Source organism: Pseudomonas sp. LBUM1646, from assembly GCF_059716165.1.
Map to the genome: position 1 here is coordinate 5,877,420 of NZ_CP166810.1, position 114,851 is coordinate 5,992,270.

At 59.0% G+C, this 114,851-nt stretch carries 106 protein-coding genes, 4 tRNA genes and 1 pseudogene (2 of these 111 cut by a window edge); 58 read left to right on the forward strand and 53 right to left on the reverse strand.

All coding sequences use genetic code 11. The features are described 5' to 3' along the window. The 3 genes in view from ACA071_RS26790 to ACA071_RS26800 are tightly spaced (at most 50 nt apart) and all read right to left on the reverse strand, a layout consistent with a single transcriptional unit that may run on beyond the window. Positions 1–401, reverse strand: the 5' portion of a protein-coding gene (locus tag ACA071_RS26790; protein WP_497641840.1) for a heme ABC transporter ATP-binding protein. 367 nt of this gene lie to the left of the window's left edge; the window shows 401 of its 768 coding nt (coding positions 1–401); the start codon lies at positions 399–401; its stop codon lies beyond the left edge, outside the window. Next, positions 401–1,384 (reverse strand): FecCD family ABC transporter permease, encoded by a 984-nt coding sequence (locus ACA071_RS26795; protein WP_497645393.1) that lies wholly within the window; start codon positions 1,382–1,384, stop codon positions 401–403. The genes ACA071_RS26790 and ACA071_RS26795 overlap by 1 nt, the downstream gene beginning before the upstream one ends. Positions 1,385–1,434: 50 nt before the next feature. Then, entirely contained in the window at positions 1,435–2,307 is an 873-nt protein-coding gene (locus ACA071_RS26800; protein WP_497641841.1) for a heme/hemin ABC transporter substrate-binding protein, read from the reverse strand. Between the two features lie 163 nt (positions 2,308–2,470). Between ACA071_RS26800 and ACA071_RS26805 the strand changes: the two genes are divergently transcribed. Continuing rightward, positions 2,471–2,788, forward strand: a complete 318-nt coding sequence (locus ACA071_RS26805) for a Rieske (2Fe-2S) protein (protein ID WP_497641842.1) — start codon at positions 2,471–2,473, stop codon at positions 2,786–2,788. On the opposite strand, the gene sfsA is transcribed toward ACA071_RS26805, so the two are convergent. Together sfsA and ACA071_RS26815 are read right to left on the reverse strand one after the other, a co-directional pair. Continuing rightward, on the reverse strand, positions 2,785–3,498 hold the full coding sequence (gene sfsA, locus ACA071_RS26810) for a DNA/RNA nuclease SfsA (protein WP_497641843.1): 714 nt from the start codon (positions 3,496–3,498) through the stop codon (positions 2,785–2,787). The genes ACA071_RS26805 and sfsA overlap by 4 nt on opposite strands. Then, on the reverse strand, positions 3,498–4,670 hold the full coding sequence (locus ACA071_RS26815; RefSeq protein WP_497641844.1) for a pyridoxal phosphate-dependent aminotransferase: 1,173 nt from the start codon (positions 4,668–4,670) through the stop codon (positions 3,498–3,500). Before ACA071_RS26815 ends, sfsA begins: the two co-directional genes overlap by 1 nt. 333 nt (positions 4,671–5,003) lie before the next feature. Between ACA071_RS26815 and dksA the strand changes: the two genes are divergently transcribed. From dksA to ACA071_RS26895, 16 genes are all read left to right on the forward strand, one after another. Continuing rightward, positions 5,004–5,444 carry an RNA polymerase-binding protein DksA gene (dksA, locus tag ACA071_RS26820; RefSeq protein WP_497641845.1) on the forward strand — a complete coding sequence of 147 codons (441 nt, stop codon included), beginning with the start codon at positions 5,004–5,006 and terminating at the stop codon, positions 5,442–5,444. Between the two features lie 77 nt (positions 5,445–5,521). Further along, the gene (gluQRS, locus tag ACA071_RS26825) at positions 5,522–6,418 is read left to right on the forward strand and encodes a tRNA glutamyl-Q(34) synthetase GluQRS (RefSeq protein WP_497641846.1); all 897 of its coding nucleotides are present in this window, start codon (positions 5,522–5,524) and stop codon (positions 6,416–6,418) included. Positions 6,419–6,495: 77 nt separating this feature from the next. Then, positions 6,496–6,672 (forward strand): hypothetical protein, encoded by a 177-nt coding sequence (locus ACA071_RS26830; protein ID WP_003176118.1) that lies wholly within the window; start codon positions 6,496–6,498, stop codon positions 6,670–6,672. Continuing rightward, positions 6,656–9,610, forward strand: coding sequence for a sensor histidine kinase (locus ACA071_RS26835; protein WP_497641847.1), 2,955 nt, complete (start codon positions 6,656–6,658; stop codon positions 9,608–9,610). The genes ACA071_RS26830 and ACA071_RS26835 overlap by 17 nt, the downstream gene beginning before the upstream one ends. 22 nt (positions 9,611–9,632) lie before the next feature. Beyond that, positions 9,633–11,069, forward strand: coding sequence for a sigma-54-dependent transcriptional regulator (locus tag ACA071_RS26840; protein ID WP_497641848.1), 1,437 nt, complete (start codon positions 9,633–9,635; stop codon positions 11,067–11,069). A 910-nt stretch (positions 11,070–11,979) separates the two neighbouring features. Continuing rightward, positions 11,980–13,380 (forward strand): polynucleotide adenylyltransferase PcnB, encoded by a 1,401-nt coding sequence (locus ACA071_RS26845; RefSeq protein ID WP_497641849.1) that lies wholly within the window; start codon positions 11,980–11,982, stop codon positions 13,378–13,380. Between the two features lie 3 nt (positions 13,381–13,383). Further along, the gene (gene folK, locus ACA071_RS26850) at positions 13,384–13,869 is read left to right on the forward strand and encodes a 2-amino-4-hydroxy-6-hydroxymethyldihydropteridine diphosphokinase (protein ID WP_497641850.1); all 486 of its coding nucleotides are present in this window, start codon (positions 13,384–13,386) and stop codon (positions 13,867–13,869) included. A 344-nt stretch (positions 13,870–14,213) separates the two neighbouring features. After that, positions 14,214–15,014, forward strand: a complete 801-nt coding sequence (panB, locus tag ACA071_RS26855; protein WP_497641851.1) for a 3-methyl-2-oxobutanoate hydroxymethyltransferase — start codon at positions 14,214–14,216, stop codon at positions 15,012–15,014. Next, a complete protein-coding gene (gene panC / locus ACA071_RS26860; protein ID WP_497641852.1) occupies positions 15,011–15,871 on the forward strand; it encodes a pantoate--beta-alanine ligase in 861 nt (286 codons plus the stop codon). Before panB ends, panC begins: the two co-directional genes overlap by 4 nt. 135 nt (positions 15,872–16,006) lie before the next feature. Next, complete coding sequence (panD, locus tag ACA071_RS26865) at positions 16,007–16,387, forward strand: aspartate 1-decarboxylase (protein ID WP_003228271.1); 381 nt, start codon at positions 16,007–16,009, stop codon at positions 16,385–16,387. Between the two features lie 240 nt (positions 16,388–16,627). Next, on the forward strand, positions 16,628–18,292 hold the full coding sequence (pgi, locus tag ACA071_RS26870) for a glucose-6-phosphate isomerase (protein ID WP_497641853.1): 1,665 nt from the start codon (positions 16,628–16,630) through the stop codon (positions 18,290–18,292). 191 nt (positions 18,293–18,483) lie between these two features. After that, the gene (gene acs / locus ACA071_RS26875) at positions 18,484–20,421 is read left to right on the forward strand and encodes an acetate--CoA ligase (RefSeq protein ID WP_497641854.1); all 1,938 of its coding nucleotides are present in this window, start codon (positions 18,484–18,486) and stop codon (positions 20,419–20,421) included. A 65-nt stretch (positions 20,422–20,486) separates the two neighbouring features. Beyond that, positions 20,487–21,359, forward strand: a complete 873-nt coding sequence (locus ACA071_RS26880) for an oxygenase MpaB family protein (protein WP_497641855.1) — start codon at positions 20,487–20,489, stop codon at positions 21,357–21,359. 186 nt (positions 21,360–21,545) lie between these two features. Beyond that, positions 21,546–22,562: a class I SAM-dependent rRNA methyltransferase gene (locus tag ACA071_RS26885; protein WP_497641856.1), complete on the forward strand. Its 1,017-nt coding sequence runs from the start codon at positions 21,546–21,548 to the stop codon at positions 22,560–22,562. A gap of 119 nt (positions 22,563–22,681) precedes the next feature. After that, complete coding sequence (locus tag ACA071_RS26890) at positions 22,682–25,624, forward strand: DUF748 domain-containing protein (RefSeq protein WP_497641857.1); 2,943 nt, start codon at positions 22,682–22,684, stop codon at positions 25,622–25,624. Continuing rightward, positions 25,624–25,920 (forward strand): DUF2845 domain-containing protein, encoded by a 297-nt coding sequence (locus tag ACA071_RS26895; RefSeq protein WP_497641858.1) that lies wholly within the window; start codon positions 25,624–25,626, stop codon positions 25,918–25,920. Before ACA071_RS26890 ends, ACA071_RS26895 begins: the two co-directional genes overlap by 1 nt. Before the next feature lie 243 nt (positions 25,921–26,163). Here the strand turns inward: ACA071_RS26895 and ACA071_RS26900 are convergent, their stop codons facing one another. After that, positions 26,164–26,514 (reverse strand): BON domain-containing protein, encoded by a 351-nt coding sequence (locus tag ACA071_RS26900; protein ID WP_497641859.1) that lies wholly within the window; start codon positions 26,512–26,514, stop codon positions 26,164–26,166. A 331-nt stretch (positions 26,515–26,845) separates the two neighbouring features. Next, on the reverse strand, positions 26,846–27,247 hold the full coding sequence (locus tag ACA071_RS26905) for a pilin (RefSeq protein ID WP_497641860.1): 402 nt from the start codon (positions 27,245–27,247) through the stop codon (positions 26,846–26,848). Positions 27,248–27,472: 225 nt separating this feature from the next. Here ACA071_RS26905 and pilB point away from each other — a divergent pair, with 225 nt between their 5' ends. Genes pilB through yacG form a run of 5 tightly spaced genes read left to right on the forward strand, consistent with a single transcriptional unit; the run spans position 27,473 to position 32,084 of the window. Continuing rightward, complete coding sequence (gene pilB, locus ACA071_RS26910) at positions 27,473–29,173, forward strand: type IV-A pilus assembly ATPase PilB (protein WP_497641861.1); 1,701 nt, start codon at positions 27,473–27,475, stop codon at positions 29,171–29,173. Between the two features lie 2 nt (positions 29,174–29,175). Beyond that, a complete protein-coding gene (locus tag ACA071_RS26915) occupies positions 29,176–30,393 on the forward strand; it encodes a type II secretion system F family protein (protein WP_497641862.1) in 1,218 nt (405 codons plus the stop codon). 1 nt (position 30,394) lies between these two features. Further along, on the forward strand, positions 30,395–31,267 hold the full coding sequence (locus ACA071_RS26920; protein WP_497641863.1) for a prepilin peptidase: 873 nt from the start codon (positions 30,395–30,397) through the stop codon (positions 31,265–31,267). After that, positions 31,264–31,887, forward strand: coding sequence for a dephospho-CoA kinase (gene coaE / locus ACA071_RS26925; protein WP_497641864.1), 624 nt, complete (start codon positions 31,264–31,266; stop codon positions 31,885–31,887). Before ACA071_RS26920 ends, coaE begins: the two co-directional genes overlap by 4 nt. Beyond that, the gene (gene yacG / locus ACA071_RS26930) at positions 31,884–32,084 is read left to right on the forward strand and encodes a DNA gyrase inhibitor YacG (RefSeq protein ID WP_149661048.1); all 201 of its coding nucleotides are present in this window, start codon (positions 31,884–31,886) and stop codon (positions 32,082–32,084) included. The genes coaE and yacG overlap by 4 nt, the downstream gene beginning before the upstream one ends. Before the next feature lie 23 nt (positions 32,085–32,107). On the opposite strand, the gene ACA071_RS26935 is transcribed toward yacG, so the two are convergent. From ACA071_RS26935 to ACA071_RS26950, 4 genes are all read right to left on the reverse strand, one after another. Beyond that, positions 32,108–32,323: a hypothetical protein gene (locus ACA071_RS26935; protein ID WP_497641865.1), complete on the reverse strand. Its 216-nt coding sequence runs from the start codon at positions 32,321–32,323 to the stop codon at positions 32,108–32,110. Positions 32,324–32,386: 63 nt separating this feature from the next. After that, positions 32,387–33,076 (reverse strand): energy-coupling factor ABC transporter permease, encoded by a 690-nt coding sequence (locus ACA071_RS26940; protein WP_497641866.1) that lies wholly within the window; start codon positions 33,074–33,076, stop codon positions 32,387–32,389. After that, on the reverse strand, positions 33,073–33,540 hold the full coding sequence (locus ACA071_RS26945; RefSeq protein WP_497641867.1) for an FAD/FMN-containing dehydrogenase: 468 nt from the start codon (positions 33,538–33,540) through the stop codon (positions 33,073–33,075). The genes ACA071_RS26940 and ACA071_RS26945 overlap by 4 nt, the downstream gene beginning before the upstream one ends. Before the next feature lie 87 nt (positions 33,541–33,627). Continuing rightward, entirely contained in the window at positions 33,628–34,449 is an 822-nt protein-coding gene (locus ACA071_RS26950; RefSeq protein ID WP_497641868.1) for a nitrilase-related carbon-nitrogen hydrolase, read from the reverse strand. 265 nt (positions 34,450–34,714) lie between these two features. On the opposite strand from ACA071_RS26950, the gene ACA071_RS26955 reads away from it, so the two are divergent. The 6 genes from ACA071_RS26955 (at position 34,715) to ACA071_RS26980 (ending at position 40,700) form a co-directional block, all read left to right on the forward strand. Beyond that, on the forward strand, positions 34,715–35,008 hold the full coding sequence (locus tag ACA071_RS26955) for a hypothetical protein (RefSeq protein ID WP_497641869.1): 294 nt from the start codon (positions 34,715–34,717) through the stop codon (positions 35,006–35,008). Further along, a complete protein-coding gene (locus ACA071_RS26960) occupies positions 35,001–35,615 on the forward strand; it encodes a hypothetical protein (RefSeq protein WP_497641870.1) in 615 nt (204 codons plus the stop codon). The genes ACA071_RS26955 and ACA071_RS26960 overlap by 8 nt, the downstream gene beginning before the upstream one ends. Further along, the gene (locus ACA071_RS26965) at positions 35,612–36,349 is read left to right on the forward strand and encodes a hypothetical protein (RefSeq protein WP_497641871.1); all 738 of its coding nucleotides are present in this window, start codon (positions 35,612–35,614) and stop codon (positions 36,347–36,349) included. The genes ACA071_RS26960 and ACA071_RS26965 overlap by 4 nt, the downstream gene beginning before the upstream one ends. Positions 36,350–36,550: 201 nt before the next feature. Further along, complete coding sequence (locus ACA071_RS26970; RefSeq protein ID WP_497641872.1) at positions 36,551–38,707, forward strand: T6SS effector phospholipase Tle3 domain-containing protein; 2,157 nt, start codon at positions 36,551–36,553, stop codon at positions 38,705–38,707. Continuing rightward, complete coding sequence (locus ACA071_RS26975; protein WP_497641873.1) at positions 38,707–40,293, forward strand: type VI lipase adapter Tla3 domain-containing protein; 1,587 nt, start codon at positions 38,707–38,709, stop codon at positions 40,291–40,293. Before ACA071_RS26970 ends, ACA071_RS26975 begins: the two co-directional genes overlap by 1 nt. Before the next feature lie 146 nt (positions 40,294–40,439). Then, a complete protein-coding gene (locus ACA071_RS26980) occupies positions 40,440–40,700 on the forward strand; it encodes a PAAR domain-containing protein (protein ID WP_054048120.1) in 261 nt (86 codons plus the stop codon). Positions 40,701–40,751: 51 nt separating this feature from the next. Here ACA071_RS26980 and ACA071_RS26985 read toward each other — a convergent pair. The 3 genes and pseudogenes from ACA071_RS26985 to ACA071_RS26995 form a co-directional block, all read right to left on the reverse strand. Further along, positions 40,752–41,700 (reverse strand): annotated as a pseudogene (locus ACA071_RS26985) (fatty acid desaturase family protein); the annotation flags it as partial. A gap of 65 nt (positions 41,701–41,765) precedes the next feature. After that, entirely contained in the window at positions 41,766–42,146 is a 381-nt protein-coding gene (locus ACA071_RS26990; RefSeq protein ID WP_497641874.1) for a hypothetical protein, read from the reverse strand. A 41-nt stretch (positions 42,147–42,187) separates the two neighbouring features. Next, positions 42,188–42,688 carry a TniQ family protein gene (locus tag ACA071_RS26995; RefSeq protein ID WP_497641875.1) on the reverse strand — a complete coding sequence of 167 codons (501 nt, stop codon included), beginning with the start codon at positions 42,686–42,688 and terminating at the stop codon, positions 42,188–42,190. A gap of 394 nt (positions 42,689–43,082) precedes the next feature. Between ACA071_RS26995 and ACA071_RS27000 the strand changes: the two genes are divergently transcribed. The 5 genes from ACA071_RS27000 to ACA071_RS27020 all read left to right on the forward strand — a co-directional run bounded on the left by ACA071_RS27000 (position 43,083) and on the right by ACA071_RS27020 (position 46,518). Next, positions 43,083–43,709: a DUF1780 domain-containing protein gene (locus ACA071_RS27000; protein WP_008154887.1), complete on the forward strand. Its 627-nt coding sequence runs from the start codon at positions 43,083–43,085 to the stop codon at positions 43,707–43,709. Further along, entirely contained in the window at positions 43,706–44,233 is a 528-nt protein-coding gene (locus ACA071_RS27005) for an MOSC domain-containing protein (protein WP_497641876.1), read from the forward strand. The genes ACA071_RS27000 and ACA071_RS27005 overlap by 4 nt, the downstream gene beginning before the upstream one ends. A gap of 54 nt (positions 44,234–44,287) precedes the next feature. Next, positions 44,288–44,461, forward strand: coding sequence for a DUF3094 family protein (locus ACA071_RS27010; protein WP_054051322.1), 174 nt, complete (start codon positions 44,288–44,290; stop codon positions 44,459–44,461). Between the two features lie 60 nt (positions 44,462–44,521). Beyond that, positions 44,522–45,820 carry an NAD(P)/FAD-dependent oxidoreductase gene (locus ACA071_RS27015; RefSeq protein ID WP_497641877.1) on the forward strand — a complete coding sequence of 433 codons (1,299 nt, stop codon included), beginning with the start codon at positions 44,522–44,524 and terminating at the stop codon, positions 45,818–45,820. Between the two features lie 299 nt (positions 45,821–46,119). Further along, on the forward strand, positions 46,120–46,518 hold the full coding sequence (locus ACA071_RS27020) for an HvfA family oxazolone/thioamide-modified RiPP metallophore (RefSeq protein ID WP_497641878.1): 399 nt from the start codon (positions 46,120–46,122) through the stop codon (positions 46,516–46,518). A 64-nt stretch (positions 46,519–46,582) separates the two neighbouring features. Here ACA071_RS27020 and ACA071_RS27025 read toward each other — a convergent pair whose 3' ends face one another. From ACA071_RS27025 to rluD, 8 genes are all read right to left on the reverse strand, one after another. After that, positions 46,583–48,208, reverse strand: a complete 1,626-nt coding sequence (locus ACA071_RS27025) for a methyl-accepting chemotaxis protein (protein ID WP_497641879.1) — start codon at positions 48,206–48,208, stop codon at positions 46,583–46,585. Positions 48,209–48,361: 153 nt separating this feature from the next. Continuing rightward, a tRNA-Pro gene (locus ACA071_RS27030) sits at positions 48,362–48,438 on the reverse strand. A gap of 97 nt (positions 48,439–48,535) precedes the next feature. Continuing rightward, positions 48,536–48,611, reverse strand: a tRNA-Lys gene (locus ACA071_RS27035). A gap of 5 nt (positions 48,612–48,616) precedes the next feature. Beyond that, positions 48,617–48,693, reverse strand: a tRNA-Pro gene (locus ACA071_RS27040). Between the two features lie 9 nt (positions 48,694–48,702). Then, positions 48,703–48,778, reverse strand: a tRNA-Asn gene (locus tag ACA071_RS27045). Positions 48,779–49,075: 297 nt separating this feature from the next. Beyond that, positions 49,076–51,640: an ATP-dependent chaperone ClpB gene (gene clpB / locus ACA071_RS27050; RefSeq protein WP_497641880.1), complete on the reverse strand. Its 2,565-nt coding sequence runs from the start codon at positions 51,638–51,640 to the stop codon at positions 49,076–49,078. Positions 51,641–51,771: 131 nt separating this feature from the next. Then, positions 51,772–52,497: a peptidoglycan editing factor PgeF gene (gene pgeF, locus ACA071_RS27055; protein ID WP_497641881.1), complete on the reverse strand. Its 726-nt coding sequence runs from the start codon at positions 52,495–52,497 to the stop codon at positions 51,772–51,774. Then, positions 52,494–53,456, reverse strand: coding sequence for a 23S rRNA pseudouridine(1911/1915/1917) synthase RluD (gene rluD / locus ACA071_RS27060; RefSeq protein ID WP_007942311.1), 963 nt, complete (start codon positions 53,454–53,456; stop codon positions 52,494–52,496). The genes pgeF and rluD overlap by 4 nt, the downstream gene beginning before the upstream one ends. Before the next feature lie 151 nt (positions 53,457–53,607). On the opposite strand from rluD, the gene ACA071_RS27065 reads away from it, so the two are divergent. The 4 genes from ACA071_RS27065 (at position 53,608) to ACA071_RS27080 (ending at position 57,911) form a co-directional block, all read left to right on the forward strand. Then, positions 53,608–54,630 (forward strand): outer membrane protein assembly factor BamD, encoded by a 1,023-nt coding sequence (locus ACA071_RS27065; protein ID WP_475268896.1) that lies wholly within the window; start codon positions 53,608–53,610, stop codon positions 54,628–54,630. A gap of 125 nt (positions 54,631–54,755) precedes the next feature. After that, positions 54,756–54,989 carry a PP0621 family protein gene (locus ACA071_RS27070; protein WP_497641882.1) on the forward strand — a complete coding sequence of 78 codons (234 nt, stop codon included), beginning with the start codon at positions 54,756–54,758 and terminating at the stop codon, positions 54,987–54,989. Beyond that, on the forward strand, positions 54,979–56,568 hold the full coding sequence (locus ACA071_RS27075) for a sensor histidine kinase (protein ID WP_497645394.1): 1,590 nt from the start codon (positions 54,979–54,981) through the stop codon (positions 56,566–56,568). The genes ACA071_RS27070 and ACA071_RS27075 overlap by 11 nt, the downstream gene beginning before the upstream one ends. 2 nt (positions 56,569–56,570) lie before the next feature. Beyond that, positions 56,571–57,911: a sigma-54-dependent transcriptional regulator gene (locus ACA071_RS27080; protein ID WP_497641883.1), complete on the forward strand. Its 1,341-nt coding sequence runs from the start codon at positions 56,571–56,573 to the stop codon at positions 57,909–57,911. Between the two features lie 91 nt (positions 57,912–58,002). Here ACA071_RS27080 and thiO read toward each other — a convergent pair whose 3' ends face one another. From thiO to ACA071_RS27115, 7 genes are read right to left on the reverse strand one after another with little or no spacing between them, the layout of a single operon-like run. Continuing rightward, positions 58,003–59,103, reverse strand: coding sequence for a glycine oxidase ThiO (gene thiO, locus ACA071_RS27085; protein WP_497641884.1), 1,101 nt, complete (start codon positions 59,101–59,103; stop codon positions 58,003–58,005). 56 nt (positions 59,104–59,159) lie between these two features. Beyond that, a complete protein-coding gene (locus tag ACA071_RS27090; RefSeq protein ID WP_497641885.1) occupies positions 59,160–59,555 on the reverse strand; it encodes a type IV pilin protein in 396 nt (131 codons plus the stop codon). Positions 59,556–59,570: 15 nt separating this feature from the next. Next, positions 59,571–62,678: a pilus assembly protein gene (locus ACA071_RS27095; RefSeq protein ID WP_497641886.1), complete on the reverse strand. Its 3,108-nt coding sequence runs from the start codon at positions 62,676–62,678 to the stop codon at positions 59,571–59,573. Then, on the reverse strand, positions 62,665–63,129 hold the full coding sequence (locus ACA071_RS27100) for a pilus assembly PilX family protein (protein ID WP_497641887.1): 465 nt from the start codon (positions 63,127–63,129) through the stop codon (positions 62,665–62,667). Before ACA071_RS27100 ends, ACA071_RS27095 begins: the two co-directional genes overlap by 14 nt. A 29-nt stretch (positions 63,130–63,158) precedes the next feature. Next, positions 63,159–63,872: a PilW family protein gene (locus ACA071_RS27105; RefSeq protein WP_497641888.1), complete on the reverse strand. Its 714-nt coding sequence runs from the start codon at positions 63,870–63,872 to the stop codon at positions 63,159–63,161. Continuing rightward, positions 63,869–64,318, reverse strand: coding sequence for a type IV pilus modification protein PilV (pilV, locus tag ACA071_RS27110; RefSeq protein ID WP_497641889.1), 450 nt, complete (start codon positions 64,316–64,318; stop codon positions 63,869–63,871). Before pilV ends, ACA071_RS27105 begins: the two co-directional genes overlap by 4 nt. Further along, a complete protein-coding gene (locus tag ACA071_RS27115; RefSeq protein ID WP_497641890.1) occupies positions 64,315–64,788 on the reverse strand; it encodes a GspH/FimT family pseudopilin in 474 nt (157 codons plus the stop codon). Before ACA071_RS27115 ends, pilV begins: the two co-directional genes overlap by 4 nt. Positions 64,789–64,918: 130 nt before the next feature. Here ACA071_RS27115 and ACA071_RS27120 point away from each other — a divergent pair, with 130 nt between their 5' ends. Further along, the gene (locus ACA071_RS27120; RefSeq protein ID WP_497641891.1) at positions 64,919–65,476 is read left to right on the forward strand and encodes a GspH/FimT family pseudopilin; all 558 of its coding nucleotides are present in this window, start codon (positions 64,919–64,921) and stop codon (positions 65,474–65,476) included. Here ACA071_RS27120 and ispH read toward each other — a convergent pair. The 6 genes from ispH to murJ form a co-directional block, all read right to left on the reverse strand. After that, positions 65,445–66,392: a 4-hydroxy-3-methylbut-2-enyl diphosphate reductase gene (gene ispH / locus ACA071_RS27125; protein WP_497641892.1), complete on the reverse strand. Its 948-nt coding sequence runs from the start codon at positions 66,390–66,392 to the stop codon at positions 65,445–65,447. The genes ACA071_RS27120 and ispH overlap by 32 nt on opposite strands. A 73-nt stretch (positions 66,393–66,465) precedes the next feature. Further along, complete coding sequence (fkpB, locus tag ACA071_RS27130; protein WP_497641893.1) at positions 66,466–66,918, reverse strand: FKBP-type peptidyl-prolyl cis-trans isomerase; 453 nt, start codon at positions 66,916–66,918, stop codon at positions 66,466–66,468. Then, complete coding sequence (gene lspA, locus ACA071_RS27135; RefSeq protein ID WP_054051366.1) at positions 66,911–67,423, reverse strand: signal peptidase II; 513 nt, start codon at positions 67,421–67,423, stop codon at positions 66,911–66,913. The genes fkpB and lspA overlap by 8 nt, the downstream gene beginning before the upstream one ends. Further along, a complete protein-coding gene (gene ileS, locus ACA071_RS27140; RefSeq protein WP_497641894.1) occupies positions 67,416–70,247 on the reverse strand; it encodes an isoleucine--tRNA ligase in 2,832 nt (943 codons plus the stop codon). Before ileS ends, lspA begins: the two co-directional genes overlap by 8 nt. Continuing rightward, entirely contained in the window at positions 70,248–71,198 is a 951-nt protein-coding gene (gene ribF / locus ACA071_RS27145; protein WP_123514532.1) for a bifunctional riboflavin kinase/FAD synthetase, read from the reverse strand. A gap of 129 nt (positions 71,199–71,327) precedes the next feature. After that, entirely contained in the window at positions 71,328–72,866 is a 1,539-nt protein-coding gene (murJ, locus tag ACA071_RS27150; protein WP_497641895.1) for a murein biosynthesis integral membrane protein MurJ, read from the reverse strand. Positions 72,867–73,118: 252 nt separating this feature from the next. Here murJ and rpsT point away from each other — a divergent pair, with 252 nt between their 5' ends. Beyond that, complete coding sequence (rpsT, locus tag ACA071_RS27155) at positions 73,119–73,397, forward strand: 30S ribosomal protein S20 (protein WP_008154937.1); 279 nt, start codon at positions 73,119–73,121, stop codon at positions 73,395–73,397. 122 nt (positions 73,398–73,519) lie between these two features. On the opposite strand, the gene ACA071_RS27160 is transcribed toward rpsT, so the two are convergent. From ACA071_RS27160 to rplU, 5 genes are all read right to left on the reverse strand, one after another. Beyond that, positions 73,520–73,984: a CreA family protein gene (locus ACA071_RS27160; RefSeq protein ID WP_054616667.1), complete on the reverse strand. Its 465-nt coding sequence runs from the start codon at positions 73,982–73,984 to the stop codon at positions 73,520–73,522. A gap of 11 nt (positions 73,985–73,995) precedes the next feature. Next, the gene (gene proB, locus ACA071_RS27165) at positions 73,996–75,114 is read right to left on the reverse strand and encodes a glutamate 5-kinase (protein WP_497645395.1); all 1,119 of its coding nucleotides are present in this window, start codon (positions 75,112–75,114) and stop codon (positions 73,996–73,998) included. Positions 75,115–75,237: 123 nt separating this feature from the next. Then, the gene (cgtA, locus tag ACA071_RS27170) at positions 75,238–76,461 is read right to left on the reverse strand and encodes an Obg family GTPase CgtA (RefSeq protein WP_489264347.1); all 1,224 of its coding nucleotides are present in this window, start codon (positions 76,459–76,461) and stop codon (positions 75,238–75,240) included. Positions 76,462–76,654: 193 nt separating this feature from the next. Next, positions 76,655–76,930, reverse strand: coding sequence for a 50S ribosomal protein L27 (rpmA, locus tag ACA071_RS27175; protein ID WP_046048788.1), 276 nt, complete (start codon positions 76,928–76,930; stop codon positions 76,655–76,657). Between the two features lie 34 nt (positions 76,931–76,964). Then, positions 76,965–77,279, reverse strand: a complete 315-nt coding sequence (gene rplU, locus ACA071_RS27180; protein ID WP_003176051.1) for a 50S ribosomal protein L21 — start codon at positions 77,277–77,279, stop codon at positions 76,965–76,967. 240 nt (positions 77,280–77,519) lie between these two features. Between rplU and ACA071_RS27185 the strand changes: the two genes are divergently transcribed. The 3 genes from ACA071_RS27185 to ACA071_RS27195 all read left to right on the forward strand — a co-directional run bounded on the left by ACA071_RS27185 (position 77,520) and on the right by ACA071_RS27195 (position 79,460). Further along, positions 77,520–78,488: a polyprenyl synthetase family protein gene (locus ACA071_RS27185; protein ID WP_497641896.1), complete on the forward strand. Its 969-nt coding sequence runs from the start codon at positions 77,520–77,522 to the stop codon at positions 78,486–78,488. A gap of 166 nt (positions 78,489–78,654) precedes the next feature. Further along, a complete protein-coding gene (locus ACA071_RS27190) occupies positions 78,655–78,996 on the forward strand; it encodes a zinc ribbon domain-containing protein YjdM (RefSeq protein ID WP_007901863.1) in 342 nt (113 codons plus the stop codon). 206 nt (positions 78,997–79,202) lie between these two features. After that, entirely contained in the window at positions 79,203–79,460 is a 258-nt protein-coding gene (locus ACA071_RS27195; protein WP_497641897.1) for a PA4570 family protein, read from the forward strand. Between the two features lie 133 nt (positions 79,461–79,593). Here ACA071_RS27195 and bamJ read toward each other — a convergent pair whose 3' ends face one another. Both bamJ and ACA071_RS27205 read right to left on the reverse strand, forming a co-directional pair. Further along, the gene (gene bamJ / locus ACA071_RS27200; protein WP_169373000.1) at positions 79,594–80,211 is read right to left on the reverse strand and encodes a BamJ family beta-barrel-assembly machinery protein; all 618 of its coding nucleotides are present in this window, start codon (positions 80,209–80,211) and stop codon (positions 79,594–79,596) included. A gap of 122 nt (positions 80,212–80,333) precedes the next feature. Next, on the reverse strand, positions 80,334–80,645 hold the full coding sequence (locus ACA071_RS27205; protein ID WP_463258515.1) for a DUF6482 family protein: 312 nt from the start codon (positions 80,643–80,645) through the stop codon (positions 80,334–80,336). A gap of 230 nt (positions 80,646–80,875) precedes the next feature. Between ACA071_RS27205 and ACA071_RS27210 the strand changes: the two genes are divergently transcribed. Next, positions 80,876–82,762: a hypothetical protein gene (locus ACA071_RS27210; protein WP_497641898.1), complete on the forward strand. Its 1,887-nt coding sequence runs from the start codon at positions 80,876–80,878 to the stop codon at positions 82,760–82,762. A gap of 65 nt (positions 82,763–82,827) precedes the next feature. Here the strand turns inward: ACA071_RS27210 and ACA071_RS27215 are convergent, their stop codons facing one another. After that, on the reverse strand, positions 82,828–83,316 hold the full coding sequence (locus ACA071_RS27215; RefSeq protein WP_169372997.1) for a TIGR00645 family protein: 489 nt from the start codon (positions 83,314–83,316) through the stop codon (positions 82,828–82,830). Between the two features lie 160 nt (positions 83,317–83,476). Between ACA071_RS27215 and ACA071_RS27220 the strand changes: the two genes are divergently transcribed. Beyond that, the gene (locus ACA071_RS27220) at positions 83,477–85,306 is read left to right on the forward strand and encodes a hypothetical protein (protein WP_497641899.1); all 1,830 of its coding nucleotides are present in this window, start codon (positions 83,477–83,479) and stop codon (positions 85,304–85,306) included. Here ACA071_RS27220 and ACA071_RS27225 read toward each other — a convergent pair. Then, a complete protein-coding gene (locus ACA071_RS27225; RefSeq protein WP_133837671.1) occupies positions 85,300–85,641 on the reverse strand; it encodes a PA4575 family protein in 342 nt (113 codons plus the stop codon). The two genes, ACA071_RS27220 and ACA071_RS27225, sit on opposite strands and share 7 nt — an antisense overlap. A 296-nt stretch (positions 85,642–85,937) precedes the next feature. Continuing rightward, on the reverse strand, positions 85,938–88,376 hold the full coding sequence (locus ACA071_RS27230; RefSeq protein ID WP_497641900.1) for a Lon protease family protein: 2,439 nt from the start codon (positions 88,374–88,376) through the stop codon (positions 85,938–85,940). 279 nt (positions 88,377–88,655) lie between these two features. Here ACA071_RS27230 and ACA071_RS27235 point away from each other — a divergent pair, with 279 nt between their 5' ends. The 4 genes from ACA071_RS27235 to ACA071_RS27250 all read left to right on the forward strand — a co-directional run bounded on the left by ACA071_RS27235 (position 88,656) and on the right by ACA071_RS27250 (position 92,313). After that, positions 88,656–89,144, forward strand: coding sequence for a DUF3015 domain-containing protein (locus tag ACA071_RS27235; protein ID WP_218537511.1), 489 nt, complete (start codon positions 88,656–88,658; stop codon positions 89,142–89,144). 237 nt (positions 89,145–89,381) lie between these two features. Continuing rightward, positions 89,382–91,235 carry an Lnb N-terminal periplasmic domain-containing protein gene (locus ACA071_RS27240; protein ID WP_497641901.1) on the forward strand — a complete coding sequence of 618 codons (1,854 nt, stop codon included), beginning with the start codon at positions 89,382–89,384 and terminating at the stop codon, positions 91,233–91,235. A 156-nt stretch (positions 91,236–91,391) separates the two neighbouring features. Beyond that, positions 91,392–91,748, forward strand: a complete 357-nt coding sequence (locus ACA071_RS27245; RefSeq protein WP_497641902.1) for a hypothetical protein — start codon at positions 91,392–91,394, stop codon at positions 91,746–91,748. Positions 91,749–91,818: 70 nt separating this feature from the next. Continuing rightward, positions 91,819–92,313 (forward strand): GreA/GreB family elongation factor, encoded by a 495-nt coding sequence (locus ACA071_RS27250; protein ID WP_497641903.1) that lies wholly within the window; start codon positions 91,819–91,821, stop codon positions 92,311–92,313. 76 nt (positions 92,314–92,389) lie between these two features. On the opposite strand, the gene ettA is transcribed toward ACA071_RS27250, so the two are convergent. Then, positions 92,390–94,054 (reverse strand): energy-dependent translational throttle protein EttA, encoded by a 1,665-nt coding sequence (ettA, locus tag ACA071_RS27255; RefSeq protein ID WP_497641904.1) that lies wholly within the window; start codon positions 94,052–94,054, stop codon positions 92,390–92,392. 284 nt (positions 94,055–94,338) lie between these two features. Here ettA and ACA071_RS27260 point away from each other — a divergent pair, with 284 nt between their 5' ends. From ACA071_RS27260 to ACA071_RS27285, 6 genes are all read left to right on the forward strand, one after another. Continuing rightward, positions 94,339–98,187, forward strand: coding sequence for a sensor domain-containing protein (locus ACA071_RS27260; protein ID WP_497641905.1), 3,849 nt, complete (start codon positions 94,339–94,341; stop codon positions 98,185–98,187). Between the two features lie 268 nt (positions 98,188–98,455). Beyond that, positions 98,456–99,709: a serine hydroxymethyltransferase gene (gene glyA, locus ACA071_RS27265; RefSeq protein ID WP_123509173.1), complete on the forward strand. Its 1,254-nt coding sequence runs from the start codon at positions 98,456–98,458 to the stop codon at positions 99,707–99,709. Positions 99,710–99,967: 258 nt separating this feature from the next. After that, positions 99,968–100,534, forward strand: coding sequence for a hypothetical protein (locus ACA071_RS27270; RefSeq protein ID WP_497641906.1), 567 nt, complete (start codon positions 99,968–99,970; stop codon positions 100,532–100,534). Between the two features lie 291 nt (positions 100,535–100,825). Then, positions 100,826–102,139 carry a C4-dicarboxylate transporter DctA gene (locus ACA071_RS27275; RefSeq protein ID WP_497641907.1) on the forward strand — a complete coding sequence of 438 codons (1,314 nt, stop codon included), beginning with the start codon at positions 100,826–100,828 and terminating at the stop codon, positions 102,137–102,139. 95 nt (positions 102,140–102,234) lie between these two features. Next, positions 102,235–102,939, forward strand: a complete 705-nt coding sequence (locus ACA071_RS27280; RefSeq protein WP_497641908.1) for a FadR/GntR family transcriptional regulator — start codon at positions 102,235–102,237, stop codon at positions 102,937–102,939. 24 nt (positions 102,940–102,963) lie between these two features. After that, entirely contained in the window at positions 102,964–103,653 is a 690-nt protein-coding gene (locus ACA071_RS27285) for a GntR family transcriptional regulator (protein ID WP_497641909.1), read from the forward strand. A 99-nt stretch (positions 103,654–103,752) separates the two neighbouring features. Here ACA071_RS27285 and yjiA read toward each other — a convergent pair whose 3' ends face one another. The 3 genes from yjiA to ACA071_RS27300 form a co-directional block, all read right to left on the reverse strand. After that, positions 103,753–104,724, reverse strand: coding sequence for a GTPase (gene yjiA / locus ACA071_RS27290; protein ID WP_497641910.1), 972 nt, complete (start codon positions 104,722–104,724; stop codon positions 103,753–103,755). A gap of 164 nt (positions 104,725–104,888) precedes the next feature. After that, positions 104,889–105,086, reverse strand: a complete 198-nt coding sequence (locus ACA071_RS27295; protein WP_497641911.1) for a YbdD/YjiX family protein — start codon at positions 105,084–105,086, stop codon at positions 104,889–104,891. A 15-nt stretch (positions 105,087–105,101) separates the two neighbouring features. Further along, positions 105,102–107,168, reverse strand: coding sequence for a carbon starvation CstA family protein (locus tag ACA071_RS27300; protein ID WP_497641912.1), 2,067 nt, complete (start codon positions 107,166–107,168; stop codon positions 105,102–105,104). A gap of 160 nt (positions 107,169–107,328) precedes the next feature. Here ACA071_RS27300 and ACA071_RS27305 point away from each other — a divergent pair, with 160 nt between their 5' ends. Further along, entirely contained in the window at positions 107,329–107,697 is a 369-nt protein-coding gene (locus tag ACA071_RS27305; protein ID WP_497641913.1) for a PilZ domain-containing protein, read from the forward strand. Positions 107,698–107,870: 173 nt separating this feature from the next. Here the strand turns inward: ACA071_RS27305 and radA are convergent, their stop codons facing one another. From radA to katB, 3 genes are read right to left on the reverse strand one after another with little or no spacing between them, the layout of a single operon-like run. Continuing rightward, the gene (radA, locus tag ACA071_RS27310; RefSeq protein ID WP_054051427.1) at positions 107,871–109,238 is read right to left on the reverse strand and encodes a DNA repair protein RadA; all 1,368 of its coding nucleotides are present in this window, start codon (positions 109,236–109,238) and stop codon (positions 107,871–107,873) included. Between the two features lie 45 nt (positions 109,239–109,283). Next, complete coding sequence (locus ACA071_RS27315) at positions 109,284–109,838, reverse strand: ankyrin repeat domain-containing protein (protein WP_497641914.1); 555 nt, start codon at positions 109,836–109,838, stop codon at positions 109,284–109,286. 59 nt (positions 109,839–109,897) lie between these two features. Then, entirely contained in the window at positions 109,898–111,439 is a 1,542-nt protein-coding gene (gene katB / locus ACA071_RS27320; protein ID WP_497641915.1) for a catalase KatB, read from the reverse strand. Positions 111,440–111,726: 287 nt separating this feature from the next. Here katB and mscL point away from each other — a divergent pair, with 287 nt between their 5' ends. Beyond that, positions 111,727–112,140, forward strand: coding sequence for a large-conductance mechanosensitive channel protein MscL (gene mscL, locus ACA071_RS27325; RefSeq protein WP_497641916.1), 414 nt, complete (start codon positions 111,727–111,729; stop codon positions 112,138–112,140). Between the two features lie 45 nt (positions 112,141–112,185). On the opposite strand, the gene ACA071_RS27330 is transcribed toward mscL, so the two are convergent. Beyond that, complete coding sequence (locus ACA071_RS27330; protein WP_497641917.1) at positions 112,186–112,962, reverse strand: ferredoxin--NADP reductase; 777 nt, start codon at positions 112,960–112,962, stop codon at positions 112,186–112,188. Between the two features lie 339 nt (positions 112,963–113,301). On the opposite strand from ACA071_RS27330, the gene ACA071_RS27335 reads away from it, so the two are divergent. Continuing rightward, entirely contained in the window at positions 113,302–114,015 is a 714-nt protein-coding gene (locus tag ACA071_RS27335) for an autoinducer binding domain-containing protein (protein ID WP_497641918.1), read from the forward strand. A gap of 177 nt (positions 114,016–114,192) precedes the next feature. Continuing rightward, positions 114,193–114,851 carry the 5' portion of a methyltransferase gene (locus ACA071_RS27340; RefSeq protein ID WP_497641919.1) on the forward strand. It continues 466 nt past the right edge of the window, so 659 of the gene's 1,125 nt are visible here — the first part of the coding sequence; it begins with the start codon at positions 114,193–114,195; its stop codon lies off the right edge, out of view.

A 114,851-nucleotide genomic window follows, 5' to 3' on the forward strand; every position in this document is an offset into this window, starting at 1 on the left:
AGAGCCAAATAGCTGCGACCGCTCAAATGCCCGGCATCGGCGGCGCCCAGTGCCGCGGCGACAATTTCGTCATCGCGCACACGGCCACTTTGATAGGGCAAACGGCCCATGGCGACCACTTCCTCGACGCGAAAGCCGAAGTCCAGGGTCGACACCTGCGGTAACACCGCCAGCCGTTGGGCACGCTGAGGACCGGTGCAATGCCGCAACTCTTGTTTATCCAGCCAGACGCGCCCCTCATCGGGATGCAACTCACCGCATAAAGCACCGAGCAACGTACTTTTGCCGGCACCGTTCGGCCCCAGCACACCGAGGACTTCACCTGGCTTTAGTTCAAGCGTGATGCCCGCCAGCACGGTTTTGCTGCCCCGGCGGATCAACAGGTTTTCCGTGCGCAACATCAGGCAGGCCTCCTGAGAAGCAGGAACAGAAAGAACGGCGCGCCTATGAAGGCGGTGACGATACCGATCGGTAACTCGGCCGGCGCCAAGGCCAGTCGCGCCACCAGATCGGCGAACAACAGCAGACTCGCCCCCGCCAGCACCGAGGCCGGCAACAGCACCCGATGATCCGGCCCCGCCAGCAGCCGCACCAGATGCGGCACCACCAACCCGACAAAGCCGATCATCCCCGCCGCCGCCACCGCCGCGCCGACACCCAGCGCGGTGCAGAACACCAATTCGCGCTTGAGCCCTTCGACATCAATGCCCAGGTGACCGGCCTCCGACTCGCCGAGCAACAACGCATTCAACGCCTTGGCCCGGCGCGGTAGCCACAGCGCCACGCCGGCCGTGACCAACAGCAACGGCCAGAGCCGCGAGTAACTGGCGCCATTGAGGCTGCCCAGGTTCCAGAACGTCAATGTACGCAGGGTCGCGTCATCTGCCAGATAGGTGAACAAACCCACGGCAGAACCAGCCAGCGCCGTCAGCGCGATACCCGCGAGCAGCATGGTTGCGACATTAGTCTGCCCATTGCGCCGACCGAGTCGATACACCAGCGCCGTCACCCCGAGCCCACCGAGAAACGCACACAACGATAAAAGATAAGGCCCGAAGGCTTCAGGCAAACCACCGAACGCCGAGCCACCGACAATCGCAATCGCCGCGCCCAACGCCGCGCCACTGGAAACCCCGACCAGCCCCGGATCGGCCAGCGGATTACGAAATAACCCCTGCATCGCCACCCCGGACAACGCCAATACACCACCGACCGCCAAGCCCAACAGGGTTCGCGGCAGACGAATTTGCCCGAGAATCAGTTCTGCCTGCTCCAACCCATCCGGGGCAATCGGCAAACCGAGCAGCCGCAGCGCCGCACGCAAGGTATCGAGCAGCGGCAAGCTCACCGGGCCAAGGGCCAACGACAGCCAGATCGCCAGCAAACACAGCAGGCTCAGGCCAATAAACAGTGCGCGAGGTTTAACCAGCGTGGTCATTGGCCGGTCGCGCCGGGGTAGAAACCGTCAGAGAGTTTTTTCAGCGCCTCGGGCAGCCGCGGGCCCAGCCCGCCCACCAGCAAGGTCGGATCGAGTTCCATGACGCGTCCGTCCTTGGCCGCGCGGGTCGAGGACAGGATCGGGTTTTCCTTGAACAGCGCTGCACGGGCTGCATCGCCGGTCAGCGCGCGATCGGCGAACACCAGCACCTCGGGATTCAGACTGGCCAGGGATTCGTTGGAAAAAGGTTTGTAGCCGGTATGCGTCGCCAGGTTGTGGCCACCGGCCCGTTGCAGCAACCAATCGGCGGCAGTGTCCTTGCCGGCAATCAACGGCTTGCCGCCCGCGTTGCCGATCAGCAGCAGTACACCCGGCGCTTTGTGTTTGAGCTGGGTCTCGGAGACCCGGGCTTTTTGCTGATCCAGTTGCTGTTGGTACACCTGCCACGCTTGCGAAGCCTGATCTTCAGTGCCGAGCAGCTTGCCCAAGCGTTCCAGATTATTTTTCAAGGCAGGCAAATCCGGCTGGGCGGAAAACAATTCAACCTGCACGCCAGCGCTGCGAATCTGCGAAAGCACCGGCGGTGGCCCCATTTCCTCAGTGCCGACCAGTATCTGCGGGCGCAGGCTCAAGATGCCTTCCGCCGACAATTGACGCTGATAACCAATGCTCGGCAGCGATTTAAGGGATTCGGGATGCTGGCTGGTGGTATCGACGCCGACCAGTTTCGATTCGCCGCCCAACGTACTCACCCACTCCGACAGGGCGCCACCGGCACTGACCCAACGTTGCGGCAACTCGGCCGCGGCAGCCTCGTGACTGACCAGCAGCCCGACACATAGCGCGACAACGCGGGGACTCAGGCGCATAAACAGCTTCCTTAAAGGGTTTTCCCGGGCATCAGGCGGACAGGCCAAGTATCCTCGGCAGACCGCACGCAACCCATGGGCGGGCGGCCATTTGATAATTGTTTGCATTTGCACGTCAAGCCCGGACATATCTCGTCACGCGCTGCGATACTTGAGGATATACATGAAGTTTCTTTGCCCAGGCCAAGAATTGGCCGAAGCCGGCAGTCGCGGTTTCGACATCGACGGCCAGAAGCTCTTCGCCGTACGCCGGGCGGGTGAGGTTTACGTCTACATCAACCGCTGCCCGCACCGTGGTGTCGGCCTGGAATGGAAGCCCGACCAGTTCCTGGACCCGAGCAACAGCCTGATCCAGTGCGCCACCCACGGCGCACTGTTTCTGATCGAAGACGGCGAATGCGTCGCCGGCCCGTGTGCAGGACAATCCCTGACCGCGATCCCTTGCCGCGAAGATGCGCAAGGGATCTGGGTCAACCTTTAACCGTTGAGCAACACCTCCAGACGCCGATCCACCACCATCTCTTCATGGCTCAGGCGCACGCCATAAGCCAGCACCTCAACCCCGCACGCCACGGCCTCGCGCAAAGCAGCTGCGTAGGCCGAATCGATTTCTTCTGCCGGACGCACCGCCTCGATGCCAGTGAGATTGACGCAATACAGCTGCACCGCGCGAATCCCGTCCCGGGCCAGATGCGCCAATTCCCGCAAATGCTTGGCGCCGCGCTGGGTCACCGCATCGGGAAACGCCGCCACCGCTGTACCGTCATAGCCCAGCGTGACGCTTTTGACTTCCACATAAGCCGGCCCGCTCGGGTAATCGAGGCGGAAATCGATGCGGCTGCGTTCCTGACCGTAGGCCACTTCGCGCTTCAATTCGGTAAAGCCGTTCAGCTCGGTGATCACCCCGGCGCGCAATGCCTCTTCGACCAAGCTATTGGCGCGGCCGGTGTTGACGCAAAACAACCGCCCTTGCGGGGTTTCACCGATTTCCCAAGTGCCGGGGAGCTTGCGCTTGGGGTCGTTGGAGCGACTGAACCAGACTTGCCCGCCCTCGACCTGGCAATTAAGCATCGAGCCGGTGTTGGGACAGTGAATGGTCAGCAACTCGCCGCTAACGGTTTCGATATCGGCGAGAAAACGCTTGTAACGACGGATCAGACGACCTTCTTCGAGGGGAGGATGAAAACGCATCAGCCTTGCCAGCTCTTCAAGCCACGAGCGATACGCTCCACCGCTTCCTGCAAGCGCGGCAGGCTTTGGGTGTAGGCAAATCGCACATGATGCCCTGCTTGGTAACGGCCGAAGTCCAGGCCCGGGGTGATCGCCACATGTTCGGTTTCAAGGAAATGTCGGCAGAACGCGAAGGCATCGCCGCCGAACTGGCTGATATCAGCGTACAAATAGAACGCCCCTTCTGGCTCCACGGCGATACCGAAACCGAGTTCACGCAGGGCCGGTAATAGAAAGTCGCGACGACGACCGAATTCGGCGCGGCGCTCTTCCAGGATGGCAATGGTGGCGGGCTCGAAACAGGCCAATGCGGCGTGCTGGGCCATGCTTGGGGCGCTGATGTAGAGGTTCTGCGCGAGTTTTTCCAGTTCGCCGACCGCCGCTTCCGGCGCCACAAGCCAGCCGAGGCGCCAACCGGTCATGCCGAAATACTTGGAAAAACTATTCAGGACGAAGGCGCTGTCATCGACTTCCAGCACGCTGGCGGCATCGGTGCCATAGGTCAGACCGTGGTAGATCTCGTCCACCACCAGATGGCCGTGGCGCTGCTGGATGGCTGCGGACAAACCGGCCAACTCATCGCGGGTCAGGATGGTCCCGGTCGGGTTGGCCGGCGAAGCCACCAAGGCGCCGACGCTGTCCTGATCCCAATGCCGTGCCACCAGGTCCGGGGTCAGTTGATAACGTACGTCCGGACCTACAGGAACCAACTGCGCCGCGCCTTCCACCAGCCGCAGGAAATGCCGGTTACACGGGTAGCCCGGGTCCGCCAGCAGCCAGTGTTTGCCCGGATCGACCAGTAAGGCGCTGGCCAGCAGCAAGGCGCCGGAGCCGCCCGGCGTGACAAGAATTCGCTGTGGATCGATGTTCAGCCCGTAACGTGTTTGATAGAACCCGGAAATGGCCTCGCGCAATTCGGGAATGCCCCGGGCTGCGGTGTAACGGGTCTTGCCCGCGGTCAGCGCAGCCTGGCCAGCCTGGATGATCGGCTCGGCAGTGGTGAAGTCCGGCTCGCCGATTTCCAGGTGAATCACGTCGTGGCCGGCGGCTTGCAGTTCATTGGCCCGCGCCAGCAGCGCCATGACATGGAACGGTTCGATCGCACGACTGCGCGCACTGTAGGGCTGAGCCATTAGCCTTCCTTCAACGGGGAAAAGAATCGATTCTACCCATGCACTGGAACGAGCGAGAACCTAAAGCGGTCAGAGGCGTTATAACCGGGGTCATAAACGACTCGAGCGAGTGTCTCAGGTTTGACTAAAATCAATATTTGATCAGGTCTCCAACACCACCAGACAAGGCTTTGCAACCATTTGCAAGCCTCGCGGGCCACTACCTCGACATCCGGGAGTAGCGCGGCCCGTTTTGATCTGGTAAGTTCGCCCGCTTGCAGCCGCAGGGCCGGCAGGTGTCGGTGATGGAGCAATCCTGCGCAATGGATTACAAGAGTAGAGGCGGTCCATTTCATGCCCACCCAAGCAAAGCAGCAAAACCAGTCGATCAGCGGCTTCGAACCCTACGTAGCAGTTAAGGGCGAGGAGTACATGGGCAAACCCATGCGCGCTCACTTCACCAAGATCCTGAATAAGTGGAAACAGGACTTGATGCAGGAAGTCGACCGTACGGTTGATCACATGAAAGACGAAGCGGCCAACTTCCCTGACCCGGCAGATCGTGCCAGCCAGGAAGAAGAATTCAGCCTTGAATTGCGTGCCCGCGACCGTGAGCGCAAGTTGATCAAGAAGATCGACAAGACACTGCAATTGATCGAAGACGAAGAATATGGCTGGTGCGAGTCCTGCGGCGTCGAAATTGGCGTCAAGCGACTGGAAGCCCGCCCTACCGCCGACATGTGCGTTGACTGCAAGACCCTGGCGGAAATCAAGGAAAAGCAAGTCGGCAAGTAATCTCGACTTGAACGAAAAACGGAGCGTGCGAACGCTCCGTTTTTGTTTCTGATGTTTTTTGGCTTTAAATACTGCCCATGACTGCCATCGCCTCCTCTCCCTACATCGGTCGCTTCGCCCCCACGCCCAGCGGTCATTTGCACTTCGGCTCCCTGGTCGCCGCGCTGGCCTCGTACCTTGACGCCCGCTCAGTGGGTGGCCGTTGGCTGATGCGCATGGAAGACCTCGACCCGCCACGGGAAGAGCCCGGCGCCCAGGCTGCCATTCTCAACGCCCTGGAAAGCTACGGTTTCGAGTGGGACGGCGAATTGGTGCGCCAGAGCGATCGCCACGACGCCTACGCCGAAGTGCTCAATCGCCTGTTAAATCATGGCCTGGCCTACGCCTGCACCTGTTCGCGCAAACAATTGGAGCCGTATCACGGCATCTATCCCGGCCTGTGCCGCAACGCCGGGCATGGCACCGAAGACGCCGCCATCCGCCTGCGCGTGCCGGAGCTGGAGTACCACTTCATCGACCGGGTGCAAGGCGAGTTCCGCCAGCACTTGGGCCGAGAGGTGGGCGATTTCGTGATTCGCCGTCGCGATGGGCTATACGCTTATCAGTTGGCCGTGGTGCTCGATGACGCCTGGCAGGGCATCACCGATATCGTGCGCGGCGCCGACCTGCTCGACTCCACACCGCGCCAACTGTATCTGCAAGAACTGCTGGGCCTGCGCCAGCCGCGTTACCTGCACGTGCCGCTGATTATCCAGCCGGACGGCAACAAACTCGGCAAGTCCTACCGTTCGCCGCCACTGGCAGAAGATCAGGCCACGCCGCTGTTACTGCGGGCACTGCGGGCGCTGGGGCAGAATCCGGGGAACGAACTGGCCTACGCCACTCCACGGGAAGTGCTGGATTGGGGCATCGCCCACTGGGATGCCGCACAGATCCCGCGCACACTGACCCTGCCCGAAGCGCAACTGCAGTGATGGCACTTGCAGTCGCGCCGCCATCCGTTACCATCGCCGCACGTTTTCGGGCACGCGCATAAAAAAGAGAGGCCGGGATGTACATCTATCGCTTGGTCCTGCTTTTGGTAGTGGGGATTTATCTGTTCTCCCCGGCCATCATGGATTGGTGGATCGACGCCACTGGCGCCTGGTATCGCCCTTATCTGCTCTGGCTGATTCTGATCGTCGTGACCTTCATCCTGCAGAGCCAAAAAGATGCCGATGAGCTTTAGCCTGACCCAGATGATCCTGATCAGCGCCGCGTACCTGGCGGTGTTGTTCGGCGTTGCCTGGATCAGCGAACGGGGCATGATCCCCCGGGCGATCATTCGCCACCCGCTGACTTACACGCTGTCGCTTGGGGTTTACGCCAGTGCGTGGGCGTTTTATGGCACGGTCGGTCTGGCCTATCAGTACGGCTATGGCTTTCTCTCCAGTTACCTCGGGGTGTCCGGCGCGTTTCTGCTGGCGCCGGTGTTGCTGTACCCGATCCTGAAGATCACCCGTACCTATCAACTGTCGTCGCTGGCGGACTTGTTCGCCTTCCGCTTCCGCAGCACCTGGGCCGGTGCGCTGACCACGATCTTCATGCTGATCGGCGTCCTGCCGCTGCTGGCGTTGCAGATTCAAGCCGTGGCCGACTCCATCGGTATCCTCACCCGCGAGCCGGTGCAGCACCGCGTAGCCCTGAGTTTCTGCGCCCTCATCACTCTGTTCACGATCTTCTTCGGCTCGCGCCACATTGCGACGCGGGAGAAACACGAAGGCCTGGTGTTCGCGATTGCCTTCGAATCGGTGATCAAGCTGATCGCCATCGGCGGCGTTGGTTTGTACGCGTTGTACGGCGTGTTCGACGGCCCGCAACAGCTTGAGCTTTGGTTGCTGCAAAACCAGACTGCCCTCGCCGCCCTGCACACACCTTTGCAGGAAGGTCCTTGGCGCACACTGTTGTTGGTGTTCTTCGCCTCGGCGATCGTGATGCCGCACATGTACCACATGACCTTTACCGAAAACCTCAATCCGCGCTCGCTCGTCAGTGCGAGCTGGGGCTTGCCGCTGTTCCTGTTGCTGATGAGCCTGGCGGTACCGCTGATTCTCTGGGCCGGGCTGAAACTGGGCGCCACCACCAACCCGGAATATTTCACCCTCGGCATCGGCATCGCCGCCAACAACAAGGCCCTGGCGCTATTGGCTTATGTCGGCGGTTTGTCGGCGGCCAGCGGTTTGATCATCGTCACCACCCTGGCGCTGTCCGGGATGGCGCTTAACCATTTGGTGCTTCCGCTGTATCAGCCGCCGGCCGAAGGCAATATCTACCGCTGGCTGAAGTGGACCCGCCGAGCGCTGATCGTCGCGATCATCATGGCTGGCTACGGCTTCTACCTGTTGCTGGGTGCGGAGCAAGACCTGGCCAACCTCGGCATCGTCGCTTTCGTGGCGACCCTGCAATTCCTTCCGGGCGTGTTGTCGGTGCTGTATTGGCCGACCGCCAACCGTCGCGGCTTCATCGCCGGTTTGCTCGCGGGGATCCTGGTGTGGATGGTCACCATGCTGATGCCGCTGGTGGGCAATCTGCAGGGTTTCTACATTCCGCTGCTGAACATGATCTACGTGCTCGACGACACCAGTTGGCACATGGCGGCGATTGCCTCGCTGGCCGCCAACGTGCTGATGTTCACCCTGATCTCGCTGTTCACCAACGCCAGCCCGGAAGAAGCCAGCGCCGCCGAAGCTTGCGCCGTGGACAACGTCCGTCGCCCGCAACGTCGGGAACTGCACGCCGCCTCACCCCAGGAATTCGCCACGCAACTGGCCAAACCTTTGGGTGCCAAAGCTGCGCAGAAAGAAGTCGAACAGGCCCTGCGCGATCTCTATCTGCCGTTCGACGAGCGCCGGCCGTACGCCTTGCGCCGTTTGCGTGACCGCATCGAAGCCAACCTGTCCGGCCTGATGGGGCCGAGCGTCGCCCAGGACATGGTCGAAACCTTCCTGCCTTATAAGGCCGGCGGCGAAAACTACGTCACCGAAGATATCCATTTCATCGAAAGCCGTCTCGAGGACTACCACTCGCGCCTCACCGGCCTGGCTGCCGAACTCGATGCCTTGCGTCGCTACCACCGCCAGACCTTGCAGGAACTGCCGATGGGCGTCTGCTCCCTGGCCAAGGATCAAGAGATCCTGATGTGGAACAAAGCCATGGAAGAGCTGACCGGAATCGCCGCGCAGCGCGTGGTCGGTTCACGCTTGAGCACCATTGGCGATCCGTGGAAAGAACTGCTGCAAGGCTTCATCAACCTGCCCGACGAACACTTGCACAAACAGCACCTGGCCCTCGATGGCCAGACCCGCTGGCTGAACCTGCACAAAGCGGCGATCGATGAACCGCTGGCGCCGGGCAACAGTGGCCTGGTGCTGCTGGTGGAAGACCTGACCGAAACCCAGATGCTCGAAGACAAACTGGTGCACTCCGAGCGGCTGGCGAGCATTGGTCGACTGGCGGCCGGCGTGGCCCATGAAATCGGCAACCCGATCACCGGCATCGCTTGCCTGGCGCAGAACCTGCGCGAAGAACGCGAGGAAGACGCCGAGCTGACGGAAATCAGCGGGCAGATTCTGGAGCAGACCAAACGCGTGTCGCGGATCGTTCAGTCGTTGATGAGCTTCGCCCATGCCGGCAGTCATCAGCACAACGACGAGCCCGTCTGTCTGGCCGAAGTGGCCCAGGATGCCATCGGCCTGCTGGCCCTGAACCGGCGCAATTTCGAAGTCCAGTTCTACAACCTGTGCGACCCCGATCACTGGGTCGAAGGCGATCCCCAACGGCTCGCCCAAGTGTTGATCAACCTGCTCTCCAACGCCCGCGACGCCTCACCGCCGCACAGTGCGGTGCGGGTCAAAAGCGAAGCCGGCGAACACACGGTCGACCTGATCGTGGAAGACGAAGGCAGCGGAATTCCGAAGAACATCATGGATAGATTGTTCGAACCTTTCTTCACCACCAAGGATCCTGGCGAAGGCACCGGTCTGGGCCTTGCACTGGTCTATTCCATCGTTGAAGAGCATTATGGACAAATCACCATCGACAGCCCGGCTGATGTTCAAAGCCAACGCGGTACCCGTATCCGGGTGACATTACCGCGTCATGTCGAAGCGACGTCCGCTGTGAACTGAGACCGTCGAGAGTATCGAATCAATGCCGCACATTTTGATCGTCGAAGACGAAACAATTATCCGCTCCGCCTTGCGCCGCCTGCTGGAACGTAATCAGTACCAGGTCAGCGAAGCCGGATCCGTGCAGGAAGCACAAGAGCGTTTCAGCATTCCCACGTTTGACCTGATCGTCAGTGACCTGCGCCTGCCTGGCGCCCCGGGCACTGAATTGATCAAGCTTGGCCAAGGCACTCCTGTGCTGATCATGACCAGCTACGCCAGCCTGCGTTCGGCCGTCGATTCCATGAAGATGGGCGCGGTGGATTACATCGCCAAGCCTTTCGATCACGACGAAATGCTGCAGGCCGTTGCGCGCATTCTGCGTGATCGCCAATCGGCGCCTGCTGCCGGTGAGCCGGTGGTCGGCAAAGCGGCCAATGGCGCCGCGAAACCGGGCGTCGATAACAGCAACGGCGAGATTGGCATCATCGGCTCCTGTCCGCCGATGCAGGACCTGTACAGCAAGATCCGCAAAGTCGCGCCTACCGATTCCAACGTCCTGATCCAGGGCGAGTCCGGTACCGGTAAAGAACTGGTGGCCCGCGCCCTGCACAACCTCTCCAAGCGCGCCAAGGCGCCGATGATTTCGGTGAACTGCGCAGCCATTCCGGAAAGCCTGATCGAGTCCGAACTGTTCGGCCACGAAAAAGGCGCGTTCACCGGCGCCAGCGCCGGGCGTGCCGGGCTGGTAGAAGCAGCCGACGGCGGCACCCTGTTCCTCGATGAAATCGGTGAACTGCCACTCGAAGCCCAGGCCCGCCTGCTGCGCGTGCTGCAGGAAGGCGAAATTCGCCGGGTCGGCTCGGTGCAGTCGCAGAAAGTCGATGTACGCCTGATCGCTGCGACCCACCGGGACCTCAAGAGCCTGGCGAAAATCGCCCAGTTCCGTGAGGACCTTTATTACCGTCTCCACGTGATTGCCCTGAAACTGCCCGCCCTGCGCGAGCGCGGCGCGGACGTCAACGAAATCGCCAATGCGTTCCTGGCGCGGCAGAGCGCGCGGGTCAACCGCACCGATCTGAAGTTTGCCCCGGACGCTGAGCAGGCGATTCGTCACTACACCTGGCCAGGTAACGTTCGCGAGCTGGAAAATGCGGTCGAACGCGCGGTGATCCTGTGCGAGAGCCCGGAAATTTCCGCCGAACTGCTGGGCATCGACATCGAGCTGAGCGATCTGGACGATGACGATTTCATCGGCCTGCCCCCACAACAGGGCGGCGCCGCCGGCAACAACAGCCATGAGCCGACCGAGGACCTGTCGCTGGAAGACTACTTCCAGCACTTCGTCCTCGAGCATCAAGATCACATGACCGAAACCGAACTGGCCCGCAAACTCGGGGTCAGCCGCAAATGCCTGTGGGAACGCCGCCAACGCCTGGGCATTCCACGGCGCAAGACCGGGGTGGCCAGCGAGAGCTGAACGTCACCTGTCAGGTGTGCGGGTAACACGTGACATTGTGAAAAAACTGTTACCTCAGTCTTTTCACGTAACAAAAGCCGGGGCTTACGGTAACGAAGCCCCGGTTTTTTTGGGCCCTGAAAAACCTCGATACACGGCTTGACCCCTTGTTTTGCTGGGCTTCGCAAAAGTTGGCACGCACCCTGCTATATGTTCAGTACAAGAACAATAACAAGCAATGCACAAGACAATAAAAATAAGACGAATCGACTCACGCACAATAAAAACAAGACGGCGAGAGGCGCAGCTAACTGATTCTTTTGGAGAGGCGTTGTATTTGGGGCGTGCCCCACGACCAGGCCGAGAACAACAAAAAACTGTCCTAAGACAGAGCCTGAACTGGTTGGATCGCAAGATCACTGCAACACAGCGACCAAAGCAATCCGTTTGCTCTTGGCTCCCGATTGGGAGGGTCATGAAGGAAAAACTTCATGACAAGGGCACTTAACAAAAACAAAAAGCCCGAAACCAATAATAAAAATAGAGCATGCAACTACTTCTTGGGGAGCTTCGGCTCCCCTTGTAGTTTCTGGCGTTTGAGCCCCTCACGACTAGCAGCCTGTAGCAGCTGTCGAGCACCGCGAGGCAGCGTTCGGGCGCGAAGCACCCGCAAATTGGCCAACCGTATTTATCCTGACACACCGCAACCTATGGTTTACGACGGCTTCGCCGCCGGACGCCGCCGGACGCTGCCTCGCGCTGCTCGACAGCTGCTACATCGACGACATCGGTTACGTCCCGCGCATACCAGACATTGCCCGCAAGCCGTTTCGCAGCTTCCTACACCATCCCCCGACTAAATGCTAGAATCCCGGCCCATCATGCGGTCATTCTTCGTTATGGCCGAACATTCCTTCAAACAGTGCATCCCATGCTGAAGAAGTTGTTCCAGTCATTCCGTTCGCCCAAGCGCCATACGCAACACATCCGCAGCACGCCTGAAGTGCTCAACAGCGGCCAACATTCGCTGCAGAAGGCGCAATTCAGCCGTTACGCGGTGAATATCGTTGAACGCCTGCAGAACGCCGGTTACCAGGCTTATCTGGTCGGCGGTTGCGTGCGTGACATGATGCTCGGCATCACACCGAAAGATTTCGACGTCGCCACCAGTGCCACCCCTGAACAGGTACGGGCTGAATTCCGCAATGCGCGGATCATCGGTCGCCGCTTCAAGCTGGTGCACATCCACTTTGGTCGTGAAATCATTGAAGTCGCGACTTTCCGCGCCAATCACCCGCAAAACGATGAAGAGGAAGACAGCAACCAGTCTTCCCGCAACGAGAGCGGGCGCATCCTGCGCGATAACGTCTACGGCACCCTGGAAGAAGACGCGCAACGCCGCGACTTCACCATCAACGCCTTGTATTACGATCCGGTCAGCGAGCGCATTCTCGACTACGCCAACGGCGTACACGACATCCGCAATCACCTGATCCGCCTGATCGGCGACCCGAAGCAACGCTACCAGGAAGACCCGGTACGGATGCTGCGTGCCGTGCGTTTCGCCGCCAAGCTGAATTTCGGTATCGAAAAACACAGCGCTGCGCCGATCCGCGACCTGGCGCCGATGCTGCGCGAGATCCCGTCAGCGCGCTTGTTCGAAGAAGTGCTCAAGCTGTTCCTCTCCGGCCATGCCGCGGACACCTTCGAGATGCTGGTCGACTTGCAGTTGTTCGATCCGCTGTTCCCGGCCAGTGCCGAGGCGTTGGAATACAACCCGACATACACCCACACGCTGATCAGTGAAGCGCTGATCAACACCGACCTGCGGATCAAGCAGAACAAACCGGTAACTCCGGCGTTCCTGTTTGCCGCACTGCTGTGGCCTGCCCTGCCGGCTCGCGTGTTGCGTCTTCAAGAGCGTGGCATGCCACCGATTCCGGCGATGCAGGAAGCGGCTCACGAGCTGATCGCCGAACAGTGCCAGCGCATCGCGATTCCGAAGCGCTTCACTATGCCGATCCGCGAGATCTGGGACATGCAGGAACGCCTGCCACGTCGCAGCGGCAAGCGCGCTGATCTGTTGCTCGACAACCCGCGGTTCCGCGCCGGTTACGACTTCCTGCTGCTGCGCGAAAGCGCCGGCGAGCAGACCGATGGCCTGGGCGAATGGTGGACGGATTATCAGGACGCCAACGACAGCGAACGTCGGGACATGATCCGCGACCTGAGCGGCAAGGATGACGGCACGGGTGCACCACGCAAACGTCGTCGCAGCGGTGGCGCCAAGCGCAAACGCGCCGCCGGCGCCCCGAGCGCCACGGGCGAGTAAGTCATGGAACGCATCTATATCGGCATGGGCAGCAATCTGGCTGACCCCGCCGAACAATTGCGCAGCGCCGTCGAGGCGCTGGCGCAGTTACCGCAGACCGAGCTGGTCGGGGTATCGGCGTTTTATCAAAGCGATTCATTGCTGCCCGGCCAACCGCGTTACACCAACGCGGTTGCCGCCCTCGACAGCCGCCTCGCGCCGCTGGACCTGCTCGATGCGCTGCAAGCCATCGAAAACGGCCAGGGTCGCGAGCGCCTTGAACGTTGGGGGCCACGCACGCTGGACCTGGATATCGTGCTGTTCGGCGATCGCCTGATCGACGAACCTCGCCTCAAAGTCCCCCATTACCACCTGCAGGAACGCGCCTTCGTGCTGTATCCACTGGCCGAACTGGCGCCGACGGATCTGCGATTGGCGGATGGCCGGAGCCTCAGCGAATTGCTCGCAGCGTGCCCGTTTGTTGGGCTGGAACGCCTCCCCACAGCCTGAGTTGCCGCTAAAAGATCGCGGCCTTCGGCAGCGCCTACAGGTTTACGCGAATCCTGTAGGAGCTGCCGAAGGCTGCGATCTTTTGACGATACAAGCGCTGTCGCAAATCTGCTGAATCGCATCAGTTACCCCGGTAACACCCCCACCGTAACAACGCGGTAACACACGCAATTGACTTCCCGAGTTCTCCTCACGACTATAGGCGTCCCGCTGCCGCCAACGCGGCGCTAAAGGGCGCAATCCAGGCCTTATAAGCACGACAAAAGACCGTGCGCCTGAGTAAATGAAGAATCACGCGCGTTACTCGCAGTAGTTTCCATAGCGCCTGAACGAGGATTTTTTACATGCCAGCCATCACCCTGACCACGCTCCAGAGCCTCAAGCAGAAAGGTGAAAAAATCACCATGCTGACCTGCTATGACGCGACCTTCGCTCACGCCTGCAACGAGGCCGGCGTCGAAGTGCTGCTGGTGGGCGACTCCCTCGGCATGGTCTTGCAAGGTCACGACAGCACCTTGCCGGTCACCACCGCGGAAATGGCCTACCACGTGGCGGCCGTCAAACGCGGCAATACCGACGCCCTGATCCTCGCCGACCTGCCGTTCATGGCCTACGCAACGACCGAACAAGCCATGACCAACAGCGCCCTGCTGATGCAGGCCGGTGCGCACATGATCAAGGTCGAAGGTGCCTTGTGGCTGGCGGACTCGATCCGTTTGCTGGCCGAACGCGGTGTACCGGTGTGTGCGCACATGGGCCTGACCCCGCAATCGGTGAACATCCTCGGCGGTTACAAAGTCCAGGGCCGCAGCGAGAACCAGGCGCGGCAAATGCGTGCCGACGCCATCGCCCTGGAACAGGCCGGTGCCGCCATGCTGCTGCTCGAGTGCGTACCGAGCGAACTGGCCGAGGAAATCACTCAGGCCGTGGGCATTCCGGTGATCGGCATTGGCGCCGGCAGCAGCACTGACGGCCAGGTCCTGGTGTTGCATGACATGCTCGGTCTGTCCATCACCGGCCGCGTGCCGAAGTTCGTGAAGAATTTCATGAATGGTCAGGTCAGCATTCAAGCAGCCTTGAGCGCTTATGTCGCTGAAGTCAAAGCAGCTACTTTCCCAGGTATCGAACACGGATTCTCTGCATGAACACCGTCAAAACCGTCCGCGAACTGCGGGCAGCCGTGGCCCGTGCCCGCGGTGAAGGCAAGCGTATCGCCTTCGTACCCACCATGGGCAACTTGCACAGCGGCCACGTCGCACTGATTACCAAAGCTTCCCAACGAGCCGATTTCGTAGTCGCGAGCATCTTCGTCAACCCGCTGCAATTTGGCGCCGGCGAAGACCTCGACAAGTACCCCCGCACATTGGTGGCCGACCAGGAAAAACTGCTCCAGGCGGGCTGCCATCTGCTGTTCGCCCCGACCGTCGAAGAAATGTACCCCGACGGCATGGCCGGCCAGACCCGGGTCAGCGTTCCGCAATTGTCCGAAGGCCTGTGCGGCGCCAGCCGTCCAGGGCATTTTGAAGGCGTGGCGACCGTGGTCAGCAAGCTGTTCAACATGGTCCAGCCGGACCTGGCAATCTTCGGCCAGAAAGACTTCCAGCAACTGGCGGTGATTCGCGCGCTGGTGCATGACCTGAACATGCCGATCCAGATCATCGGCGAACCGACTGTACGGGCCGCCGATGGCTTGGCGTTGTCGTCGCGCAATGGCTTTCTCAGCGAAGACCAGCGCGCGACGGCGCCGGTGGTGTATCGCACGCTGGCGACGATTGCCGATGCCATTAAACAAGGTGAGCGCGATTATCCGGCGTTGATCGACGGGCAGATTAAACAGCTTGAAGCGGCGGGTTTGCGTAGCGATTACCTGGAGATCCGCCATGCCGTGACCTTGCGCCCGGCGACTGCGCAAGATCGGGACCTGGTGATTCTGGTCGCGGCGTTCCTTGGCACGACGCGGTTGATCGACAACTTGCACCTGAATCTCGACGCAACGGTTTAAACGGCAAGATCAAAAGATCGCAGCCTTCGGCAGCTCCTAGGCACGCCGAATGCTGCGATCTTTTGCGTTGTATTGCCGCCCACAAAGCCTTCGGGCAATATGCCCGCCGTTCGATTCCGACCTGGGGAAACACTCATGCACGCCATCATGCTCAAGGCCAAGCTGCATCGCGCCGAAGTCACCCACGCAGTACTCGATTACGAAGGTTCTTGCGCCATCGACGGCGAATGGCTGGACCTGTCCGGCATCCGTGAATACGAACAGATCCAGATCTACAACGTCGACAACGGCGAGCGCTTCACCACCTACGCGATTCGTGGCGAAGAAGGTTCGCGCATGATCTCGGTCAACGGCGCCGCGGCGCACAAGGCCAAGGTCGGCGACCGGGTGATCATTTGCGCTTACGCCCACTACAGCGAGGCCGAGCTGCTCAACTTCAAGCCGCGCATGCTCTACATGGCGCCGGGCAACGAGCTGAGCCACACCAGCAATGCCATACCGGTTCAGGTCGCCTGATCAGGCCATTCTCCCGATAGTCATCCGTCTGTCGGGACGTTTGCGGTTTCAATGTTAAAAAAGTACAGAAAACCAGTCATACAAAGCGAAGACAGATCCACACGCGAGGTTTACTGTTACCGCCCTGCGCTATTTAATCGTGTCCACGCAGATTGACCGGACGTAGCCCTCCCAATGGACGGGACATTCCGGGATCTTCAGTGTCTTAAAGGCAGTTCAAGTAAAAGGAAAATCGCAGCGATGGCGTACTACCGCACTCCTCACGACGTTACCGCTCTGCCCGCCTGGCAAGCGTTGAAAGACCACCGCCAAGCCATGCAGGATTTCAGCATGCGCGAAGCATTCAATGCCGACCCGCAGCGCTTTACTCAATTCACCCTTAGCAGTTGCGGTCTGTTTCTCGATTACTCGAAAAACCTGATCAACGCCGAGACCCGCAATCTACTGGTGGGCCTGGCCAACGAAGTCGACCTCAAGGGCGCGATCAAAGCGCTGTTCGACGGCGAAATCGTCAACTCCTCCGAAGGCCGCCCGGCGCTGCACACTGCATTGCGCCGTCCGGTGGGCGACAAATTGTCGGTCAACGGCGTCAACGTGATGCCGGAAGTGCACAAAGTGCTGAACCAGATCACCGACCTCGTGGGCCGCATCCACGATGGTCTGTGGCGCGGTTACACCGAGAAGCCGATCACTGACGTGGTGAACATCGGCATCGGTGGCTCGTTCCTCGGCCCTGAGCTGGTCTCCGAAGCGCTGCTGTCCTACGCCCAGAAAGGCGTGCGTTGCCATTATCTGGCGAACATCGACGGCAGTGAGTTCCACGAGCTGACCATGAAGCTGCGCGCCGAGACCACGCTGTTCATCGTCTCGTCGAAATCCTTCAACACCCTCGAAACCCTGAAGAACGCCCAGGCCGCCCGTGCCTGGTACCTGGCCCAGGGTGGTTCGGAAGCCGAGCTGTATCGCCACTTCATCGCGGTATCGAGCAACAACGCCGCCGCCGTGGCGTTCGGTATCCGTGAAGAAAACATCTTCCCGATGTGGGACTGGGTCGGCGGGCGTTACTCGCTGTGGTCGGCCATCGGTCTGCCGATTGCCCTGGCCATTGGTATGTCGAACTTCAAGGAACTGCTGTCCGGTGCGTACACCATGGACCAGCATTTCCAGAGCGCTCCATTCGAACAGAACATGCCGGTACTGCTGGCGTTGCTCGGTGTCTGGTACGGCAACTTCTGGGGCGCGCAAAGCCACGCGATCCTGCCGTACGACCATTACCTGCGCAACATCACCAAGCACTTGCAACAGCTGGACATGGAATCCAACGGTAAAAGCGTGCGCCAGGACGGCACGCCAGTGTCTACCGATACCGGTCCGGTGATCTGGGGTGGCGTTGGCTGCAACGGCCAGCACGCCTACCACCAGTTGCTGCACCAAGGCACCCAACTGATTCCGGCTGACTTCATCGTGCCGATCGTCAGCTTCAACCCGGTGTCCGACCACCACCAGTGGCTGTACGCCAACTGCCTGTCCCAAAGCCAGGCTCTGATGCTCGGCAAGACCCTTGTCGAAGCTGAAACCGAGCTACGCGACAAGGGCTTGAGCGAAGAAGAAGTGCAGAAAATCGCACCACACAAGGTGATCCCGGGCAACCGTCCGAGCAACACCCTGGTGGTCGAACGCATCAGCCCGCGTCGACTCGGCGCATTGGTGGCGTTGTACGAGCACAAAGTCTTCGTGCAAAGCGTCGTCTGGGGCATCAACGCCTTCGACCAGTGGGGCGTGGAGCTGGGTAAAGAGCTGGGCAAAGGCGTCTACAACCGCCTGGTCGGCAGCGAAGAAACCCCGGCTGACGATGCTTCGACACAAGGCCTGATCAACTACTTCCGCGGTCGTCACCGCGGGTGATCTAACGCCTCATAGCTACCCCTGTGGGAGCGAGCTTGCTCGCGATGACGGTTGAACATTCAACGAATTTGTTGACTGACAGGCCGCTATCGCGAGCAAGCTCGCTCCCACTGTTGTTTAGTGCATGACTTGAACCCTCTGGTCACTCGGCGCATCTTAATCTTGTCGCAAAACAAGAATAAGGAACCGTCATGTTCGATATCAGCACGTTCCCCAAAGCCGATGCCGTGCGCCGGGCTGCCAATTTGAGTCAGGACGACTACCAGCGCCTGTACCGACAATCCATCGAACACCCCAGCACCTTCTGGGCCGAACAGGCCACACGCTTTCTCGACTGGAGCGAGCCGTGGCAAACCGTCCAGCGCTATAACCTGAAAACCGGTGAGGCCAACTGGTTTGCCGGGGGCAAGCTGAACGTCAGTTACAACTGCATCGACCGTCACCTGGAAAAACGTGGCGATCAGATCGCAATCATCTGGGAAGGCGATGACCCCGCCGAGTCCGCCCAGATCACTTACAAAAAACTCCATCACAACGTCTGTCGCCTGGCCAACGTCCTGAAAGGTCGTGGCGTGAAAAAAGGTGATCGGGTGTGCATCTACATGCCGATGATTCCCGAAGCCGCGTACGCCATGCTCGCCTGCTCGCGCATCGGCGCGGTGCATTCGGTGGTGTTCGGCGGTTTTTCTCCGGACTCCGTACGCGACCGGATCCTCGACGCCGACTGCCGCACCGTGATCACCGCTGATGAAGGGGTGCGCGGTGGCAAATTCGTACCGCTCAAGGAGAAAGTCGACAAAGCGCTCGAGAGTTGCCCGAACGTCAGCACGGTGATTGTGGTCGAGCGCACCCAGGGTGAAGTGAACTGGGTCGAAGGCCGGGACATCTGGTATCACCAGGCTCTGCGCGATGTCAGCGACGATTGCCCGCCGGAACCGATGGACGCCGAAGACCCGCTGTTCATCCTCTACACCTCCGGCAGCACCGGCAAACCCAAAGGCGTGCTGCACACCACGGGCGGCTACCTGCTGCAAGCGGCGATGACCTTCAAGTACGTGCTCGATTACCGCGACGGCGAGGTGTTCTGGTGCACCGCCGACGTCGGCTGGGTCACCGGCCACAGCTACATCGTCTACGGGCCGTTAGCCAACGGCGCGACCACACTGATCTTCGAAGGCGTGCCGAGTTACCCCACCAGTTCGCGCTTCTGGCAGGTCATCGACAAACACCACGTCAACATCTTCTACACCGCGCCGACCGCCCTGCGCTCGCTGATGCGTGAAGGCCCCGAGCCGTTGAAGGAAACGTCCCGCGAAAGCCTCAGATTACTCGGCAGCGTCGGTGAGCCGATCAACCCGGAAGCGTGGGATTGGTACTTCAACGCGGTCGGTGAGCAGCGTTGCCCGATCGTCGACACCTGGTGGCAGACCGAAACCGGCGGCATCATGCTCAGCCCGCTGGTCAGTGCGCAACGGATCAAACCGGGCTGTGCGACGCAGCCGATGTTCGGCGTACAACCGGTGTTGCTCGACGAAGTGGGCAAGGAAATCAAAGGCCCCGGCAGCGGCGTGCTGGCGATCAAATCCAGCTGGCCGGCGCAGATCCGCAGCGTCTATGGCGACCCGCAACGGATGGTCGAAACCTACTTCAAGCCCTACCCCGGCTACTACTTCACCGGCGACGGTGCTCGGCGCGACGAGGATGGCGACTACTGGATCACCGGGCGCATCGACGATGTGATCAACGTCTCCGGACATCGCATCGGCACCGCCGAAGTAGAAAGTGCCCTGGTGCTGCACGACAGCATCGCCGAGGCCGCAGTGGTCGGTTACCCCCATGACGTCAAAGGTCAGGGCATCTATGCCTTTGTCACGCCCATGAATGGTACCGAACCCAACGACGAACTGAAGAAAGAACTGCTCGCCCACGTCAGCAAGGAAATTGGCAGCTTCGCCAAGCCGGACCTGATTCAATGGGCACCGGCCTTGCCGAAAACCCGTTCGGGCAAGATCATGCGGCGGATTCTGCGCAAGATCGCCTGCAACGAACTGGACAGCCTGGGTGATACCTCGACCCTGGCCGATCCGAGCGTGGTCCAGGACTTGGTCGATAAACGCCTGAACCAATAATCGCTTGTTTCAAAAGCCTGCGCGGCCGTTAATGGCCGCGCTTTCTTTTTCGCCACTGAGTTGCCATGGAATTCATTCGTAGCCGCATCGAAACCCAGCTCATGAGCCTGACCGGTCTGTCCTTGGGCAAGCTCGACCTGGAGAACCCCAAGGGCGATCCCGGCCTGTTCGGTCCCGACTCGGTGAGTTGGCAAGTCCACGGCGATTTCAGCAGCATGCTGATCGGTGGCATCAGCGCGCTGATGCTGCAAGCCTTGCACCCGCTGGCCCTGGCCGGGGTCTGGGATCACTCGAATTTTCGCGAAGACATGATCGGCCGCTTGCGCCGCACCAGTCAGTTCATTTCCGGGACGACGTTCGGTTCGCGCAAGGATGCCGACTGGCTGATCGAGAAGGTTCGCACCATTCACCTGCAGGTGGTCGGCACCGCGCCGGATGGCCGGACTTACGCCGCCAGCGATCCCGACTTGCTGACTTGGGTGCACGTTGCGGAGGTCAGCAACTTCCTCGCCGCGCATCTGCGTTATCGCAATCCGCATTTGTCCGTGGCGGATCAGGACCGTTACTACGCTGAAATCGCGGTAATCGCTGAGCGCCTGGGCGCCCGTGATGTGCCGCGCAGCCGTAAGGAAATCGCTGATTACCTTGAGCGAATCCGTCCGCAGTTACTGTGCGACGCACGCAGTCACGAGGTGTTGCGACTGCTGTTGAACGCGCCTGCCCCCAGCCGTATGGCCAAACCGTTTGGCAGCTTGATGATGCAGGCCGGGATCGACCTGCTACCGGACTGGGCCAGCGACATGCTTGGCGTCAGCCAGAACCCGCTGCAACGCCAACTGATCCGCGCCAGCGTCAAGCGCAGTGCGCCGATGCTGCGTTGGGCGATGCGTAATGGCTCGGTTCAGCGGGCGAAGCGGCGGATGGGGTTGCTCACCTGAACTCTGCAGATGGCTCTTCTGTGATCGTTCCCACGCTCTGCGTGGGAATGCAGCCCGGGACGCTCCGCGTCTCAAAAGCGGACGCAGAGCGTCCATCGAGGCATTCTCACGCAGAGCGTGGGAACGATCGGCTCAGTAACTGTTAAACTCCCGCGCCAAATTCCCTCCTCCTGCAAGGCGCCCAGCATGTCTTCCTTGAATCAGGCGCTGCGCGCCGCACTCGATCATCGCCAGGACCTGCTTGCCGAACTGCATCAGCAGGGCACCGATTGTTATCGCCTGTTCCATGGCAGCCAGGAAGGCGCCGGCGGCCTGACCATCGACCGCTACGGCCCGCAACTGCTGGTGCAAAGCTTTCACCAGGCGCTGGAACGCGATGCGCTGCTGCAACTGCACGAAACCATCAATCAACACTTGGGTGTCGACAGCCTGCTGGTCTACAACGACCGCTCCCGGGGCAATTCGCGCATCGACCGCGAAGACACCGTCTACCGTGCCGACGAAGCCGCCCTGCAAGACCTGATCGGCCACGAATGGGGCCTGAATTATCGCGTTCGCGGCCGTCATGCCGGGCAAGACCCACTGCTGTTCCTCGACCTGCGTAATACCCGCGGCTGGGTCAAGACGCACAGCAAGAACAAAAGTGTGCTGAACCTGTTCGCCTACACCTGCGGCGTCGGCGTGAGTGCGGCGGCCGGTGGCGCGAGCGAGGTCTGCAACCTGGATTTCGCCGAGGGCAACCTGGCTGTTGGCCGCGAGAACGGCCTGCTCAACCCGCAGTTGCCGACCATGGAATTCATTCAGTCGGACTATTTCCCGGCAATCCGCCAACTGGCCGGCCTGCCCATCAGTCAGCGTCGCGGGCAGAAACTGCCAAGCTACCCACGCCTGGAACAGCGTCAGTACGATCTGGTGCTGCTTGATCCTCCGGCCTGGGCCAAGAGTGCATTCGGCACGGTCGACCTGCTGCGCGACTATCAGAGCCTGCTCAAACCTGCACTGCTGACCACCGCCGACAACGGCGTGCTGATCTGCTGCAACAACCTGGCGAAAGTCAGCATGGACGACTGGCGCGAACAGGTATTGCGCTGTGCGGAGAAGGCCGGGCGGCCGGTGCGTGAGTGGTCGGTGATGACCCCGGGCGGCGATTTTCCGTCGCTGGATCAGCAGCCACCGCTGAAAACCCTGATCTTGCAGCTCTGATCATCAAGGTCAGCGTTCTTACAAAAGAATCTGAACAATCCTGAGCAACGGCAAGTACTTCGGAACCGAAATCGCGTGCCATACTCCAAGGCACTCCGATCAGACAAATGAAGCCGCACATGCCCAAAGGATTGATTCGCGCTATCGGCGCTCTGTTGACTGCTCTGGCCCTCTACAGCCTGCTGGGGTTTCTGATTTTGCCGGGCATTGCCTTGCGGATCGCCAACCAGCAGTTGGCCAACTACGCCACAACGCCCGCCCATATCCAGCGGATCGAACTCAATCCGTTCAGCCTTGAAGTGACCCTGTGGGGTCTGATCATCGGTGAACCGGGCAAGGAACAGGTCGGTTTCGAACGGCTTTACGCCAACCTGCAGATCGACAGTCTCTGGACCAAGGCACTGCACCTGTCCGATATCGAACTGGACAAACCCAAGACCGAAATCCTCTTTGGCAAGGACGGCAAGCTCAACCTGCTCGGCCTGTTCAAGATTCCCGCCAGCGAACCGACCCCGGCCGACCCGAACGCCAAACCGTTCCCGCTGCGGGTCGAGCGGATCAAACTGGCCGGCGGCTATGTGCACTTCCAGGATGCACGGCCCAGCGAGCCCATCGAATTCCTTTACGACAAACTCGATTTCGAGCTGAAGAACCTCAGCACCCTGCCCGACGATAACGCCGACATGACCCTGGTCGCGGCCGGCCCGGCAGGCGGGCAGATCGACTGGACCGGCAATTTCAGCCTGATCCCGATCGCCTCCGAAGGTAAATTGAAAGTCACCGACGGCCAGATGAAAGTCTGGTGGCCGTACGTCCGTGATGCGCTGCCGCTGGCTTTGGAAAACGGCGTGCTGAACCTGAGCACCGACTACAAGCTCAACCTGGCCAAGGAAACCGAACTGCTGCTGAGCAACGTCGCCGTCAGCGTCGCGCCGTTTGCGATCAACGCACCGGATGGTCGGCCGCTGGTGAAACTCGAACGCCTGGACGTCAGTGATACCACCGTCGACCTGGCCAAGCAGCAAGTGGTGGTCGGCAAGATCCGCAGCAATAAACTCGAAACCTGGGCCGCCCTGGAAGCAGATGGGCAGCTCGATTGGCAGAAACTGTTTGCCAGCCAACCGTCCAAGGCAGCGGTCAAGGCTAAAGCGGAACCCGCCACTGCACCCGCCGCAGCGGACTCACCGCCCCCTGCACCCGCGGCGCCAAGCAAACCTTGGCAAGTGCTGCTCAAAGACGTGCAACTGCGCAATTACCAAGTACACCTGACTGACCGCAAGGCACAACCACCCGTGGCGCTGGAAGTCGGCCCGCTGAACCTGGACCTGCAGAACTTCGACAGCCTCAATGGCTCGCCTTTCAACCTCAAGCTCGACACCGGCCTGGGCAAGCAGGGCAAGATCACCGCAGACGGTCAGGTCAATCTGGCACCGGTCAGCGCCAAGCTGAAAGTGCAGACCAAGGACATCGACCTGCGAGTCGCCCAGTCCTACATCACCCCGTTCATTCGCCTGGAACTGCGCAGCGGCATGCTCGGCAGCGATCTGGCAGTTGACCTGAAAAGCACCGACCCGCTGGCGTTCAGCGTGACCGGTCGCGCCCAGGTCGATCAGTTGCACACCCTCGACACCCTGAAAACCCGCGACTTCCTCAAGTGGCAGCAATTGGTGCTCGAAGGCCTGAACTATCAGCACGGCGACAGCCTGTCGATCGACAAGGTCAACCTGTTCCAGCCGTATGCGCGCTTCATGATCAACGATGACCGCACCACCAACATCGACGACCTGCTGGTCCCGCAACCGCCGGACTCCGGCGCCAAGACTGCCGCAGCCAAACCGGCGGCCGGCAAGGACAAGCCTCTGGCCATTCACGTTGGCGGCATTGCCATCAATGATGGTTCGGCGAACTTCGCCGACTTCAGCCTGACCCCGAACTTCGCCACTGCCGTTCAAGAGCTCAACGGTGCGATCGGCACCATCGACAGTCGTCAGGCAAAACCGGCCAGTGTCGACATCAAGGGCAAGGTCGACCGCTATGCGCCAGTGACAATCAAGGGCGCGGTCAACCCGTTCGACCCGATGGCCAGCCTCGACATCGCCACCAGTTTCAAACGCGTGGAACTGACGACGCTGACGCCCTACTCCGGCAAATTCGCCGGCTACCGCATCCGCAAGGGTCGGCTCAATCTCGACCTGCATTACCTGATCACCAAGGGCCAACTCAAGGCTGAAAACAAAGTGGTGGTCGAGCAACTGCAACTGGGCGAGAAAGTCGACAGCCCGGACGCCACGAGCCTGCCGCTGAAACTGGCAATTGCCTTGCTCAAGGACGTCGATGGCAAGATTTCCATCGAGCTGCCGGTAACCGGCGACTTGAACAACCCGCAGTTCAGTGTCATGCCGATTGTCTGGCAGACCCTGCGCAACCTGATCGTGAAGGCGGCTGCCGCGCCGTTCAAAATGATCGGCGGGCTGATCAGTGGTGGCGGCTCGGAAGATCTGGGCACCGTATCGTTTGCACCGGGCTCAAGTGACCTGACCAAAGACGCCGAAGCATCGCTGATCAAACTCTCCGGGGCCCTCAAGGAACGTCCGGCCCTGCGCCTGGAAATCGAAGGCACCGCGGCGCAAAGCAGCGATGGCCCGCTGATCGCTGAGCAACGCCTGGAGCGCGAATACCAGTACAACTACTACAAGATGCTCCAGCGCCGCGGCGACAAAGTCCCGGCCCAGGCGTCCCTGCTGCAAGTCCCGGAGGGCGAGAAAGGCCCGCTGCTGGAAGGGATTTACCGCACTCGTCTCAAGACTCAACCGCCGGCCGAATGGAAGGATTTGGGCAAGGAAGAACGCACCGCCAAAATGCGCGCGGACGTGATCAAGTTCTGGAGTTCCAGCGATGTGCTGTTGCGTCAACTGGGCCAGGAGCGGGCCAGCAGCATCAAGGACTTCCTGGTGGACAAGGCGCAGATGGCCGATGACCGCGTGTACTTTATCGACGCTAGCCTTGGCGAAGCGCAAAGCGACGGTCGGGTAATTACGCCGATGCACCTGGATGCCGAGTGATGGGCGCGCGCTGGCTGTTCAGCCTGGCCCTGGCACTTGCGGCCGGCCAGGCATCAGCGGCCGATACGTTGCGCTGTGGCAGTCAGTTGGTCAGCGTTGGGGACAGGTCCGGCGAGGTGCTGCAGAAGTGCGGTGAACCTGTGGCCCGGGATGTGCTGGGGTACAAACGCAGTGCCAACCGACGGGAAGAATTCCAGGTCGAGGAATGGACCTACGGACCCAATAGCGGGATGTACCAATACCTGCGGTTTGAAGGTAATCGGTTGAAACAGATCACCAGCAAGCGCGGCAATTAAAGATCAAAAGATCGCAGCCTTCGGTAGCTCCTACAGAGAAATGTGAACACCTGTAGGAGTTGCCGAAGGCTGCGATCTTTTGCTTTTAACGCGTCCCACAATAAAACAGGCCCCCGACACGAATGTCGGAGGCCTGTAATGGCCACATCCTTGTGGCCTTCGCATGAACTCTCCAGAGGCGGCAGACGTATGGCTCGGCTCGTCTGCCACGCCTTCTCCCGGTCCAGGCGGAGAAGTCTTGCCTTACTCGGCTTTAAGGCCGTCAGCGGAGACCGCTTTGACGCCTTTGATTTTCTTGGTGATCGCAACAGCGGTGGCTTTCTGAGCGTCAGTCACCGCAACGGTGGACGACAGAGACACAACGCCTTTGTTGGTTTCGACTTTGATGTCGGTGCCAGGAATGCCTTTCTCGGTTACCAGGTCGCTTTTGACTTTGGTAGTGATCCAGGTATCGGAAGTGGTTTCCTTGGCCTTGGTCATTTCACCCGCCGCCAGAGTCATCGGGGCTTGGGTGGTAGGGGTGGTCTGTGCAAAAGCTGCACCGGCCATGGTCAGGGTCAGCGCGGTAGCAGTGGCGATAGCGAACTTCTTCATACGAGTAACTCCTGTTTTTCTATAAAGTCTGCTGCATGTCTTGTCAGCAGGGTTACTGGGTATATTGCGAACGCTGTGCCAAGTTTGAGACGGTCAAATAATATTTATAAATCAACAACTTAATAAAACAGGTAATTTTCGAAATCATGCAAATTGCATGAGTTACAGGTTATCGACATGCAAGTTGCAGGTTTTGGCGTGGGCCTAAAGCCATGAATTTACGAAGGTTTTACTTTTACGCAACCAGCACATCGAGTCCTCAAACCATCAGCAAAAAAAACCCCGCCTCTTGAGAGGCGGGGCTTGGTCGTCTACCAATAATTAGCTGCCATTAGCCATGAGGGCAACCCGCTGGGGCGAAATCGGCGGCGGCGCTGGTTTTGCAAGACCAACCCGAGGTGGCATCACGAGTCAAGGTAATGGTCGCAGCGGACACCTGCGCTGGCGCACCTACGAGCGTACAGATCATGCCAGCAGGGCTTGCCGAGACGGTAATTGTGCAATTTTGCGTGGTCGCAACCGAAGTGATGTCAGCAACTGCTGGGGCAGCCGTACCCGAGTTGACCTTGTCCTCATAATTCACTTTAAGCGCCGAAAGCTCCGCCACCCCCGCCGTCACCTTCGCCCGCGCCTGATATTTCGAATACGCTGGAATCGCAAACGTCGCCAGAATCCCGATGATCGCCACCACGATCAACAGCTCGATCAACGTAAAACCTTTCTGAGTGTTCATAGACAAGCTCCATGCATGAGTCGGAATCTCATGATCTGAATAAGCCCCAGCAGGGTCCGTGCCAAGCCTTGCATGCCCTGCATACAGGGCGCGGCGTCACAGCTGCGCCCTTTCCTACCCCCCGAAACAGCACAATCTGACACTTTTTGTCACCTCAACACCGCTGGTTTCGCTGTATCCCTTGACTAGGCTATAAGTCATGAACTGTCTGCGTCCGGTATCCCAATGAACGACATCGCCCTTAGCGGTCTGGCCAAGCAATTGGTGCTGGCCGAACTGCTCACTGACAAAAGCGCGCAACAGGCGTATCAGCAAGCCCAGCGCAACCGGATTTCACTGGTCAGCTACGTGGTGCAGAACAAACTGGCGAAGAGCCGGGAAGTGGCGGAGATTGCCTCCGAACATTTCGGCATGGCCTTGCTGGACCTCAACTGCCTGGACAAGGAAACCCAGCCCAAGGGCCTGGTCAGCGAGAAGCTGATCCGCCAGCACCACGTCCTGCCCCTCTGGCGCCGCGGCAACAAGCTGTTCGTCGGTGTGTCCGACCCGACCAATCATCAAGCAATCAACGACATCCAGTTCAGCACCGGGCTGAGCACCGAAGCGATTCTGGTGGAGGACGATAAACTCAGCGACGCCATCGAGAAATTCTTCGACACCCACACTACCGGCCTCGAAGAGATGGCCGATGTTGACCTCGATGGCCTGGACATCGAGTCGCCTGACGACAAAAACCACGATTCCATCGCCGGGCAAGATGCCGATGACGCGCCCGTGGTGCGCTTCGTCCACAAGATGCTGCTCGATGCAATCAAGAGCGGCTCTTCCGACCTGCACTTCGAGCCCTACGAAAAAACCTACCGGGTGCGGATGCGCACCGACGGTATTCTGCGCGAAGTCGCCAAGCCACCGATTCAACTGGCCGGGCGGATCGCCGCCAGGCTCAAAGTCATGGCCAGCCTCGACATCTCCGAACGACGGCGGCCGCAGGACGGACGGATCAAGATGCGCCTGTCCAAGAGCAAGTCCATCGACTTCCGGGTCAACACCCTGCCGACCCTGTGGGGCGAGAAAGTGGTGATTCGGATCCTCGACCCGTCCAGCGCGCAAATGGGCATCGACGCCCTCGGCTACGAGCCGGACCAGAAAGCCCTGTTCATGGCCGCCCTCAAGCAGCCACAAGGCATGATCCTGGTCACCGGCCCCACCGGTTCGGGTAAAACCGTGTCGCTCTATACCGGGCTGAATATTCTCAACACCGTGGACATCAACATCTCCACCGCCGAAGACCCGGTCGAGATCAACATGGAAGGCATCAACCAGGTCAACGTCAATCCCAAGCAAGGTCTGGACTTCGCCCAGGCATTGCGCTCGTTCCTGCGTCAGGACCCGGACGTGATCATGGTCGGCGAGATCCGCGACCTCGAAACCGCAGAAATCGCCATCAAGGCCGCCCAGACCGGACACCTGGTGCTGTCGACGCTGCACACCAACAGCGCCGCGGAAACCCTGACCCGCCTGCACAACATGGGCATCCCGGGCTTCAACATCGCCACCTCGGTCAGCCTGATCATCGCCCAGCGCCTGGCGCGCAAACTGTGCAGCCATTGCAAGACGCCGATCGAGATCCCCCGTGAGGCGCTGATCAAGGAAGGCTTCCCCGAGGAACGCATCGGCTCATTCACGATCTATGAGCCGGTGGGTTGCGATCACTGCAACAACGGTTACAAAGGGCGAATAGGGATTTATGAAGTGGTGAAGAACACCCCGGACCTGCAACGGCTGATCATGGCCGAAGTCAACTCCCTGGAAATCGAAATCCAGATGCGCAAGGACGGCTTCAACGATCTACGTACTTCGGGCCTTATCAAGGCCATGCAAGGCATCACCAGCCTTGAAGAAATCAACCGGGTCACCAAGGACTGAACATGGCGGTCAAGGCAGCAAAAATCAGCGTGTACGCCTGGGAAGGCATGGACAAGAAAGGCACGAAAATGAGCGGTGAGCTGAGCGGCCTGAACCCGGCGCTGATCAAGGCACAGCTACGCAAGCAAGGCATCAACCCCGGCAAGGTGCGTAAAAAATCTGTCTCGATTTTCAATCTGGGCAAACGCATCAAGGCCCAGGACATTTCCCTGTTCACCCGGCAGATGGCGACCATGATGAAAGCCGGTGTGCCGCTGCTGCAGTCGTTCGACATCATCGGCGAAGGCTTCGACAACCCGGCCATGCGCAAGCTGGTAGACGAGGTGAAACAGGAGGTCGCGGCCGGTAACAGCTTCGCCGCCTCCCTGCGCAAGAAGCCGCAATATTTCGACGAGTTGTACTGCAACCTGGTGGACGCCGGTGAACAGGCCGGCGCTTTGGATACGCTGCTGGATCGGGTGGCCACCTATAAGGAAAAGAGCGAACAGCTCAAGGCCAAGATCAAGAAAGCCATGACGTACCCGCTGGCCGTAGTGTTCGTCGCGATCATCGTCACCGGGATTTTGCTGGTCAAGGTGGTGCCGCAGTTCAAGACCGTGTTCGCCGGGTTTGGCGCCGAGCTGCCGGGCTTCACCTTGATGGTAATCAGCCTGTCGGAATTCATGCAGGAATGGTGGTGGATGATGCTCGGCGCGCTGATCGCAGCGATCTTCGGCGTGCGTCGCGCCTTAAAAACGTCGCAGACCTTTCGCGATCGGGTGGACACCTGGCTATTGAAATTGCCCTTGGTGGGCACGCTGATGTACAAGTCCGCCGTGGCCCGTTACGCCCGTACGCTGTCGACCACGTTTGCCGCCGGGGTGCCATTGGTGGATGCTTTGGAGTCGGTGGCTGGTGCGACTGGCAATATCGTGTTCAAACGCGCGGTGCTGCGCATCAAGCAGGACGTATCGACCGGCATGCAGCTGAATTTCGCCATGCGCACCTCCGGCGTCTTCCCGAACATGGCGATCCAGATGGCTGCCATTGGCGAAGAGTCCGGTGCCCTGGACGATATGCTCGACAAGGTCGCCAGCTTCTACGAAGACGAGGTGGATAACATGGTCGACAACCTCACCAGCCTGATGGAGCCGTTCATCATGGTGGTGCTGGGTGTGGTCGTCGGAGGGCTGGTGGTTGCCATGTACCTGCCTATTTTCCAACTCGGTTCAGCGATCTGACATGCCCTTGAATGAATACCTGACTCTCTATCCGCTGGCCTTCGTCATCACTGCACTGGTGCTCGGCCTGGTGATCGGCAGCTTCCTCAACGTGGTGGTCTGGCGCCTGCCGAAAATGCTCGAGCGGGAATGGCGAATGCAGGCTCACGACGTTTTGGGCATGCCCAGCGAGACGCCCCTGCCGACTTATAACCTGATGCTGCCCCATTCCCAGTGCCCGCACTGCGCCCACCGGATACGCGCCTGGGAAAACATTCCCGTGCTCAGTTACCTGTTGCTGCGTGGTCGCTGTTCGAACTGCGCCGCACCGATCAGCAAACGCTACCCACTCACCGAACTGACCTGCGGTCTGCTCTCGGCGTTCGTCGCCTGGCATTTCGGTTTCGGCTGGCCTGGCTGCCTGATGCTAGTGCTGAGTTGGGGCTTGCTGGCCATGAGCCTGATTGATGCCGAGCATCAACTGTTGCCCGATGTCCTGGTGCTGCCGTTGTTGTGGCTGGGGCTGATCGTCAACAGCTTCGAGCTGTTCGTGCCGTTGCACGATGCCTTGTGGGGCGCGGTGGCCGGCTACATGGCGCTGTGGTCGGTGTTCTGGCTGTTCAAGCTGATCACTGGCAAGGACGGCATCGGCCACGGCGACTTCAAGCTGTTGGCGATGCTGGGGGCCTGGGGCGGTTGGCAGATTTTGCCGCTGACCATCCTCTTGTCATCGCTGGTGGGGGCGATTCTCGGGGTGATTTTGCTGCGCTTGCGGGACGCGAAAACCTCGACGCCAATCCCCTTCGGTCCCTATCTGGCGATTGCCGGCTGGATTGCATTGCTCTGGGGTGGTCAAATAACCGGCTTCTATTGGCAGTTTGTCGGTTTGAAATGAATACCCCTGTGGAAAAACCCTGGATTCTCGGCCTGACCGGCGGCATCGGCAGCGGCAAAAGCGCGGCGGCCCAGCACTTCATCGACCTCGGTGTGCACGTGGTGGACGCCGATCACGCGGCACGCTGGGTGGTGGAACCGGGTCGTCCGGCACTGGCCAGGATCGCCGAGCATTTCGGCCCCGGCGTGCTGCAAGCCGACGGGCAACTGGATCGCGCCGCACTGCGCAAACTGATCTTCGAAGTCCCGGAGGAACGCCGCTGGCTCGAAGCGTTACTACATCCGCTGATCGCCGAGGAAATCGTCACTCATCTGGCCAAGGCACAATCGCCTTACGCGATTCTGGTGTCGCCACTGTTGATCGAGTCCGGGCAGTACGCCATGACCCAACGGGTGCTGGTGATCGACGCGCCGGAACAACTACAGATCGAACGCACCCTGCAGCGTGACCAGACCAGCGAGCAACAGGTCCAGGCGATCCTCAAGGCCCAGTCCAGCCGCGAGGATCGCGTGAGCCATGCCGACGATGTGGTGGTCAACGACCGCGACCTCGCCTGGCTGCACAGCGAGGTCGAACGCCTGCATCACTTTTACCTTACTTTGCGTGGAGGCCAGTCATGAGCCCAATCTCGACCGTCGAATGCCCGACTTGCGGTGCACCCGTGGAATGGAAACCGGAAAACGTGTTCCGGCCATTCTGTTCGGACCGTTGCAAACTAATCGACCTGGGCGCCTGGGCGTCGGAAGAACACAAGATCCCGGTCAGCCCGGATGCCGAGGATGACCTGTTCAGCGAAGACTTCGAGCCGCGTCACTGATCCCGCGTCTTCATCCACAAAAGTCAGGGCCGCATAAAACCGTAGTCCTGACCGTCATCAAGGTTCTCGGCAAGAAACTGCAACTCATCCGCCAGATCCTCGACACTGCGTACGACCTTGCTCTGTTGCACCACCGCACTGAGCAAGGCGCGCAGGCTCAACCCCGGATCAAACCCCACCTCCTGCGCTGCATCCAGACTGTGACGCAACTCCTGCCGTGCCCACTCGTAAACGCTCATATCGGTGCTCCTGAAGGTTTTGCCGAGCATGAGTTCGCGAGCGCCAGACCGATTTGATGTGGATCAAGACTTGGGGTCGTCGTCTTTCCAGGGTGCTGAAAGGTAGCGAGTGCGATTGAACGTCTCCAGCCACTCGGGACTGAACACCACCAACGCGCTGATGATCATGCCGTTGATAAACGCCTCGGGGAAAATCAGCAGCCACAGATAACCGACAAAATCTTCCAGCCAGTACGGCATCTCGAAACGTTCGTCGAACCACAGCAGCCACAAGGCCAGTAGCAGGCACAGCAACGCTGACAGCGCCGCCGCAAAGAAACCGGAAACGAAGATATACACAAAGGGGTTACGCGGTTGCGCACGCTCGACGAGGATCGCGCAGCATTCCGTCACCAATACCGGCAGCAGAATAATCAACGTGCCATTCACCCCGACAGCGGCCAGATCCTGCCGCCCGAGCAGCACCAGCCCCAGTTGCGCCACCAGCGCGCCGACAATCGCCAGCGGCCAGTCCAGCAGCAACGTCACCGCGGTCATGCCTATAAAGTGATAGGACACACCGGTATCGAAATCCCGTCGCACCAACCACAACATGAACAGCGCGAACACTGTGCCTAACAGCAAATGCTGGCGGCGACTGTCGGTGAATAACTCGACCCAGGGTGCGCGACAAATCGCCCAGATCAGCACCGGCGCGTAAATCAGCCAGCCAATTGTCAGGCTCTCCGGCGACAGCAATTCGGCACCGATCATGGCCGAGCCTTCTTCAGCGCCTCGCGCAATTGCGCAGCGGTGGCGTATTCGTGCTGCTCGACCAATTGACCGTCCTTGAGTTGCAGCCACAGCACTTTATCCACAGACCCGGGATAACGCGGCGCGACACGGCCATCACGGTCGAGCATGACCCGATAGGCGTAATCGCGCATGGCTGGCACCGCGAACATTTTCGCGATCAGCCGTGGCATGCGCTGGATGTCGGCGACAAACACCGTGTGTCGCGCCTCCAGATAACCCTTGGACTGGCCTTGCAACGCGGCATCGACCAGTTTCGCGGCGTCCATACTGCGCGCCACCAGCAACGTCTGCGTCTGGTTGTCGAGGGTGAAGGCCTGATCGAACTGATCGAGCAGCGTCCAGGGCGCCAGTCGCTCACCCACCTCCAGCGCATGGGCCCACAGGGGCATAAGACTGAGCAGTAATACCGGCCAATATTTCACGTCATTCCCTTAGTTGAGGCGCATACGCGCAGCAATTCCCAGTCTACACCGGCCGTTTCCCATGCCCAGTCCATCGCGCGTAGCGAGCTACCGATTAAAGGGGCCGGAGAGCGTGTACCGTCGCGCGTGTTTTAAAAGGTCGCTACACATGACATTGCCTTGAATGGCCCCCTTGGAGCCGATAGACAATACAGTCAGACCAAGGCCGGTTTCTTCCCCCGCTTGAATAAGCCTGTTTCCGGAGGCATCGATGACCTGGCTCTCACCGCGGAAGTGAGCGGTCATTTGCTGGCCCGATTCGACGCCTGTCCTGTTGCAGGAAACAAGCGGAAGGCCATTTTCCATCGCGCGGACTCGCATGATGTCGCCCGTCCAGGGACCGCCGTAATTGACCGGGCAACAAAGGAGTTTCGCTCCGTCCAGCGCGAGTAACCGAGCAGCCTCGGGAACCCAGAGATCAAAACAGATCAGAACCCCGAAGCGAATCTTGCCATCATCAAAACACTGCCAGGCATCGCCCTCCTCGAACAGTTTCTTCTCCAGATCGCTGAGATGGCACTTGCGCTGTTTACCCAGCCACTTGCCTCGACTGACCACAATCGCTGTGTTGTAAAGAGTGTCGCCATCACGCTCGACCATCCCGGCAACTAACGTCGCCTGTTTCTGCGCTGACAAATCTTGGAGAAACCGGGCAAACACGCCCGTTTCGGCGCTCTCGGCAAAAGGGAGAAGTTCTTCTTTAGTGTCAAAAAGATAACCTGTCGTACACATCTCAGGCAGAACCAGCAGGTCAAAGGACGCAGCCCTCACGGCGTCGGCAATTGTCTGGCGATTAAGGTCCGGATTTTTGAATGCCACAGGAAACTGCAGGTAGCCCGCGATGGTATCGGTTGTTTCTGTTGTATTCATAAAGCCTCCAGGGCCGTTCACCTGGGAGAAGATACAGTAAAGGTCGAACCGGACTGACCTGGAAACATGCGGCAACGAAGTCAACAAGAACGCTTCAAGCTACGGACACCGATGAAAACTACTCGGCCATTGCGCCGCCTTATCGAAGCAAAGCTTTCTGCTTGTCGCATTTGACCTTGAAGAATAAAGACTGTCGCGACCTACACGCTGGAGGCCTTGATATTCTTGAGATCAGGGCGCCACGCAGTTGTTGCAGAAAGATGTGATGAGCATTGCCAATGTGGCCATGCTCAAGCCGCCCTCCCCCGCAGCCGCGGGTGCCGCGGCAGGCGGTGCGGGGGCTGCTGCCAGTGTTGCCAGTGCCGATGATGAGGCAGAGGAAATTGTGCAGTTCTTTGAATTCAAGGATGACAAAGGTGGACCCGCGCCGCACCACTTCAAGGTGATGTCCGCCGGGGAAGTCGTGGCCGAGGGTTCCGGTGAGCGCACGCCGGAATTCCCTTCCGACATGGAGCTGGAACTGGAATCGTGGCCGGTGAAGGAGAAACAAAATGCCTGAAGTCCTGACAACGCAGGTGCGCAAGCTCGCGGCCATAGGATTCGGCGAAGCTTCGACGGACAACAACCCGCAGGAAGTCCGCGCTATTTGCTTTACGGTGACCAACCGCATGCGCGCGTGGCAGCTTGCCGACGTCGACAGCCTGCTCAAGGAGGCCGGCGCCGGCTACGTCGTCGCCACGAAGGGCAACAATGTCCGTTACAACCAATTGATGGCGGCCTCGGAAGCGGCCATCAATGCCGATCTGAACATGCGCTCGGCGGTAGAGAGTGCACGGGACGCGCTCGCCCAGCGTGGCAATGATCCCTCCAACGGGGCGTATTGGTGGGATGGTGTCGATATCAAGAAGTCGACCAATCCCCGACACTCTTCCGGGTTCCACTACGGCTCCCCCTCGCACAACATCTTTGGTGTTGCGCAAGTCACGTTGCCGGAGAAGATCACCTATTGGACGCAGTTCAACAAAAAGACCAACACAATGGTAAATACCCGCGAGCGGGGTCGTTATACCTACAAATACCAATCCACTGCCGCCATCGGCAAAACGATCTTCTGGACCACCAATCCGGAGTACATCAAGGCATCCGGCGCCAAGGGGCATCGATGAGAAAAGTCACCCGTTGTCTGAGTCTGTTTCTCGGTGCGGGCCTGCCCTTTCTGGCGCAGGCAGCTCCGGTACAGTTCACCGATTACCGTGCTTTCTATCAGTCGTTGGGCGACAACCTGTTTGCAGGGCCCGGCACCGAACTCGCCATGCCCTGTTCGGAATCGCCAAGGCATTGCCTGTGGGTCAACGCCATGCGCCCGGCGTTTGAACGTTTTGAAGATGTGCAATGGAGCGCTCCCGACGGGCTGAATCTCGAACCGCCCAAAGGCACGCCCGAGATTGTCTTCGATGGCGAAGCCCTGACGATTGGCAAACAACGTTGGCCACTGCGCGATGCGGTCAACTTCGCCTTGCCGCAGTGGCCCGTCGGTGATCCCATCGACCCGGAAAACCTCGCGACCGCCACGGCCTGGCGCCAAGGCGCCTCAACGTGCCTGGAGTTGCAGTACGTCAGCAGTGGCTACGGTGATCGCTACCCCCTGGTGTTGCTGGTACACGGCCAGCATCTATACGCGTTACCGCGACTGTTCTCCTCTTGCTCGGCCATTCGCAAGGCGCCCGGCAATCAGTTCAGCTATCCGGAAAACGCCTACCTGGGGGCGGAGCTGGAAAACAATCCGACCGGGCTGAAAGTGGATTACCGGGTACCCAATGCTAAAAACCCGGTGGCGCAGTACCTGTTGCACTTCCCGAATCAGGGGGACCCCTTCGTATTTGAGGCGCAGCGCCAATAGGCCTCAGCGAGCGAATCCGTCATGACCTTACCGCGTGCAAGGGTCATCACCTTAGGGGAACAAAATGAAGGTCCTAGACTCACTACGTCTGCTCATCACGACACCAGCCGACCTGCGTCGGGGAGCAGGCACTAACCCGGCCAGGCGCTCGACCCCACGCGTCGAGACCAACGGGGTAACACTTCAAGGAGGAAATGCACGATGAATGACGCCGTCCAGACGAAAAAAATCTGTTCCGCCCAATCGATCACCATGCCCAGCGGTGGCGACGTACACCTCATCCCGCCGCCACCCAAGCCCTGCGTGACTATCGTCGTACATGGCGTCAACGACATGGCCGGTTGCTACGAACGCGTCGAGCGTGGCCTGTGCCAGGGATTGAACGAGCGCCTGGATATGCCACGCACTCTGCCCAACGGCGCGAACAATCCGGGCTTTCTGATGCCGGCCACGTACAGCCTGCCCGCTGACGATGACGGCAAGGCAACAAACCCTGACGCCGTGTACTACCGGCGCAACTTCGGTGCATCCAGCAACGGCTGCCAACCGCGCAGTGTGGTTATTCCATTTTATTGGGGGTTTCGGGAGGAAGAGGAGAAGATCAATAAAACCAAAGCTCATGGACAGTGGGAAGACCGAAACGGCAACCGTCTGGATAAGACCGGCTCCAAGGAAGGCGGTCAGTTCGCCAATGCCACCACCAACTTGCCTGACATGTGGGGCGAGGGTTTCAACGGCTATCCGTTCGGCATCCTTCCCCTCAATTTTATTGGTGGCAACCTGACCCACCCGCTGTACTCAGCCGCTAACCGTCGCTATATGGTACTGGCCGCCCTGCGCCTGGCGATGTTGATCAAAATTATTCGCAAGCGTTATCCGAACGATACGGTCAACGTGGTAGGTCACAGTCAGGGCACGCTGCTCACCCTGCTGGCCCATGCTTTCCTCAAGGATGAAGGTGAACGTCCGGTTGACGGGGTCGTCATGATCAACTCACCTTATAGTTTGTACCAGCCGAACAACGAAAAGGCCCAGAAATGGCTGGGGCAACAGACGACAGGAGCGCGTATTGCCACCCTCAACGGCATATTGCAATTCATCTCTGGCAACCCGAACTCCAATCCGGCGCTGTCGAGCGTCACGCTCAAAAACTGCCAGGGTTATGGCGCCATTGGTGGGCTGGGTTGGACCGGTAGCTCGTCGTCTCAAGCCAACATCGGCGGAGAGAAAATCTCGTTCGACGAGCGAGACAATCGCGGCTGCACCTATCTTTATTTCACTCCCCAGGACCAGACCGTGGGCCTTGGCAACGTCCAGGGTATCGGTTGGCAGGGTATTGGGGACGAGATCGAAGGCGTACCTGCACGCAAGGTACTTCCGCATCTTTTCCATCAGCGCATATTCACTGTGCGTAAACGCGGTGGCAAGAAGGAAAAAATCGGCTTACATGTCCCTCCTTATGCCTATCCTTTGCTTCTTGAGGGGGAGGAAACCTGGGAAGACACCGGTTTCGGGCTAATGGATCATAGCAGTCGCGCCGCTTTTCCACAGGGTGCTAGCGTTATGCTGACAGCCTCCCTGTTGCCAGTGCCGACTGAGGCGGACTTTAGCGCTGACGGCTCCATTACAGCGCCGGGGGAGGATTCAAAGAGTGGGGTTTACCAGAGCAAGGACAAACTGGACCCTATCGACGCCTCCATCGGCGTGAGTAATAACGGCTGGCGTCCCAAGGAGGCGAAAAATGCTCGCCAGGAAACCATGGACGAGAAGATAGCTTTCAAATATGGGCGCGATACAGACAGTGTGAAACAGGCGCGCAACGAAGACAAAGAAGCATCCCAGAAGACCTCCCATGTGTTTGTGGTTCGAGCGCAAGGTAATGGCATGGTCCTGATCACACGCGGAGAGACACCCTATGAGGCACGCCTGCGCCTACAACGCGAGTATCAAGAGGCTCTGTCTTTCCACTCCGCCATTCCGAACAACCCGGAGCACAGCCGGAGAGTGCTGGCTTATGACGTGGCCATTGGTGCGGGCGAAAGTGTCGATGATGCGACCTTCTATGCGTACCTCTGTCGCGTGGCGGACTGGCGGTTGGATTGGACGAGTAAGCGAGCTAAAGGAAGGGCTCAAATTGATTCGGAGATAGACAATGACCTTCCAGACGAGGAAGTGCAGAAGTTCTACCGATTAGAAGACGGCAAGAATCGCAACCTGATCGATTCCACGGCAGTGTACCGCGTGAGCGGTACACTGCCGGCTATCGTGGGCACTACCAATCTGCCCTCCCTGGTTGCCACACAGACATGGGGCGGGAACAAGCTAGGCAAGTCCATTCGTTTTGGTGGGCCCATTTGATGCGCCACCTCTTTGCGTACTTGTCCATTTCCGGCCTTTTGCTGACCAGCCCTCTGGCTCAGGCGGCTGAACATCCACTGACGGCTAGCCGTTGCTTTGCCAGCTCGGCCACGTCCGTGACTGCCTATACCTCGTCGGCCAAGGAGGCCGCCACCATGCCTGTTGATGCTCGTTACCGCGCCCCAACCACATCGCCCCGTCTGGAAACTCTGGATGTGCTCAGCATCGGAATGAGCCTCGACGTATTCCGCCAAGGGCAGACCTGGCAAACCTTGCAAGAACAAAATGCAAAACAGTCAGAAGCCTTGCACGTTGGCAGCATCTTGCCCATGGACCCGAAGAAGTACCCGGTAACTGCCGACGACAAGGACATGGCCTCTGAAAAAAGGGAGGCAGACGCCTTGGAATTGGGATTACGGGATTTTCTGGAGAAATGGCCTATCCCGACTATTACCGTAGTTCGTGGCTGGAATCCAAAAACACCGAACCTGCGTTTTACGCCTGAAGAAACTGAAGAAAGTTTGTCTGTAATGGTCAACAACATGCGAGGACCTGCCGGGCTGCATTGGCATCGCATTCGTAATTTGCAGGACGGCATCGTCTGTAGTGATACCCCCGAAGCTTTACTGGAGTCGCTGTTCCAGACATTCGAGCGCAATCCCGATCTTCCTGCATTGCTGATCTACGTTAATGAAGGCTTCAATATGGCGTTGTCATTGACTACGAAGGGTAATAAACCCATAGGGCTCGGAACCGGACCTCGACAACCTGGCGAACTTACCGACTCGATGGTTGCCTTGGTCGTCGGCCGCCCCGAACGCGTTGAATGGCTGCGTTACTACGCTCAGTTCGCCAAGGTCAACGAGAACAAGATCGATCCTGCGTTCACCGGTTGGGGCTGGCGCAAACCTGCGGCGGAGTTCCAGCCGTCGGAGTTTATTCCTCAACCCTGGACCCAACGTGCTTTCGAGCAGTGGGATGCGCTGCCGGTGCTGGCCAAGTTGCACCGGCCGGTGACGGTGTCACTGCAACGACCGGATACTGGCGAGCGCCTGAAGCGCGAGGCTTTGACCGTCAAACTGGCCGAAGGCTGGAAAAACGCCACGGATGGGCTCTCTCCGAAACCGTCCCGAGTGTTCTTCGATGGCGGCCTGAACACCACGCCGCTGGCCGAACTGTTACCGGCCCTCAGAGCGGCCAACAGCCCGCTCGACTTGCTGGAGTCGCGGGAAAGCTACGACCTCACCCAGCGTCTCGGCGATACCGGCGCGGCCTCGCCCTTTGTCGGAATTGCGTTGGCAACCATGGCCAGTTACCTGAATGCCGACACCAGCGTGGTCATGCCGATGCGCCGCCAGGACCAGGCAACGATCATTACCGTGACCTCACCAACGCCTGGTAACAAGCCTGCTGGCAATGATCATTTCGGTGTCACGTTGATGCCGCAAACTGCCAGCACTGAGGAGGCGCCTCCCGCACCTCCAGCTCCTTTGGCACCCAAAGTGTCGGTCGTGCAGCAGGATCACACACTGGAAGAGTTCCTGGCCGACTTGAAGCCGAACAGTAACTGGGTGGATGAACTGTAAAAACTCCGCAGACCTGTGTGTTTGGCTGTTCCAGGGTGCCACTTGGCCCTCTGGAACTGCGCTTCTTATATCTGAAATACTCATTCCTCAGTAAGCATATGCCGCTGAGAAATGAATGTCTGTCAGTAACACGAAAAGGATCAGATATGGACATCATTCGACTCGGCGACTCCACCAGTCACGGTGGAACCGTTCTTGAAGCTTTCAACCAGACTGACCTGAACGGCAAACCCATGTCCGGTGTTGGCCATAAGGTGGTTTGCCCGCTGTGCAAAGGTGTTTTCCCTATTACGCAGGGCAGCGCCCTGCTGGATGTCGGCGGCATCGCGGTGGCGCTTCACGGGATGAAAACCGCATGCGGCGCCAGCCTGATTGCCAGCAATCCCAAGGGTGAAGCTGCAAGTTAAAAACGTGGGGCGTTCTTTGCGCCAGCGGTGCTGCCCGGGAAACAGGCTGGATCAACGGTTCTTCTTCATCCCCGACCAGAGCAGCGAGGGCAGCGTCCGTGAGTCCAGCAACGCGTCATCCGCCGTCACCAGACGCGGGAGAACATGCCAGGGATGGTTGGCACTGTGGTGATGATGCAGGTGCAGATTGATGTGATAAGGCCAAATGAAAAACCGCCCTGCGCACCCGACTTTCCAGGCATATGTCCATTCCCGCCAACCGGGGGGTGACGTCAGGTCCGCCACTGTGCTCGGCGATGCTGTGGATTTTCTGCAGCAGGGTGCCCAGCGTGGCCAGTGGCACAAACCAGAAAAACACCATCAGCAAGAGCGTCTGGGCTGACGTTTGCCAAGCGATGAAAGATAAAAGGACCAGCCAGATCACACCGGCAACCAATGCCGGCTGGGTCATCTTCGGTGATGCTCCGCCCGCCGCCTTGTAGGCACGCAGGTTGCGCAGCGTGTTGATCAAGAACAGATCCCCGAGCAATTGCCGCAGCAACAACTTCCCGCTCAGCGGGCGGAAATCCCAAGGCTGCCGGTGATACAGAAAACGCCACTCCGGGTCGTTCGCGGTTCCGGTCTGTTGATGATGTTCGAGGTGCAGGGGCCGATAGAATTCCACCGGGACCATTCCTGGCACCCCGATCGCCAGGTTGATCAGAAAGTCGTTTAGCGTGCGATGACGGGTCAGGTGATAGTGCGTCGCGTCGTGGTACAGAATAAACAGCGCATGTTGGCGCGCGGCAATCACCACGAAGGCCACGCCATACAGTTGCCAGTCCCCCACGTATAGCGCGATGCGCAACGTCACGACAATGACAGCCATTCCAGCAGGATCGCTGCCATGCCCGCTGGGCGAGGCGCCCAACGGTGAGTCGATCCGGTAGAACCAATTGAGCCACTGCGACGTGCTGTCCGCACGCTCGATCATGGTCGGCCAGAACAAGTGACTCAGCAGCTCTTCAGCAAGCCTTTCGCGCCCACCAACTCTAAACCTATTACGCAATTCATGAACATTTAAGCTCATGCACTCGACTTTAACTGCCGATAAAAACCCTTCAAAATCACCAAACAGACAAAAGCCAACAAGAAGTTTTTTGAAAGCGATAATTGCGCTATATTATTAGTAACCATTATTCTAGCTGAAGAATAAAATTGGCCACCTATGACCTTATTCAAAAAGCCATTATCAAAATGTGAATAAATAAAATTATTTATATCATCCAGTCCGAACTTGCACCCAACAGCTCTCTCCGCAATAGCTTTTGAAAAAGCTCTAACTAGAATTCTATTGGGAATGGGTGCTAAATTGGCAACCAAGATCTCTCTTGCAAAAATTGAAAATGACTGTCCAATTTTACATCTCTCTCGCCCGTCGAATGAAATTCGAACCACGCCATCCACACTGACATCCTGAGATATGCACACTTAATATTTCATTTCTTTCAAAAACTACTTGAGCATTCCGGGCAAAAATTAACAATCTCTATACCATGCTTCCAGCATGAATAAACGCCAGGAATCTGGTGGGCTCGATGCAAATAAGCCACTCCGTAGTGTTCACAATCTTCCATCAAGCACTCAGGACAAACCCAAGTTTTTCTTTCCTCCTCACAGATAGACTTTGAAGTATAGATTTCTTCACCCGGCACTAAACCATCAAAATACCTGACATTACGAGCGACAAAAGCAGCATACAATGGAAGCAAACTATTATTATGAATAAGGCTTCCAACAACCCCTTTACCTCTCCCGCCAAACCAATTCAACATCCCCCTAACATCATCAACATTTAATGATGCCAAGTGAAACGACTCCTTTCCAAACAGTTCCATAACCGTTTCATTACCTGAGTACCCACCGGACACAACGTGATAGCGCGATATGAGAGAAGCCAAGCTTTCATCAGGAAACGAAGACAATAGAAACTTAACCGCATCGACCATAACACCACTCCCCCAACAGAATCACAAAGTGTAAAACCAATAAGCAACAGGCAAAACCTATCTAATCTCAAGCTATTATTAACTATAAAATTTTACTTAGGAGCAGCTAATTTTAATGTTGCCGTTAGAGGGAGGCGAGGTGAAGTGACTTTAGTGCCTTCATCCACGGCTAGGCAGCCTATCCCGCAGAAAGGGGTTGACGTGAGTGAATCTGTCTTCTCAAGCAAGCGAGCGTAGCTCCCTTCGAATGATCTGGCTGCCGGGGCAGCATCGAGCCCATTTCGGCCTAACCCCATCGCGCGGAGCTGCCCCCCCAAAAAAATCGCGACAGACTTTTTTCTTTCGCGACAGACTTTATTCATTAGGATCACATTTGAACGCTAAGCTTGGGCCTATGGATGACTCAGATTATTTACGCCTGCTGACCATCGCGGCCGAGCAAGCCAACGCGTTTCTGTCCAATGCCCGCAAATGGGAGCGTGAGCGTTGGGTCTGCCAGCGCCTGCTGCAAGGCCTGAACATTCCCTATCGCGCCGACGAGTTCGCCCCTGCCGGGGAGCCGCCGGACGTGCTGTTTCGCGATGCCAGTTTCGAGGTGTTCTTCGTCCTCGACGAAGGCCGGCGCCTCAACGACGAGTGGCGCGACGAACTGCAACGTCGGCGCAGCGCGTTTTCACTCAGTTCGCTGGTACGTCGCGAGGCCAAGCCTCGGCGCATTCCAGCCAACGAGTTCTTGCTGCGACTGGCGCCGACCCTGCGCAAAAAAGCCCACAACTACAAAGAACGCGGTATGGACCTGGGGGAGCTGGACATCATCGCCTTCGCCAGTCTCAAGCGTGAAGTGCTGGACCTCAACAGCCATTTCCCGCCGCCCACCGAATATTTGCGCCAGGGTTGGCGCTCGTTGTCGCTGGTCGGGCCGACGTTCGCCCGCGTACTGTTCGCCCATCCGGATGCCCCGGATTTCCTGCGCAGTAACCTGGGTCGCAGCATCGTCTTCGATGTCGGGATCAGCCTGTGAGTCCGTTGCAGGAACTGATAGCTGAAGTCCCGCAAATTGGCCGTGTTCGCTGGATAGGCGTGCGCCCGGAATCTCACGCGCCGATGATTGAACTGGAGGCCGTGGAGGCGCGACTTGAGGCTGGTTTGACCGGCGACAAGGCCCGTCCGGGCGTACGTAATGCGCGGCAGGTGACGCTGATTCAGTGGGAGCATCTGGCGGTGATCAGTTCGCTGATGGGACGCCCGGACGATAAGCCGGTATTACCGGGTGAATTGCGGCGCAACCTGGTGATCAGCGGTATCAATCTGTTCAGTCTCAAGGGCCGGCGCTTCAAGATCGGCCAGGCGATTTTCGAAACCACCGGCTGGTGCCAACCGTGCGCACGCCTGCAAAACAACCTCGGCCCCGGGACTTTTCAGGCGGTTCGAGGACATGGCGGAATCACCGCCCGAGTGTTACAAAGTGGAATCATTCGACTGGACGATACGGTGAGCGTCGAGCCTGTTCCAGACAGCGGCTATGCTCCGTTCAACGTTCGTTAAATCAGTCTGTAGCTTCTACACATTCAGCAACGTCTACCCCTGACGAGGCCCAATATGACCAGCCGCCTGAACCCCGACGACCAGAAGCATGTCGAAGAGTACCTGCACCTGTCCCAACACCGAGTCGAGCGCCGGCCTTTTCGGCCGTGGATGCTCCTGGTGTTAGTGCTGGCAGTGACCATTGGTTTGGGCCTGTTGAGCCGCCTTATCGGTTACCTGACGCTATGAGCCGCTTCGCGCTCGCTCGGGTAATCGCACCGATTTCTTTTAGCCTTGCGAGATATCCCCATGACTCATCGTATTGTTATCGTTGGCGGCGGCGCCGGCGGTCTGGAGTTGGCTACCCGTCTGGGTAAGACTCTGGGCAAGCGCGGCACGGCCAGTGTGATGCTGGTCGACGCGAACCTGACCCACATCTGGAAACCGCTGTTGCACGAAGTGGCGGCCGGGTCGCTGAACTCTTCCGAAGATGAACTCAATTATGTTGCCCAAGCCAAATGGAACCACTTCGAGTTCCAGCTGGGGCGCATGAGCGGGCTTGATCGCGCAGCGAAAAAAATCCAGCTGGCCGCCACTTATGACGAAGCCGGCGTGGAATTGGTGCCGGCCCGTGAAGTGGGTTACGACTCGCTGGTCATCGCCGTCGGGAGCACCACCAACGATTTCGGCACCCAGGGCGCGGCGCAACATTGCCTGTTCCTCGACACCCGCAAACAGGCCGAGCGTTTCCATCAGCAACTGCTCAACCACTACCTGCGCGCCCATGCCGGGCAAACCGACGTGGTCGAGCAGATTAGCGTGGCCATCGTCGGCGCCGGCGCCACGGGCGTCGAACTGGCGGCCGAACTGCACAACGCCGCCCATGAACTGGCGGCCTACGGTCTGGACCGGATCAAACCGGAAAACATGCACATTACCCTGATCGAAGCCGGACCACGGGTGTTGCCAGCCCTGCCGGAACGCATCGGCGGGCCTGTGCATAAAACCCTGGAGAAACTCGGGGTCAACGTGATGACCAATGCGGCAGTCAGCGAAGTGACTGCCGACAGCCTGATCACCGCCGACGGCAAAGTGATCAATGCGAGTCTGAAAGTCTGGGCTGCCGGGATTCGTGCACCGGGTTTTCTCAAGGACATCGACGGCCTGGAAACCAACCGCATCAACCAGCTGCAAGTGCTGCCGACCCTGCAAACCACTCGCGACGAAAACATCTTCGCCTTCGGTGACTGCGCCGCCTGCCCACAACCAGGCACCGACCGAAATGTGCCACCACGCGCCCAGGCTGCGCATCAGCAGGCCTCGTTGCTGGCCAAATCGCTGAAGTTGCGGATCGAGGGCAAAGCGCTGCCGGAGTACAAGTACACCGACTACGGCTCGCTGATCTCGCTGTCGCGTTTTTCGGCTGTGGGTAACTTGATGGGCAACCTCACCGGCAGCGTGATGCTGGAGGGCTGGCTGGCGCGGATGTTTTATGTGTCGTTGTACCGGATGCACCAGATGGCGTTGTATGGCGCGTTTCGTACGGCGATGTTGATGCTCGGGAGCAAGATTGGGCGTGGGACTGAACCGCGCCTGAAGCTGCATTAAGATCTTTAGCGTCAGATAGGGCCTCTTCGCGGATAAGCCTCGCTCCTACCTGTAGGAGCGAGGCTTGTCCGCGAATGGTGCGTCGCGGTCCGACTTCCTGACACATGTGTGTCTCACTGTATCCCGCCCCACCTTTTCCCCCCTTCGCTTACAAACTCCCCCCTTGCACGACACAGAAGCGATACACCCGCCCCGTTAAATGGCCACACCCGAGCAAGGCACCGCCTGCTTCGGTTAACGCCGCAATAACGCGGCATCCTTTATCGAGCGGTTGTGTCGTGCAACCCAGGAGATTTCAAATGTCCCGTACCACTAAAAACACTATCGGTCTGCTCGGCGCTGTTTTGGCCGGCGGCATGATGTTGACCGGCACCGTATTCGCTGCCCAGCCATTGACCCAAGGCTATCTGCTGGCATCGGCTGAGCAGGCCGTGAAGACCCCGGAAGGCAAGTGTGGCGAAGGCAAATGCGGTGATGCATCGATGGCAAAAACCGACACAGATGGCGACGGAAAAGTATCCCGTGCCGAATTCCAGGCCGTCGCGCCGAAGTCCAACTTCGACAAGATCGACAAAAACCACGATGGCTTCATCGATGAACAAGAGGCTTTCGACAATGTGAAAGCCAACTTCGAAGCCAACGGCAAGAAAATGCCAAAAGGCCTGTTCGAACACCTGAAAGACCAAGACGGCGCCTAAGCCTCAGAACAAACGAGCCGCGTATTCCTCGACAGGAAGCGCGGCTTTTTTGCGTCTGGCGGTTTTACACCCGAAAGCGCTGCACCATGCCCTGCAGTGCATTGGCCAGTTTTGACAGCTCATGACTGGAGGCGCTGGTCTGATCGGCGCCAGCCGCCGAGCGCACCGACAGGTCGCGGATATTCACCAGGTTGCGATCGACTTCCCGCGCCACTTGCGCCTGTTCTTCAGCGGCACTGGCGATCACTAGGTTACGCTCGTGAATCTCATGCACCGACGCGGTGATGGTCTGCAACGCCTCGCCCGCGCGCTCGGCCAGGACCAACGTGCTGGCGGCCCGCGAGGCACTGGCCTGCATGGAATCGAGCGCCAGCGTCGAGCCACTGCGCATGCCCTGGACCATTTGCTCGATTTCCTGGGTCGATTGCTGGGTGCGATGCGCCAGTGCCCGCACTTCATCGGCCACCACCGCGAAACCGCGACCACTCTCCCCTGCCCGTGCAGCTTCAATGGCGGCGTTGAGCGCCAACAGGTTCGTTTGCTCGGCAATGGCGCGAATCACGTCCAGCACCTTGCCGATGTCCTGGGACTGATTGGCCAGCGACTGCACCAACTCGCCGGTGTGCTGTACGTCGCTGGCGAGGGCGCTGATCGCGCTGGCAGTTTCGCTGACCCGTTCCTGGCCCAGATGCGCCGACTCACTGGATTGACGGGTAGCGTCGGACGTGGACACCGCGTTGCGTGCGACTTCTTCCACAGCCGTGGTCATTTCGTTGACTGCGGTGGCGGCTTGTTCGATCTCGTTATTCTGCTGTTGTAGATCTTGGGTGCTGTCGAGGGTAACAGCGTTCAACTCGTCGGCCGCCGTGGCCAGTTGAGTGGCCGAACCACTGATGCCTTGCAGGGTTTCACGCAAGTTCTGCTGCATGGTCGCCAGGGCCTTGAGCAAGCGGCTGACTTCATCGCTACCGTGGGTTTCGATGGGATTGGTGAGATCACCACGGGCCACATTTTCTGCGGCATTCAGGGCTTCATTCAACGGGTGCACGATGCTGCGGGTCAGTAACATCGCCAGGCCGACGGTGGCCAGCGCCGCCAGGGCGATGAACAGGCTGACAATCGTGCGCGAGGTTTCGTAGTGCGCGGCGGAGTTCTGGCTTTCGGTGGCGACTTGTTTGGCGAACAGATCCGCCAAGTCGGTGAGTTGTTTGCCGGAGCCATCGACCACGGTCTTCATATCCACCAGCAGCAACTTGGTCAGTTCGTCGCGACGGCCCTGTTCCGCCAGGGTGAACGATTGCGCGATGCCCGAGCGGTACGCGGCGAAGGTGGTTTTGAATTGGTCATATAACTGCTTGCCTTCAGCGGTGTTAACCAGCTTGTCGTAGGCAGCAATCTTGTCGCTCAGCTCCCTGTCCCGGGTGTCCATCTGGCTGCGGTACTGCGCAATGTTCTTAGGGTCCTGGTCCAGAGCCATGCGCAGGGAGATGGTACGGATGCGCAGCATGATCTCGCGGATCTCATCGCCGCCACGGATGCTCGGCAACCATTGGCTTTCAACCGCCACCTCGCTGTCACGAATGCTCGACATCTGCCCCAGCGCAAACACCCCGAGCAACGCCACCAGCACCGCAATCAGGGCAAAACCCAGCGCAGCACGGGGAGCAATATTCAGCTGACGAAGAAACATAACGAGCGCCTTTTGTTTTTATGGGCGGGAGGGAGGCGCTGTTTGCGCTCCGATGGCTCGTTATCGGCAAGTTGTACGATGACTTTAAGCTGGATTACGCTTTTTCAAAGACAAAAAAAATCCCCGTATCTTTCGATACGAGGATTTTTAATATGGTCGGGGTAAGGGGATTCGAACTCCTGACATCCTGCTCCCAAAGCAGGCGCGCTACCGGACTGCGCTATACCCCGGTAAAAAAAAGGCGACCTTTCAGTCGCCTTCTTCTTCGATCAGCGCTTTTGGCCTCTGATCTTAAGATCTGATCCCAGCGTTAACTGGTTTCAAAAATGGTGGGTCGTGTGGGATTCGAACCTACGACCAATTGGTTAAAAGCCAACTGCTCTACCAACTGAGCTAACGACCCAAAAATGGTCGGGGTAAGGGGATTCGAACTCCTGACATCCTGCTCCCAAAGCAGGCGCGCTACCGGACTGCGCTATACCCCGGTTTGAAATTGGCTCCGTGACCAGGACTCGAACCTGGGACCCAATGATTAACAGTCATTTGCTCTACCGACTGAGCTATCACGGAACTACATATTTCAATTTACAACGGTGAAGCTTGTTGCATCTCTCGACCCGTTCGCATCGCTGCGTTCGTGTGTCTGAGGCGCGCTATTCTACAATCTTAAGCACCTCTGTCAACCCCCTAAATTGCATTCAAGTTAATGATTTGCAACTTATTTCAGATTTCTGCTTGGGGAGCAGAAACCCTTCCGGGCGACTTACTGCGGGGCGCACTTTACAAGCCTTTTCCTTAGAGTTCAACAGCCTGGCGAAAAAAAGGCCTCGCAATGCGAGGCCTTGTTTATTTCACTGGCATTACGACTCAGGAGAAAACGATTTCGTCATTTTCCACCTTGCCGACAGCGGTCTCGCCCGGGAGGAAACGCCCGGACAGAATCAACTGCGCCAGCGGGTTCTCGATCCAGCGCTGGATCGCCCGTTTGAGCGGCCGTGCGCCATAGACCGGGTCGTAACCCACCGCGATCAACTTATCCATCGCTTCAGGGCTGAGTTCCAGTTTCAGCTCGCGCTCGGTCAGGCGACTGCGCAGACGGCCCAATTGGATCTCGGTGATACCCGCGATCTGATCCCGCGCCAACGGCTCGAAGATCACCACTTCGTCAACCCGGTTGATGAACTCCGGCCGGAAGTGCGTGGAAATCGCATCCATCACCGCCGCGCGTTGCGCTTCACGATCACCGACCAGTTCCTGGATCTGTACCGAACCGAGGTTGGAGGTCATGACGATCACGGTATTCTTGAAATCCACCGTACGGCCATGGCTGTCGGTCAACCGGCCATCTTCCAGCACTTGCAGCAAGATGTTGAACACGTCCGGGTGGGCCTTCTCGACCTCGTCCAGGAGGATCACCGAATAAGGCTTGCGACGCACCGCCTCGGTCAGGTAACCGCCCTCTTCATAGCCCACGTAGCCTGGTGGCGCGCCAATCAGCCGGGCCACGGAATGTTTTTCCATGAACTCGGACATGTCGATCCGCACCATCGCCTCTTCAGTATCGAAGAGGAACTCGGCCAGCGCCTTGCACAGCTCGGTTTTACCGACACCCGTCGGGCCGAGGAACATGAACGAACCACTCGGACGATTCGGGTCGGACAACCCGGCACGGGAACGCCGCACCGCGTTGGAAACCGCGATCACCGCTTCGTTTTGGCCGATCACACGTTGGTGCAACAGGCTTTCCATCTTCATCAACTTGTCGCGCTCGCCTTCGAGCATTTTCGACACGGGGATGCCAGTCCATTTCGAGACGACTTCCGCGATCTCTTCTTCAGTCACCTTGCTGCGCAGCAACTGGTTTTCGCTTTTGCCGTGCTGATCGACCATTTGCAGGCTGCGTTCCAGGTCCGGAATGATCCCGTATTGCAACTCGGCCATGCGGTTCAGGTCGCCTTTGCGGCGCGCGGCTTCCAGTTCCTGACGGGACTGTTCGATTTTCTGCTGGATCTGCGCCGAGCCCTGGACTTCGGCTTTTTCCGAATTCCAGATTTCTTCGAGGTCCGAATACTCACGCTCCAGACGAACGATTTCTTCCTGGAGTTTTTCCAGACGTTTCATCGCCGCTTCGTCGCTTTCTTTCTTCAGCGCCTGGGATTCCACCTTCAGCTGAATCAAACGACGTTCCAAACGATCGAGTACTTCCGGCTTGGAGTCGATCTCCATGCGGATACGGCTGGCCGCTTCGTCGATCAGGTCGATGGCCTTGTCCGGCAACTGCCGATCAGTGATGTAGCGATGGCTGAGTTTGGCCGCGGCGATGATCGCGCCGTCGGTGATCGCGACCTTGTGGTGAACCTCATAACGTTCTTTAAGGCCACGCAGAATCGCGATGGTGTCTTCTTCGCTCGGCTCTTCCACCAGTACTTTCTGGAAGCGCCGTTCGAGGGCCGCGTCCTTCTCTATATATTGGCGGTACTCGTTGAGCGTGGTCGCGCCGACGCAATGCAACTCGCCGCGAGCCAATGCCGGTTTGAGCATGTTGCCGGCATCCATCGAGCCTTCGCCTTTACCAGCGCCGACCATGGTGTGCAGTTCGTCGATGAACAGAATGATCTGCCCTTCCTGCTTCGACAGTTCGTTGAGCAGCGATTTGAGGCGTTCTTCGAACTCGCCACGGTACTTCGCACCGGCAATCAGCGCGCCCATGTCCAGGGACAACAGGCGCTTGCCTTTGAGGCCGTCCGGCACTTCGCCGTTGATGATGCGCTGGGCCAGGCCTTCGGCGATGGCGGTTTTACCCACGCCAGGCTCGCCGATCAGTACCGGGTTGTTCTTGGTGCGGCGTTGCAAGACCTGAATGGTCCGGCGAATTTCGTCGTCACGGCCGATCACCGGGTCAAGCTTGCCTTCTTCGGCGCGCTTGGTCAGGTCGACGGTGTACTTGTCCAGGGCCTGACGCGATTCTTCGTGGTTGGCGTCATTGACTGCTTCGCCGCCGCGCAGGTTGTTGATCGCGTTTTCCAGAGCCTTTTTGCTCACACCTTGGCCGAGCAGCAATTTGCCGAGTTTGCTGTTCTCGTCCATCGCCGCGAGCAGCACCAGCTCGCTGGAGATGAATTGATCACCCTTCTGCTGAGCCAGGCGATCAGCCTGGTTGAGCAGGCGCGCCAAGTCCTGCGACATGTTGACGTCGCCGGTCGGGTTCTGGATTTTCGGTAGCTGGTCGAGCTCTTTAGTCAGCTCTTTGCGCAGGCTGTTGACGTCAAAGCCGACTTGCATCAACAGGGGTTTGATCGAACCACCCTGTTGTTCAAGCATGGCTTGCATCAAGTGCGCCGGTTCAATGCCCGGATGATCGAGGCCGACGGCCAGAGATTGGGCGTCGGATAGGGCTAACTGCAATTTGCTGGTTAAACGGTCTATACGCATGGGTCACCTTCCTTTTGAGCAGGCCGGACCTAAAAAACCATCCTGAGTGAAGAAACCTGCCAGATACCTCACTAGATGCGGTCGATTCTGGGAGTTTCAAGCGTCATACGGTTGATGTAGATCAGGGAAGCTTAGTCTTCGAGCCAGACCAGGGAGGCAAACCGACCGGTGCGTGGACTGCGGCGGTAAGAAAAGAAGCGTGGATCGGTCACGGTGCAGAAACCGCCACCATAAACAGCCGTGACACCACGAACAGCCAGACGCAAACGCGCCAGCTCATAGATGTCGGCCATGAACTTGCCGGCGTTCTGGCTCGGAACAAAGGCTTTTGCGGCTTCAGGCAATTGCTGGATGAAGACTTCCCGAACTTCCGGGCCGACTTCGAAGGCTTGCGGGCCGATGGCCGGGCCGAGCCAGACCAGCACCTCTTCCGGCGCCACGGCCAGACTGTCGAGGGTCGCTTCCAGAACACCCGCTGCCAGCCCGCGCCAACCGGCGTGGGCCGCGGCAACGCGAGTGCCGGCACGGTCGCAAAACAATGCGGGCAGGCAGTCCGCAGTCATCGCCGCGCAAGCAATACCGGGCGTTTGCGTCCAACTGGCGTCGGCAGTGGCAACCTGACTGGGGTCTGCATCAGCCACGACAATGCCGTGAACCTGTTGCAACCAGGCCGGTTGAATAGAGAAATGATCGGTGAGGCGACGGCGATTTTCGGCCACAGCCTGGGGGCTGTCGTCGACGTGATCGCCGAGGTTGAGGCTGTCGAACGGCGCCAGACTGACGCCGCCCGCACGGGTGGTAACGCAGGCTTTCACCCCGGCAGGCGCAGGCCAGTCGGGTATCAGCCAGTCACTCATCCGATGAACGCCTCACGGTCTTGCTTGAGCAGGGTCAGCAACCAGACGAAATCGTCCGGCAGTGGCGATTCCCAGCTCATGCGTTTACCGGTGGTCGGATGATCCAGCTCCAGGAACCGCGCGTGCAGTGCCTGGCGCGGGAACGCCTTCAACGATTCGACCATGGTCACACTGGCTGCCGGCGGGATGCGGAAACGACCGCCGTAGGCAGGATCTCCGACCAACGGGTAGTTGATGTGGGCCATGTGTACGCGAATCTGGTGCGTACGACCGGTTTCCAGCTTCACCCGCACATGAGTGTGGGAGCGGAAACGCTCGAGCACGCGGTAGTGGCTGACGGCTTGCTTGCCACCTTCCATCACCGCCATGCGCTGGCGTTGCTGGCCGTGACGACCGATCGGCGCGTTGATCTTGCCACCGGCGGTGACCACGCCGATCACGATGCACTCGTAGATCCGGCTGACGCTGCGGCTCTGCAACTGTGTAACCAGCTGCGTCTGCGCTTGAATGGTCTTGGCCACCACCATCAGACCGGTGGTGTCCTTGTCCAGGCGATGCACGATACCGGCGCGGGGCACATTGATGATGTCCGGCACGTGGTGCAGCAAGGCGTTGAGCAAGGTGCCGTCAGCGTGACCGGCAGCCGGATGCACCACCAGACCCGCAGGTTTGTTGATCACCAGGATGTCGTCGTCTTCGTAGACGATGTCCAGCTCGATGTCCTGAGCGATCCATTCGCCCTGAGCTTCCTGCTCGGCAGTGAGTTCAAGAATGGCACCACCATGAACAATGTCTCGCGGGCGGATAACCGCCCCATCCACAGTCAGGCGGCCGTCTTTGATCCAGGCGGAAAGGCGCGAGCGCGAGTGCTCAGCGAATAATTGTGCGGCGACTTGATCGAGGCGTTGGCCGCCCAATTCGGACGGCACCTCTGCGCGAAGTTCAATTTTATCGGACATGCTCAGACTAGGCGTCGGCACAGCCTTTGGTTTCGGCTGCGCGCTTGTGGTTAAATACGGCGTCTTTTGCCCCGAGGCTATTCAACGGGGCGCTCATCATAACAGGACGGCCCCGCCCAAGACAGCGGCCGTCATAGGGACGCAAGCCGCCATGCAAGTGAAACACCTGCTGCTGATCGCCATCCTCGCATTGACCGCTGCTTGCTCATCGAAGGAAGTCGTAGACGAAAACCTTAGCGAAGTCGAGCTGTACCAGCAGGCTCAGACCGATCTGGACAACAACAGCTACACCAGCGCCACAGCCAAGCTGAAGGCCCTGGAGTCGCGTTATCCGTTCGGGCGCTACGCTGATCAGGCTCAACTCGAGCTTATCTACGCCAACTACAAGAACGCCGAGCCTGAGGCTGCCAAGTCTGCCGCCGAGCGTTTCATTCGTTTGCATCCACAGCATCCGAACGTGGATTACGCGTATTACCTGAAAGGTCTGACTTCCTTTGACCAGGACGTCGGCCTGCTGGCGCGCTTCCTGCCGCTGGACATGACCAAGCGTGACCCGGGCGCTGCCCGCGACTCGTACAACGAGTTCGCCCAGCTGACCAGCCGCTACCCGAACAGCCGCTACTCGCCGGATGCCAAGCAGCGCATGATTTATCTGCGCAACCTGCTGGCCTCCTACGAGATTCACGTTGCCGACTACTACCTGACCCGTCAGGCTTATGTCGCTGCCGCGAACCGTGGTCGTTATGTGGTGGAAAACTTCCAGGAAACCCCTTCGGTCGGTGACGGCCTGGCGGTGATGGTCGAGGCCTACCAGCGTCTGCACCTGGACGAACTGGCCAACACCAGCCTCGAAACCCTGAAGCTCAACTACCCGAACCACCCAAGTCTGGTGGACGGTCAGTTCAAGCCATCGGTCGACGAAGCGGATAACCGTTCGTGGCTGAGCAAGGCCACCCTGGGCCTGATCGAATCCCGTCCGCCGCTGCCACCGGGCGAAACCCGCGCCAACCAGGACGTGCAGAAGCAGTTCCAGGACGCGAAAGACTCGATTCCGAACGATCTCAAGCCTAAAGATGAAAACGGCGATGTGATCGAGGAAGAACAACACGAAGCGGAAGGCAACAACAGCGACCGCTCGTGGTTCAGCTACATGACCTTCGGTGTGTTCGACTGACACCACCGGTTGTGCGAAAAGGGAGACTCTTGAGTCTCCCTTTTTTATTGCTGCGATTTATTACGCTGTGCGCCTGTCATGTCCTTGGCTAAACTGCCTGATCATCATTCATAAAGCAGCTCACCATGCTTCGTTTACTGTTCTGGATCGCCCTGATTGCCGCTGCGGTATGGTTCTGGCGCAAGTTCAAGGGTCAGGCCTCAACGCCTCGGTCCTCCGCCGAGCTGGAAGCGGCGCCGATGGTCCGTTGTGCACACTGCGGCGTCCACCTGCCCCGCGACCGTGCGCTGAGCCTTCAACAACAGTGGTATTGCAGCCAGGCTCACCTTGAGCAAGGCCCGGGCTCCAGTGATCGCTGAGGCCTCCAGCCCTGGCAGCAAACAGGCCCAGCGACTGCTGCGCCTCTATCATCTCTACCGTTTATGCGTCGGCATCACCTTGGTGTTGTTGATCTCCAGCAACATGGACAACCAGTTGCTGACATTCGCCAATAACGATCTGCTGCGCAGTGGCAGCTGGTTGTATCTGGTACTGAACATCCTGGTCGTGGTGTTCCTGGAAAACACCCGGCGCCCGACGCAACTGTTCAGTCTCGCCCTGGCCGACGTGTTGCTGCTATGCGGCCTGTTCTACGCCGCCGGCGGTGCGGCCAGCGCCATTGGCAATTTGCTGATCGTCTCCGTGGCCATCGGCAACACCCTGTTGCGCGGGCGTATCGGCTTGTTGATTGCAGCGGTCGCGGCCCTTGGTATTGTCGGTTTGAGTTTCCTGCTGAGCTTCACCCGCCCCACCAGCCCCAGTGACTATCTGCAAGCCGGCACTCTCGGCGCGCTGTGTTTTGCCGCTGCGTTGCTGGTGCAAGGTTTGATCAGGCGCCTGGAAGTCAGCGAACACCTCGCCGAGCAACGGGCCAGCGAAGTGGTCGGCCTTGAAGCCCTCAACGCACTGATTCTGCAACGCATGCGCACCGGCATCCTGGTGCTCGACAACCAGCGCCACGTGCAACTGGCTAACCACAGTGCCCTGTCCTTGCTGGGCCAGGAGCACCTGGACGGCCAGTTGATTGATGATTACTCACCCATCCTGGTCGAACGCCTGCAACTGTGGCTCAACAACCCGACCTTGCGCCCCCCGAGCCTGAAAATCGCCCGTTCCGGCCTGGAGCTGCAACCGAGCTTCATTGCGCTGGACCAAAGCCCGCACCATCAAACTCTGGTCTTTCTCGAAGACCTCGCCCAGATCGCCCAACAGGCCCAGCAACTGAAGCTCGCGGCCCTCGGTCGCCTGACCGCCGGTATCGCCCACGAGATCCGCAATCCGCTGGGCGCCGTTAGTCATGCCGCGCAGTTGCTGCAAGAATCCGAGGAACTGAACGGCGCGGATCGACGTCTGACCCAGATTATCCAAGACCACTCTCAGCGAATGAATCGGGTTATCGAAAACGTCCTGCAACTGTCCCGCCGCCAACAAACCGCACCGCAGCGGCTCGATCTGAAGCTGTGGCTTGCGCAGTTCGTCGAAGAAGCCCGTGAGGCCGCGACCGAACGCCAGCACATTCACCTGCGCATCGGCTTGGGCCACTTCAAAACGTTGATGGATCCGAACCAGCTGACCCAGATTCTCGACAACTTGTTGCGCAATGCCTGGCGGCACAGCGCCTTGACCCACGAAAAGGCCGAAGTCTGGCTTGAGCTGTTTATCGACGCCGACAGCCAGTTGCCGGTCCTCGAAGTGCTGGACAATGGCCTCGGCGTGGCACCGGACCAGCAAGTGCACCTGTTCGAACCCTTCTTCACCACCAGTACCCAAGGCACAGGCCTTGGGCTCTATCTGTCCCGTGAGCTGTGCGAAAGCAACCAGGCCCGCCTAGACTTCAAACCACGCCAAGGCGGCGGCTGCTTTCGCATCACCTTTGCACACGGACGGAAACAAAGTTGAACATGAGCCCACAGCAGAAAGTCCTGATCGTCGATGACGAACCGGATATCCGCGAACTCCTGGAAATCACCCTGGGACGGATGAAACTCGACACTTTCAGTGCCCGCAACCTCGGCGAAGCCCAGGCCCTGCTGGGCCGGGAGACATTCGACCTGTGCCTGACCGACATGCGCCTGCCCGATGGCACAGGCCTGGAACTGGTGCAACATATCCAGCAACGTTATCCCCAGGTGCCGGTGGCAATGATTACGGCTTACGGCAGCCTGGAAACGGCCATCAACGCCCTCAAGGCCGGAGCCTTCGACTTCCTGACCAAACCGGTGGACCTCACCCGCCTGCGAGAATTGGTCACCAGCGCCCTGCGCCTGCCCGCTCCAGGTGGCGCCAGTACCGCCATTGATCGCCGATTACTGGGCGATTCACTGCCCATGCGCAACCTGCGCAAGCAAATCGACAAACTGGCCCGCAGCCAGGCACCGGTGTACATCAGCGGTGAATCCGGCAGCGGCAAGGAGCTGGTGGCTCGCCTGATCCACGAACAAGGCCCGCGCGCCAACCGCCCCTTCGTCCCGGTCAATTGCGGGGCGATACCGTCGGAATTGATGGAAAGTGAATTCTTCGGCCATCGCAAGGGCAGCTTCAGCGGCGCCATCGAAGACAAGCCCGGACTGTTCCAGGCGGCCCATGGCGGCACTTTGTTTCTAGACGAAGTGGCTGATTTGCCGCTGGCCATGCAGGTCAAACTGCTGCGGGCGATTCAGGAGAAAGCCGTACGTAGCGTGGGCGGGCAACAGGAAACCGTGGTCGATGTGCGTATTCTCTGCGCCACCCACAAAGACCTCGACGCCGAAGTCAGCGCCGAACGTTTCCGCCAGGATTTGTATTATCGCCTTAACGTGATCGAGCTAAGGGTCCCGCCCTTGCGCGAACGCCGGGACGATATTGAGACCCTCGCCAGCCATGTCCTCAAACGCCTGGCGGCCGGCACCGGCCAACCCGCGGCAAAACTACACCCGCAAGCCCTTGAAGCGCTGAAAAGCTACCGCTTCCCGGGCAATGTGCGGGAGCTGGAAAACATGCTCGAACGCGCCCACACCTTGTGCGAGAACAAACAGATCGAAGCCAGTGACTTGCGGCTCGCCGAAGGTAACTGCACCGCCGAAACCGGCGTGCCGGACCTGACGCGCATCGATAATCTGGAAGATTATCTGGAAAACGTCGAACGCAAACTGATCCTCCAGGCGCTGGAGGAAACCCGCTGGAACCGCACGGCGGCGGCACAACGGTTGAATCTGTCGTTTCGGTCGATGCGCTATCGGCTCAAGAAACTGGGATTGGATTGAGTCCTAAAAGATCGCAGCCTTCGGCAGCTCCTACATGAGAACGTGTTCCCCTGTAGGAGCTGCCGAAGGCTGCGATCTGTTGATCTTCGCCTTAAATTCGCCCCACCGGCGCATACGGCGCCGGGTCAATAATCGGCGCCCTGCCCAGCATCACATCCGCAAACAACTGACACGACGCCGGCGCCAGCACCAATCCATTGCGATAATGCCCGCAGTTGAGCCACAGCCCGGCAAACCCAGGCACCCGGCCAATGTAGGGAATGCCTTCCGGCGATCCCGGCCGCAGCCCGGCCCAATGCCCCACCACTTCGGCATCCGCCAGCGCCGGGATCAACTCCACGGCTGAGGCCTTCAGGCTTTCCAGCGCCGATTCGGTCGGCGTCTTGTCGAACCCTTCGTGCTCCAGCGTACTGCCGATCAAAATATGCCCGTCACGGCGCGGGATCGCATAGCGCCCCTTGGCCAACACCATACTCGGCAAAAAATCCGCCGCGCACTTGTAGAGAATCATCTGGCCCTTGACCGGCTCGACCGGCAGCTCCAGGCCGAGGCTTTTAAGCAAGTCACCGCTCCAGGCGCCCGCCGTCAACACCACCTGATCGCCATGAATAGCGCCAGTGGATGTCTGCACACCGACCACCGCGTCGCCTTCACGGATAAACCCGCTGACTTCGCACTGCTCATGGATCGTCACGTTCGGCAGCGCCAACAGCGCCGCTTTCAGGGACTTCACCAGCCGCGGGTTGCGCACGTTGGCCACGTCGGCCATGTAGATTGCCCGGGAGAAACCACCGCCCAAAACCGGAACAGCGTCATGGGCCGCCGAGATATCCACAGCCCGCAACGGGCGGTTCTCCCGTTCGGCCCAAGCCAACGCCTCGGCTTCATCATCGAGGTCGAGCCAGTACAAGCCGGTGGTATGCACCTCGGGATCGACGCCGGTGGCGGCAAACAGCCGTTCACCCAGCTGTGGATAAAAATCCTGGGACCAGTGCGCCAGCGCCGTGACCGCCGGGCTGTAGCGCCACGGGTAAAGCGGCGAAACAATGCCACCGCCGGCCCAGGATGATTCCTGGCCGACGTTCGAGCGATCCAGCAGCACAACGCTCTGCACTTCGGACGCGAGATTGAACGCGGTCAGCAGGCCGATCACCCCGCCGCCGACAATCACCACTTGCTGTTGCCTGGTCATGTTCTGATCCAACCGTTCAATAGACAGAGGGCGCAAAAGGTGCCCGAAAAAGAAACTCAGCGGCCCCAACAATCCTTGGAGGTGGCCGTGGCATTGACCACCGCTCTGACGCCTGTGTTGGTGATCGTGAAATCCCCACATTTGTCGGTCGCCATACTCGTACCCGACTTGCGCACCGCCGTCAGCGTAAAGGCCTGATCGGTAATGGTCGGGGTGATGGTGTAAAAATCATTACCTGCACTCAGGCCGGTGACGCCGGTATAGAGATTGTTCTTGGAATAGAACCGCTCAAGAATTTGCGCCTGCTCGGAAAGCAGCCCGGCCACCTCGGTGCGACGGCCCTTTTTCATGTACTCGGTGAGGCTGGGATAGCCAATGGTGATAACGATCCCGATGATCGCAATCACGATCATGATTTCGATCAGGGTAAAACCTCGGTTGGATCTGCGCATTGCCTCAACTCTCACTTACTGTATTTGTCGCCACATGATGCGACGGCTGCCGCCACCGCCGGGTTTTTCCACCAGGGAGCTGATGCCACCGCTGGAGTCGTTCACAATTTTGCGGGACGCATTGTTGACGATCGCGTTCAGCGTCGGAATACCGCCGGTGAAAATCACCCCGCTGGAAATCGAGTCAGTGCTGTCGACCAGCCCGTCGCCATTGGTGTCGAGCACCGCGTAGTTGAGCATCTTACCGCTGAATGCATCCAGTTCGACCAGCTTGCCGGTACCGAAACTGGCGCAAGGGTCGGTGGTGTCGACGCTGGCCGTGGTGAACACGATTCGGCCGGCGACCAGGCTGGCTTGATTGATCACCCGTTCACCGGTCAGCACGTTGTTGTACACCAGTGGCAAGTACCACCCCTTCTCGGCCGGGTAGGTCGTGTCATTCTGGGTCGTGGTGATGAACTGCCCGCCTGTGCTGCCGGTGGTCACCCCGGACACGGCCTGGGCCTGCAAACTCGACACGGTCAACTGGCCAGCGCCGCCATCGGCATCCCACACCGAGTAGAACGCTTGAAGATCCTTGTTGGTCTTGTCGGCGGTCTCGTTGAATTTCCCGGTGCCGAAAAACACTTGCTTGCCGCCCAGGGAATTGTCCGCCAGCAACGGTTGCGCGGTAATCGGTTGCGTGGCGCCACCCGGTGCCGTGAACAACGGCTTGCCGGAAAACGCTACGCCCCAGGTATCAGTCGTGGCACCACTGAGGTCGAACTTCCACAGACGCCCCTTCAAGTCGCCACCATAAGCGGCTTGCACCACGTTCTGCGAGTTGACCTTGAGCTTCACCGAAGACAGGCCATTGGTGGTTTCCGTACTGTCGATGACGATTTTCTTGATCAGCGAACCGTCGCGAACATCCACCACATACAACGCCGCCACGCCCGAATTGCTCCCGTAGCCGTTGGAGATGAAGGCCGCCCAACGCCCATCGGCCAAGCGTGCCACTTCCGGGCGAGCATAGGCATAACCCAGGTCATTGAAAACGTTCGCGGTGTTCGCCGTGGCCGGTGCGCTGATTTCCCATAACGCCTTGATGGCGTTACCCGCCGACGCATCGAACAACTGCACCGCGTAAAACGTCTTGCCGCCCGCCCCTACCCCGCCCAGTGCCAGGGTTTTCCAGGCAGTGCCGAGTTGTGCATCGAACACCCCGACCTGACCGTCCACCAGAAACTTGTGGCTCACGCCGTTGATGTAGGTGGGATCGGCGATGTAGCGCAACGACGGCAGCACGCTGGAAGGCATGTAGGCATAACGTCTGGTACCGTTGGCGGCGTTGATGACATTGAGGAAGCCATCATTGGCGTTAACCACCAGGCTGGCACTCATGTTGGTGGCTTTGGTCGCCAGATAGGTGGAGTAGGTGGAATCGCCCACCAGGTCCGACGCGGTCTGATCCGTGGGAGAGGCCAGTGCGAGAGGCGAGTTGATGATGTCACCGAGCAAAACCGAGCGCACTTTCAGCCCGGTCTTGTTAGTGCCCTTGCTCCACTCCACCAGGTCATTGCCGACAATGCCGGTCGGCAGGCTCTGGCTGAGTGAGGTTTGCTGGGCCGGGGAAAAGTTGCCGTAAGCCAGGGTAATCGCGGCGTTGGTCAGGGTATTCCAGGACTGGTAGGTCGGCGCCGTGGCACCGGGCACGATAGCCGTGTCGGTGGTCCATAACACCGAGGCCGTGTTGACCGAACCGCTGGCCGTGAAGCCGTAGGACTTGATTGTTCCGCGCCAGTCCTTGGGGTCATAACTGGTCTGGAAGTAACTCGAACCGCTGGCCACCGTGGTGCCGCTGGTGACACCGCTACCGCCCGATCCGGCCTTGGAGGTGATGTTGCTCAAGGCAGAAGACAATGCCGCGTTTAGACCGGCAGCGTCGTTAGCCTGGTAATACAAACCCTGGCCGTAAGCGGCCGCATCCGACAGCATCGGGTTGGCCGCGGTGAACCCCACGGTGTAGGTGTTCATGTACTGCTTGGGAAAATCCGCCGCGGTCCAGCTTTTGCCGGCCAGGTCCGTACCGGTCGAACGCATGTCGATGTCGAAAGCGAACTTGGCGATATCGTCCAGATACAGGGTATCGCCCTCGCCATCGCCACTGAGGTTATTGCCGTCGTTGTTGATCCCGTCCCAGTTGGGCAAGCGGGTGGTACCCAGCGGATCGTTGGTCGGGAACGTCCGGTCGTAGGTCGGCAAGCCGTCAGTGACGACCACGCCGTAGTTCTTCTGGCAGCGGTACTGGATCGGGCTGGTGTAGGTCGTCGGCGTCGAGTTGTAGTACGGCGTCATGCCGCGAAAATAACGGGTGATTTCGTAGTAGGTTTCGGCCAGCGGCGTGTTGGCCACAGCCGCCAGGTTATTGATGGAGGAGATCAGGTTGTTGTAATTGGTGTCGGCCTGGGACTGGGTAACGCTGCCAGAGACGACTGCCAGATCGCTGATGGGGCGAGCGATGTAACCGCCGTTGGCGGAGTTGTTGCTTGTGGGCGGATTGAACGTAGCCAACCCGATACGCAAGCCCCGGTTACCGGCTACCAATGCAGTAGAGACATTACGCGCCACGTTGACTCGATAGTCGTTGGGAATCGAGCCGTTAGTGAAATCACGGTTGCTACCATTGGCCAATCCCACCAAGTACGAGAGGTAGTCGTCTGTATAGCGGGTATCTTCATTGCCGACCGGGTCTGGGAGCTTGATACATTGCGGGGTCAGGCTGTTGTTGTAGAACGCATAGGCACCACCGGAACAACCGGAGGTCGGCAGGCTGGACAGGAAGATCGAATTGCCGACTATATCCGAGGAACTAAAACACAGGCCGATAAAGGCATTGCACTGCCTGGCCGGCGTGCGATTGACCGTCGGATCGAATCCCGCCGCGAAGATGATGGTGTTCATGCTGCCCGAGTCGTCGATCAGCAGCATCACATTTGGAGGCACCGCAGCGGCGCTCAACAACGGTGAGTCCGAGGGTGTGAAGGCATAGGCCGGCGCCGCCAGATACAGGCTCAGCAACGCCCCGAAAACCCGCTGCACCCACCTACGGTACCAGCCTCCACGAGCATCAATACTTGGCATAGATGCTCTCCACCACACTGCGAATGTTGTTGCCGACGATGCCTACTGCTGTGACCCGATACAGCGTCGCTGAGGTATTACTCGGCACGTTAACGGCAGTCAGCGTGGTGCCGATGTTCTGCACCCCATAAAAACCACCGCCAGCGGCGATCCAGGTGACCCCCGATGTGGAGTTGAGCCCGGCACCGGTCACCGTTGACGACTCGGCCGGCGGCGCGCATTGCGCCGTGGTGCCGCAAACGGTCAGCGTATAAGTCGCCAGTTGCACCGCGCTTTCCCCCATGCGCAAGGTTGCCTCGGCCAGTTGGAACGATTGATTGCGCAGGGTCACGCTGCCGGCCATTTTTTCCTGGAGGGTCGCGTTCTGCATTGATGAAATGCCGATCACCGTCAGCAGCAACAGAAATACCAGGCTCACCAGCAAGGCCATTCCACGTTGGTTTTTTTGCATGTTTATCGGGGCTCTCATCCGGCACTCACCTACTGCAGCCGGTTGCGCAAAGCGGCAACCACGTTGAAGGTTTGATTGCCCACGCGCTGGTTAGGATCCCTCAGCGTCAGCGTCAGGCGAACGCTGCGGATCAGCGCGGGATTCGCCGGGTTGGTGCTGTAACTGGAGGCCGCCACATCACTGGTACTTGTGGCGACGCCGAAGGACACGTTGAATGCACTGACGTTGTTCACCAGCACAGCCTGGGTCGGCGTACCGCTGCCGACACCCATCAACAATTGGTTGTTGCTGAAGCTGTAGATCAACCGACGAATCGGGAACGCCATTTGCCCGGAGGCCGGCGTCCGCAAGCCCGTGTAGGCCATGGCGCTGTTTCGACAGTCGGAGAGTACGGTCCAGGTGGGCGTACCACCACTGCCGCCCACATCCGCCGTCACCATGGTCAGCTTGAGGTTGGCATTGTCCCAACTGATCGGCGCCAACTGGCTGGCATTGAAGTCACCCACCGAACTGGCGTCCGTGATGTTCACCAGGCAGCCAAACATACCAACCATGCGAATTTCCTGAATCATCTTGCTCAACACGAACCGTGCGTCCTCCTGCATCCCGGCAGCGGTGTTCTGGCTGACGTAGGTGTTTTTGGCCGAGATGAACACCTGCGCCACGCCCAGCACCACGATCAGGCTCAACGCCAGGGCGATCAGCAATTCGATCAGGCCGAAACCTCGACTGGAATGGTTCATGGCGTCGACGCCGGATCGACGGCGGCACGGCTGGTCAGGACGAAACTGCGTCGAGAATTGGCAGCATTGGCCGCCCGCGAGTCATCCCAGGTAATGGTGATGGTGTACACCCGCTGATTCAGCGCCACGCTGCCGGTGGCGGTCGCCCCGCCAAAGTTGACGATATTGGTGGTGAAATCGTAGAGGTCCTGATCCCGGGCGACGCTCAGGTTGCCCGAAGTCGGAGGCGTGACGGCGTAGTCGGCGCCGGAGTTGGCGCGGATGCGATCCATCATGTCGTAGGCGATAAAACTTGCCTGGCTGGTCATCCGCGCGCTGTCGGTGTACTTGAGCGCATTGAGCTGAATCGCCGCCGCCCCCAATAGCCCCACGGTCAGAATCAATAACGCGACCAACACCTCGATCAGCGTCATGCCTTCCTGTGCTCGCCTGCTCCGTTCCCTCATCCGCAAATTCCACCCAATAGGATCCGTCCGTTCAAGCACACATTCAGCGTCCTGTTTTGCGCCCCCAGGCTATAAGTGATCACCACCGCCGTGGACGATGCCGCCAAACCGCCCAGATTGTTGAAATCGATGGCAGTCACTCCTGAGGTTAGCGCTAGAGTCGCACCGGTGCTCAGCGCTGGAACAACCCGCAATACATTGGCCAGATTGCCAGTACCGTCGTAGACCGTCAGTTCCCCGGTCCAGACGCTGCCGCCGGCGGTTGGCCGCAGCCGGGTGGTAATGCCACGATCGATAGCCTCCAGCCGGGCGAAATTAAGCGCGCGTTGCAGGTCGCCGATCTCGGTATCGGCCCGGGTGCCTTGCACCGACTGGGTAAACATCGGCACAGCCATCGTGATCAGAATCAGAAAAACCGCGAGCGTGATCAGCACCTCGACCAGCGTGAAACCTTTTGTACGATGATCCATCGGTGCCCTCCGTTGCCGTCGGCTATACCTGCTTCTACACGCTAGAACATTCGACCGGCAGATGTACGGTTGTTTTGCCATTACTCGCGCACGGATTGCGCGAACCGCACCACTCCAGGGAGGGAAATGCATGCATCAGCAAGGCTTCAGCCTGATCGAACTGCTCATGGGACTGGCAATTGCCGGGATTGTTCTGCTGTTGGTCAGTCCGGCGTTTGCGGCACTTACCGAATCGAACCATCGCGAGGCGGCCGCGCAATCGCTGATCAGTGGCATACGCAACGCCAGGACCGCCGCCCTCACGCATAACCAGAACGTGGTGATTCACGGCATTGACGGCGACTGGAGCCAGGGGTGGCGGATTATTCTGGATATCAGTGGCAAGGGGCCCGAGGACAGCAACAATCCGCTGCTGGTGGAGCGCGCGAGTGACGCTCGGGTGCCGATTGTTGGCAATTGGCACGTCCAGCGGTATGTACGCTTTAGCCATCTAGGCCAACCGCTGATGCCGGGCAAGGCCTTTCAAGCGGGGACATTGCACTTCTGCGCGGCCCGCGAACCAGTCAGTCACCTGCGGGTGGTACTGGCTGCGACGGGCCGCGTGCGCCTGGACAGTAAAAAGACTGAGCAGGCGCTGTGTGCAGAGGAGAAACGGCTTAAAGCAACGAGCGCACGCGCAACTCTTTAGGCATGGAGAAGGTAATGTTCTCCTCACGACCGGACAGCTCATCAGCGCCGGTAGCACCCCAGGCCTGCAACTGCTGGATCACGCCACGCACCAGCACTTCAGGTGCGGAGGCGCCAGCGGTGATGCCGATACGCTCGACGCCATCGAACCAGCTCTTTTGCAGGTCTTCGGCACCGTCGATCAGGTAAGCCGGGGTGGACATGCGCTCGGCCAGTTCACGCAGGCGGTTGGAGTTGGAGCTGTTCGGGCTGCCGACCACCAACACCACGTCGCATTCGTCGGCCAGTTGCTTGACCGCGTCCTGACGGTTCTGCGTGGCGTAGCAGATGTCGTCCTTGCGCGGGCCACCGATGGCCGGGAAGCGGGCACGCAGGGCGTCAATCACACGGCTAGTGTCGTCCATGGACAGGGTGGTCTGAGTCACGAACGCCAGTTTATCGGGGTTGTGCACTTGCAGCGTGGCGACGTCTTTTTCGTCTTCGACCAAGTAGATCGCACCACCATTGCTGCCATCGTACTGGCCCATGGTGCCTTCGACTTCCGGGTGACCGGCGTGGCCGATCAGGATGCATTCACGACCGTCACGGCTGTAGCGCGCGACCTCAATGTGCACCTTGGTCACCAGCGGGCAGGTGGCGTCGAACACTTTCAAGCCACGGCCGGCCGCTTCGGTACGTACAGCCTGGGAAACGCCGTGGGCACTGAAGATCACAATGACGTCATCCGGCACCTGATCCAGTTCCTCGACGAAGATCGCACCGCGGGAACGCAGGTCTTCGACGACGAATTTGTTGTGGACCACTTCGTGGCGCACATAGATCGGCGGCCCGAAGACTTCCAGGGCGCGGTTGACGATTTCGATCGCCCGGTCCACGCCGGCGCAGAAGCCACGGGGGTTGGCGAGTTTGATTTGCATGCTGTGCCTCGTGTCTTGCGCGCAAGAAGTTAGATCATTACAACCTTGCAGGAGCAAGCTTCGCCCCTACAAGTCAAAGCCCAGTGACGCTGATGATTTCTACGTCAAAGGTCAGTGTCTTACCGGCCAGCGGGTGATTAAAGTCGATAGTGACCTGGTCATCATCGAATTCTTTCACGATACCGGGCAGCTCAGTATTGGCCGCATCGTTGAAGATCACCAGCAATCCCGGCGACAGGTCCATGTCCTTGAACTGCGAACGAGGGATGATCTGTACGTTTTGCGGGTTGGGCTGGCCAAAAGCGTTTTCCGGCGCAATGGTCAGTGTGCGTTTGTCGCCAGCCTTAAAGCCGAACAATGCTGCCTCGAAACCTGGCAACAGGTTGCCGTCGCCGACCTTGAAGGTCGCCGGAGCTTTGTCGAAGGTGCTGTCGACGGTGTCGCCGTTCTCCAGGCGCAATGCAAAGTGCAAGGTGACTTCCGTGTTCTGGCGGATGCGTTGCTCAGCCAATACCTGTTCAGTCATGAACGGTTTCTCCGGTTTTCTTACTTTTGAACATATCCAGCGCAAGCATTACCGCACCGACGCTGATGGCGCTATCGGCAAAGTTGAACGCCGGGAAATACCAGCGGTTCTGCCAATGCACCAGAATGAAATCGATCACATGGCCCAGGGCAATGCGGTCATAAAGATTGCCTAGCGCACCGCCCAGCACCAGCGCCAGGGCAATGGCCAGCCAGGTTTCGTTGCGCCCGAGGCGCTTGAGCCAGACTACCAGCACCGCACTGACCACTACTGCAATCAGCGCGAACAGCCAGCGCTGCCAGCCAGAGCTGTCGGCCAGGAAGCTGAACGCCGCGCCAGTGTTGTAGGCCAGGGTCCAGCTGAACAAATCGGGGATCACCACGATTTGCTGATACATCTCGAGCTTGCCTTCGAAGTAAAACTTGCTGGCCTGGTCAATGACCAGGACCAGCAGGCTCAACCAAAGCCAGCTCAGCCGTCCGAAACGACCAGCCGCATTAGGCATAGTGACGAACCTCGCCCGCGCCGCTGATGTTGTCGACGCAACGACCGCAGATTTCCGGATGCTCCGGGTTCACACCGACGTCTTCACGGCAGTGCCAGCAACGGGCGCACTTGGCGAAGGCCGACTTGACGATTTTCAGCTTCAGGCCGCTGACTTCGGTGACCACCGCATCGGCCGGAGCCTGTACGAATGGTGCAACGCTGGCGGTCGAAGTGATCAGTACGAAGCGCAGTTCGTTGCTCAGCTTGGCCAGGTCGGCGCTCAGCGCCTCTTCGGCGAACAGCGTCACTTCGGCTTGCAGGTTGCCACCGACGGCCTTGGCCGCGCGCTGGATTTCCATTTCCTTGTTGACCGCAACCTTCACCGCCATGATCCGCTCCCAGTAGGCGCGGCCCAGTTCGACGTTGTCCGGCAATTCGGTCAGGCCTTCGTACCAGGTGTTGAGCATTACCGATTCGTTGCGCTCGCCCGGCAGGTATTCCCACAGTTCGTCAGCGGTGAAGGCGAGGATCGGCGCGATCCAGCGCACCAGCGCTTCACTGATGTGGTACAGCGCGGTTTGCGCCGAACGACGGGCCTTGCTGTTGGCGCCAGTGGTGTACTGACGGTCCTTGATGATGTCGAGGTAGAAACCGCCCAGCTCCTGCACGCAGAAGTTGTGGATCTTGGAGTAGACGTTCCAGAAGCGGTATTCACCGTAGTGCTCTTGCAACTCGCGTTGCAGCAGCAGGGTGCGGTCCACGGCCCAACGGTCCAGGGCCAGCATTTCTTCGGCCGGCAGGATGTCGGTGGCCGGGTTGAAACCGGTCAGGTTGGAGAGCAGGAAGCGCGCGGTGTTACGGATACGCCGGTAGGCGTCCGCACTGCGTTGCAGGATCTGGTCGGAAACCGCCATTTCACCTGAGTAATCGGTGGAAGCGACCCACAGACGCATGATGTCAGCGCCCAGGGTGTCGTTGACCTTTTGCGGCGCGATCACGTTGCCCAAGGACTTGGACATCTTGCGGCCCGACTCGTCCACGGTGAAACCGTGGGTCAGCAGCTCGCGGTACGGCGCGTGGTTGTCGATGGCGCAACCGGTCAGCAACGACGAGTGGAACCAGCCACGGTGTTGGTCCGAGCCTTCCAGGTACAGGTCGGCACGCGGGCCGGTCTCGTGGCCCATCGGATGCGAACCGCGCAGGACGTGCCAGTGCGTGGTGCCCGAATCGAACCAGACGTCCAGGGTGTCGCTGATCTTGTCGTACAGCGGCGCTTCGTCGCCGAGCAACTCGGCCGCGTCCATCTTGAACCACGCTTCGATGCCTTCGACTTCGACGCGCTTGGCGACTTCTTCCATCAGCTCGGCGGTACGTGGGTGCAGCTCGCCGCTTTCCTTGTTCAGGAAGAACGGGATCGGCACGCCCCAGTTGCGCTGACGGGAGATGCACCAGTCCGGACGATTGGCGATCATCGAATGCAGGCGCGCCTGGCCCCAGGCCGGGACGAACTTGGTTTCTTCGATGGCTTTGATTGCCCGCTTGCGCAGGGTTTCGCCGGAAGTCGGCTCTTTGTCCATGCCGATGAACCACTGCGCGGTGGCGCGGTAGATCAGTGGGGTCTTGTGGCGCCAGCAGTGCATGTAGCTGTGTTCGATGATGCTGGTGTGCAGCAGCGCACCGACTTCGGTCAGTTTGTCGACGATGGCCGGGTTGGCCTTCCAGATGAACTGGCCGCCGAAAAACTCCAGCGACGTCGCGTACACGCCGTTGCTTTGCACTGGATTGAGGATGTCGTCGTTGACCATGCCATAGGCTTTGCAGGTCACGAAGTCGTCCACGCCGTAGGCCGGTGCGGAGTGAACCACGCCGGTGCCAGCGCCCAGTTCGACGTACTCGGCCAAGTAAACCGGCGACAAGCGATCGTAAAACGGGTGACGGAAGTTGATCAGCTCCAGTTCTTTACCGGTGGTGGTCGCGATGACCGAACCTTCCAGGCTGTAGCGGGCCAGGCACGACTCGACCAGCTCCTCAGCCAATACCAGCAGTTTGTCGCCGACATCGACCAGGGCGTAGTTGAATTCCGGGTGAACGTTCAATGCCTGGTTGGCCGGGATGGTCCACGGGGTGGTGGTCCAGATCACGATCGAAGCAGGTTTGCCCAGCGACGCCAGACCGAACGCGGCAGCCAGTTTGGCTTCATCGGCAATCGGGAAGGCTACGTCGATGGTCGAGGACTTTTTGTTCTCGTACTCGACTTCCGCTTCGGCCAGGGCCGAACCGCAGTCGAAGCACCAGTTCACGGGCTTGAGGCCCTTGAACACGAAACCGCCCTTGACGATTTCGGCGAGCGCGCGGATTTCACCGGCTTCGTTCTTGAAGTCCATGGTCTTGTACGGGTTGGCGAAGTCGCCCAACACGCCGAGACGGATGAATTCGGACTTCTGGCCTTCGATCTGTTCGGTAGCGTAGGCGCGGCACAGTTCGCGGGTTTTATCCGCGCCCAGGTTCTTGCCGTGGGTCACTTCGACTTTGTGCTCGATCGGCAGGCCGTGGCAGTCCCAGCCCGGAACATAAGGCGCGTCGAAACCCGACAGGGTCTTCGAGCGGATGATCATGTCCTTGAGAATCTTGTTCAGTGCGTGACCGATGTGAATCGTGCCGTTGGCATACGGAGGACCGTCGTGCAGAACGAACTTCGGACGATCCTTGCCAATCTCGCGCAACTTACCGTACAGGCCAATGCTGTCCCAGCGCTGCAGAATCTGCGGTTCGCGCTGAGGCAGGCCGGCCTTCATTGGGAAGGCGGTGTCCGGAAGGTTTAGCGTGGCTTTATAGTCGGTCATTTAAGGCTCTTCATTAGCGATTGGCGCTAGGTGCGACAGGGCACGGGCGGCGGCGACATCCGCATTGATCGCCGTCTTAAGCGCCTCCAGAGAGGCGAAACGCTGCTCTTCACGCAGCTTGTGGTGGAAAACCACCGTCAAACGCCGGTCATACAGATCGCCGGCAAAATCTAAAAGATGTACTTCCAGGTGGGCTTTGCCATCACCCTGGACCGTTGGCCGCACGCCGATATTGGCGACGCCTGGCCAGGTCTTGCCGTCGATGTCGACGTTGACCAGGTAAACCCCGGACAACGGCACGCGACGACGCTTGAGCTGGATGTTGGCGGTCGGTGTACCGAGCTGGCGCGCCAGCTTCTGGCCATGCAGCACCCGCCCGGTAATCTGGAACGGTCGACCGAGCAAGCGTTCGGCCAAGGCAAAGTCGGCAGCGGCCAATGCATTACGCACTTGAGTGCTGCTGACGCGGATACCGTCCAACTCGACGGTTTGCGCCGCTTCGACGGTAAAGCCCTGGAGGACGCCGGCCTGTTGCAGGAAATCGAAATCCCCGACCCGGTCGCAACCGAAACGGAAGTCATCACCGACCTCCAGATGCTGCACACCCAGGCCGTCCACCAGAATGGTATCGACGAATTCCGCGGCGCTGAGCTTGCTCAGGCGCTGGTTGAACGCCAGGCACAAGACCCGGTCGACGCCTTCGTCGGCCAGCAACTGCAGTTTGTCCCGCAGCCGGGCCAGACGGGCCGGCGCCGTGTCGGGCGCAAAGAATTCCCGCGGCTGTGGCTCGAAAATCACCACGCAGCTGGGCACGCCCAACTCGAGCGCACGCTCACGCAGCCTGACCAGGATTGCCTGGTGACCACGGTGAACACCGTCAAAGTTGCCAATAGTGGCGACACAGCCCCGATGCTGGGGGCGCAGATTGTGGAGGCCTCGAACCAGCTGCATAACGCGCTTCTTGCTCATAAAGTGGTCGATTATAACCACACCCGGCGGCCGACGACAGGCAACACCGTAACCCAAAGTGATCGAGCCGACAAAACTGCCGGCCCGCCCGTGTTTATCGAGGCTAACGCCTCAGCTCAACGCCTTGCGATTGAAGTCGCGCAAACGGAAGCCCATCAACAGCAACATGCCGAAATAAGCGACCACACCGGCCACCACCAAGGCGCCCAAGCGCAGGAAACGCTCAAGCATGTGCCCCTGATCCCAAGCCGGCATGAAATGCATCCCGGCGAGCAATACCGCTGACATCACCAACACCGCAACGACAAGCTTGAGCCCGAACTTTCCCCAGCCCGGTTGCGGCTGGTACATCTGCTGTTTGCGCAGTTGATAGAACAACAGCCCGGCATTGATGCAGGCGCCGATACTGATGGCCAAGGCCAGACCGGCGTGGGCCAGCGGGCCAATCAGCACCAAGTTGAACAATTGGGTGACGATCAGGGTGAATATCGCGATTTTTACCGGGGTGCGGATGTTTTGTTGCGCATAGAAGCCTGGCGCCAGCACTTTGATCACGATAATCCCGAGTAAACCGACCGAATAAGCGATCAGCGCGCGCTGAGTCATGGACGCGTCAAACGCGCTGAACTGGCCGTACTGGAACAGCGAAACCGTCAGTGGCTCGGCCAGAATCCCCAGCGCCAGGGAGCACGGCAGCACCAGCACGAAGCACAGGCGCAGGCCCCAATCGAGAATTCGCGAATATTCCTGGCGATCCTTGCCGGCGTAGGTCTTGGCCAGGGTCGGCAGCAAAATCGTGCCCAGCGCCACGCCCAGCACGCCGGACGGCAACTCCATCAGGCGATCGGCGTAGTACATCCAGGACACGGAGCCGGCCACCAGGTACGAGGCAAAGATCGTGTTGATGATCAGGGAAATCTGGCTCACCGAAACACCGAGGATCGCCGGCAACATCTGCTTCATCACCCGCCACACGCCCGTATCGCGCAGGTTCAGGCGCGGCAGCACCAGCATGCCGATCTTCTTCAGGTGCGGCAGCTGATAGAGCAATTGCGCCAGGCCGCCGACCAGTACTGCCCAGCCCAAGGCCATGACCGGCGGATTGAAGTACGGCGTCAGGAACAGCGAAAAGATGATCATGCTGACGTTAAGCAGCGTCGGCACGAAGGCCGGCACCGAGAAACGGTTGTAAGTATTGAGGATTGCCCCGGCCAATGAAGACAGGGAGATCAGCAATATATAAGGGAACGTCACCCGCAACAGGCTGGACGTCAGCTCGAATTTCTCCGGGGTATCGGTGAAACCCGGCGCCGTGGCCCAGATCACCCAGGGCGCGGCAATCATCCCCAGCGCCGTGACCAACGCCAGCACCAGTGTCAGCAGGCCAGAGACGTAGGCAATGAAGGTTCGCGTCGCCTCCTCGCCCTTCTGGCTTTTATATTCGGCAAGAATCGGCACGAATGCTTGGGAAAAGGCGCCTTCGGCGAAGATCCGCCGCAGTAGATTGGGCAACTTGAAGGCGATAAAGAAGGCGTCGGTCGCCATCCCCGCACCAAATGCACGTGCGATAAGCGTGTCACGAACGAACCCCAGAACCCGGGAAAGCATCGTGATAGAGCTGACGGCGGCCAACGATTTGAGCAGATTCATTGAAAGAGTTTGTGCCTGTCGATAAACAGCAGGCGAACAAAGCGCCTACTTATGCGATACTCCGCGCCGCAGCAGCACAGAGCCAAAGCTCGCGAGTTTACAGGTCAAGCGCCGGAAATAAATATCCCGCCTCTTTATACCTACCACTTAGCGGAACGTCTCAACCGCCCTTGACAAGACATCAACTCATCGGCATGATTCGCGGCCTATTTTGTTTGCTATTTCCTAAAAAGTCTTTCGAGGAGCTCGACGGTGGCCAACACACCTTCCGCCAAAAAACGTGCAAAACAGGCTGAGAAGCGTCGCAGCCACAACGCCAGCCTGCGTTCCATGGTTCGTACCTACATCAAGAATGTAGTTAAGGCCATTGACGCAAAAGACGCTGAAAAAGCTCAAGCAGCTTACGTTCTGGCTGTGCCAGTTATCGACCGTATGGCCGATAAAGGCATCATCCACAAGAACAAGGCAGCTCGTCATAAGAGCCGCCTGAACGGTCACGTCAAGGCTCTGAACCTTGCTGTTGCCGCATAAGCGATAAGCTTGTTAAAAAACCGACCCTAGGGTCGGTTTTTTATTGCCTGCGATTTAGTAAACGCCGCGCAAAAAAAATGGAAAGAGCCGAAGCCCTTCCCATTCTTTAACAACCCTTGCGGCTATTGAGCGTGCGGCCACGGCAGAATCGGAATCGCCGTCACCGCATTCTGCGGACTGCCCTCAATCAAGCGATCGCTGTAGACCAGATACACCAGCGTATTGCGCTTCTTGTCGAGGAAGCGAACCACTTGCATGGTCTTGAACACCAGCGAAGTGCGCTCCTTGAACACCTCATCGCCATCCTTCAGCTCGCCCTTGAAGTTGATCGGCCCAACCTGACGGCAAGCCAGGGACGCTTCAGCGCGATCTTCAGCCAAGCCCAAACCACCCTTCACACCGCCCGTCTTGGCGCGCGACAGGTAGCAAGTCACGCCTTCAACCTTCGGATCATCAAAAGCCTCGACGACGATACGGTCATTCGGGCCGACAAATTTGAATACCGTCGACACCTGACCAATTTCTTCTGCCGACGCCAGTAACGGCATCGCCAGCAACAAGCCCAATAACCCCTTTGCAACGCGCATTCAATTTTCCTTCAGACCAGGATCAGGTTATCGCGGTGAACCAGTTCCGGTTCCGCCATGTAACCCAACAGACCGACAATCGCCTCAGACGACTGACCGATGATTTTTTGTGCTTCCAGAGCGCTGTAATTGGCCAGGCCACGGGCGATTTCTCGACCATCCGGCGCCACGCAAACCACCATTTCGCCTCGACGGAAGCTGCCCTGAACCAATTTGACGCCGACCGGCAGCAAACTTTTATTGCCTTTGGACAACGCCGTCACAGCGCCGGCATCCAACACGAGGGTGCCACGGGTTTGCAGATGCCCGGCCAGCCATTGCTTACGCGCCGCCAGCATGCCGCGCTCAGGCGACAGCAAGGTGCCGATGCGCTCGCCAGCCCTGAGGCGATCCAGCACGCGCTCCAGGCGCCCGCCGACGATGATGGTGTGCGCCCCGGAACGCGCCGCCAGCCGCGCAGCACGCAACTTGGTCTGCATTCCGCCACGCCCTAGCGCACCACCGGTACCACCGGCGACGGCATCCAGCGCCGGATCATCAGCGCGGGCTTCGTAAATCAGGTTAGCGTCGGGGTTATTACGCGGATCCGCGTCGAACATGCCATCGCGATCGGTGAGGATCACCAGCAAGTCAGCTTCGACCAGGTTGGCCACCAGCGCCGCCAGCGTATCGTTGTCGCCGAAACGGATTTCGTCAGTGACCACGGTGTCGTTTTCGTTGATCACCGGGATAACCTTGAGCTCGACCAGCGCGCGCAAGGTACTGCGGGCGTTCAGGTAGCGCTTGCGGTCAGACAGGTCGTCGTGGGTCAGGAGAATCTGCGCGGTATGCCGGCCATGCTCGGCAAAGCTCGACTCCCAGGCCTGCACCAAGCCCATCTGACCGATGGCAGCAGCCGCCTGCAATTCGTGCATCGCGCTGGGTCGTACGGTCCAGCCCAGACGGCTCATGCCGGCCGCCACTGCCCCGGAGGACACCAGCACCAGCTCGACGCCCGCCTCATGCAAGGCCACCATCTGTTCAACCCAGACCCCCATTGCCGCGCGATCCAGGCCCTTGCCGTCCGCCGTCAGCAAAGCGCTGCCGATCTTCACGACCCAACGCTGCGCACCTGTCACCTTGCTCCGCATCATCTTCAACCTTAGTTTGAGGACAGCGCGACCCAGCGCTGCCCGTAACGTTATTCGTGACTACCGAATTCCAGATACTAAAACGCCGCTCGATTGAGCGGCGCTTAAGTTTATCGCAACGGATCAGTCACGCACGTAAATGATTTCCGGACCGTCTTCGTCATCCACATCTTCTTCATCCCAATCATCGTCGCCGATGTCATGGACCGACTTCACGCCGCTACGGCGCAGGGCACGCTGGTCATCCAGGGCCTGCAGCTGAGCACGGGCTTCGTCTTCGATGCGCTGATCGAGTTCGGCCAGCTCTTCCTTGTAGACCGGGTCGTTCGCCAGGCGATCGGCACGGTCTTCCATATAACGCATGATGTCGTGACACAGACGCTCGGTACCGAGCTTGGAGATGGCCGAGATCACGTAGACCGGACCGGTCCATTCCAGGCGATCAACGATCTCCTTGACGCGCTCTTCGTGCTCTTCTTCAAGGATCTGGTCGCACTTGTTCAGCACCAACCAACGATCACGCTCAGCCAGGGACGGGCTGAACTTGGTCAGTTCACTGACGATCACTTCAGCAGCATCCGGGGCGCTGGCGTCATCGAGCGGCGCCATGTCCACGAGGTGCAGCAGCAAGCGGGTACGCGACAAGTGCTTGAGGAAACGAATCCCCAGGCCCGCGCCGTCGGAAGCGCCTTCGATCAGACCCGGGATGTCCGCGACCACGAAGCTTTTCCAGCGATCAACGCTGACCACACCCAGGTTCGGCACCAGCGTGGTGAACGGGTAGTCAGCAACTTTCGGCTTGGCGGCCGAAACGGAGCGGATAAAGGTACTTTTACCAGCGTTCGGCAAGCCCAGCAGACCGACGTCAGCCAACACTTTCATTTCCAGTTTCAGGTCACGCGCCTCGCCCGGCTTACCCGGAGTGGTCTGGCGTGGAGCACGGTTGGTACTGGATTTGAAACGGGTGTTGCCCAGACCGTGCCAGCCGCCATGCGCCACCAGCAGACGCTGGCCAGCCTTGGTCAGGTCGCCAATAACTTCCTGGGTAGCGGAGTCGATAACGGTCGTGCCCACTGGAACGCGCAGGACCAGCTCTTCACCTTTCTTGCCGGTGCAGTCGGTGCTGCCGCCGTTGGAACCGCGCTCGGCATCGAAGTGCCGGGTGTAACGGTAGTCCACCAGGGTGTTGAGGTTTTCGTCGGCGATCATGTAGACCGAGCCACCATCACCACCATCACCGCCGTTCGGGCCACCGTTTTCAATGAATTTTTCGCGACGGAAGCTCATGCAACCGTTACCGCCGTCACCGGCCTTTACTCGAATCGATACTTCATCAACAAACTTCATAACACAACGCCTCTCGCCATACGGACGAGCCGAAAAAACCAAGACATAAGACTCTTGCAAAAATGAGCGCAGCGACCTCAATCAACGACCGCAAATCCAGCGCTGGAGCCCATCACAAACAGCTTTGCAAGAGACTCACCCCACAAACGAAAAAGCCCCGTCGCGAGACAGGGCTTTTCCAGCATCTACGTAATTATGCCGCGACGACTGCAGTCTTCGGAACAATGCTTACGTAACGGCGATTGAAAGCGCCTTTTACTTCGAACTTGATCACGCCGTCGATTTTAGCGAACAGAGTGTGATCTTTACCCATGCCAACACCGTAACCGGCGTGGAATTGGGTGCCGCGCTGACGCACGATGATGTTGCCCGGAATGATAACCTGGCCGCCATACATCTTAACGCCAAGGCGTTTGGCTTCTGAGTCGCGACCGTTACGGGTACTACCACCAGCTTTTTTGTGTGCCATGAGTCAATTCTCCTAGTGAGGAATTAGGCTGAAATTAAGCCTGAATACCGGTGATTTTGATCTCGGTGTACCACTGGCGGTGGCCCATACGCTTCATGTGGTGCTTACGACGACGGAACTTGATGATGCGGACTTTATCGTGACGACCTTGGGAGATCACTTCAGCCACAACGGTAGCGCCTGCAACAACTGGAGCGCCGATGTTCACGTCATCGCCATTGGCGACCAACAGAACGCGATCAAAAGTAACGGATTCGCCGGTAGCGATTTCCAGTTTTTCGATCTTCAGGTATTCACCTGGGGCGACCTTGTATTGCTTGCCACCAGTAACAATTACTGCGTACGACATGGTATTTCTCCGATAATCCTGCTCACCCAGCTCTTTATAAGAAGAGGTATTGGCTGGCATGGCTGCATTGGGCTGGAAGGCCTGATTGCAATTGCGTAAGGCAGGTGCTGCCCAGGAAGTTCAGGGTGCGCGATTGTACGCAAGCTACCCGAGCGATGCAAGAGGCCGTCCATCGCGCCTTGACAGGTCCGGACGTGGGTCCTAGCATGCCGCGCAACCCTTCTGGAGCAACTGTCGCTGATGCAACCCCAAGCTTTCTACCGCGCGGTGGCGGACGATTTTAGTGCCGTCGACGGCATCATCAAGAAGCAGCTGACTTCCCGAGTGCCGCTGGTATCGAAAATCGGCGACTACATTACCTCGGCCGGCGGTAAACGCCTGCGCCCTCTATTAGTGTTGCTGTGTGGCAAGGCCTTGGGTCGCGAAGGCGATGACCTGCGCCTGCTGGCCGCCACCATCGAGTTCCTGCACACCGCCACTCTGCTGCATGACGACGTAGTCGACATGTCCGGCATGCGCCGTGGCCGCTCGACCGCCAACGCCATGTGGGGCAACGCGCCAAGCGTGCTGGTGGGCGACTTCCTGTATTCGCGCTCCTTCGAAATGATGGTCGAACTGGGCTCCATGCCGGTGATGAAGATCCTTTCGCAGGCCACGCGGATCATTGCCGAAGGCGAAGTGTTGCAGTTGTCGAAGGTCCGGGACGCCAGCACGACCGAAGAAGTCTACATGGAGGTCATTCGCGGCAAGACTGCGATGCTCTTCGAGGCCTCGACCCACAGCGCCGCCGCCTTGTGCGAAGCCACGCCGGAACAGCGCGAGGCGTTGCGCACGTTTGGCGACCACCTGGGCGTAGCCTTCCAATTAGTCGACGACCTGCTGGATTACAAAGGTGATGCGGAAACCCTGGGCAAGAACGTCGGTGACGATCTGGCCGAAGGCAAGCCGACCCTGCCACTGATCTACACCATGCGCGAAGGCACCCCGGAACAGGCGGCCCTGGTACGCCAGGCGATCCAGAAAGGTGGCATCGAAGACCTGGAAAGCATCCGTGAGGCCGTTGAAGCTTCCGGTTCGCTGGAGTACACCGCGCAACTGGCCCGTGATTATGTGGCTCGCGCGATCAAGTGCCTCGACGCCCTGCCAGCCAGCGAATATCGCGATGCGCTGGTGGAGTTGAGCGAGTTTGCGGTAGCTCGCACGCACTGATATTCAAAGCAAGATCAAAAGATCGCAGCCTTCGGCAGCTCCTACGGGTGTACACAAAACCCTGCAGGCGCTGCCGAAAGCTGCGATCTTTTGCTGTCAGCTCCCTCCTCCGACAAAACCCTATATAATGTGCGACTTTTAGCGATCCTCAATCCAAGGAGCCTTAGTGAGCACGTTGCCACCCTGCCCGAAATGCAATTCCGAATACACCTACGAAGACGGCGCACAGCTGATCTGCCCAGAGTGCGCCCACGAGTGGTCCGCCAGCGGTGAAGCTGAAGTGGCGTCCGATGACACCGTGAAGAAGGATTCGGTGGGCAACGTCCTGCAGGACGGCGACACCATCACCGTGATCAAGGACCTCAAGGTCAAGGGCACGTCCCTGGTGGTCAAGGTCGGCACCAAGGTCAAGAACATCCGCCTGTGCGATGGCGATCACGACATCGACTGCAAGATCGACGGCATCGGCCCGATGAAGCTCAAATCCGAGTTCGTCAGAAAAGTCTGAACCTGCTGTCTTCCATCCCACGCCCTGCGTGGGATGGTGCTGCACCCTCCCCCGCTTCACCCCGCAATCCCTCGCAGTAGCCAAACGCCAGCCGTTTTGACCTTACGCAACCTTTACCCTGAAAAAAACACAAACTGCCAATAGGCCCTTGCTATTTGATGAATAAGAATTATTCTCATTGAAACCAATCAATGGAGATGAGAACCATGACTTATTTGATCGATGCCTGGCTGGACCGCCCACACCCTTACCTCAGGATCCTGCATCGGGAAACCGGGGAAGTCTGTGCGGTGCTTGAAGAAGAAGCCTTGAACGAACTGCAAGATCAAGGTGATCTGGACGTCAGCGGCTTGAGTTCCAGCGAGCCGGTGGTGCTCAAGGAACTGGTGCGCAATCTGTTTCTGTTCTGCTATGCCCGGGCATTGCGCCCGTCGCATGAACTGCACCATAAGATCGAAGTATGAAACACCGTAAAAAACTGTGGGAGCGAGCTTGCTCGCGATGACTGGCTAGCATTCAACATTACTGTCGACTGTTATGCCGCTATCGCGAGCAAGCTCGCTCCCACATTAGCCCGACGTAATATCGAGCCTGGTCTTACAGAACGTCGAGCAGCTCGACGTCGAACACCAGTACGCTGTGCGGCGGAATGCTGCCAACGCCTTGAGCACCGTAAGCCAGTTCGCTCGGCACGTACAGACGCCATTTGCTGCCGGCATTCATCAGTTGCAGGGCTTCGGTCCAGCCAGCGATCACGCCGCCAACCGGGAATTCTGCAGGCTCGCCGCGCTCGTAGGAGCTGTCGAACACAGTGCCGTCGATCAGGGTGCCGTGGTAGTGAGTGCGCACTTGATCTTCACGGGATGGCTTGGCGCCTTCACCTTGAGTCAGTACTTCGAATTGCAGGCCGGAAGCCAGGGTGGTGATGCCATCGCGCTTGGCGTTTTCAGCCAGGAAGGCCAGGCCTTCGCCAGCAGCGGCTTCAGCTTTGGCAGCTGCTTCGGCTTGCATGATCTCGCGGATCACTTTGAAACTGGCGGACATTTCTTCCTGACCCACACGGCTCGGCTTGCCGGCGAATGCGTCGGTCAGGCCAGCCAGGATCGAATCCAGGTTAACGCCCGGTGGCGGGTTGTCGCGCAGTTGGTCGCCCAACTGACGGCCGATACCGTAGCTGACGCGGGTTTCGTCGGTGGACAGATTTACTTCGGACATGACACTGCTCCGCTGTGCGGACGGCCCTGGAACTTGCCGTGCGGACACAGCGCATCCCGGAGCGCCCGGAACCAAAAGGGCGAGCAGACTAGCACAGAAGCCGTGGCATTGATCAGGGGGCGTCAGCTCTGCCAGGTTGAACGGAAGGCGATCGGCACCTTCAGGGTTTCCTCCTCGATGGCACCGAGCCCGCACATTTCGTCATGCACCGAGGTGTGCACCAGGTTGAATTGCAGCTTGGGGAAAGCGTGCAGGACTTCACGGGCATGCTCGACCGAGCGCAGATGAAACGACTGGCCATGGGTATCGTTCAGTGGATAAGCCGCCCCATGCATCCGCGCTTCCAGCAGATAGATCCCGCCTTCCAGCGAAATCAGGTTCAGCTCATCGATCTTCCCGGCGATGGCGTAGGCATTGAGCTCTTGCAGGTTCATGAGCGCACCTCAAGCAGTGGCGGACCAAGACCCTTACAGGCATATGCCTCGACGCCGTAAAGCACAAGTCGTGCGCAGCAACCGCTCGACAGGCGGTCGCTTTTCGCGCCGACTCGCCGGCACCTGTTGCGCAATGCTGCCTTGGGAGAATGCAGGATCAAGCCCACTCATTTCTGGTAGTGTCGCCGGCTGATTTTTGAATCACCCTTCGCTTCTACGGATATTTTTAAATGGACTTTCATTTCCGCATCGATTCTATCTCCGCGTTTGTACGCAAGTTCCGGCGCGCTGGCCTGTGGCTGGTCGCACTGTCGATTGGCGTAGCACTGGGCACTGCGTACTGGATGGCGCCCACAGAGAAAGAGCGGGTCGCCGCCTATTACGAGGCGCTCGAAAAGCAATTGGTCTGGATCAATGACGCCAGACTGAGAGATGCCATCCGGGCCAAATCGGCCGCCATGATGGAGAAGAGGAAATCCGAATTGTGGATCGCCCAATTTCCAGAGGACCCTGCCTACACCCTGGACCACGCGGTCCTGCTTAAAGAAAGTGCCGACCCCAAGGCCCTGACCAATCACTGGCTCGAGAGTCTGCTCTATGAGCGCAGAGTCTTTGGCGACAACCCCATCGTCGAGTTGCGACCGAAATCATCGGCCGATCCAGATGAGTTTGCCGGGCTGCCGTTTCCTCTTCAGGTGTCCTGGACATCGGCCACCCTGGACGATGGTCAAGTCGTCGAGGCCCGCTTCGAGCCACCCGCGCAAGATAAACCGCTGGCACTGTCGAAGGACAAGTACTCCGACGAGCTTCTGTTGGTCTACCCGCAGAAAAACGGTCAGATGATCAACAAGCGGATTCGGCCTCTGCCCATCACGCTCAATGGCGAGGTCTCGGTGCTGGTTCCTGGCAACGTCGCGCAATTCAACTTTTCCAGAAAAGAGGTTGGCGTCAGTCGTAGCATCGGCAATTTGACCGTCACGCTGTTGAGCGTGGGCGACCACTCTGCCGAAGTCGAACTGCGTAATCGGGCACCGTTGACCCACGAAATAGCCGACAGGAATGTATCTGCGCTCCTCATTCAGGCCCAGGACACCACCGGAAAATTCCTCAAGCCTCGTGGCGAAGTTTTTTTGGGGGATGATGAAGCCCGGCTGTACAAAGAGCAGCTCGATACCCTGCTCAAGCAGAAGACATTCAGTGAACAACTGGCCCAGCAGCAGCAAGAACAACTGACCGCATTCAAAAGAACCTCGCAGGTGCAGTACCGCACGCAATACTTCTTCGGCGACGTGAAAAACATCAGCGTTACCGCCATGGACTTTTCCGATGCCCTGACAGTGCAAAAGACCCTGACGGTGCCGATCTACGACTTTTCATCGTTTGTGGTCGGCAGCGCCCTGCAAGCCATGCCCAGCCCTGTGGTCATCCATGACCTCAAGGCAGAAGCAAAACTGAGCGGCTACAACATGACCGCAGAGCAACTGCTGAAAACGGTGGTTGTGGATCAGGAAATCGTCAGCAATCGGCTCGCAAGGATCGTGTTCCGTGCACAGACCGCGATCAATTGGACCTACGGCAACCCGAAAATGGACGCCCCCGTCACGTTCTACACGCAGGGTACTGATGGCCGGCGCGGAGAGGTCATTGACGTCAGCCCCTATGCCTACAAAGCCGAATTGGACAAGGCGAGAATCAGCTACAACCTCCCGGACTTCTATCTCCACGAAGCACCGGCCTACGCCAGCGGAACCATGAAGCTCGCGCACCCGATCGTGGAAAAAAACCAGTACCCGGTCAGCGCGTTACCCAAGGGCATGAGTGTGCAGGGTAATGCGGTGATTCTGGATGAGCAGGCGTTCAACCAATATGAATGGCACGTAGCCGCCAAAGACGAGAGCGGGCGTTACCTCAAGGTGATGCACGAGCAAGCGCACCGAAAGTCCGCTCATGGGGACAACCTGTTTCAAGTGACGTACTTCTACGGCAAGCCAGCGGTGATCGAGGGGTACTTCCGCGCGGACGTCGAGGCCATTTCATACCCGTTCGCCGTGAAACTGATAAAGCCCAAAACCCCCTGCTACTCCACCGGCACGATCATGATGTCCGGCTGCATGTAACCAGGCAAAAGAACGCCGCACTCTCCGGGGGAAAGTGCGGCGGTCTGGACAGGCTCGATTCGACGTCAGTGCTTGGTCAGCTTATCCAGATACCCCATCGCAAACGCCGAGATCACGAAGGTCATGTGGATGATCACATACCACTTCAAATGCTCGGGATCGACGTTTTTGGCGTCCATGAAGATGCGCAACAGGTGGATCGACGAAATCGCCACGATCGAGGCCGCCACTTTCATCTTCAGCGAAGATGAATCCATGGTGCCCAGCCAGTGGAGCTTCTCTTTGTCCTCATCGATGTCCAGTTCGGACACGAAGTTCTCGTAACCGGAGATCATCACCATCACCAGCAGGCCGCCCACCAGGGCCATGTCGATCAGCGACAGCAGCACCAGGATCAGGTCCGATTCCGCCATCGAGAAGACGTTGGGAATGACATGAAAGACTTCCTGGAAGAACTTCAGCGCCAGCGCCAGCAAGCCCAGGGACAAACCAAAGTAGATCGGCGCCAGCAGCCAGCGGGAGGCGTACATTGCATTTTCGATAAAGCGTTCCATTGAATCTCACACAAGGGCTGGTAAATGGCGGCGAGTATATCAGTCGCCTGTAACACCCAGAAACCACCCGAAAATCCGTAACCTGCGCGTGTGTGACAAAGTTTTTCTGCTAGTGTCCAAACCATTGACAGTTCAGCGACACCGGACAGGAAGACAGGAAATGGATGTGCGATTGCCTTTAACCAGTGCCGGACTTTGCCTCGCGTTGCTGCTCGGCGGGTGTTCACCCAGCGATGAGAAGCGCCAGGTCAGCCTCGAAGAAAAAACCGCGCAGTTCGAAAAGTCCCTGGATGCCATTCAGGACCCGAAACTCAAGGACGCCGTTGCCGAGCTGGGCGGCTCGCTGCTGTTGCTCGAACGGGCGCAGCTCAAGCTCGACAGCAAACCGCTGCAAACCGAGTACAGCGAAGACGCCCTGGCGGTGCTCAAGCACTACCCCACGCCCCAGGCGCTGGTGGATACCTACATCAACGGCCTGTTTGTACTGCACAAGGATTCCAGCTCCGACTACCTGACCGACCTGCAACCGGTGTTTCCCTTCAATTTCAGCATACCGGCAGCCTTCCTCTTTCCCCACGGCCTGGAATGGCAATCGGTGACCCTGAGCAACAAGCGCGTCATCCCGTTCCAGCCGGAATGGTCGGAAACCGATCCCGGCATTCAGTTGAGCCCTTCCAGCTCGAACCTGACCAACCCCGATGACCTGACGGTGACTTACCCGTTCATCGACGGCCTGGACGTGGAAAACAAAAACCAGCCGCAACCGGTGAGCCTGCAAGGCAAGGTCGAAGTCATTGCCCCTCGGCGGCTGTACAGTTTTGACCTGACCAAGAAGGACGTCGGCCAGACGCGCACCAACGACAACCTCAGCGTCACCCTGCTGAGCCTGGCGACCAACTACGCCGAAGTCGAATTCACCAACAGCCTGCCAATGGCCCCCGCAGTCAGCGAGACGCCGCTCAACCCGCTGATCGTGCAGGCCAGGGACAGCACCGGGCAATTTCTCTCCCGCTCGGGTTCGATCAACGAAACCGCGACGCAAATCGCCTTCTATCAAAAACAACTGGCGCAGATGCAACAGCAGAAAGCCTGGAGTGAGCCGTTCGAAAAACAACTGGATGAAGACCAGCGAGCGTTCGAGAAGCAGCAGACCCGGCATTACACCAAGGTGTATTTCAACGGCCCGATCGAGACGCTCGAAGTCAGCGTGCTGGACTTTTCCACCGCCACCGTGACCCGCAAGGATCTGGACCTGCCGGTCCGCCGCTTTGATCACAACACCACCGAGAAGACCATCCAGCCGCTGAGCCTGCCGGTGGTGGTGTACGACGACCAGGCGCCGATCTGGCTCAAAGGCGCGACACTCGGGGAAGAACAACTGAAAAAGAGCGTCAACATCACGCAATCGGTGGATGACCCCAGCGCGGCGCGCATCGAGTTCGACCATCCGCGCGGCTTCAACGACGAACTGCTCGGCACGTCCTTCAGCCCTGGCGATAGCCCGGTAACGTTTTTTACCGCAGGCGATAACGGCAAGCGTGATGAACCGATCGAACTGCCGCCCGAGGCCTACCAGGTCGATCCATTGCGCGGCACCATCACTTACGATTTGAACCTGTTTCCGGAAACACCCGCCTTCGCCGTGGGTTCGATGCCGCTGTTCCTGGCCACCGTCGAACAGAAAAACCTCGACGTGCACCAACTGCCCAAGGGCCTGGAACTCAAGGGCAACGCGCTAGTGGTCGATCTGAAGCTGTTTCCCGCCCAGGACTGGCGCTTTTTCGCCAAGGACGACAGCGGCAATTATCTGAAAGAGATTCTTTCGGTCAGTCATGACGCGAGCGCAGAAGGGCCCGCGCTATTTGGCGTGCATTACTTCTATGGCCAGCCGACGCGACTGGAAACCTACCAGCGGACCGACCTCGCCACCGTGCAATACGGCTTCGAGGTCAAACTCGACAAAACCGAGCTGCCCAACCCGACTCAGTGATCAGGGCGAAACTCGAAGCCACCCAGGCTTCGAACGCGGCCACCATTGATTTCCCGCAGCTGGGCTTGCAGGTGCAGGCTCCAGATTTGCGGATCATCGGCCAGCTCGTAGCCATGCAGGGTCAGGCTTTCAACAATCGTGTCGAGGATCGATTCAGCCACGAATGGGCCATGGAAAGGGCCTTGAGCCTTGATGGCCGAAGGTTGTTCGCCTGCCATTCCGGCGGCGAAGAGTAAGGTCCACATGCCCGTATCTCCCGCCAATGGGCGGATAGCGCACTCGATACGGGTCACAAGACCCAGGCATTGACGGGTGAGGCAGAGGTTGCGCGACATGGCGGCGACCCTCGATAGATCCGGTATTCAGCCATCATGGGAAGGCTGTTTCGATCCAGTGATTACTGTCCTTATCCTTGAGCTGAGAATAGAAGAAAAGTTCGCTTCGCAAGCAATGCGAGACCAGAAGGCGCCGAGCGGTCATTGTGTGAATATTGACGTCAGACTGATGGCACTGATCGTTCCCACGCTCTGCGTGGGAATGCAGCCCGGGATGCTCCGCGTCCCTTTAAAGGCGAGACGCAGAGCGTCACAGGAGGCATTCCCACGCGGAGCGTGGGAATGATCATGGTGGGTTAAGCCGGTTTGGCTTCGACCAACGCTTCCAGTGCGATTTCCTTCTCGGCTTCCTTGAGATCTTCTTCGCTGATCATTTCCGCGATCACTCGCAGGCGCTCCACTACCCGCGCATTAACGCTGCCTTCCGGGAATTCACCGTTCTCGTCCGGCGCACCGGCAGGCTCGCCCACCAACAGGCTCAGCGCCTCGTCAGCCTGACGCACGGCGTAGACATGGAACTGCCCCGCACGCACCGCCGACAGCACTTTTTCATCAAGCATCAGCGTCGCGACGTTGGCCTGAGGAATGATCGCCCCCTGCTCACCAGTCAGCCCACGGGCTTCGCAGAGGCGGAAGAAGCCTTCGATCTTCTCGTTGACCCCGCCCACCGCCTGCACTTCACCGAACTGGTTGATCGAACCGGTAATCGCAAAGCACTGCTTGAGCGGGGTTTTCGACAAGGCCGAGATCAGCGTGCACGCCTCACCCAACGACGCACTGTCGCCATCGACGTAACCGTAAGACTGCTCCAGGGCGATGCTCGCCGAAATCGCCAGCGGGAATTCCTGAGCGTAACGACTGCCCAGATACCCGGTCAGGATCATCACGCCCTTGGAGTGAATCGGCTGGCCGAGGTTGACCTCACGCTCAATGTCGACAATGCCGCTGCCGCCCGGATACACCGTGGCGGAAATCCGCGCCGGCACACCGAACGCCGAGTCACCGACCTCCAGCACCGTCAACCCGTTGCACTTGCCGACCGCCGCGCCGTCGGTGTCAATCAGGATGATCCCCGCCAGCATGTCGTCGAGAATCCGCGCCGACACACGACCGGTGCGAGTCGCTTTGGCTTTCAGCGCACGCTCGATGTGCCCGGCATCCGTCATCTCGTCGCCGGCCAGATGACGGATGAAGTCCGCCTCGCTGACCAGTTGAAACAGATCGCCAATGCGCGCCGACAAGCGCCCCTGGTGTTCCGCCAGACGCGCGCTGTAGGTCGCCAGACGTGCCACCGCATCCGCCGTCAGCGGCGCCATGCCTTCTTCGGAGGTGCGGGTTTTGAGCAACTGGGCGAACTGCTCCAGGCTCTCGTCGACCATCGGGATGTCTTCGTCGAAATCCACCAGGACGCGGAACATCTCCTGGAAGTCCGGATCGAGGTCTTGCAGCGTGTAGTAGAGCTGCCGGGCGCCGATGATGATGACTTTGACCTGCAACGGAATGTGTTGCGGGGTCAGGGTTACGGTGGCCAGGCGTCCCAGTTCACCGAGCGGCGATTCCATTTTCAGTTTGCGCGATTGCAGGGCGCGCTTGAGCGCATCCCACACGAACGGCTCGCTGAGCATTTTTTCCGCTTCCAGGATCAGGAAGCCGCCGTTGGCCCGATGCAACGCACCCGGTCGCAACTGCCGATAAGTCGTGTAGAGCGCACCCTGATCGGTGCTGTATTCGATACGGCCGAACAGGTTTTCGTAAGTCGGGTGCGGCTCAAACACCACCGGCGCACCGCCGCTTGCCGAATGACCGACCACCAGGCTCGGCGCGTATTGCTCTTCGAGCATCTTGCGGGCAACGGCATCGACCTTGCTGTCGTCGACCAATTGCTCGACCACGGTTTTCAGCAGGTAAACCTGCATGGCTTGCAGGTAGCCGCACACCGCCGCGTTCTCGGCGTACTTCTCCGACAACGGCGACAGCAACGGCTGCAAGGCCAGGGTGATGGTTTCTTCGTTGAGCTGGCGCAGCAGATTGCTGGACTCGCGTTTCCATTGCGGCAGGCTGGCGAGTTCTTCATTCAGGCGCTCTTCCAGACCCGAGATATCCTCGTGAAAACGCTCGCGATCCGCTTCCGGCAATTGCGCGAATTCCGCTTCGTCCAGCGCCTTGCCTTCGCTCATCGGCGTGAAGGCGATGTTGCTGGCGTCGCGGTACAGCGCGACTTCCTTCTCCAGCGCCAGGCGCTCGATGATGTCCAGCGCCTTGTCGTAGCGTTGGTTGAAGGCGCGGTCGATCGCACTTTTCTTCTGCTGGTAGGACGGGTGTTCGAACACCGCCGGAAACGTCGCTACCAGGTTGTCGATCAAGCCGTTGACATCACCGATGAACGCACCGGCAGTGCCCGATGGCAATTCCAGGGCGCGGGGTTCGCGGGGCTCATCGAAATTGTTGACGTAGACCCAGTCCGCCGGGGTCTGCAGGCGCTTGCCTTCGGCCTTCAGGTAGCGTTTGACGAACGAGAACCGGCCAGTGCCAGGCTCGCCCATGACGAATACGTTGTAACCGGGGCGTGGCATGGCCACACCGAATTGCAGCGCTTCAACAGCACGTTCCTGGCCGAGCACACCGCGAAAAGGCTCCAGATCATTGGTGGTAGAGAAGCTGAACTGTTCAGCGGAAAACGGACGGGTCAGCGCTTCGGGCGCTAGACGCAAGCTGGCAGCAACAGGATCAGGCATCGGGCTTCCTTACATCAGGCGGGGCAGATAGCGGCATTCTGGCGCTGCCATACCCGACTGGCAAGGCGCGCCTCAAGTCAAAGCATAGACAAACCGCTATCCCCACGCGGGGCGGGGCCAAATCAATGTTTTACGAGGAATGTTTTGCAAAAAATCACGGAACCCTTGGAACGTGCCTAAACTCCAAACTGCGCGGCTGGAACTAAATAACCGGCCCACTGGCGCCAATGAGGTGCCAAACCCCTTGTCCATTGGTATGCACACAAAGAGAACAAAGCTATGAAACGGATTCTTCTCGGTACTCTCTTCACCGTTGTATCCCTCAATGCCATGGCTCAAGCGCCAGGCGGCCCGGATTGTGGTTGGGGCAACATGCTGTTCGAAGGGCAGCGTGGCACCCCGGCTCACTTCCTGGCATCCACCACCAACGGCACGTCCGGTAATGCAACATTTGGTATGACTTCCGGCACCAACGGTTGCTCGACCAATGCGTCGCTGACCTATGGCGGCAAATCCTGGATTGCCATGAATGGCATGATGAACGAGCTGTCTGAAGACATGGCTAAAGGTCAGGGCGAAGCGCTGACGACTTACGCCGTGGTACTGGGCGTGGCGCCGGAAGACCGTGCGCATTTCGCCGCTGTGACTCACGAGCACTTCCAGCAGATCTTCAGCAAGGCTGACGTGACCGCTGACGACGTGCATACCAACACCCTGGCCGTCCTGAAGAGCGATCCTCGTCTGGCCAAGTACGCCACTCAAGCTTAAGCTCAACCCAGCCGCTCCTTTCGGGGAGCGGCTTTTGTTTTTTGGACCTGCCCTCTTTGGGTAATGCCAACCGACTGTAGGAGCTGTCGAGTGCAACGAGGCTGCGATCTTTTGATCTTTCGCTTGAGACTCAAGTGAGCCGGGAAAGATCGCAGCCTCATTGCACTCGACAGCTCCTACGGGTACATGGCATCCGCCTCTTTGGGTCTTTGTTTCTTTCGACTTAAGTTGCCCACTATGCTCAAACGCCTTGCCTGGCTGGCGCTCTGTGTCTGCGCCCCGCTGTCCGCCGCGCCATACATCGACGATCAACGTTTGCAGCAACTGGCCAACGACCCTTTCTGGATTTCCCTGGGCCATTACGAAACCGCCAAGCTCGGCGGCTGGCGCAGCTATGTCAGCGACCAGAAATTCTTCCTCGCCCCCGACGGCAATGAACATCCCGATCGAGAACTGGCCGCGACGGTAAAAGCGCTGTATGCCCCGGCCAGCACGGGTGAAAAACATGCCCAATGCGTCTACCCGGCCCGCACCCGCTGGCTGAAGGCACAGCTGAACCTGACTGACCTGCCAACCCTGGACTGCGCTGAATTCAAGCAATGGTTCAAGGATGTCGCGCCCCACAGTGCGGTGATGATCTTCCCGGCGGCGTACCTGAACAGCCCGTCATCGATGTTCGGCCATACCCTGCTGCGTATCGATCAGGCGAATGTGCAAAGCGATCAGACCGCGCTGCTCAGCTACGCGATCAATTTCGGCGCGTATATCGAAGGCTCGGACAACAGCATCCTCTACGCCTGGAAAGGTCTGATGGGTGGTTATCCCGGTTTGTTTGCGCTGGTGCCTTATCAGGAAAAACTGTCCGAATACCGGAGCCTGGAGAACCGCGACCTATGGGAATACCGGCTGAACCTGACCCCGCCAGAAACCGAGCGCATGGTCGAGCACGTCTGGGAACTCAAGCAGATCCAGTTCGACTATTTCTTCTTTGACGAAAACTGCTCCTACCGCCTGCTGGAACTGCTGCAAGTGGCGCGGCCGAGCCTGCGCTTGACCGAACAATTCCCGCTGACCGCGATCCCCACCGACACCGTCAAAGCCGTGAAAGAGGCCGGTTTGGTGGAATCGATTGAATATCGCCCGTCCCGCGAGCGTGAACTGCTGAGCCGCGCCGAGCCATTGACCGGTGAAGAACAGGATTGGGTGCTGAAAGTCAGCGCCGATCAAAAACAACTGCAAGACCCGGCCTTCAAGGCGCAACCCAAGGACCGTCAGGCGCTGATCATCGACGCGGCCTATCGCCTTGAACGCTACCGCGCCAATGGTCAGGAACGCGACCCGGCACGGGCCCAGCGCAGCTTCGAACTGTTGCGAGCCATCAACCAGAACCCGCCGCCAGAGTTGGACATCCCGCGCCCCGGTTTGCCGGAAGACGGTCACGAATCCCGCACCTGGCAGGCCGGCCTCGGCACCCGGGGCGACAAGGCTTTCGGCGAGTACGGCTTGCGCATGGCCTATCACGATCTCAACGACAATGCCGAGAGCTTCCCGCTGGGCGCGCAGATTGAAATCCTGCAGATGAAACTGCGTCAGTACGAAGGCAATCACTGGCAATTGCAGCAACTGGATTTGGCGACCATTCGCTCGCTGACGCCGCGTAATGAGCTGTTGCAGCCGCTGTCGTGGCAAGTCACCGGCGGCCTGGAGCGGGTGCCGGGCAAGCATGACGATGAAACCCTGGTCAGCCACGTCAATGGCGGCGCCGGCGGGACCTGGCAACTGGGCGACGATGTACTCGGGTTTGCCTTGGGCACCGTGCGCATCGAACACAACAACGACTTCGCCGGGTTCGTGGCCCCGGCTGCCGGTTTCAACAGCGGCGTGTTGTGGAAAAACCCGCTGGGCAACTTCAGCCTGGAAACCAAGGGCGATTTCTTCACCAACGGCGAAGTGCGCCGTAGCGTGAGTCTGAACCAGCAGTGGGAATTGTCGCGCAACCTGGGTCTGCGCCTAAGCGCCCAGCGCGAATTCAGCCACCTCGCCTCGCCCGAGAATGAAGTGATGCTTGAGGTGAAGTGGTATCACTACTAGATCAAAAGATCGCAGCCTTCGGCAGCTTCTACATTCGATCGCACACACCTGTAGGAGCTGCCGAAGGCTGCGATCTTTTGATCTTTCTTTCACGCCCCACTCACGAATCGACTTCTAGACTTGCTACATAGGCCGTCGAACGGCCGGGAGTCTGAAATGTGGCGTTGCGTGGGTGTGTTGGGGTTGCTGCTGTTGTGCGCGGGTTGCCAGTCGACCCACGAAGATCTGATCGCCAAGGGTTACCCGCCAGCTTTCGCCGATGGCTTCGATGACGGTTGCATCAGTGGCCGCCAGGCCGCGGGGGCGATGACCGGTGAATTCCGCAAGAACGTGCCGCGCTACCTCAAGGACAAGCAATACGCCGAGGGCTGGGGCGATGGCTTCCGCCAGTGCCAGGCGATGCTGGAAAACCGCGACCGCGAGGACTATCGCAGCCACCAATGGGACGACCGCGAACGCGCCTGGCAGCAACAGAAAGACCAGGACGCAGCCCGGGCTTTTCGCTCGCAATAGGTCGCTGACAGACATCCGTCGAAACTTAAACCCTGCAACCATGGCCCAAACCCTATAACGGGAGAAAACCATGAGTCGTGCCTTCGTCAATGAAGATAACGCCGCCGCGCAAGCTGACCAGCCAGTAGAACGGCAGGTCAGCGCGCAGCCCAATTACGTCACCCCGGCCGGGCTCGCTCAGCTTCAGGCGAAACTCGCCGAGGTGCAAAACCTGCTCAATGAACAAAGCGCCAAAGGTGAACTGGCCGACAAACAGCGCCAGGCTGACCTTGAGCGTGACTGGCGCTATTTCAATCAGCGATTGCAAAGCGCTCAGCTGGTTGTTCCGGCCTCCTCGACCGGCAAAGTGCAGATTGGCGGTTGGGTAACGTTTGCCGATGACCAGGGCAACGAGCAACGGGTGCAGTTGGTGGGTGAGGATCAGGCGGAGGCGGCCAGTGGGTTGATCAATTGGGGTTCGCCGCTGGGGCGGGCGTTGCTCGGGGCGCAGGTCGGGGATGAGGTGCTGTGGAAGCGGCCGGCGGGGGATTTGGTGATTGAGGTGCTGAACGTCGATATCGAGTGACGCGATTTACCTGAACAACACCCATAAAAAAACGGAGCCCCCAAAAGCTCCGTTTTTTCATGCAGCCAACCCGATATCAGGCCAGTTTCTTGTGCCGTACACGGTGCGGCTGGGCAGCCGCTTCGCCGAGGCGTTTCTTGCGATCGGCTTCGTACTCGGAGTAGTTACCTTCGAAGAACACCGCTTGCGAGTCGTCTTCGTACGCAAGGATGTGAGTCGCGACGCGGTCAAGGAACCACCGATCGTGAGAGATCACAATGGCGGCGCCCGGGAAGTCCAGCAGCGCTTCTTCCAGGGAACGCAGGGTTTCAACGTCGAGGTCGTTGGACGGTTCGTCGAGCAGCAGGACGTTGCCGCCCTCTTTCAAGGTCAGGGCCAGGTGCAAGCGACCGCGCTCACCACCGGACAGGTCCTTGACGAACTTCTGCTGATCGCCGCCCTTGAAGTTGAAGCGACCGACGTAAGTACGCGACGGGATCTCGTAGTTGCCGATGCGGATCTGATCGGAACCGTCGGAGATTTGCTGGAACACAGTCTTACTGCCATCCAGGTCATCACGGCTCTGGTCAACACACGCCAGTTGCACGGTTTCGCCGACTTCGATGCTGCCCGAATCCGGTTGCTCCTTGCCCATCAGCATGCGGAACAGCGTGGATTTACCGGCACCGTTACCGCCGATCACGCCAACGATGGCGCCTTTAGGCATGGAGAACGACAGGTTGTCGATCAACACGCGATCGCCATAGCCCTTGGAGACGTTCTTGAACTCGATGACCTTGTCACCCAGGCGCGGACCGGCCGGGATGTAGATCTCGTTGGTTTCGCTGCGCTTCTGGAATTCCTGCGATTGCATTTCTTCGAAGCGTTGCAGACGAGCCTTGGATTTGGACTGGCGGGCCTTGGCGCCTTTGCGCACCCACTCCAGTTCTTCCTTCATGGCTTTTTCGTGGGCCGACTGCTGCTTGGATTCGGCAGCCAGACGATCCGACTTGGCTTCAAGCCAACCCGAATAGTTGCCCTCGTACGGGATACCGGCGCCGCGGTCGAGTTCGAGGATCCAGCCAGCGACGTTGTCCAGGAAGTAACGGTCGTGCGTAATCGCGACCACGGTGCCCGGGAAGTCGTGCAGGAAGTGCTCCAGCCAGGCGACGGAATCGGCGTCCAAGTGGTTGGTCGGTTCGTCGAGCAGCAGCATGTCGGGGGCGGACAGCAGCAGGCGGCACAGGGCCACACGACGCTTTTCACCACCGGACAGGAATTCGACCTTGGCATCCCACGCCGGCAGACGCAGCGCATCGGCGGCGACTTCCAGTTGGCGATCCAGGTTGTGACCGTCGCTGGCTTGCAGGATGGCTTCGAGCTTGGCCTGTTCAGCGGCCAGTTTGTCGAAGTCGGCGTCTTCATCGGCGTAAGCCGCGTAGACCTCGTCCAGGCGCGCCTGGGCGTTCTTGATCACGCTGACCGCTTCCTCGACCACTTCACGCACGGTCTTGGTCGGGTCCAGGATCGGTTCCTGCGGCAGATAGCCAATGTTCAGGTCCGGCATCGGACGGGCTTCGCCCTCGAACTCGGTGTCGACGCCGGCCATGATTTTCAACAGCGTGGACTTACCCGAACCGTTGAGGCCGAGTACGCCGATCTTGGCGCCGGGGAAGAACGACAGCGAAATGTTTTTCAGGATTTCCCGCTTCGGCGGAACAACTTTGCCCAGCCGATGCATGGTGAAGACGTATTGAGCCATGGAGAACCTTGGGTCAGTGACAGATGATTTGGAGCGCAGGCGTTGCCCGGCCAGGCCTTGCACGCTGCCAGCGATTGATAGTTATCAATACGTGCGCGTGAGAAAAGCCTGAGTCTAGGAGCTGGAACGCTCCCGCGTAACCGGCAAAGCTACCTGAATGACAAGTGGCAGTCCAGCCGTGAGGGGCTGGCACTTCGCCACAACTCAAGGCATGCTAGCCGCCCTTCGGGCGTCCGGCTTATAGTGCACGTCGCGCCAGTCCAGCCAAACCGCAGGATTTCAGTTTGCCTAATGTCACGCCGCCTCTTTCTTCCCGTGCACCGGCTGCCGCGCTCGGCTCCCCCCTGCGCGGAACCCTGAAGGGCGCGCTGGCGACACTCGTGCTATTGCTGCTCGCGCTGCTGTTTTGGCAATTGCTGGATCAGTTGAGCGAAACCCAGAAAAACCAACGCCAGTACACCATCGACTACACCGCCGACCTGGCCTCGCAAGTCAGCCTGAACATGGCGCTCAACGCGCAGATCGCCCTTAATCTGCTACCGATCGTCGAGCAGCCGCAATCAGCCGACGAACAGCAAGTGCTGCTGCGCCGGCTTCAGCAGTCGCTGCCCGACCTGCGCAGCCTGGCGTTACTCAGCCCCTCCGGCAAAATCCTCAGCGACAGCGCCGCCGACAGCCAGGACGCCGATTACCTGAGCGATCTGGTACGCCGCAGCCGATCGCAAGCCCACTATTTCAGTAACGCCGACGATGGCTCGGTGGTGCACTTGTTGCTGCACCAGGCCAGCGGCAGCAGTCGCGGTTATTGGGCGTTGCGCCTGACCCCGACGTTTTTCTCCTCCCTGACCAAACAGGGCGAAGCCGGCATCCGCCCGTTGTGGCTGGTGGAAAACCGCGTCAATCATCAAATCATCAGCCGCGATGAAGCCCTGCCCGCCGTCAAACAGGGCACGCTGAGCGAGGATGACCTGGCCAACAGTGTGCTGACCGTGCCGCTGAGCAGCAGCGACTGGCAACTGCGTGGGCTGTTCGACCGCCAACAGGTACTCGAACAACTGCTGCCGGCGTTCATCGGCAAATGCCTGCTCGGCCTGGCGTTTTCCCTGCTGCCGCTGATCGCGCTGTTGAGCATGCGCCGCCGTCAGCGGCAGTTGCATGAGGGGCGTCGACGCTATCAGGACATTTTCGAAGGCACCGGCGTGGCGCTGTGCGTGCTCGACCTGTCCGGGCTGAAAAACTTTTTCGACAAGGCCCAGCTCAACAGCAGCGAACAACTGAAAGCCTGGCTCCAAATCCCTGAGCAACGCCAGCAACTGCTGCAAGAGCTGCGCATCACAGAGGTTAACCAGGTCGCCCTGCAACTGCTCAACGTCAACTCCTGCGACCAGGCCTGGAAGCTGCTGATCGACGGTAGCCCGCTGGACAGCACCGCGATCGGCAACCAGATGCTGGAGGCCGTGCTCAACCAGCAGAAACAACTCGAACTGGAAATCAAACTTCAGGACAACAACGGCCGCGACCAGCACCTGTGGCTGGTGCTGCGCCTGCCGGAAGAGCAGCACGACTACAAAGCGGTGATCTTGAGCATCAACGACATCACCAGCCGCAAGCTGATCGAACTGTCGCTGCTGGAGCGTGAAGGTTTCTGGTCGGACGTGGTGCGCACCGTGCCGGATCACCTGTACGTGCAGGATGTGATCAGCCAGCGGATGATCTTCAGCAACCACCACCTGGGGCAGACGCTGGGCTACAACCGCACCGAGCTGCACCAGATGGGCGAATACTTTTGGGAAATCCTCCTGCACCCCGAAGATGCCGACTATTACCACCGCTCGCGCCAGACCCAGCGCCAGGCCGGTTATTCGCAATTGCTGCAATGCCAACTGCGTTTCCGGCATCGCGACGGCAAGTGGCGGCGTTTCGACATTCGCGAACAGGCCCTGGCCCGGGACAAGCACGATCAGGTCACGCGGATCATCGGCGTGGCCAAGGACATCACCGAACAGATCGAGGCCAGCGAATCCCTGCGCGACAGCGAGCAGCGCTACCGCATGCTTGCCGAAAGCATCAGCGACGTGATTTTCTCCACCGACAACAAGCTCTCGCTCAATTACGTCAGCCCGTCGGTGCAGGCCGTGCTCGGGTATGACGTCGACTGGATTTTCCAGAACGGCTGGCAATCGACCATCGCCAATCCGCAGCAACTGAGCGGCATCTACGGTTTGATGGATCGGGTCAGCAAAGCCCTGGATAAACCTGATCAACTGGCGTTGCTGCGCAGCCAGGTACAAACCCAATTGTTCCTGTTCGACTGCCTGCGGGCCGACGGACGCAAAATCCCGATCGAGCTGCGATTGGTTCTGGTGTGGGACGAGCATGGCGCCTTCGAAGGCGTGCTCGGGGTCGGTCGCGACATCAGCCAGCAGCGCCGCGCCGAGAAAGACCTGCGCATGGCGGCCACGGTATTCGAACACTCGACCTCGGCGATCCTGATCACCGACCCGGCCGGTTACATCGTCCAGGCCAACGAGGCGTTCAGTCGCGTCAGCGGTTATGCGGTGTCGCAGGTCCTCGATCAGTTGCCGAACATGCTCACTGTCGATGAGCAGCAGGAAGCCCATCTGCGTTATGTGCTCAAGCAATTGCATCAGCACAGCACCTGGGAAGGCGAAGTCTGGCTCAAGCGCCGCAACGGCGAGCATTACCCGGCGTGGGTCGGTATCACGGCGGTGCTGGACGATGAAGGCGACCTCGCCAGTTACGTGTGCTTCTTCAGCGATATCAGCGAGCGCAAGGCCAGTGAACAGCGGATTCACCGCCTGGCCTATTACGACGCCCTGACCCACCTGCCCAACCGCACGCTGTTTCAGGATCGCCTGCACACCGCCCTGCAATCGGCAGAACGCCAGAAGTCCTGGGTGGTGCTGATGTTCCTCGACCTCGACCGTTTCAAACCGATCAACGACTCCCTGGGCCACGCCGCCGGCGACCGCATGCTCAAGGAAATGGCCACACGGCTACTGGGCTGCGTCGACGATGACGACACCGTGGCGCGCATGGGCGGCGATGAGTTCACCTTGCTACTGCAACCGCGGATCAACCGTGAAGTGGCACTGAACCGGGCCATTCACGTGGCCGAGCAGATTCTCGCCAGCCTGGTGAAACCGTTTGTACTGGAAGGTCGCGAGTTCTTCGTCACCGCCAGTATCGGCATTGCCTTGAGCCCACAGGACGGCAACGAACTCAGTCAGTTGATGAAGAACGCCGACACCGCGATGTACCACGCCAAGGAGCGCGGCAAAAACAACTTCCAGTTCTATCAGGCCGACATGAACGCCAGCGCCCTGGAGCGTCTGGAGCTGGAAAGCGACTTGCGCCACGCCCTGGAACAGAACGAATTCGTGCTGTATTACCAGCCGCAATTCAGCGGTGACGGCAAACGTCTTACTGGTGCCGAAGCGCTGCTGCGCTGGCGCCATCCACGTCGCGGGCTGGTGCCGCCGGGGGATTTCATTCCGGTGCTTGAAGAGCTCGGTCTGGTGGTGGACGTCGGCGACTGGGTAATCAGCGAGGCCTGCCGCCAGCTCAAGACCTGGCATCAGGCCAAGGTGCGAGTGCCGAAGGTCTCGGTGAATATCTCGGCGCGGCAGTTCTCCGATGGCCAGCTCGGCACGCGAATCGCCACCATCCTCAAGGAAACCGGCCTGCCGCCGGCGTGCCTGGAGCTGGAGCTGACCGAAAGTATCCTGATGCGCGAAGTCAGCGAAGCGATGCAGATTCTCGCCGGGTTGAAAAACCTTGGCCTGAGCATTGCGGTCGACGACTTCGGCACCGGTTATTCATCGCTCAATTACCTCAAGCAGTTCCCGATCGACGTGCTGAAAATCGACCGCACCTTTGTCGATGGCCTGCCGTCGGGTGAGCAGGATGCGCAGATTGCCCGGGCGATCATCGCCATGGCCCATAGCCTCAATCTGGCGGTGATCGCCGAGGGCGTGGAAACCCACGAGCAACTCGACTTCCTGCGTGAGCACGGTTGCGATGAGGTTCAGGGGTACCTGTTCGGCCGGCCGATGCCGGCGAGCCGGTTTGAGGCGCAGTTCAGCAATGATGCGCTCTTCATGTTCGACTGAAATCCTGCGGCGCCTGTTGATCGTTCCCACGCTCTGCGTGGGAATGCAGCCCGTGACGCTCCGCGTCACATGCCGAAGCGGACGCAGAGCGTCCAATGGGGCATTCCCACGCGGAGCATGGGAACGATCACTGGTTACCGTCCAGCACAATCACCGCTGATCCCGTCATGAAGCCCACTTGTCTGCGACATGATGTCCTTTCATATGCCATCTAAAACCCATTGGGTTAGAATGCCCCCCTTTTCTGCCCCGATCCTTGAGGACCGCCATGTTCAGCCGTGATTTGACTATTGCCAAGTACGACGCCGATCTCTTTGCCGCCATGGAGCAAGAAGCTCAGCGCCAGGAAGAACACATTGAGCTGATCGCTTCGGAAAACTACACCAGCCCTGCGGTGATGGAAGCTCAAGGCTCGGTACTGACCAACAAGTACGCCGAAGGCTACCCGGGCAAGCGCTACTACGGCGGTTGCGAGTTCGTCGACGTGGTTGAGCAACTGGCCATCGACCGTGCAAAAGAGCTGTTCGGCGCCGATTACGCCAACGTTCAGCCGCACGCCGGTTCCCAAGCCAACAGCGCCGTTTACCTGGCCCTGCTGCAAGCCGGTGACACCATCCTGGGCATGAGCCTGGCCCACGGCGGCCACTTGACCCACGGCGCCAGCGTTTCTTCCTCCGGCAAGCTGTACAACGCCGTTCAGTACGGTATCGATGCCAATGGCCTGATCGACTACGACGAAGTCGAGCGCCTGGCCGTTGAGCACAAGCCAAAAATGATCGTGGCCGGTTTCTCTGCCTACTCGCAGATTCTGGACTTCCCGCGTTTCCGCGAAATCGCTGACAAGGTTGGCGCTTACCTGTTCGTCGACATGGCCCACGTGGCCGGTCTGGTCGCCGCTGGCGTCTACCCGAACCCGGTGCCTTTCGCTGACGTCGTGACCACCACCACGCACAAGACCCTGCGCGGTCCACGTGGCGGCCTGATCCTGGCTCGCGCCAACGCCGACATCGAGAAGAAGCTGAACTCTGCCGTTTTCCCGGGCGCCCAGGGTGGCCCGCTGGAGCACGTGATCGCTGCGAAAGCGATCTGCTTCAAGGAAGCGCTGCAACCTGAGTTCAAGACTTACCAGCAACAAGTGGTGAAGAACGCCAAGGCCATGGCCGGCGTGTTCATCGAGCGCGGTTTCGACGTGGTATCGGGCGGTACTGAAAACCACCTGTTCCTGCTGTCGCTGATCAAGCAGGAAATCTCCGGTAAAGACGCCGACGCCGCTCTGGGCAAGGCTTTCATCACCGTGAACAAGAACTCCGTGCCAAACGATCCACGCTCCCCGTTCGTGACCTCCGGTCTGCGTTTCGGTACTCCGGCTGTGACCACTCGTGGTTTCAAGGAAGCCGAGTGCAAAGAGCTGGCCGGCTGGATCTGCGACATCCTGGCTGATCTGAACAACGAAGCGGTGATCGACGCCGTTCGTGAGAAGGTCAAGACCATCTGCAAGAAGCTGCCGGTATACGGCGCCTGATGGCGGTTAGTTGAAACAAAAAAACCCGGCTGATCAGCCGGGTTTTTTAATGCCCGAAAATAATGTCTGACTGCAGGTTTCCCAGGGTTCCAAGCTACGTTCCAAAAACAACAATCAAGCACACTCCTGCAAAGCCCCGGACAAACAAGAAAAATCCTGTGACATACACACCGACGCCGTCACTACCGATAAAAGTTAAGCTCTCGATTCAACTGAAACACCAGACTACCCAAACATGGAAGTTAGAGAGTCGACTTTATGAGCCAATTTATTCTCAAGTCCTTTACCGCGTTCCTGGAAATGCCCGGTGCACACCTGAATTTCCTTGGCACCCTCTACGGTAAACCAGCGCTGGCCACACCGACCTTTGCCAACGGCGGCCACTTCAGCGGAAGGGCAAAAACCTATGATGACTCAGCGTTTCTGGGCTATCGCCCGACTAAAAACACGAGAACTGTAGAAAAACTCAAGTTGTACTTCTGGCTTACCAGCAATGGCTACGAAGTTTATGTCATGGACAATAATCCTCGACCCTCGTTGAGACTCAATATGGGAAGATCAAACATTGTGGGGGCTGTTGACCGCGACCTGGACGACCTTGGCACATTCAACATACTCGACGAAAACAACCAGGTTATTACCCTGGACGATCTGAAAGACACCCCTCACAGAGTAAAACTCCAAGTGGTCGACGGGGGATTACTCGGCGGCCTTATATTCCGTGGCTCCTCTTATCACTACATTGCCGACATCGGCACTGGGCATGCAGTCACTTTCAATCTAAGCGTCGCTGAAACCCACTACCCCGTTCCCCCTAACGATTGAACAGTGATCGGCATTTGACCGAGGAGTGGCCGGGGACAGCGGTCTTTTAATTTTTGACGTTCTGAGATAACGGAAGAAGATCAAAAGATCTCAGCCTTCGGCCAGCTCCTACGCGGCTACGGCCACTGGTCAGACCGGTCATGCCAATTGTGCTATTTCCACTTGTCATCGAGAAAAAACCGAGCGTAGACTGCGCCTGCACTGGACATACCGGTAAGACCACAATAATTAAGTCCTGAATCTGATGCGTTCAAGCGCACGGCAGCCAGGACACCGACCAGGATTCCTCCCATGCTCAGATGGTGCTCGCGTTCAATCTTCCTTCAAGTGGTTCTCGGACTGGTGCTCGGCATCGTCTGCGGGCTGACCCTTCCCGAATACTCCGCCCAACTCAAACCGCTGGGCGACGGCTTCATCAAACTGATCAAGATGCTCATCGGCCTCATCGTGTTCTGCGTAGTGGTCAGCGGCATCAGCGGTGCCGGCGACCTGAAGAAGGTCGGGCGCATCGGCCTCAAGTCGGTTATTTACTTTGAAGTGCTGACCACCATCGCCCTGGTGATCGGCCTGGTGTTCGCCTTCAGCACCGGCATTGGCAGCGGCGCGAACATTCATCTGGATCAACTGGCCAAGGCCGACATGGGCGATCTGGCCCAGCGCGGCCAGCAGATGCACACCACCACGCAGTTCCTGATGGACTTGATTCCGACGTCGGTGATTGGTGCTTTCGCGGACAACAACATCCTGCAAGTGCTGCTGTTTTCGGTGTTGTTCGGCAGCGCGTTGAACCTGGTGGGCGAAGCGGCTTCGGGCATCTCGCGACTGATCAACGAGCTCAGCCACGTGATCTTTCGCATCATGGGCATGATCGTGCGCCTGGCGCCGATTGGCGTGTTTGGCGCCATCGCCTTCACCACCAGCAAATATGGCCTGGATTCGCTGCAACACCTGGGCAGCCTGGTGGGTCTGTTCTACCTGACCTGCGCTGCGTTTGTGTCGCTGATCCTCGGCTTGGTGATGCGCCTGTCCGGCCTGCGGATGTGGCCGTTGCTCAAGTATCTGCGTGAAGAGTTGCTGATCGTCATGGGCACCGCTTCGTCCGACGCCGTGCTGCCGCAAATCATGCGCAAGCTGGAACACCTGGGCATCGGCAGTTCGACAGTCGGGCTGGTGATTCCAACCGGATATTCCTTCAACCTCGACGGTTTCTCGATCTACCTGACCCTGGCCATCGTGTTCATCGCCAACGCCACCGGAACGCCGCTGGCCATGACCGACCTGCTGACGATTCTGCTGGTGTCGCTGATCACCTCCAAAGGTGCCCACGGCATTCCCGGCTCGGCGTTGGTGATTCTCGCGGCAACCCTGACCGCCATCCCGGCGATTCCAGTGGTCGGCCTGGTGCTGGTGCTGGCGGTGGACTGGTTCATGGGCATCGGCAGGGCGCTGACCAACCTGATTGGCAACTGCGTCGCCACCGTGGCCATCGCTCGCTGGGAAAGAGACATTGATATCCAGCGCGCAAACAAGGTGCTTTCCGGACAGCAGGGTTATACCTTCCAGCCGAGAAAGCCTGCGGCCGGGGCGCATCAACAAGACTTCTAATTCCACAACACCTGTAGGAGCTGCCGAAGGCTGCGATCTTTTGATCTTGCCTGTCGGCGCTCAACCACCCGTCATCGATGCTCATGGAGCGAACAGTGATCACCACATCAACCGTCGTCACTTCAGTCGTAGAAAAACTTCGGGCCGCGCTGGCCCGTGGTCAGTGGCGCTCCGGCGAAATGCTGCCGGGCCAGCGCGAACTGGCCGAACAACTGGGCATCAGCCGCCCGAGTCTGCGCGAGGCAGTCATCGTGCTGGAAACCCTCGGCCTGGTGCGCTCCATGCCGGGCAAAGGCGTGGTCGTGCTCGAGGCCAACCTCAGCGACAGCCAACGCCACGACAGCGCAGTGGCCGGCGCAAGCCTGGAGGACGTGCTGCAACTGCGCTATACCCTTGAGCCGTTTATCGTCGGGCTGGTGGCGCAATCGATCAGCAGCAAGGAAGTCGGGCAACTGCGCCTGACCCTAATGGACATGCGCGAAGCCCTGGAGGCCAACGACAGCGAAGCCGGGGTCAACGCCTACATCGCGTTCCACGAAGAGTTGTTCACCCTGACCTCGAACCCGATCTTCCAGAGCGTGGTGCAACAGACCAGCAACGCCCTCAAGCAAAGCGCCGAGGTGTTGCGCAATTCGCCGGAACATCTGGCCGAACGCCTAGAGGAAAACGAAGCCGTGGTACGCGCGATCCGCAGCAAGAACAGCGCCCAGGCCAGTGCCGAGATGCGTCGGCACATCCTGCGTGAAGGCCAACGGATGGGCATCGAACTGAACATTCCGGACGACAACCTCGGCAGTTGAACTGCTTCGAACTGGAGACAGGCCATGAACAGCTTCGCCTCAGCACAAAACCTCACCGCCCTGCCCTTTCCCCGGCGGGCGGATGACCTCTATTCGCGGATCTTCGACGCCATTCTCGAACAGCGCATTGATGCCGCCAGTCGTTTTACGGAAGAAAGCCTGGCGCAGCTGTTCAGCGCCCGGCGCAGTGACGTTCGCGACGTGCTGACGCGCTTGTCCCATCAGCAGATCATCGTCCTTCGGACCAACCATCGGCCCCGTGTTGCCGCACTCGACAGCGAGCAAACCCGGCAGATGCTGCATGCACGGCGACTGACCGAAATCACCTTGGTGCGTCTGGTCTGCCAGCAATCCCGCCCGCAAGACTTGAAACCTCTACGCGCCTTGATCGATAGCGAGCGCCTATGCACCGCCCGTGGTCCGGCCATCCGGTTGTCGGGGGAGTTTCATTTGCAGTTGGCGGAAATGGCGGGGAATGCACCATTGGCGCACTTTCTCGGCAGTCTGGTGCCGCTGACATCGCTGGCGATTGCGCAGTTTGATGCGCCGGTGGAAGGTTATTGCGTGTGGCAGGTGCATCAGGGAATTCTGGAGGCTGTGGAGCGCAGGGATGCTGCGAGGGCGGTGACATTGTTGAGCCGGCATCTGGATCATTTGGAAGAGACATTGCTGAACTCGGAGCCGACTCTTAGTCAAAGTCGTGTTGCCGGTTAGATCGCCTTCGCGAGCAGGCTCGCTCCCACATTTAGAATGTATTCACCCTGTGGGAGCGAGCCTGCTCGCGAAATGGCCATAACAGACGCCAACAATCTTTCAGATTGCAGCAACTCGCTCAAACCCCTCACGAATCTTCTCTTCCGGCAAATCATCAGCAATAAACACGATCACGCTTTCCCGCGCCTCGCCCTCGGCCCATTCGGTGTCCCAATCGAAGCCATACAACTTCAACACCCCCTGAAACACCATGCGCCGCGGCTCACCAACAATGTTCAGCACGCCCTTGTAGCGCAGCAGTTGCTTGCCGTGGTCTTCCAGCAGTTCATTCATGAACTCACTGAGCTTGTCGAGATCCAGCGGTTTATCGGTGCGCAGCACCAGGCTGGAGATGCGGTCAATCGACGGCGCCTTGCTCACCGGTCGCAAACTCATGCCAGCGCCAAGGTCGGCGTTGAGGTTGAAGCCGCGTACGTCGAGCAATTCAGCCAGGTCGATCTTGCCGTGCTCGACAATCCGAATCGGCGCACGGCGGTTGATGCGGGTCAGGCGTTCACTCAACGCGCTGAAGGTCGGCTCGTCCACCAGATCCCGCTTGCTGACCAGCAGGCGATCGGCAAAACCGATCTGCGCCTGGGCGATGGTCTGGGTCAGGTGGGTTTCGGCATGCGCCGCATCCACCAAAGTGATGATGCCGTCGAGAATGTAACGCTCGCGCAGTTCTTCATCGATGAAGAAGGTTTGCGCCACCGGGGCCGGATCGGCCAGGCCGGTGCATTCGATCACCAGGCGGTCGAAGGCGATTTCACCGCTGTCCAGGCGCTCAAGCAGCAGGTACAGGGCCTTGGTCAGGTCGGTGTGAATGGTGCAGCAGACGCAGCCGTTGGACAGCGTCATCACTTGCACCGGTTCGTCGCCCAACAACTGGGTGTCGATACCGGCATCGCTGAATTCGTTTTCGATCACGGCGATTTTCAGGCCGTGCTCGGCTTTGAGCAGATGGCGCAGCAGCGTGGTTTTACCCGCGCCGAGAAAGCCGCTGAGGATCGTTACCGGGATGGGAGAGGACAACTCGAGTCTCCTGTTTCACAAAAATTAGAAATCAACACAAAACAAATGTGGGAGCGGGCTTGCTTGCGAAGAGGTCGTGTCAGTCGACATTAATGTTGAATGACACGACCTCTTCGCGAGCAAGCCCGCTCCCACAAGGGGAATTGCGTCAACCTGGCGTCAGGTTAACAGCACTTCGGCCCACCCTTGCCACCGTAACGCGCCTCCTGACGTTCCCGAAAGAACATCTCGTAGGTCATCATCGGTTTGTCCGGGTGTTTGGTTTGCATATGCTCGACGTAATTGTCGTAGTCGGGCATGCCGACCATCAGGCGCGCGGCCTGACCGAGGTATTTACCGAGGCGACTCAGGTCATTGAACATGTTTGCAATCCTCAGTTACGCGTCCGGCACAGCCTGGAATGGCGCTTCTTTATCCGTACGTTCTTTGCTGCCCCAGGCGGAAATCCCGACCTTGAGCGCATAGAACAGGATGCTGAACACCACAAACAGGAACAGCGCGGTCAGCGTTGCGTTGGTGTAGGCGTTGAAGATCACGTGCTGCATCTGCGTAATGTCCTTGGCCGGGGCGAGGATCTGGCCGTTGGCCAGGGCATCGCTGTATTTTTTCGCCAGCGACAGGAAGCCGATCGCCGGATTCGCATCGAACAGCTTGATGAAGCCGGCAGTCGTGGTGCAGATCAGCAGCCACACCGCTGGCAGCATGGTCACCCAGATGTAGCGTTGGCGTTTCATTTTGATCAACACGACCGTGGCAAGCATCAACGCGATGCCGGCGAGCATCTGGTTGGAGATGCCGAACAGCGGCCACAAGGTGTTGATCCCCCCCAACGGATCGATCACGCCCTGGTACAGCAACCAGCCCCACATCGCGACACAACCGGCGGTGGCGATCAGGTTGGCGGTCCAGGATTCCGTGCGTTTGAGCGCCGGGACGAAGGAGCCAAGCAAATCCTGAAGCATGAAGCGCCCGGCTCGGGTGCCGGCATCGACGGCGGTCAGGATGAACAGCGCTTCAAACAGGATCGCGAAGTGGTACCAGAATGCCATGGTGTTTTCACCCGGCAACACACTGTGCAGAATCTGCGCGATACCCACCGCCAGGGTCGGTGCACCGCCGGCACGGGCGAGGATGGTGGTTTCACCGATGTCATGGGCCACCGCTTGCAGGGCTTCCGGAGTAATCGCAAAACCCCAGCTGCTGACGGTTTGCGCCACGGCCACCACATCACCACCGACCACCGCGGCCGGGCTGTTCATGGCGAAGTACACGCCTGGCTCGATCACCGAGGCGGCAACCATCGCCATGATGGCGACGAAGGATTCCATCAACATCGCGCCGTAGCCGATGTAACGGGAATTGACTTCGTTATCCAGCAGCTTCGGCGTAGTGCCGGAAGAGATCAGCGCATGGAAACCCGAGACCGCGCCACAAGCGATGGTGATGAACAGGAACGGGAACAACCCGCCCTTCCACACCGGCCCGGTGCCGTCGATGAACTGGGTCAATGCCGGCATTTTCAGCTCAGGCATGGTGATCAGAATCCCGATCGCCAAGGCGATGATGGTGCCGATTTTCAGGAACGTTGACAGGTAGTCACGCGGCGCCAGGATCAGCCACACCGGTAACGAGGCGGCCACGAAACCGTAACCGACCAGCATCCACGTAATCTGCACGCCAGTGAAGCTGAACGCTTTGGCCCAGACCGGATCAGCGGCAATCTGCCCGCCCAGCCAGATCGAACCCAGCAGCAGCAAGACGCCGACCACGGAGATTTCACCGATGCGGCCCGGGCGGATGTAGCGCATATAAATGCCCATGAACATCGCGATCGGAATGGTCGCCATCACTGTGAAAATACCCCACGGGCTTTCGGCCAGGGCTTTGACCACGATCAGCGCCAGCACCGCGAGGATGATGATCATGATCAGGAAGCAGCCAAACAGCGCGATGGTCCCGGGGATGCGGCCCATTTCTTCACGGACCATGTCGCCCAAGGAACGACCGTTGCGGCGGGTGGACATGAACAGGACCATGAAGTCCTGAACGGCACCGGCCAGCACTACGCCGGCAATCAGCCACAGCGTACCGGGCAGGTAACCCATCTGCGCTGCCAATACCGGACCGACCAAAGGCCCCGCGCCAGCAATCGCTGCAAAGTGGTGACCGAAGAGGATATGTTTATTGGTCGGGACGTAGTCCAGGCCATCATTGTTGAGCACGGCGGGGGTGGCCCGGCGCGGGTCGAGCTGCATCACATTGTTGGCGATAAACAGACTGTAGTAACGATAGGCAACCAGATAAATGGCCACGGCAGCGACCACAATCCACAAGGCGTTAATCGCCTCGCCTCGACGCAATGCCACTACGCCAAGGGCGCACGCTCCTACGATTGCCAGCAGCAGCCAGGGTAAATGGCGTAGCAGGCTATTATTATTTTTCATTTTTTTATTCCAGCCAGGGTGGACAAGAAAGACAGCCACCCCGAGTTTAGCTCTACTGGCGCCAAAGACCATAGTCCGACATTGGTCGAGAGCCATCACTGTGCTGGCAGCCTTTGTCGATGCGGGTCTATAGTCAGCGAACCTTTATGAGGATTGCGCCATGAGCGAACACCCTGCCGATCGCCGCCGCTTCAAACGTTTTGCGTTCGATGCCCGAACCGAGCTGAGCCAGGGAGAACTCACCTGGCCGGTGAAGCTGATTGACCTGTCACTCAAGGGGCTGTTGATCGAGAAACCCGAGCCTTGGCTGGGTAATCCGGACTGGCACTTTCTGGTCGATATTCATCTCAACGAGGACGTCGAGATCAAGATGGATGTGATGTTGACCCACGATGACCATGGCCAGCTCGGCTTTGTCTGCAAACACATCAGCCTGGAATCCATCGAGCGCTTGCGGCGGTTGATTGAGTTCAACCTGGGCGATCCAGAGGAATTGGAACGCGAACTGGGCGCGCTGATCGAGGTTTGACGACCTGCGCCCCTTGTAGCCGCTGGCGAAGCCTGCGTTCGGCTGCGCAGCAGTCGTGAAGTCAGGCGACTCGGTGTTTCAAGAAAATCTCGCACTCAGGTTTTGCGTCTGCTGCGCAGCCGAACGCAGGCTTCGCCAGCTGCTACAAGTTGTGTTGCAGGCAATGGGGCAGGCTATTCGAACAAGGCGTCGAGGGCCTGCTCCAACCGGGTGACCGCAATGATCTGCAACCCCGGCGGCGCTTCTTTCGGCGCGTTTCCCTTGGGCACGATGGCGCGCTTGAAGCCGTGCTTGGCGGCTTCTTTCAGGCGTTCCTGACCGCTCGGCACCGGGCGCACTTCGCCCGACAATCCCACTTCGCCAAACACCAGCAAATCATGGGGCAATGGCCGGTTGCGCAGGCTCGACATGACCGCCGCCATCAGCGCCAGGTCAGAGGCCGTTTCCAGCACTTTCACCCCGCCGACCACGTTGAGGAACACATCCTGATCGTGAGTTGGAATGCCACCGTGCCGGTGCAATACCGCCAACAACATCGCCAGCCGATTCTGATCCAGCCCCAGCGTGACCCGACGCGGGTTGGCCAGATGACTGTCATCGACCAGCGCCTGCACCTCAACCAGCATCGGTCGCGTGCCTTCCCACGTCGCCATGACCACGCTGCCCGGGACTTCTTCCTGAGCGCGCGTGAGAAAAATCGCTGAAGGGTTGGAGACTTCTTTCAGCCCCTTGTCCGTCATGCCGAACACGCCCAGCTCATTCACCGCACCGAAACGGTTCTTCACCGCCCGCAGCAGCCGCAAACGCCCATCGGATTCGCCTTCGAAATACAGCACGGTGTCGACCATGTGCTCCAACACCCGCGGGCCGGCCAATGCGCCTTCCTTGGTCACGTGACCCACCAGGAAAATTGCCGTACCGCTCTGCTTGGCATAGCGCACCAGCAACGCCGCGCTTTCCCGCACTTGGGACACGCCGCCGGGTGCCGATTGCAGTTGCTCGGTAAAAATCGTCTGGATCGAGTCGATCACCATGACCTTGGGCTTTTCTTGCCGGGCCGTGGCGATGATGGTTTCGATGCAGGTTTCGGTCATCACCCGCAGCTTGTCCTGGGGCAAACCCAGGCGACGGGCGCGCATGGCCACTTGCTGCTGGGATTCTTCACCCGTGACGTACAACGCCGGCATGCTCTTGGCGAGGTTGCACAAGGTTTGCAACAAAATGGTCGACTTGCCGATACCGGGATCACCGCCGATCAACACCACCGAGCCATCCACCAGACCGCCGCCCAGCACGCGATCGAGCTCACTGGAAGCCGTGGAAAACCGTGGAATCTCTTCGACGCTGACTTCCGCCAAGGTCCGGATTTGCGCCTGCTGCCCGGTCCAACCGGTGCGACCGCTGGGCGCCGCCGCGCCGCCGCTCTCGACCATGGTTTCGGTCAGCGTGTTCCAGGCCCCGCACTCGCCGCACTGGCCAGCCCACTTGGGGAAGGTGGAGCCGCACTCGGTGCAGCCGTACATGCGCTTGGCCTTGGCCATCTGAACTCCCGGCAAAAACCGCGATGATAGCTCAGCTGGAGCGGATCAGCGCGGCACCGCGTTGCGGATTTCACCGCTGGCCAGACGCGCGGCGCTATTGCCTTGCGGGTCTTCGGCATTCAGGTCGGCGCCCTTGGCCTTGAGCGCATCCAGCAACTCGACACGATGGAACAACCCGGCGTACATCGCCGCCGTCTGCCCGGCACCGTTACGTTGGTCGGGGCTACAGTTGGCGGCCAACAGGGTTCGCGCGATCTGCACTTCGCCCTTGAAAATGGCGCCCATCAACGCGGTGTTGCCCCGCTGATCCTGGGCGCAGGCATCGGCGCCGGCCGCGAGCAGACGGTCCACAGCGGCTGTCTGGCCGTGGTAGGCCGCCAGAATCAGTGCGGTGTAACCCTTGCTGTCTCGCGTATCGAGGGAATAGCCCGCCTCGATAAAGGTGTCGAGTATCGGCACATCGCCACGGCGGGCTGCGTCGAAGTAGTAATCCTGCAATTGAGCTTTCAACGCGGCGGGGTCTTTTGGTACGCCCGCCGCCGGATTGGCAAACACACTGAACGAGAGTGCTGCCAGAAACACGGATAGATAGAAACGCATGGCCAGGCTCCTTGGTCTGACGGGACCTCGAACGAGGCCCCGCTTTCAGGCAAACGGGATCAGTCGACCAATTTGGCCGCCAATGTCTTGACCCTGGCCAGGTCACCCTTGGCGACCTTGGTCACGCCGGTGCCATATTCCGGGTCGGCCTTATAAAGGAAGGACAGCATGATGTGCTTGCTTTCGTCGTCGGTGGTGGCCAGGGAGCCGCCGAAGCTATCGATCAGATCCTGGCGCTCCTTCTGGCTGAACGAGCGATACAGATCGCCGGCCTGCTTGAAGTTTTGCTCACGCTGGATCTTCGCCTGCTGGGTGCTGCCCGCCAGCGCCGACTGGCTGTAACGTGCGGTTTGCGGCTCCTCGCGGGGCAGCAAACGGCTCGGCTGATAATTCACACCGGTGCTGCTGGCACCGCTGTTCATCGCGCCGTCCTGATTACCGTTGTTCACCGCAACCTTAGGCGCATTGATCGGCAGTTGCAGGGCATTGGCGCCCAGGCGATACAATTGAGTATCGGCGTAGGAAAACACTCGACCCTGTAACAAACGATCTTCCGAAGGCTCTATTCCGGGAACTAGATTGGCGGGAGCCATGGCAACTTGTTCGGTTTCCTGGAACACATTGGCCGGATTACGGTTCAAGACCATTTGTCCAACTTTTCGCTCAGGAATACCTGGCCAGATCTTCGTTGCATCCAAAGGATCGAAATCAAACTTGTACAAGTCTTGAGGATTCACAACTTGAACGTACAAGTCCCACTTCGGAAAGTCCCCTTTATTTATATGAGTAACCAGATCGTTAGTCATATGACTGTAGTCTTGGCCTTGAACGTTGGCGACGTCCTTCGGATCGAGATTTTTAATGCCCTGCAAACTTTTCCAATGAAACTTCACGTAGTGCACTTCGCCTTTGGCATTCACTAACTTGTAAGCATGAACCCCATTACCGTCCATCTCCCGATAACTGGCCGGTGTTCCTGAATTGGAATACAGCTCGGTCAGGGTGCGCGTGGCTTCCGGCACATGGGAAAAGAAATCAAAACGGCGCGAATCATCGTCAAGGTTGGTGCGCGGATCAGGCTTGAAGGCATGGACCATATCCGGGAATTTGATGGCGTCACGGATGAAGAACGTCGGGAAATTGTTGCCGACCAGGTCCCAGTTACCGTCCGCCGTGTAGAACTTGGTGGCAAAGCCGCGAGGGTCGCGCAGGGTTTCCGGGGAATGGTTGCCATGGACGACCGCCGAGAATCGCACGAACACTGGCGTGTTCTGGCCGCCGGCGAACACTTTGGCCTTGGTCAGGTCGCTGAGGTCGTCGGTCACGGTGAACGTGCCATGGGCTCCGGTACCACGGGCATGCACCACGCGCTCAGGAATGCGTTCGCGGTCGAAACGCTGGAGCTTCTGGATCAGTTGCACGTCTTGCAGCAGCACCGGGCCCGTGGCGCCGGCTGTTTGCGAGTTCTGGTTGTCGCCGACGGCCGCACCGTTATCGCGGGTCAGGGTGGCGGCGCTCACGGAAAAGGACAGCAAGCTGGCGGTCAAAACGCCCAGGGCGCGGCGATGGGGAACAGCCCCGAGGCCAAGGGAAGTTGTCATAGGAGTTTCCTCTGATTTTATAAAGCGCATCCAGGTGCGCTCAACAGAGGCTAGTGACCGACGGCCCAAAACCTAAATAGAAATGCCAAACAGGGGTGATAGCGAAAAGGTGCTGGAAGGCCCGGTCTAGAGGGGGTAAAACGCGCGCGAATGGTGGCCTTTTGTAAACTTTCCTGGAATGAGTGGGTCGATAGCAGGCAAACGATGTAAGCAGTTGTGTAGAGCAGGATGCGTTTTGCTGATTTACACTGCGTTCACCAACCTCATCTGTAACAAGGAAATAACCTATGGGCGTGCTTAACGAGTTCAAGGCCTTCGCGGTCAAAGGCAATGTGGTCGACATGGCCGTCGGTATCATCATCGGCGCGGCCTTCGGCAAGATCGTCTCGTCGTTTGTCGGCGATGTGGTCATGCCGCCCATCGGCCTACTGATCGGTGGGGTGGATTTCAGTGACCTGGCCATCACCCTAAAGGCTGCCAATGGCGACATCCCGGCGGTTATGTTGGCGTATGGCAAGTTCATTCAGAGCATGATCGACTTCATCATCGTCGCGTTCGCGATCTTCATGGGCGTCAAAGCCATCAACCGTCTGAAGCGCGAAGAGGCCGTAGCACCGACCCTTCCACCGGTTCCGACCAAGGAAGAAGAGCTGCTAAGCGAGATCCGTGATCTGCTCAAGGCACAGAACGACCGGCCTTGAAGGCTGTTTGGCAATGAAACACGGCGCCTTCGGGGCGCCGTTTTTTTACCAGTAGTTTTCCACCGCCACCTGACCGGGCCGTCGGCTGAGGCTAAGGTTCATATCGCGTTGTTTGAGCAATTTGCGGGTGTCATCGATCATCTGGGGGTTGCCACAGATCATGACGCGCGAGTGCTCTGGCGTCAGCTCCAGCCCCGCGGCCCGCTCCAGTTCGCCATTTTCAATCAGGGTGGTGATCCGTCCATTCAGGACACCTGGAGGCTGCTCGCGCGTTACGGTCGGGATGAATTGCAGCTTGTGGGCATACTCCGCCAGGTAGTCACGTTGCGCCAACCCCGCGATCAACTCCTGATAGGCCAGTTCCCGGCCTTCGCGCGCGCTGTAGACCAGGATGATGCGTTCAAATTTTTCCCACACCTCGAAATCCTGCAGGATCGACAGGAACGGTGCCACCCCTGTACCTGTGGACAACAACCAGAGATCACGGCCATCGACGAAACGATCCAGGGTCAGGTAGCCGGTGGCTTGCCGCTCAATCAGCAACGTATCACCCACTTCCAGGCGACTCAGTTCGCTCGTGAACTCGCCCCCCGGTACGACGATGGAAAAAAACTCGAGAAACTCGTCATAGGGCGACGAGACCATGGAGTAGGCACGCCATACCGTGCTGCCGTCTGGCTTGGTCACACCCAGTCGAGCGAATTGCCCTGCGCGAAAGCGAAAGCCCGAGTCCCTGGTTGTACGCAAGGTGAACAGGCTCGGCGTCAAAGGCTGGACGTCGAGCAGGGTCTGGCGGGTGAATTTTTCTGCACTGGCGGTCATGGGGCACTCCATTAGACAGGTGAGGCCAGTGTCCCGCAAAGCAGACGACTTAAACACCGATGGTTTGTAGTGGCTTTAACTAATGCCTCTTGATCTTATTTATTCTGAACAACATTAATTTGCCACTCCCCATTAGCACTTCGACTATTTACATGTCGCTTTTCGTGCTTGAGTGTTATGCAAATGTTACATACGGTAAGAACCAGTTCTGCACTTCCAGGCCTAATCAATATCAAAAAATTCAGAGCACTTCCGTAGGAATAGTCCTACACTCGGGACGTGCCGGATCCCGGATCCAAATAGGCACCCCAGAGGAAAAATGCACATGGAGGCCTGAACATGGAAATGTGGAAGGAGTCACAGTTAACGCAGCTGTCCTATGCCAAAGAAATCGACATCGCTTACCAGATCTCACTTAATTTCGTAAAAAATCTCGGGTTTAAATTCTGTGCCTTTTCAATAACTTCAAAAGCACTTGATACCCACGACTACATTCTGAACCGGAACAATTTCCCCCCTGACTGGAACACTCAATATGAACAAAACAAATTTAGCGCCATCGACCCAATAGTGGCTCACTGCAATCATTCCATGTTGCCGATTCTATGGACTGAAGATCTTTTCTCCCAAACGCCGTGGCTGTGGCAAGCCTTGCAACAACAAGGACTGCAACACGGCTGGTCGCAATCATTCCATGATGCGGAAAGCGGCCTGTACAGCATGCTGAGCCTGGCCAGAAGCCATTGCCCGATTACCGCTTATGAACTGTATGAAAACCTCGGCTTCACGGTGTTCATCGGTCGACATCTGCACGCTCTGGCCGCCAAGACCCTGCCGAAAAAAATATCGAAGCCCAGTACCCCGCGCTTGTCGCCCCGGGAAGTCGAGGTGTTGAGATTGTCCGCCGATGGCAAGACCGCGTACGAAATTGCCATAATCCTCAACCTGAGCGAGCGCACAGTGAATTTCCACGTGCATCGGGCAATTGAGAAACTGGGGGTCTGCAACAAGATTGCTGCGGTGTGTGCAGCGACAAGGACCGGTGCCATCTGAAACGGCCCGCCACAAGGAAAACCTGCGGGTAATCCAATAGAAAAAAACGTACCATTTGCGATCCTTCCTGAGTGTTGACGTGTAAAACTTCACGGCGCAGTCCACTCGGTCGGTTCCGCCCGCTACATCGCCCCTGGGCCGCGGGACATCCGTTGATTATCCAGAGCCCCCCGCCCCATGCCTTTGCTCGAAACAGCTTTCGCCCAACTCGACCTGATCCGCCAGCCCGAACAGCAAAACGAACCGCTGCAAGCGTTCGATGCTGCCGACGAATACCTGCTCAATCATCTGGCCGAGCAGCAACCGACCGCGGACTCTCGGGTATTGGTGCTCAACGACAGTTTTGGCGCATTGGCGGCCAGCCTGGCGGGCAAGGTTCAGGTCACCAGCAGCGGCGACTCGTTCCTGGCCTTTCAGGGGTTGGAAAATAACCTGGTCCGTAATGGCCAGGCGTTTGATGCGGTGCCGAGCGTGCCAGCCAATGAAGCCTTCGTCGGGCCGTTCGACCGGGTGTTGATCCGGGTGCCGAAAACCCTCGCCTTGCTGGAAGAACAACTGATTCGTCTGCAAGGCCAACTGGCGCCGGGCGCCCAGGTGATTGCGGCGGCGATGGTCAAGCACTTGCCTCGTGCTGCCGGGGATTTGCTGGAGCGCTACATCGGCCCGGTACAAGCCTCGCTGGCGGTGAAGAAGGCTCGGCTGCTGATCGCCACGCCTGAACCCAAGGCACCGGCCGCCTCGCCCTACCCCTCCCGTTACCTGCTCGACGAACCAGCGATCGAACTGCTCAACCACGCCAACGTGTTCTGCCGCGAAGGGCTCGATATCGGCACCCG

Coding starts and splice junctions, on each gene's coding strand:
- ACA071_RS26960 (WP_497641870.1), top strand. CDS start 35,001: ATGCCTGAAGTCCTGACAACGCAGGTGCGCAAGCTCGCGGCCATAGGA.
- ileS (WP_497641894.1), bottom strand. CDS start 70,247: ATGACCGACTATAAAGCCACGCTAAACCTTCCGGACACCGCCTTCCCA.
- cgtA (WP_489264347.1), bottom strand. CDS start 76,461: ATGAAGTTTGTTGATGAAGTATCGATTCGAGTAAAGGCCGGTGACGGC.
- ACA071_RS26895 (WP_497641858.1), top strand. CDS start 25,624: ATGGGCGCGCGCTGGCTGTTCAGCCTGGCCCTGGCACTTGCGGCCGGC.
- clpB (WP_497641880.1), bottom strand. CDS start 51,640: ATGCGTATAGACCGTTTAACCAGCAAATTGCAGTTAGCCCTATCCGAC.
- ACA071_RS26900 (WP_497641859.1), bottom strand. CDS start 26,514: ATGAAGAAGTTCGCTATCGCCACTGCTACCGCGCTGACCCTGACCATG.
- ettA (WP_497641904.1), bottom strand. CDS start 94,054: ATGGCTCAATACGTCTTCACCATGCATCGGCTGGGCAAAGTTGTTCCG.
- panD (WP_003228271.1), top strand. CDS start 16,007: ATGCACGCCATCATGCTCAAGGCCAAGCTGCATCGCGCCGAAGTCACC.
- ACA071_RS27295 (WP_497641911.1), bottom strand. CDS start 105,086: ATGTTCAATGACCTGAGTCGCCTCGGTAAATACCTCGGTCAGGCCGCG.
- ACA071_RS27245 (WP_497641902.1), top strand. CDS start 91,392: ATGTGGCGTTGCGTGGGTGTGTTGGGGTTGCTGCTGTTGTGCGCGGGT.
- yacG (WP_149661048.1), top strand. CDS start 31,884: ATGAGCCCAATCTCGACCGTCGAATGCCCGACTTGCGGTGCACCCGTG.
- ACA071_RS26915 (WP_497641862.1), top strand. CDS start 29,176: ATGGCGGTCAAGGCAGCAAAAATCAGCGTGTACGCCTGGGAAGGCATG.
- ACA071_RS26950 (WP_497641868.1), bottom strand. CDS start 34,449: ATGAATACAACAGAAACAACCGATACCATCGCGGGCTACCTGCAGTTT.
- acs (WP_497641854.1), top strand. CDS start 18,484: ATGTTCGATATCAGCACGTTCCCCAAAGCCGATGCCGTGCGCCGGGCT.
- radA (WP_054051427.1), bottom strand. CDS start 109,238: ATGGCCAAGGCCAAGCGCATGTACGGCTGCACCGAGTGCGGCTCCACC.
- thiO (WP_497641884.1), bottom strand. CDS start 59,103: ATGACCAGGCAACAGCAAGTGGTGATTGTCGGCGGCGGGGTGATCGGC.
- rplU (WP_003176051.1), bottom strand. CDS start 77,279: ATGTCGTACGCAGTAATTGTTACTGGTGGCAAGCAATACAAGGTCGCC.
- ACA071_RS27105 (WP_497641888.1), bottom strand. CDS start 63,872: ATGAACCATTCCAGTCGAGGTTTCGGCCTGATCGAATTGCTGATCGCC.
- proB (WP_497645395.1), bottom strand. CDS start 75,114: ATGCGGAGCAAGGTGACAGGTGCGCAGCGTTGGGTCGTGAAGATCGGC.
- ACA071_RS27115 (WP_497641890.1), bottom strand. CDS start 64,788: ATGGATCATCGTACAAAAGGTTTCACGCTGGTCGAGGTGCTGATCACG.
- ACA071_RS26845 (WP_497641849.1), top strand. CDS start 11,980: ATGCTGAAGAAGTTGTTCCAGTCATTCCGTTCGCCCAAGCGCCATACG.
- ACA071_RS26880 (WP_497641855.1), top strand. CDS start 20,487: ATGGAATTCATTCGTAGCCGCATCGAAACCCAGCTCATGAGCCTGACC.
- pilB (WP_497641861.1), top strand. CDS start 27,473: ATGAACGACATCGCCCTTAGCGGTCTGGCCAAGCAATTGGTGCTGGCC.
- sfsA (WP_497641843.1), bottom strand. CDS start 3,498: ATGCGTTTTCATCCTCCCCTCGAAGAAGGTCGTCTGATCCGTCGTTAC.
- ACA071_RS27275 (WP_497641907.1), top strand. CDS start 100,826: ATGCTCAGATGGTGCTCGCGTTCAATCTTCCTTCAAGTGGTTCTCGGA.
- ACA071_RS27315 (WP_497641914.1), bottom strand. CDS start 109,838: ATGCGTTTCTATCTATCCGTGTTTCTGGCAGCACTCTCGTTCAGTGTG.
- pgi (WP_497641853.1), top strand. CDS start 16,628: ATGGCGTACTACCGCACTCCTCACGACGTTACCGCTCTGCCCGCCTGG.
- ACA071_RS26890 (WP_497641857.1), top strand. CDS start 22,682: ATGCCCAAAGGATTGATTCGCGCTATCGGCGCTCTGTTGACTGCTCTG.
- bamJ (WP_169373000.1), bottom strand. CDS start 80,211: ATGTCCGAAGTAAATCTGTCCACCGACGAAACCCGCGTCAGCTACGGT.
- ACA071_RS26840 (WP_497641848.1), top strand. CDS start 9,633: ATGCCGCACATTTTGATCGTCGAAGACGAAACAATTATCCGCTCCGCC.
- ACA071_RS27120 (WP_497641891.1), top strand. CDS start 64,919: ATGCATCAGCAAGGCTTCAGCCTGATCGAACTGCTCATGGGACTGGCA.
- gluQRS (WP_497641846.1), top strand. CDS start 5,522: ATGACTGCCATCGCCTCCTCTCCCTACATCGGTCGCTTCGCCCCCACG.
- rluD (WP_007942311.1), bottom strand. CDS start 53,456: ATGTCCGATAAAATTGAACTTCGCGCAGAGGTGCCGTCCGAATTGGGC.
- ribF (WP_123514532.1), bottom strand. CDS start 71,198: ATGCAGCTGGTTCGAGGCCTCCACAATCTGCGCCCCCAGCATCGGGGC.
- fkpB (WP_497641893.1), bottom strand. CDS start 66,918: ATGACTGAACAGGTATTGGCTGAGCAACGCATCCGCCAGAACACGGAA.
- ACA071_RS27195 (WP_497641897.1), top strand. CDS start 79,203: ATGACTTATTTGATCGATGCCTGGCTGGACCGCCCACACCCTTACCTC.
- ACA071_RS26885 (WP_497641856.1), top strand. CDS start 21,546: ATGTCTTCCTTGAATCAGGCGCTGCGCGCCGCACTCGATCATCGCCAG.
- ACA071_RS26905 (WP_497641860.1), bottom strand. CDS start 27,247: ATGAACACTCAGAAAGGTTTTACGTTGATCGAGCTGTTGATCGTGGTG.
- ACA071_RS26835 (WP_497641847.1), top strand. CDS start 6,656: ATGCCGATGAGCTTTAGCCTGACCCAGATGATCCTGATCAGCGCCGCG.
- ACA071_RS27205 (WP_463258515.1), bottom strand. CDS start 80,645: ATGAACCTGCAAGAGCTCAATGCCTACGCCATCGCCGGGAAGATCGAT.
- ACA071_RS26965 (WP_497641871.1), top strand. CDS start 35,612: ATGAGAAAAGTCACCCGTTGTCTGAGTCTGTTTCTCGGTGCGGGCCTG.
- ACA071_RS27285 (WP_497641909.1), top strand. CDS start 102,964: ATGAACAGCTTCGCCTCAGCACAAAACCTCACCGCCCTGCCCTTTCCC.
- katB (WP_497641915.1), bottom strand. CDS start 111,439: ATGACAACTTCCCTTGGCCTCGGGGCTGTTCCCCATCGCCGCGCCCTG.
- ACA071_RS27160 (WP_054616667.1), bottom strand. CDS start 73,984: ATGCGCGTTGCAAAGGGGTTATTGGGCTTGTTGCTGGCGATGCCGTTA.
- ACA071_RS27240 (WP_497641901.1), top strand. CDS start 89,382: ATGCTCAAACGCCTTGCCTGGCTGGCGCTCTGTGTCTGCGCCCCGCTG.
- ACA071_RS26980 (WP_054048120.1), top strand. CDS start 40,440: ATGGACATCATTCGACTCGGCGACTCCACCAGTCACGGTGGAACCGTT.
- ACA071_RS27020 (WP_497641878.1), top strand. CDS start 46,120: ATGTCCCGTACCACTAAAAACACTATCGGTCTGCTCGGCGCTGTTTTG.
- murJ (WP_497641895.1), bottom strand. CDS start 72,866: ATGAATCTGCTCAAATCGTTGGCCGCCGTCAGCTCTATCACGATGCTT.
- panB (WP_497641851.1), top strand. CDS start 14,214: ATGCCAGCCATCACCCTGACCACGCTCCAGAGCCTCAAGCAGAAAGGT.
- pilV (WP_497641889.1), bottom strand. CDS start 64,318: ATGAGGGAACGGAGCAGGCGAGCACAGGAAGGCATGACGCTGATCGAG.
- ACA071_RS26995 (WP_497641875.1), bottom strand. CDS start 42,688: ATGGTCGATGCGGTTAAGTTTCTATTGTCTTCGTTTCCTGATGAAAGC.
- ACA071_RS27070 (WP_497641882.1), top strand. CDS start 54,756: ATGCTTCGTTTACTGTTCTGGATCGCCCTGATTGCCGCTGCGGTATGG.
- ACA071_RS27335 (WP_497641918.1), top strand. CDS start 113,302: ATGGAAATGTGGAAGGAGTCACAGTTAACGCAGCTGTCCTATGCCAAA.
- ACA071_RS26935 (WP_497641865.1), bottom strand. CDS start 32,323: ATGAGCGTTTACGAGTGGGCACGGCAGGAGTTGCGTCACAGTCTGGAT.
- panC (WP_497641852.1), top strand. CDS start 15,011: ATGAACACCGTCAAAACCGTCCGCGAACTGCGGGCAGCCGTGGCCCGT.
- lspA (WP_054051366.1), bottom strand. CDS start 67,423: ATGCCTAATGCGGCTGGTCGTTTCGGACGGCTGAGCTGGCTTTGGTTG.
- ACA071_RS26975 (WP_497641873.1), top strand. CDS start 38,707: ATGCGCCACCTCTTTGCGTACTTGTCCATTTCCGGCCTTTTGCTGACC.
- ACA071_RS27000 (WP_008154887.1), top strand. CDS start 43,083: ATGGATGACTCAGATTATTTACGCCTGCTGACCATCGCGGCCGAGCAA.
- mscL (WP_497641916.1), top strand. CDS start 111,727: ATGGGCGTGCTTAACGAGTTCAAGGCCTTCGCGGTCAAAGGCAATGTG.
- glyA (WP_123509173.1), top strand. CDS start 98,456: ATGTTCAGCCGTGATTTGACTATTGCCAAGTACGACGCCGATCTCTTT.
- ACA071_RS27210 (WP_497641898.1), top strand. CDS start 80,876: ATGGACTTTCATTTCCGCATCGATTCTATCTCCGCGTTTGTACGCAAG.
- ACA071_RS26805 (WP_497641842.1), top strand. CDS start 2,471: ATGAAGTTTCTTTGCCCAGGCCAAGAATTGGCCGAAGCCGGCAGTCGC.
- ACA071_RS27225 (WP_133837671.1), bottom strand. CDS start 85,641: ATGTCGCGCAACCTCTGCCTCACCCGTCAATGCCTGGGTCTTGTGACC.
- ACA071_RS27090 (WP_497641885.1), bottom strand. CDS start 59,555: ATGCGCAGATCCAACCGAGGTTTTACCCTGATCGAAATCATGATCGTG.
- ACA071_RS27300 (WP_497641912.1), bottom strand. CDS start 107,168: ATGAAAAATAATAATAGCCTGCTACGCCATTTACCCTGGCTGCTGCTG.
- ACA071_RS27015 (WP_497641877.1), top strand. CDS start 44,522: ATGACTCATCGTATTGTTATCGTTGGCGGCGGCGCCGGCGGTCTGGAG.
- ACA071_RS27065 (WP_475268896.1), top strand. CDS start 53,608: ATGCAAGTGAAACACCTGCTGCTGATCGCCATCCTCGCATTGACCGCT.
- rpmA (WP_046048788.1), bottom strand. CDS start 76,930: ATGGCACACAAAAAAGCTGGTGGTAGTACCCGTAACGGTCGCGACTCA.
- ACA071_RS27235 (WP_218537511.1), top strand. CDS start 88,656: ATGAAACGGATTCTTCTCGGTACTCTCTTCACCGTTGTATCCCTCAAT.
- dksA (WP_497641845.1), top strand. CDS start 5,004: ATGCCCACCCAAGCAAAGCAGCAAAACCAGTCGATCAGCGGCTTCGAA.
- ACA071_RS27100 (WP_497641887.1), bottom strand. CDS start 63,129: ATGCAAAAAAACCAACGTGGAATGGCCTTGCTGGTGAGCCTGGTATTT.
- ACA071_RS27080 (WP_497641883.1), top strand. CDS start 56,571: ATGAGCCCACAGCAGAAAGTCCTGATCGTCGATGACGAACCGGATATC.
- ACA071_RS27185 (WP_497641896.1), top strand. CDS start 77,520: ATGCAACCCCAAGCTTTCTACCGCGCGGTGGCGGACGATTTTAGTGCC.
- ispH (WP_497641892.1), bottom strand. CDS start 66,392: ATGCAAATCAAACTCGCCAACCCCCGTGGCTTCTGCGCCGGCGTGGAC.
- ACA071_RS27010 (WP_054051322.1), top strand. CDS start 44,288: ATGACCAGCCGCCTGAACCCCGACGACCAGAAGCATGTCGAAGAGTAC.
- ACA071_RS26940 (WP_497641866.1), bottom strand. CDS start 33,076: ATGATCGGTGCCGAATTGCTGTCGCCGGAGAGCCTGACAATTGGCTGG.
- ACA071_RS27250 (WP_497641903.1), top strand. CDS start 91,819: ATGAGTCGTGCCTTCGTCAATGAAGATAACGCCGCCGCGCAAGCTGAC.
- ACA071_RS27215 (WP_169372997.1), bottom strand. CDS start 83,316: ATGGAACGCTTTATCGAAAATGCAATGTACGCCTCCCGCTGGCTGCTG.
- ACA071_RS26830 (WP_003176118.1), top strand. CDS start 6,496: ATGTACATCTATCGCTTGGTCCTGCTTTTGGTAGTGGGGATTTATCTG.
- ACA071_RS27230 (WP_497641900.1), bottom strand. CDS start 88,376: ATGCCTGATCCTGTTGCTGCCAGCTTGCGTCTAGCGCCCGAAGCGCTG.
- ACA071_RS26815 (WP_497641844.1), bottom strand. CDS start 4,670: ATGGCTCAGCCCTACAGTGCGCGCAGTCGTGCGATCGAACCGTTCCAT.
- ACA071_RS26970 (WP_497641872.1), top strand. CDS start 36,551: ATGAATGACGCCGTCCAGACGAAAAAAATCTGTTCCGCCCAATCGATC.
- ACA071_RS27330 (WP_497641917.1), bottom strand. CDS start 112,962: ATGACCGCCAGTGCAGAAAAATTCACCCGCCAGACCCTGCTCGACGTC.
- ACA071_RS27270 (WP_497641906.1), top strand. CDS start 99,968: ATGAGCCAATTTATTCTCAAGTCCTTTACCGCGTTCCTGGAAATGCCC.
- ACA071_RS27220 (WP_497641899.1), top strand. CDS start 83,477: ATGGATGTGCGATTGCCTTTAACCAGTGCCGGACTTTGCCTCGCGTTG.
- folK (WP_497641850.1), top strand. CDS start 13,384: ATGGAACGCATCTATATCGGCATGGGCAGCAATCTGGCTGACCCCGCC.
- pgeF (WP_497641881.1), bottom strand. CDS start 52,497: ATGAGTGACTGGCTGATACCCGACTGGCCTGCGCCTGCCGGGGTGAAA.
- ACA071_RS26920 (WP_497641863.1), top strand. CDS start 30,395: ATGCCCTTGAATGAATACCTGACTCTCTATCCGCTGGCCTTCGTCATC.
- coaE (WP_497641864.1), top strand. CDS start 31,264: ATGAATACCCCTGTGGAAAAACCCTGGATTCTCGGCCTGACCGGCGGC.
- ACA071_RS26800 (WP_497641841.1), bottom strand. CDS start 2,307: ATGCGCCTGAGTCCCCGCGTTGTCGCGCTATGTGTCGGGCTGCTGGTC.
- ACA071_RS27095 (WP_497641886.1), bottom strand. CDS start 62,678: ATGCCAAGTATTGATGCTCGTGGAGGCTGGTACCGTAGGTGGGTGCAG.
- ACA071_RS26955 (WP_497641869.1), top strand. CDS start 34,715: ATGAGCATTGCCAATGTGGCCATGCTCAAGCCGCCCTCCCCCGCAGCC.
- ACA071_RS27305 (WP_497641913.1), top strand. CDS start 107,329: ATGAGCGAACACCCTGCCGATCGCCGCCGCTTCAAACGTTTTGCGTTC.
- ACA071_RS27025 (WP_497641879.1), bottom strand. CDS start 48,208: ATGTTTCTTCGTCAGCTGAATATTGCTCCCCGTGCTGCGCTGGGTTTT.